The organism is Vibrio nitrifigilis (genome assembly GCF_015686695.1).
In the GTDB taxonomy this organism is placed as follows: Bacteria; Pseudomonadota; Gammaproteobacteria; order Enterobacterales; family Vibrionaceae; genus Vibrio; species Vibrio nitrifigilis.
In genome coordinates this window covers 288,357-403,699 of the sequence record NZ_JADPMR010000003.1, presented here as the reverse complement: position 1 = coordinate 403,699, position 115,343 = coordinate 288,357, and the positions used below count along the sequence as shown (strand labels likewise).

Here is a 115,343-nt window from a genome sequence, read left to right as displayed (position 1 = left end):
TTTTTGCTTAGGACGTCTTGCCATAGATTTTTTGACCGCTCATTAAGTGTTACTATAGCCATCCTGCCAGCGATTATGGCTGGAAATGGACAGTTGAATGAAAAAAGTATGGCAAAGTGTATCAAGTGAGAGCAAAAGTTTTCACTGCTTTGTCATTTTTTCTTTTCTTTAGAGGGATAATTCTCCAAGAAAAGAGTCATAGTTAGTTAAGCAAATCTAGGATATTCCCTGATGACAGAAAAAAAGAAGCGTGGCTTACTGTCGTGGCTCGGCTTTGGCGATGAAGAGTCTGGCCAGACACAAACAACCGAAGTAGAAAAAGACGAACAAGATCAACCGGTCGTTGATGAGCCATCTGAGTCTGAAGATACTCTTGTTGCAGAAGCAGAAGCAGAAGCAGAAGCAGAAGCAGAAGCAGAAGTAATTGAAGAGCCTGAACATGAAGTGGTTGAAGAACCTAAAGCAGCACGTATTCAGGAACAAGAGAAACCGACGGAAAGCTTTTTTGCTCGTTTAAAACGTAGTTTAAGTCGTACTAAAGCCAATATTGGTGCTGGCTTTTTTGGCCTGTTTAAGGGTAAAAAAATCGATGATGACTTATTTGAAGAGTTAGAAGAACAGCTATTGATTGCTGATGTGGGCATGGATACCACAATGAAAATTATCGATAGTCTGACAGAAAAAGCATCGCGCCAAGAATTAAAAGATGGCGAAGCATTATATGGATTGTTAAAGGAAGAGATGGCTGACATCCTTTCTACCGTTGAACAACCTTTAGTTATCGACACAGAAAAAACACCTTACGTCATTCTTATGGTTGGTGTTAATGGGGTAGGTAAAACAACAACCATTGGTAAATTGGCGAAACAATTTCAAGCGGATGGCAAGAAAGTGATGTTAGCCGCTGGGGATACATTCCGTGCCGCCGCTGTCGAACAGCTTCAGGTTTGGGGTGAACGTAATGATGTGCCTGTTATTGCGCAGCACACAGGGGCTGATAGCGCTTCAGTGATTTATGATGCGATTGAAGCGGCTAAAGCGCGCCATTATGACGTGGTCATTGCCGACACCGCTGGTCGTCTGCAAAATAAAGGCAACTTAATGGAAGAGTTGCGTAAAATTGTTCGTGTGATGAAAAAAATCGATGATTCAGCACCTCACGAAATCATGTTAACGCTTGATGCGGGAACTGGCCAAAATGCGATTAGCCAAGCGAAGTTATTTACCGAAGCAGCACCTTTAACCGGGATTACTCTAACTAAACTAGATGGTACTGCAAAAGGTGGTGTTATTTTTGCCCTAGCAGATCAGTTCCAAATTCCAATTCGTTATATTGGTGTGGGTGAAGGAATCGATGATCTTCGTCCATTCGAAACTCAAGAATTTATCGATGCGCTGTTTAGCCGCGATGAATAACATTAAAAATTAAATACTTAATGAAGGTATTCCTAAGGTAGGTTCAAGAGGAATAATGCGTGATTAAATTTCAACAAGTAAGTAAAGCCTATCGAGGCGGACGTCAGGCACTGCAGAAGGTAGATTTCCATCTACGCCGGGGTGAAATGGCGTTTCTAGGTGGGCATTCAGGTGCAGGGAAAAGTACCCTGTTGAAATTAATCTGTGCGATTGAAAGGCCAACGGACGGAAAAATCAGTTTTAATGATCACGATATAACACGGATTCCTAATCGTGATATTCCTTTTTTACGTCGTAATATTGGTATTGTATTTCAAGATCACCGCCTGCTGATGGATCGTACGGTGTTTGAGAACGTGGCTTTGCCAATGAGAATTGAATCTGCGAGTGAAGCGGAAATCAAACGGCGTGTTTCTGCAGCGCTAGATAAAACGGGATTGCTTGATAAAGCACGCTGTTTCCCGACACAGTTATCAGGTGGGGAACAGCAACGAGTTGGTATTGCTCGGGCTGTGGTTAATCGTCCGACTCTATTGCTTGCAGATGAGCCTACCGGAAACCTTGATCCAGAACTGTCGAACCGAATTCTACGATTATTTGAAGAATTTAATCGAGCTGGAGTCACCATTTTATTGGCGACTCACGATATTAACTTAGTGAATTCTCGTCCTCAATATCGTCACTTAGAACTGAACCAAGGTTTTTTGAGCGAGGTCCAAGATTATGGCCAATAAAAGATTAAAGCGTAAAGAGCCTAAGTCTAATCCTGGTAAGCGAATGAAAACGGATGGCTATTTTACTGTTCAGATAAAACAGGCTAAAGCGGCATTTAATAAGCTTTGGCAACGTCCGATGGGGAATATCCTTACGCTTGCGGTTATCTCTATGGCGCTCACTTTACCAAGTTGTTTTTATCTGATTAGTAAAAATATCTCATCTGTTGCTGCTAGCGTAGCCAGTTCTTCGCAAATTAGTGTGTACCTTGAAGAAGGCACGCCCGAAGCAAAAATTATGGTCATCAAAGATGAAATTGAGCGAAGGGATGATGTCGATAAAGTGGAATATATTTCGCCACAACAAGGGATTGAAGACCTGAGTGCGAATGCTGGATTCGAGCAAGCGATTAGTTTGCTGGATTCTTCTGCTCTGCCAGCTGTGTTGATTGTGAATCCCAAAGTCACTCAAAAACAGCAAATCAAGTCGATTGCCCTGGATATACAAAAAAACGCCAGTGTAACAGATGTGAGGCTTGACGAGGATTGGCTATCTCGTCTTGATGCCATTCGCAACCTAGCCAGTATTTTAGTGGTCAGTCTATCTATTCTGATGCTTGCTTCTGTATTTCTCATTGTAGGGAATACGCTGCGCTTTAATGTGCAGTCGAATAAAGAAGAAATACAAACCATGAAGCTGATTGGAGCAACCGACAGCTACATACTAAGGCCTTATGTATATTCTGGTATGTGGTTCGGTATTTTAGGGGCGATCATCGCGTGGGTAATGACGGCTATAATTACTTTATTGCTGAATAACGCAGTAGAAAAATTAGCAGGGTTATACGACAGTCATTTCCAACTATTGGGATTAGGTTGGGATGAATCGTTATTATTATTGATGATGGGAACCTTTATTGGATGTGTGGCTGCTCGAGTATCCGCGAACCGTCATCTCAAAGAAATAGACCCCATTTAGAATAGAAAATACGGACAATATGTTAACAAGTGTTGACTTGTTTATTATAATTGTTTATGCATAATAACTTCTAGTGCTTGAACTCTATTCATTTTAGGTTCAGCATAGTTGAGTTAAAGTGGCTCCAGATCAGAAATTGATGAGGAATTGAATGACTAACCAAGCGTATCCAATGGCTCTAGTAACGCAAGATAGCCTAGACAGCTATATTCGTTCAGTGAATAGCTATCCGATGCTAACAGCTGACGAAGAGCGCTCACTCGCAGAGCGGTTACACTACAAAGGTGACATTGAAGCAGCGAAAGGACTAATCCTTTCTCATCTTCGATTCGTTGTTCATGTGGCTCGAGGTTACTCTGGTTATGGTTTGCCTATGGCAGATTTGGTTCAGGAAGGTAACATCGGCCTGATGAAAGCGGTAAAACGTTTTAATCCGGAAGTAGGTGTTCGACTCGTGTCGTTTGCCGTCCACTGGATCAAAGCCGAAATTCACGAATACGTGCTTCGTAACTGGCGTATCGTAAAAATTGCAACGACTAAAGCACAACGTAAATTGTTCTTTAACCTACGTAAATCGAAAAAACGTTTAGGTTGGTTCAACAATGGTGAAGTTGAGACTGTTGCAAGAGAATTAGGTGTCGAGCCTTCAGAAGTACGTGAGATGGAATCTCGCCTAGCTGCGCAAGATGCGACGTTTGAAATGTCAGCAGACGACGATGAAAATTCGTCTTACACAGCGCCAGTGCTGTATCTTGAAGACAAAGACTCTGACTTGGCAGACAACGTTGAGGCCCAAAACTGGGAAGAACACACTAATCAACGTTTAACCGCAGCATTAGCAACGTTGGATGAACGTAGTCAACACATCGTTCGTTCAAGATGGCTTGATGACCAAAAAGCGACATTGCAAGAACTTGCCGATCATTATGGTGTTTCCGCTGAACGAATTCGTCAGCTTGAAAAGAATGCGATGAAAAAGCTTAAAGAAGCAGTGGGTGATATTTAAGTTATCCACTTTATAGAATGTGAAGGCTGAGATTTAACGATCTCAGCCTTTTTTATTGCCGATCGATATGTGCATGACTGATCTCAATATTGGTAAATTGGATCGAAAAATAGTGATCAGTAGGGGATTTAAATCTGTGGATAACTCTGTGACAAATTTATTTATGAGTTGTCATCAAACAGGGTAAATAAAGGGCTGAAAGCGATTTTCCGAATGGGGATATGTTTTCTTTTACACACAGCTAAATAAGGATCATTACTAGATGTTGTGGATCAAAGATCAAAAAAACACTTTATCAACGCTATCCACAGTTTTATCCACAAAATGATCCTAAAGTAGCATAAGTGGATAACCTTATTGAGTACGTGTACTTGTTAGCCATTGGATAGGTTACAATGCAGTCAATATAACAACCCAAGATTACAAGGCTTTTCAAATGGACCAATTTCAACATATCGATGTATTTAATGCTCATAAGATGATGGAAGAAAAAGGGGCGGCTTTAGTTGATATCCGTGATCCGCAGTCTTTTCATGTGGCTCATGCCGATCAATCTTTTCATTTAACGAATGATACGATTGTGGAATTTATGAATGAGATTGAATTTGATCATCCGGTTCTTGTCATTTGTTATCATGGCAATAGTAGTCAGGGAGCTGCTCAATATTTAATAAACCAAGGTTTTGAACAGGTATATAGTGTTGATGGTGGTTTTGAAGCTTGGCATCGAGCAGGCTTACCCGTAATAAAAGGCGAATAATTTATGATAAAACTGGTCACTCTAAACAATCCTCGTGTTGCTCAAGCTTTTATTGATTATATGGCGAAGCAGCAGATTGATATTCAGATGATGTCTGAAGGAGATGGGCAGTTTTCATTGTGGTTATCTGATGATTCACAATATTCGGCTGTGGTTGATGAACTAAATCTATTTATCACTCATCCTGATGATCCAAAGTATCAAGCGGCATCCTGGGAGATCGGTCATGATCAATCACCGCCCTTTAAATATCAATCTCCAAGCTTGATCTCGATGATCAAAGATCGAGCAGGGCCTGTCACCTTAATAATCATGGTTGCGTGTATAGCGATTTATCTACTGCAGATATTGGGTTTTGGACGCGCTATTTTTTCTCTACTGCATTTCCCTGCTTATAAATCTCAGCAATGGCAGTTATGGCGCTGGGTCTCTCATGCATTATTGCATTTCTCAGTTATGCACATCGCTTTTAACTTACTGTGGTGGTGGGATCTTGGTGGTTCAATTGAGAAAAAGCTTGGCAGTGTTACCGTAGCAAAAATATTTGTGGTATCCGCAGTTATCTCAGGTGCTGGGCAATATTGGGTTGATGGTGCAAACTTCGGGGGATTATCTGGAGTGGTTTATGCTTTGCTTGGTTACATATGGGTGATCAGTGTTCGAGCTCCGCATCTTGGAGTGAGTCTGCCTAAATCAATTGTTATATTTATGCTGATTTGGTTAGTACTTGGCTATGTGCAACCTTTTATGGCTATCGCAAATACAGCACACTTGGCTGGATTACTTGCTGGTGGATTACTTGGCTTGAGTGACGCTTGGCGTCATCAAGCCAAATAGATTAAGCCGTTCTGTTGCTGTTTTATTGATACATATATTTGGTAAAAAGTAAGTCGGCGATGATACGGCGCCCGGTCTCTGGTAGTAAGATGTTATTTAGTTTTTCTACCAGAGTCTTACGTAAATCTTCTCGCCCCGAGAGTGACTTGATCGTGTCTGCACTTTGCTCTCCTAATAATTCAACCACTGCATCACGGATTAGGGGCTGATGTTTTTCTACAATAGGAAGATCAGCCTCATTAGCGACCATGATATCAATGCGTACTTGGATATAACCGAGTTTTTTACCTTTGGTGTAAAAGTTAGTGGTGAGATCGGGTTCGAGCGTAAAGTATGCAAGTTTGGGTGGTTGTTCTTGCTCAGCAGAGGCACAGAAAGGTGCGAGCAAACTTAAAGTAAGTATCACTGGGGTTAGAAAACGTTTAAACATATTGTTGTCTTTTCTTTAGTTTGTTTACGATATTCGAAAGGCTCGAGTCTTGTTACAATAAGTGCAACAATCCATTAAATAAAATAGTGATAAGCCCAGTTATGGTTGCTAGAAGTGATCTCTGGCTTCACCTATGACGCTATGTTGTCATATAGAAATATTAGTATGAATAAGTTTACTTCGCTCTACCTATATTCGCTACATTACGTTAGCTGGTCTTCACCCAGTATGTTCACATTTCCTGATGAACAGAGTAAGAAATGGCTGTTGGAAAAAGGATCATTATCACGTTTATTAGCCAAACAATGTAATCAACTTAATGTTAATTTGATAAATAATCAACAAGTTGCGCATAAAAATTTATTAGCTAATGATGTTGCCCCTCTAAATACCTCAGAAGATTGCTGGGTTCGAGAAGTTGTGCTTTTAGGTGATAATGAACCATGGGTGATTGGCCGTACCCTTATTCCTGAATCAACAATTCGTGATTCACAGCATGATTTATCTAACCAAGGAACAACTCCTCTAGGATTAACGGTTTTTAGTGCGGATAATGTGAAACGTGATGGATTGGAAGTAGGGTGGGCCGACGTTGACGGTAAGCCTTTATTAGCTCGACGTTCACGTCTATGGATGGATCACAAACCAATGCTAGTCGCAGAACTCTTTTTACCTCATTCCCCTATTTATACTCAGGAGCCTGTTTAGATGACCTTTGCTAAAGCACGCGCATATTGGCAGTTAATGCGTATGGATCGCCCAATTGGTTCACTGCTTTTGTTATGGCCAACCATTTGGGCATTGATCATTGCAGCAAAGGGCTTACCAGATTGGAAAGTGCTCATTGTTTTTGTTCTGGGCGTTTTTTTAATGCGCTCTGCTGGCTGCGTAATTAATGATTTTGCCGATCGCAAAGTCGATGGCTTTGTGAAAAGGACACGTAACAGACCGTTACCTTCAGGGGTGGTGAGTGCGAAAGAAGCGGTCTTCTTATTTGTTACATTATCCATCATTTCATTTGCTTTAGTGTTGACCATGAACGATTTAACCATCAGGTTATCTTATTTTGGTATCGTGCTCGCTTTTATTTATCCGTTCATGAAACGCTATACCTACTTACCTCAGCTATTTTTAGGGCTTGCTTTCAGTTGGTCGATTCCTATGGCTTGGGCTGCGCAGTCGGGTGAACTACCGATGATGGCTTGGTTTGTTTTTGTGATTAATGTGTTGTGGACTATTGCTTATGACACCCAATACGCGATGGTAGATAGAGATGATGATCTCAAGATTGGTATTAAATCAACGGCCATTCTATTTGGTCGTTTTGATAAACTGATCATAGGCTTACTGCAGTTAGCAACACTGGCCATGTTGATTGGTTTAGGCTGCCAGTTACACTTAGGTGTTATTTATTATTGGGTTCTGTTAGTTGCTGGTGGTTTGTTCGTGTATCAGCAGCATTTAATTCGCCATAGAGAGCGTGATCCTTGTTTTGTTGCATTTTTAAATAACAATTATGTTGGGATCGCAGTTTGCATCGGTTTGTTGATTGCTTACTTAATTTAACCGTTTTATTGTTTATAACAAAGCCGCTCATTTGAGCGGCTTTGTCTTTTTATGCACAAGTGATTCATGTCATTTAGAAAATCGTGACAGTTACATATCCGTTAGCTCAGTTTGATAAATACTCTCCTGAATAGTCAATCTGACTTCCGGATAAAGCAAATGGTATAACTCTTTCGCAAAGCTTAAGCTTTGCTCTTGTTGGCTATTTCCTTCTTGGTCTATATATCCTTGTTGCTTTAAAGTAATGAATAAACTAGCAAACACACCCTTATCAAAAAATTCAGGCGCATTAATGCCATGCAGTCGGCCCAAACGTTGCGCGACTTCTTGGCTATAGCGTTCTAAGTTTGCTTTACCCAGTTCTGGATGTTTGACCAATAGATTTAGCGTAATTGCATAGCGCTGCAGTGTCTCTGATGTTGTACGACCTAACAGCATCAAAGTTTGAGTATTACTTTGATTTATCTGAACTTGGTCGCCAGATACCGTCATTAATTCCTGTCTCTCTAATTCATCAATATAAGCATTAACCACAGATTCTAGCTCATCGTTTTGATAGTGGATGAACAACTCTTGTTTAATGAAAGGATAAATATGCTTTACGGTTTTAAATATTTGCTGTTTTGACACCCGTTGATGACGAATGATGATTTGAGCAATGAGAGATGGCAGTGCCAATAGATGAATAACGTTATTACGATAATAAGTCATCAGAATAGATTGGCTGCGATCAAGGGAGATGATATCCCCGATTTTGTCCGATTCAATGATGAACTTATCCAACGACTCGGCATGGCGCACCAAACTTACGGCATCCTCTTTAGGTACTGTACAGGTGTTCGAATAAGGAACATTGCGCAATAAATCCAAATAACAGTCGATTTGCCGAACCAGGTTATCGCGTGATAACGCTCTTTGGCGAGAGGCAAGGAGAGCTGTGGCGCATAATGTCATCGCATTAGCTGCCGCTGCGCTATTGATACGCGTCATCATTGTATTGGCTAACTCATTAACCGTTGGCGTCATCCATTGAGGTTTACTTGTTCCCATCGGATCAATATCTTGGGTCCAATCAGGTACTCTTTTATTCAAAAATTGATTAAGTGAAATAGGTTCACCGAAGTTAACGTAGCCTTGGCCAAAATTGCGCAGTTTTCTTACGGTACGTAATACGAGGCCAGCATTTTCTTTCTCTTTGCGACTGCCTTTCAATTCTTTTGCGTAACTGCCTACTTCCATAACGTGTTCATAGCCAATATAAACGGGTACTAACGTCACCGGACGATTTAGCCCCCTTAGCATGGCTTGAATTGTCATGGCGAGCATGCCGGTTTTAGCGGGTAATAAACGGCCAGTTCTCGAACGACCTCCCTCACTAAAATACTCAACGGAATAACCTTTGGTGAACAGCTCTGCTAAATATTCTCTAAAGATAGTAGAGTAGAGTTTATTGCCTTTAAAGCTGCGGCGGATGAAGAAAGCACCACCACGACGAAACAGTGGGCCAGCAGGAAAAAAGTTAAGATTAATACCTGCAGCTATATGTGGAGGGACTAGCCCTTCATGGAATAAAACATAAGACAGCAGCAAATAGTCCATGTGGCTACGGTGACAAGGTACGTAAACAATTTCATGGCCATCTTGAGCGAGTTTACGAACTGTCGCTGCATTATTGATGTTTAAACCTTGATAAATACGGTTCCATAGCCATCCAAGTAAGCGATCGCCTTTTTTAACTAAGGAATATGAGAATTTGGCTGCAATCTCATCGAGAATCTTCTGCGCTTCATGACGAGCTTTTTCTTCTGAGATATTTTTACTCTTGGCTTCATCTGCAATCGCTTTTCTGATCGCCGGAGAATTCATTAACCTTTCAAACAGTTGATAACGTTCGGGCAGGTTAGGGCCGGACGCAGCAAGTTTTTGACGTGAAAAATGGATGCGGGCGACACGTGCTAGCTTTAATGCAATCGCTTCATCTGTTCCGTGGTTATCTGCCATATAGCGTAGGGATACGACGGGGCTGAACCTAACCATACAGTCTCGACCTGAAGTGAGTACTACTTTGGCTTTTTGTCCTGAACGATAGGCTCGTAAATAGGGTTTGTGTTCACCTTCTTTTCCCGGTTTTCTACCCCATAAAACAGTGGCAGGAATCACTTGAACATCAAGTTCAGAGTCTACTTTATGTTGTTGTAGTAACTCAGAGAACAGCTGAATTGATGTTGTTGGTATATGATTATCTGCTTTTCTTAACTTAGGGCGAGAGCCAATAAATACATAACGTTCATACTGATGGTCATTAATCTCTAGCGGTTGTAGCGGATCGGGGAGTCCAGCCTCAATTGCGAAGCGCTGAAGTGTCACTAAATCTACATTGGAACGAAAAGGTAGTGCGTAAACGATCGGCTTGGTAACATTGATCCCTAAATCATCAATGGGCTTTGATGGAATAGCATTTCCTTTCACCAATATCTTTAACGGTAGGTTGAGTAATGAACGAGTTAAGCTGTGTCCAGAAGACATAAGAGTTCTGAGCCTCAAGAAATAGTCGTAAGTTTTAAGCGTTCCATTTTTGTATATTAAACAAACATTCACCATCGATGTGGTTGAGAGATAGAACGCATCACTGATTTATAATTGTTGAGTTTTAAGAATAACAGAGCTGGTCGAACCTGTTAACTTAATTGATGATTCGAGCGTCTAATCATAATGATAAATTTGCAAATAGCCTTGGAGCACCTGTGAGTACAAAAAATCCACAAGGGTTGAAACGTTTAATTAAAGCGAGTCGATACTCTGTTCAGGGGTTAAAAGCTGCATTTAAAAACGAAGCAGCTTTTAGAGAAGAAGTCTTATTAGCTTGTATTTTAATCCCAATCGCATGTTGGTTGGATGTGACTCATGTTGAACGTATCTTAATGATTAGTTCGCTACTCATGGTTATGGTTGTTGAACTACTCAACAGTGCAGTTGAAGCCGTGGTTGATCGTATTGGTAGTGAATACCATGAACTAGCTGGTAGAGCGAAAGATATGGGGTCGGCTGCTGTGCTGATTATGATGGTCATCACGGCTTTTGTTTGGGTTGGTATCCTCTTTATCTAAAAAATGAGCAATTGGCTTTGCATTTAACCAAATACTGGATATACTCACAGGCAACTGTATAAACAGACAGGTGAATTATGAAGCCGTTAACGCCACGCCAACAACAAGTCTTCGATCTGATTAAAACTAAAATTGAAGAGTCAGGAATGCCGCCAACTCGCGCAGAGATTGCCCGTGAGTTAGGATTTCGTTCTGCTAATGCAGCGGAAGAACACTTAAAAGCACTTGCTCGTAAGCAAGTGATTGAGATTGTCCCTGGTGCCTCTCGAGGTATTCGTATTTTGTTGGATACTGCAGCCAATGATACTCCAGAAGAACAAGGTTTACCTCTTATTGGTCAGGTTGCTGCAGGCGAACCTATTTTGGCTCAAGAACATGTTGAAGCACATTACCAAGTTGATCGTGCAATGTTCCGACCTAATGCTGATTTCTTGCTTCGTGTTCATGGCGAAAGTATGAAAAAAATTGGCATAATGGATGGTGACTTGTTAGCTGTGCACAAAACGCAAGATGTTCGTAATGGTCAGGTTGTGGTGGCTCGTGTTGAAGATGATGTCACAGTGAAACGCTTAGAGCGCAAAGGCTCTACGGTGTTACTACATGCAGAAAATGACGATTTCGCACCGATTGAAGTTGATCTCACTTGTCAGCAGTTAACGATTGAAGGGATTGCCGTAGGTATTATTCGTAATACTGACTGGATGTAAAATCTTCTTGAGATCTATTCTCAATAACTTGTAAATCTAATTGATATTCATTATCATCTTTCTGTTGCCCTATAAGGAAGATGATAATGTGTGCTGCTTCAACTCCTACAAATAAGCGTTATCAGATCCCAACCAATCTTGTACAACCGTTATGGTTGCGTAGTCGAGAAAGTTTGGTTGATAACGGACTTATATACGATCCTATCGCAGCGACTGCTTGTCAGCGTTGCCAACTCGCCCCTGATTGCCTTTCTGGTGACATCGATCAAAAGCAGTTATTGCATGCAACATTAGCCCAAGTGTGTGATCAGCAGGTACGACATTTCTTAGAACTACATCCGGATGGCTGGATTGTGAATGTCGGTGCGGGGTTAGATACTCGATTTTATCGGATTGATAATGGGCGCTGTCATTGGGTCGAGCTTGATATCACAGAGAACCTTTTGTGGCGGCAAAAGCTTTTTCATCGTAGTGAACGGTATCAGCATTTCTGCGGCAGTGTGACTGAGTTAGATTGGTTCGATGATCTGCCTGTGCCAGAAAATGCGCCGATTCTAGTATTATGTGAACATGCTTTATTAGATTGTGATGCCGAGCAAGTGGCTCATTTTATTCATGCTCTAGGATTCAATTTTTCAACGGCGACTGCTTGTGTAGTATTGGCTGGTGACAAAACATCGACTAAGCTTGGCCAAAAATTAGGCTCAGGTATTTATCAGCATGGATTTGATTCTGTTTGTGATGCGATGTTGAAATGCTTGCCTTGGTTAAAGTCCGTATCAGCACTATCACCTCTTGATAGGCATTGTACACGTTGGAAACTGTGGCAACGCACACTGCGTAAATTAGGCCGATATAAACTGCGTTTTACTCCAGTTGTTACAATATTGCGTTGGTAATCAAGCTCTACCATATTTTTAAATGACCTTAAGGTTTGCGATGCAGAGCGCTATCAGTGAGCAAAGGTCGGTCACGTAGGAGTAATAGCTCCTACGTAGAGTGACTCTATTTGCAAATCCGTTCCTCCTAAAGAAATGAATACATTCTTGCTGAAACAGCATCTTGATCTAACTTGGGGATAGAGCATTAGCATTAACTTAGTTACACTTTGCCTTCTAACAAAGAGGGCAAAGTGTGCAATTCATTCTTCAAACTTTATCAAATAGGACTGTTCATCGACAGGTACTCTGGCTTGCAGTACCAATGGTTTTATCCAACATCACTGTTCCACTATTAGGTTTAATTGATGCGGCTGTTATTGGCCATTTAGACCATGCTTGGTATTTAGGTGGGGTTGCTTTAGGCAGCACGATGATCAGTGTTACGCTCTGGCTACTTGGCTTTTTGCGGATGTCTACCACGGGGTTAACCGCTCAAGCCGTCGGTAGTGAAGACCCAAAACAGTTGATTCGAGTTTTGTTGCAAGGGCTTATTATGGCAATCGGATTTGCCACAGTCTTTCTCCTATTTCACCGAGTGATCGCTGATCTCATTTTTCAATGGAGCGATGCTAGTGAACACGTCAAACACTACGGCTATCAATACTTCACTATTCGAGTATGGAGCGCCCCAGCTTCTTTAGCTAATTACGTATTACTGGGATGGTTATTAGGTACACAAAATGCGCGCGCTCCAATGTGGATGGTGATCATTACTAACCTTGTTAATATTGTTCTCGATTTACTCTTTGTTGTTGGCTTGAATTGGAAAGTGGAAGGCGCCGCCTTGGCTTCTGTTATTTCTGATTATGTTGGAACCATATTTGCGCTGATATGCGTTGTACGTTATTGGATTTCACACCATCTTCCATCTCCAAAATCCGTATGGGGGCAGGTGAGTCATGGTTTAGTGCGTTTTATTAAATTAAACCGTGATATTTTTCTGCGCTCGTTATGTTTGCAAGTGGTTTTTAGTTTAATGACTTTTCAAGGTGCAGCTTTGGGAGACAAGACCGTTGCTGCTAATGCGGTATTGATGAGCTTTGTCATGTTCATCTCTTATGGAATGGATGGGTTTGCTTATGCAATGGAAGCCTTGGTCGGAAAGTCAATTGGAGCGAAGAGTGAACACCAATTAAAAGAGGCAATGATTGGTACCGTATTTTGGAGCTTACTGATATGTGCACTGCTCACCATGGTGTTTGGATTATGCGGTGATGGATTAGTAGGATTGATAACCGATATTCCTAACGTGCATCAACAGGCTATGGAATTTATGCCTTGGCTGGTTGCGATGCCGTTGGTTTCCATGTGGTGTTATTTGCTGGATGGCGTATTTATTGGTGCAACTAAAGGAAAAGAGATGCGCAATAGTATGTTTGTTGCAGCAGCGAGCTTTTTTATTCTTTTCTGGTCGACCCAAAGTTGGGGAAATCACGGATTGTGGTTATCGATGTTAACCTTTATGGCAATACGGGGGCTGACTTTAGCTGTGGTAATGGCACAGCAGTGGAAAGCACAGCGTTTCTTAGTGTAACGGATAGAAAAATGCAGCGAAAAAACGCTGCATTTTTATTGGTTACTTGGGAAATGTAAACTTCAGAACAAGCGATTTAGACCATTCAGTGCAGCAACACGGTAAGCTTCAGCCATGGTGGGGTAGTTAAATGTCGTGTTTACAAAATATTCAATGGTATTCGCTTCCCCTTTCTGTTCCATGATTGCCTGACCAATGTGAATAATTTCAGAAGCTCGTTCGCCAAAGCAATGGATGCCTAGGATTTGCTTGGTTTCTCGATGAAAAAGAATCTTTAAGCTACCAATGTTTTTCCCAGCGATTTGTGCTCGCGCTAAATGTTTAAACGAAGAACGTCCTACTTCGTAAGGAACTTTTGCTGCTGTCAGTTCTTGTTCTGTCTTACCCACAGAGCTTATTTCTGGAATGGTATAAATACCGGTAGGAATATCTTCGATCAATTGGCTTGATGCTTCACCAAACGCAATATCTTGTGCGACGAATCGCCCTTGATCGTAAGCTGCACTGGCTAGGCTCGGGTAGCCAATGACATCTCCCACCGCATAAATATGTTCAATGTTAGTTTGATAGCTTTTATTTACCTGCAGTTGCCCGCGTGAATCAGGTTCTAGGCCAACGGCAGACAAATTAAGTTTATCGGTATTTCCTGAGCGGCCATTAGCAAACAAGATACAATCGGCTTTCATTTTTTTGCCCGATTTTAAATGCACAACTACGCCATCTTGGCTACCTTCAACTGTTTGATACATCTCATCATTACGAATGATAACGCCACTATTCCAAAAGTGATAAGAGAGAGCATCGGAAGTTTCGTTATCCAAGAAAGAAAGTAAGCGATCACGAGTATTTACTAAGTCAGTTTTTACACCTAAACCACGAAATATCGACGCATATTCACAGCCAATAACACCTGCACCATAAATAATAATGTGGCGAGGGTCGTGCTCTAAACTCAAAATGGAATCACTGTCGTAAATCCTTGGGTGAGAGAAATCGATATCTTTGGGTTGATAGGGACGAGAGCCGGTTGCAATCACAAAGTGATCGGCACTGTACTGCTCACTACTGCCATCTTCTGCCGTGATATTGATAGTGTGTTCATCGACAAAGCTTGCTAAACCGAATAGTAAGGTGCATTGGTTTCGGTCGTAGAAACCTTGGCGTAGACGAGTCTGTTTATCAATAACACTTTTGGCGTGATTTAAAATGTCAGAAAACGAAGCGTGCAAGCTGGTTTTATTTTTACAAAAGAGAGGGTTGTTATTAAATTCAATAAAACGGCTTACTGCGTGACGTAATGCTTTCGATGGGATAGTTCCCCAGTGAGTACAACCTCCGCCGACACTGTGTTCTTTTTCTATCACAGCAACGCGTTTCCCTGATTTCGCTAGCCCCATCGCAGCACCTTCACCGCCTGGGCCACTGCCAATTACAATCACGTCAAAATGATTATTCTGTGCCATTGAAAATCCCTTCGTTATTGTTGTTAATATTTTGTATTAATAGTGTAACTTACCTTATTCCTAAGTGGCACTAAGCCTTGCTGACAGAGTGGAAGGGATCACGTTGCGTGATGTTTTGCCACGCGGTCATTGTGCGAATACTTTTATTTAAAGAATAGTGTAAAGCGTGATGGGATGCTTTTTTGTGAGCAAGGTTTTCGGCTTGATCGAACAAATCGGATGTCTTTTTGTTAGGGTGTGTTTTGATGCTTAGACAAAATGGGCAATCAGGTTATAGTATGGAGCAGAGAGAGTTAACTGAGATTGTAGTTTCTATGAAAGCGACCGGAGTTCGTGCCCAGCAGAAAGAGAAAACGCGTCGATCATTAATTGATGCGGCATTTAGTCAGTTAAGTGCTGAACGCAGTTTTTCAAATTTAAGTTTGCGTGAGGTAGCTCGAGAGGCTGGAATTGCACCTACATCTTTTTACCGCCATTTCAAAGATATGGATGAGCTTGGGCTGACGATGGTGGATGAAGGTGGCCTATTGCTGCGTCAGTTGATGCGCCAAGCGAGGCAGAGAATTGTCAGAGAAGGCAGCGTTATTCGTACATCCGTGGAAACTTTTATGGAATTTATCTCTAACAGTCCGAACGTATTCCGACTGTTATTGCGCGAGCGTTCTGGTATTTCTGCTGAATTTCGTGCTGCTGTAGCTAGAGAAATCCAGCATTTCTCTGCTGAACTTGCTGAGTATTTGATTGCGACGGGAATGAGTCGTGAAGAAGCTGAAACACAGGCTGAAGCATCAGTGACTTTGGTATTCAGTTCTGGAGCAGAGGCATTAGACTTGAGCCGTCAAGAAAGGGATGAACTTGCTAGTCGGTTAATTAAACAATTACGGATGATTGCCAAAGGTGCGCATTGGTACCGTAAGGAACGTGAACATCACCAAAGAAAAGGCGAATTGCATGTCGAAGCAAAATGACACATCAAATCATGGTTCTGAACGTAAGACCTTAGTCCTCGCTCTGATTGCAGGGATGTGTGGGGATTATATTTTATCTTGGATAATGATGAGCGAAGTGACGTTCTCAATTTTTCCATTAATAGCACTCGTACTGTCAGTGCAGGCCTTATATCAAGAATATTTACGTAATCCAATCGCTGAAGATATTCCTTTGGTTGGGTTAGCATGTTTTTTTGTGGGGGCGGTAGGACATTCTGCTTTTATTAAAGCTCAATATCCACAAGAAGGAAGTAACTTTTTATCTTTGATTATTTTGATGGTTCTAGTTTTATGGATTGGGAAAAAATTAGGGTTTCTTACTCCGAAGAAAAAAGATACCGACTGAGTTAAATAAATTGACTATCGTATGACCAATAAAAAACGAGCACACAGTGCTCGTTTTTTTTATTTGAATCCAATAGTTATTACCTAACCGGACATTATTTTGCCTAAATTACCAAATTGATACCGAATTGATACCAGGCTGATACTGTATTGAGTTCGACATATCTTTAACGTTGTGATTTCACACATTAAAAATAAGAAGGATTTTATTTATGGCTCATGGTGTTCTTAATCGAGAAGATTTGAATAATATTATTTTAGGTGCTCATTTCTATGCATCCGGGGGAGGTGGTGCACTAAAAAATGGTCAAGCATTGCTAGATAGAATTGATGATTTGTTTAAAGAAAAATCAAATTCAGAAATTCGAGTTAAGTACATTGATATTGATGAAGTTAAAGATGAGGATTGGCTTCCTGTTTTGGCTGCCATGGGCGCACCGGAACAGTTTTTGAAAAAAGGATATGGCAGTTCTCCTGTTACGTCATTTGAAGCCTTAGAAGAAGTTTTAAAGAAGGAATTTTCTGCGTTATCTCCTGTTGAAACTGGCGCTATTGCATATGGTATGAGCCTATTGGTCGCTGCTCATAAAAAAATCCCAATCATCAATGGTGATGGAGGTGGAAGGGCCTTTCCATGCTTACAATTATCGACGTTTGCTAATCCCCAACTCAATGCGCCAATCCCAGTATCCCCTTGTGTCCTGACCTCCGAGGATTCGCTAAAAGACAATGGTGGCGTGTTAACTATCCAATGTAATTCAAGTTCTGATGTCGATGCTATGACGAGAGCGATTATCAGTGAATCAACCAGTTTTGATCAGCGTGCATCACTGTCGTCATTCGCCATGAAAGGCTCCCAACTAAAGCAGGATAATGCTGCGGTACCCGATATGTTGATGAAAGCAAAAGATCTAGGAAAAAACATTAAAGTGAGTGTACAAGAGAGTGGTTCTTGTTTCGATGTGATTGAGCGTCTTCCTGGTGCTCAGTGTGTTATGAAAGGAAGATTAGTCAGCATTACAGATAAAACTGAAAATGGATTCGATTGGGGTGTTCAAGAATACCAAAGTGATAATGGAGATAAATATTTCGTTATTTCCCAAAATGAAAATTTGCTTCTTTGGTCTGATAATTTAGGTACACCAATAGCAATGGCCCCTGATTCAATTTGTTGTTTTTCTAGTGATGCATCGTTAATAAGTAATGATGAGATAATGGAAGTATGGGAAACAACACCAACTGATTATCGATTAAGAAATATGGCAATTTATACTGTTAATTGTGCTAAACAAATTGATCAAAAATGGTTCCATGATAATTTCGCGGAAATATTTAAAAAGTTTAATTATTTTGGTGACTATCATTCACCAATAAAAATCACGAATTAATAATGGATATTATTAAATGAAATTAAAAATTATTATTCCAGTTAAGACCAAAGAATTTACTGATCAAATTTCTGATAGTGTTGATAAATTTAGAACTAAAAATATTACGATTGATCTAGAACATATAGATCATGGTTCTTCCTTTATCGAATCTCGAATTGATTTAACGAATAATGCCCCTTATGTGGTTGAAAAAGTCATTCAAGCGGAAAAAGAGGGATACGATGGGGTATTTGTTACTGATATGGATATGTGTGGGGTCGAAGCTGCACGACAAGCGGTAACCATTCCTGTTATTGGGGGATTTCGGGCAAGTTTTTATACGGCGATGCTCTTGAGTCAAAAGGTCTCCATTCTTACAGTTAGTGATGTGGTTGATCTGCAAAATGAGCATGTAAGAGCGTTTGGAGTAACAGAAAACCTAGCATCGATACGACCACTAGACCAAAGTGTTAATGACCTTAAAGGCAGTACATGCCACGAAAGAAAGATAATCTTACATGATTTGTTTAAGTTAGCCTGTAAAGCGATAGACCAAGATGGTGCTGATAGCATTATGTTTGGGTGTACGGGGTTTACTGGGTATGCCAAAAAGCTCAGTAAGAAGCTAAGTGCTAAGTACGGTGTGTATGTGCCTGTGATGGATCCAAACCGTTGTGCTATTAGTTACTTAATCATGTTGGTCAAAAACAAACTATCTCATAGTGGGGTGAGTTATCCATATATCTCATCTGCTGAATGAAAGAAACGAGCTACCTAAAAGCTCATTTTTATTAGCTATAAATACATCTTTTACTTTGTATCTGTAACGTAATAAAAACTCACAGGGTAAGTAAATTTTTACTTTTTGGCTTACTCTGTGACATTAGACAATACTGATAACTACCTCTACTTAACAATAGCTTTAGTATCAATATTGAAACAATTCTGAATATTTTATCATTTGGTTTATTCTATTAATGAATATTAACATTAACTAATTCCATATTAGGTTAATATTATTAAATTTATCAACGTAATTCATATATAAGCTTGAAAATAGAAGGCATTTAATTATTATAGATTCTCATATGATAATTATTCTAGAGAAAGGTAATGGCAGGTAATGTCTTTATTGATGGTCAAAAGTTAAAGCAATTAAGGGAGCAGCGTGCTTTATCCCAGGAAGGGTTAGAGCAAGCATGCAGCCAAAAGAAAGGTTGTAGTGTATCTATTGCTACCATTAAACGAGCTGAGATAGGAAGTGCATTAAGTCGTAGAACCATCGCTCGTCTCGCCAATTTCTTTTCAGTACCAGTTGAAGAATTACTGCTAACAAGTCAAACGGATACAAACCAAATACTCTTACCTCGCATCAACAAAGAGTGCCTAGCTGTTTGGATTCGCACAGGCTCTAAATTAATATTGGATGATGTTTTAGATCGTTTTTCTCACTTGGAGCCTATGACGCTAGAGCACTTAGGAAATACTCTAGTTGTTATTTTGCCTTGTATCGATGATGACCAAAAATTGTACCTATCACTACAGAGTGATTTGATAGACCTTTCTCGTCGTTCTTCTCAATATTTTAAAGCGATTGTGTCCACACAAACGGTGATTCAGCAACCCGATGATAATCGTTGGCACTTAGATGAATCATACATTTATAGAATGTCTGAACTGGCAGCGCTGCCGGAAAAAGCAGCAGTTGTGGTCTCTGACACTTTGGCCGAAGCTAGCAAGCCATACTTTTTATATGGAGAATTGCTTTCGTCTAATGGGTATAAAACGCTCTTAAATAAAGTTGATGTTAGTTACGGAAAAACATTTGGTAGAGAACATGAGCTGCAATTATTACGTTATTCAGTGGATGATGTGATAACAAAAAAAGAAAATGTGTGTTTTGCTATTCAAGGCGTGCAGGGTATTGGCAAAAGTCATATGCTGCATACTCTCTCTAGTCTTTTCGCACATCAAGATTGGCGAATAGCTAAGTTGGATTTCAATTTTGGATTGTCTCCAAGCCACTTTTTTCTTTCTGCCCTAGGTGATGTTTTTAATCTTACACTGGAACCTTCTATAGAGAGTGTGGATAGTGAGGATTATCTAAATACGTTAATTGATGCTCTAGTGACCCATACCGAAAGTATCGGTGCTGTTTTTCTTTCGCTTGATAATTTTCACTTAATTGATGAGCAATGTTTAGCGACGATATGCCGTGTTTTGGGTCGCTTAAGAGAGCTACCGATATCTTTGGGAGTGACTTACTTACCAACTGATGCTGCTATTCGGTATGTAGAAACACTAAGTACTCTGAACTTTTCAGTGACGCATCTCCCTCTTATGCCGCTATCTAACACAGATATGGTCTATCTACTCGATAGTGATCGCCATGTTGAATCGGAAGCGAGTGCATGTATAGTGAGTGCAGAAGGGAACCCTTATTATTTGTATAAACTTATTCAATCATATAAAGAAGAGCGAATTCCTACGGATATCTCATTTTATCTGCACAGTAAATTGAATAGCTTATCACCTGAGCTGAATAAGGTGCTTTCTTTCATCGCTTTAGCAAATCACCCTTTAACGGTAAATGATATCAGTAATCTGACTGATTTTGGTCCAATAGGACTTGAAACATTGGTCAATATGAGACTGATTAGAATATCTGCGGCTAAAGTGATTAGTCTTGGTCATCCTTTTCTGAGTCCTTTGATGGAGAAAGAACTGGACCATGAAGACAAGAAGACTGTCTATATCGCGATTGCCAATTATTTAGAATCTCAAGATAAACTTGGTACACAAAGCTCAAACGTTCTGTATGTTGATTACTACACGAAAGCAGAAGATTGGGGAAAAGTGTCTGAACTTCTACTTAATAACGGTAAATCCTCTATTACATCTGGGGATTATCAGTCCGCAAAGCGATATCTTCATCAAGCATTAGAGAGTTATCGCAGTATCTCTAACCCAACAGATTACTCAGAACTGTTATTTGAAATATATCTTACTCAAGCCATTATCACTCGAGTTACCGATGGATGGGTAAGTTTTAGTACCGTGGCCGCCTATCAACGATGTATCTCTTTGGCAAAGGAACTCCATTCTGCATACCGACATTGTATTTCTCTCAGTGGGTTATGGGTGAAGCAATTAATGGCGATGGATTTTGAATTATCAGAGCAAACGGCGAACGAAATGCTGCGCTTAGCAGAAGAATCTAATTATGATCATTGTCGTTCTCTTGCATACAGTTGTTTGACAAATTCCCAATTTTGGTTAGCTAAACATCAAGACGCCATATTTAATGCGAAAGAATCTTTTAGATACTTTCATCAAGTTGAAAGTGATGAATTTTACTTCTCTATCGGCATTAACCCTTTAGCTTTAGCTGGGTGTTTTGGTTGCTTGTCAGCCACTTTAGCCTGTTGTGACGAAGATAGAGCATTTTTACAGAAAAGTGTCCATGAAGTTGGGGTTATCAATGATCCTTTTTCTCATTCCATCGTGTTACAAGGTGAGATGTGGTCAGCCTACCATCTGAAGCGCTTTGATGAAGTGACCGAACTGTCTGAGCAATTATGGGCTATTGCAGATTCAAATAATTTCCCGTTCTATCGGGGAGTTGCCTCTTTATTTAAAGGATGGGCACTATTTTTTACTCAGGCATTAAGTGCAGATCAGGCACTTGAGATTGTGGAAGAAGGTTACAGTCATTGGTTAGCATCAAGTGGTGACCAAATCGCTCATTCGCTTTATTGTTTAATTCGAGCTGAACTTTATTACGAGGTCGGAAACTTAGCAGAGGCACAGCAAATCCTAGAATATGGAATTAAAATAGCCTCAGAAAAACAAGAAGCTTGTTACTTATCTCCTATGTATGTTCTGCTTGGTTATTGTGTCGAAAGTGGTGCTAATTTCCATGAGTTGGCAAAACATATTGCTCTTGAACAAGGGGCACATTTGTTCCTTAAGTAAGGCGGCCTATCTATTAAAAAGGCATACTGTTTTTATACGCAGAATGCCTTTTTACTAAGCTCTCAACGTCGTCACTTTATTTTGTGCGTCGTTCTAAAAACAGACCTGCTTCCATGTGGTGGGTATATGGAAACTGATCAAATAAGGCAAAGCGAGTAATGTCGTGCGTTTTGCTGAGAATTTCTAGGTTCTCTTTGAGTGTTTCTGGGTTACAAGAGATATACATAATGCGTTCATAACCTTGTACCATCTTACATGTATCAATATCCATACCAGCGCGTGGTGGATCGACAAAGATAGTATTGCAGTTATAACTATTAAGATCGACACCATTATCTTTTAGGCGGCGGAATTCTCGTTTACCTTCCATTGCTTCCGTAAACTCTTCAGCCGACATCCGAATAATCTGCACATTATCAATGTTGTTTGCTTTGATGTTGTATTGTGCTGATTGAACTGAAGGTTTGGCTAATTCGGTCGCAAGAACGCGTTCAAAATTTTGTGCGAGCGCTAAAGAAAAATTGCCGTTACCACAATAAAGTTCAAGTAGGTCACCTTGACTACCTCGAGTGCAGTCAACTGCCCATTCCAACATTTTTTGTGCAACAGGACCGTTTGGTTGAGTAAAACTATTTTCAACTTGTTGATAAATATATGGCTGTTCGTGAACGTGCAGGGTCTCTACTACGTAGTCACGGTCAAGCACGATTTTCATTTTTCGAGCACGGCCAATTAAGTTGATATGATAGCCTTCTTCAGTCAGTGTTTGTTTCAATGTTTGAGCAGCTTCTTTCCATTCATCATTTAACTGTCTGTGATAAAGAAGTGAGACCAAAATTTCACCGCTCAACGTCGATAAAAAGTCCACTTGGAACAGTTTGTGACGCAGGGTTTTACTTGGTTTTAATGCTTCAATTAAACGAGGCATCAATTGGTTAATTAATTGGCTTGCTGATGGAAACTGATCAACACGATACTTTTCACGGGTGTCTTGGTTAAACATGATGTAATAAAGGTCGTCACCCTCATGCCATACTCGAAACTCGGCACGCATACGGTAGTTTTGACTTGGAGACTCATAAACTTCTAACTCTGGCACGTGATAGGGTGCAAACATCTCATTGAGTCGAGAGACTTTCTCCGAGAGCTGCTCTGAGTATTGGTTAGGATTGACATCAAGAGTCGCCATAGTGTTACCTTTTTATGGTGCGTTTGTTTAAGAGCGCAGATTTTATTCAATCCCACCTACATGTCCAGTACTGTCTGCCAAATAGTTGCTTTAGGCAGAATCAAGATTCAACTCAATCATTGTTATATGAGCGTCTCCACTACTTCAATGATGGATTCGTGAGTTCTTTATGAAACGTAATATGTAAATCAATTATTGCTAGACTATTCATTGATTGGTCAATAATATCCACTATTAGTTGGTGTGATATGGATGCCTAGACGGCTAAATGTCACTGAAAAGGGAATCCAGTGAAAATCTGGAACTACGGTTGGGATTTTTGTTAGGTGTCGAAAGTTAACAATTGAAATGAATAAAAATTAGACAGATAGGATGGAGCATTATAATGTAACACCATGATTATTTGGTTATTTGGTGTTAGTGTGATTGAGCAGAGTGATACATTTCCAGAGGACTATGGTGTTGATTACTGCCTTATGTGGATCAATACGGACAAATATCCTTCATTTACCAGTAGAGTTGCCTCTGATAGTGGTGAGATAATCCAAGAAGTAAACGACAATTCAAAACCATTTATTTATAAAATTCCGATTTTAGTTGACCCAGATGGCATTAATGTAGTGCCAGTCAATTTATACCTGCACTCTCTATTGTCAAATCCAGATATATCTTCCGTTGATACAATTGAATCTCATGCAAATGCGTTATTAAGCTTCTATCGTTGGATGAGTATGGAAATCCCAGAACATACTGACAAAAGAACAGGAGTCTTGATTGAAGAGAAGCTCCCATTAACAATATTTGACTGCACTGAGAAAGTAGAAGAAAGCCCTGTCGTTAGATACCGTGATTACTTATTAGAGAATATTTATGCCGAAGATGAAAATGGAAAAATCGGTGGTTCACCAAATACAGCTTCGAGCTATGTACTAAAAGTAGTTGCTTACTACACCTATCTTCATCGTCAACGGATAGTTCCACTTAGCAAAACTTTTCGCCCATTCGAGTTTTCAGCTAAGAAAGTTCGTATACAGAACAAAAATAAGAGAGCGCAACATAACATGCTCTCACATCTCAATGGTTATCGCGGCGATGTTACCGTATATACGACGGGGCTCACCAAACCATTTAAGAACAAACAAAAGCCTCAAGACGCTGATATCCGCGAGTTGCGTCCCCTGCGTGAAGATGAAAAACAAGCCTTTTACCGATATATCGATGTGGAAAATTCATCGGATACTAAGGACTTAATGTTGTACACGGCAGCGGAGGTTGGAGTGAGACTCGAGGAGTTGATAACTTTTCCAGCATCTGTCGTAGAGAAGCCAAAATCTGAAGTTGTAAAAGTGCCAATTGGTGAGCGAATCAACGGTTGCCTTACCAAATACAGAAAAGAGAGGACGATTGAAATTCCAGCTCACGTTATGGATCTTTTGTATGAGTACAAGCTAAGTAAGGCCAGGAAGAAAGCTATTGAAAGTGGGTTATTGCGTCATAACCACTTATTTGTTCAATCTAATGGCTGTATCTACGCACCAAACACAATTCAAAAGCATGTGGAAACGGTACGTAATGATTTGATTCTTAGTGGACTTGATATTTATTTTGTTACGCATGATTTACGAGCTACTTTCGCGACCGATTGGCTGTACAAGAAGCATATTGAAACAGGTAAGCCCTTTGAGGCGCTGATCTCCGAATTAGCACACTTGATGGGGCATGATAATACTGGTACTACTCAAAAATACATTAACTATCTAAATGATGATAAAACATGGTTTGATTTCTCTCAGCGCAAAAATCAATTTGCACAAGAAGTTTTGAGATGAGCGCATGGCAAAAAGTCGATTAGCAGCATCTAGAAATAAAAATAAACGCATTACTCAACCAAAAGCGAAAGATAACGTTACTTCATTAGATTTGAGTTTTAAACTGCATCGAAAAGAGAAAGCGTATGGTTATCAATTCAATCTTCTTGATTGGTGTCATGAGCAGTGCGATCCTCAAAGGCCATTAGTAAAACCATCTCGCTTGAAAATAATGCAAAAGCTAAAGGGCTGGGTTGATCAAGAGAAAAAAAATAACGGTAGTGAAAGCTCTATATTTACTAGGTTATTCGTTTTAAAGCGGTATCTTGTTTTTTGTGATTTTAAAAAAAACTCCCCTTTTTGTCAGGCTGGATACCTTTCTTATGTTGGGAACGCGGGTGAATTGTGGCGTTTAGTTCATGAGAGGGGGGAGCAGAAAAAATATAGCTTTCAATACTATGATGGTGAAGAAGCTGGCATATTGGAATCCACTGCTTGTAGTAGAAAGATGTTCCTCGATAATCTTCTTTCAGTGCTTGGTGTCGATGTATCCGAGTGGCAAGCCACGCTTAAATCTTTTTCTACTCTGAAGGATGAAGCATCAACACAACCTTATATATCAAGTGAGTGGTATGGATTAGTTCGACGCACTCAACTTTTCTTTTTTTCTTTGGCAACTCAACTTATTGCTCTAAAAGAGGAGAACCCTGAAGCACTTCCCCCTCGATGCTTAGACGGCATTGTCGTAGATAGGGTAAATGGTCGTGACACTACAATTGAGTTGGGGGGCGGTGATGTAAAAGATGGAGCAGGGAGTCCTTTTAATCAATGTATGGCTGCAGCTTACATCTTATTTGCCTACTACACCGCATTTAATGACACACCGATTAAGGAGGTTCGTCATCCTATTAAAGTAGTAGTATCGAAGGCAGAAAATCGTACATCGAAAACAGCTCAAGTTCGTGCATATAAAGGGCGCTCATCAAAAGACGTAAAGGCGTTGTTTTCAGAATCAGAAGAAAACTTGCATCCCGAAGCTAGTGAAAAAAGCGTTGGGTTTATAGTTGCTAATATTAATAAACGAGATAGTGTCGGGAAAGCCGACGGCATCACATTTCTCCAGACCTTTGAATTACTATCAAAAAAGTACAGTGATGACCCGTTTGATACCTTATTATATTTTCTCAATAGCCAAGGAGAAAAAACTAAGGTGGAGATTGGGCACGCTCTATCAGCGTTATCAAGGAATTTAAATTTACTTTCTAGTAACAGAAGTGAGCTAGTCGATCACTTAGTTAAAACCTATATCGACATTGTTGAAAATCAAAAGATGATCACTTTTAACTGGGTTCAGAGAGAGGATAGGGCATGGATAATGGACAGGCAGGTCATCGAACTAGTTAAAAGCGCTGTAACACAAAGAGCAATTTCCATAGCTTATGCTGCTATCTCATGTATGACGGATGTTTCACTTCGAAATGTACTGATGCCACTTAGCTATTCAAATAAAGATTCTAATGGAAATATCACGATTTCTTTTAAATATCTTGATGGCTCAAAAGGTGAGTTTACTGTTGATTCTAAATACCGCCGTTTTCTTCAATTAGTTGAGCTCTATGCAGCAACGAGAAACCCGATACCTGGTATAACGCGAGTTGGTCTGAGTAAGCGACGTAGTGGTGGAACCAAACCTCCTTTTCTACTGCCTTTGGGGAGGCAAAATCTTACTTACCAGTGGTCCGAAGGTAAGGTGCCTATAAGCTCATACTTGTTGAACTTGTGCGGAATTGACTATGGTGACTACTTTTTAAATATAAATTCAAGTCGAATTCGAGTTACTCACTCTGACTTAGAATACAAACCAGAAGAGCGTGGGCTGACTGCTCAAAAGATTTTGCAGCACAGCATTGAAACGGCTGATAGGCGATACCGAAATGGACATCCGGTTTCAAATAGTAAGCAAATATCGCAAGGAATGATGGTGCTAAGTCACATCGCTGCGGGAAATACACGCAATGAAGCTATAAAAACGCTTGAGCAAGAGCTAAAAATTCCTGTTTTAGAATACGAGATTTGGAAAAAACGCAACCGACCTACTAACCCTAACGGTGTTGATTGTGACGGTCAAATTGATCTGAACTCAGAAAAAGATTGGCACTATGCGGCGCGTAAATTTGCAGAAGAAAAGGGGATTATTGAAGATGGTCAGGATATTACCTGTTATCAATACGATCTTTGCCCCTTTTGCAAAAGCGCCAAGCTTGTTGATGACCCCTACGCTATTTATAAATTGCTGAGTTTTCTCGATGTTCTAAGTGAAGGTATTGATCAATATCCAGAACGAGCGTCGCTCATTCAGGCTAAGTTAGAGCGCTTTCAAGCCCATCTTGATGATATACCATCAGAAACAATTGAGAAGGCTGAAGGTTTGCTGGAAGAAAAAGGGCGTTATCCCATCTTCAACTCGTTATCTTCCATTACCCCATATCTATAAGGCGCATATCTATGTTGTCGTTTGAAAATTCGCAAGATTTAGAATCTACTTTAGGTGTTATGCGCTCGGTTGGCGGTAATAAAGATTATTTGCAGCAAGAGCTTTTCCCTGCGCTACTGCGAGGTAATTGGGAAGAGTTGGATAAAATGGTGGTCTATCAAGATGAGAGAAAGACAATCTTGTTTGGGGAAGATGCTTGGATGTTTGCACAGTCTGCTTATAAAGGAAAAAATAAGTCAAACATTTATTTTCATATAAAGTTAGAACAAGGCGAGAACGTCATTGAACTTCGTCCAAACGAACGTCATTTAGTAAATCAAGTGAAGTGTATCGCAGTAGCTAATATGTGGTTTTCAGGTCAAAATATTGAGTTAAGTTCTCTCAAAAGCAAGATAGATTCTTTGCGAAATTGTATTGCTAAACTGTTTAAGCGTGGCATTACTTCTTTTGAAGATTTAAACCAAGAGCATATAGAGATTTTGGTTGATGATGGATTTTTTGACATGTCTGATCCCAAAGTATTTACTGGGTTAAACTATCTTCCCGCTTTAAAAGGTTTACTGCCATTTACGGTTAATTTTTATCGCCTAACGCATAAAATGTTTAACGCAAGACCTGATGACACTGAAGGAACATTGGTTATTCCTCCTCGTATATATTTTGCGGCATTAACGGAGTACAGCAAAAGGATTGCAAAAGCATATGGATTAAGGGATGAAATCGAACAAGCTGTTGAGCAGATGCTGTCCTTTTATAAATATGAAGAAAAAAGGATACTTTTAGATGTAAGAAATGGAAAGAGATATCAACCTATAAAGGGTTATGAGAAAAACTGGGAGCGATTCACTCAAGCATTAGAAAGCGAGGGAGTGGCTTTGGTCGATAAAGGTAAAAATCCTCGATGGATGGAAATATTCACCTCGCTTAAAACTCGTATTCTCTTAAAAAAATCACAATTTCGCCGTTTTAATGTGTACATCGGTGACACTGTCTATGACTGGGGGAGATTTAGACGGTATTTAGTTAGCCTGAGTGCAGAGGCTTCGTGGTTGTGTTTGGCGTTATCAGGAATGAGGATAGATGAGCTGTATCGAATTAGTCCTGTATATGGGGCTCAGGACAAGAAGTTTGATAGAAATGGGGATGAGTCAGGTACCGGCAAGGAGCAAATTTACTTTCTAACGACACGCCAATCAAAAATTACACTCAACAGTCAAACCAAAAATGATGTTTTTGTTACCACTGAAACTGGTTGGAAAGCCTTTCATGTGTTAAATGCTATTCATACACCTTATCGAAACAGGTTTGCAGAAAATGACAGTCATAGAATGTTCGCAAACTTGCAAAAGGTTACCTATTTCACGTCTGTAGGTAAGTCTGCGTTGGGGAAAGGTGTCATAAATAATTTTAATAAAAACAACGTTGATTCTATTCTGATATTAGATGATATGGGCTATTTACAAACATCTGATCCAACCCAGACATCTTTTAAACTGGGTGACAGATTTTGCTTTACGTGTCATCAGTTGCGACGTTCACTTGCATATTACCTAATTGGCTATGAGTTATGCTCTTTCCCTGCTTTGAAGCAACAGTTGTCGCATTTGTCGATGGCGATGACACGTTGGTATGCTCGTAACGCCTTTTCATTTGAAAAAATTTACAGCGAAATTCAAAAAGAGCGGATCACGCAACAGGCTGAGATCTTTGCTCGTATATATCAAAAAATGGCAAACTGTGAACGTATTGCAGGGGGAAAAGGTCAAGCAATCAGTCGTGAAGGTGCAAGCTATTTTGAAGATGGAGTAAATAAACGTAAGCTGTCAAAGGAGTACTGGATAGATCTGTTGACCAACGGTAAGGCCCATTTACATGCTGTGGCTCCTGGTATGTATTGTACTAACACTCAATGCTCAATGCGTATCAATATTGACTTAACTGAGTGTGTTGACTGTGAATATGACTTTATTGAAAATGCTGTTTACGCAGAAGTGTCCCGTATGGATGCGACGAGAAATATTGAGTTTTTGAACGAAAACAATGAGTTAAATTCAAGTTCTGCAACAAAATACTATATGCAAGTAAAAGCTGCTGAAGAAATAATGGATGACTTAGCGTTTGAGCATGATAAGTATGAGTTTGCAGCAGATGTGCTGAATTTAGTTATCGATACGACAATGGTGGCGTAGATGGTTGATAGTACAGAGCTAAACCCAACAGAAAAGCAACTGAGAGATGCATTGGAACGCCTTGTTGCTCAGAAGCCAACCAACCGGGAGTTAAAGCAAAAACTAAAAACGAACAAGCTTAAGATTGTTGTTTCTAATGTTGAGAAGGAAGCTGGATTATCTAATGGAGCAGCTAAGCGTTATCCAGAAACTAAGGCACTGATTGAAAACGCTGAAGCGGAGCGTATTTATGGTGCAAGTAATGTATCTGATACTGTTATTCGCGCTCATCCTCTTTATGTTAAGTCTAAAGAGGATCTACTGAAAGCTAAACATGAAATGAAAAAACTTAAGGTTGAGCTAGAACTAAAGGATGAGAAGCTCGATTCTTATAAAGAGCTCCTCAAATATCAAGCTGTAAGAACACATCAAATGACTGTCGCTATGTGGGAACAGATCCCTGATGACAAAAAGCATGTTGAGCTGATGATTGATGTGCAAGATATGAACGCGCATAGTAATGTTGTTGATTTCAAAAAGCGTGAAGATCTGGACTAGTGTTAGGAATACATTAAATCTAGGAATATTCTTTTGTTAGCTTGCCCGTATATGGCTAGGTAAAAGAATGGTTTGTCATATTTTTTTTTTTAATACCTAGGGTGTTATAATTTAATACTGAATAAACAAAAGGTTTGCGTTTTACGTAATATTCATACTTTAGGTATAAAAATGTCATCCAAGATAAACTGGCTGGTTACCCATACATCTCCTGGATCTCTCGTTCTACAGCAATGGCTGACTGAGAACGGAATTAGCTATTCCTTAGCTCAAAAATATGCGCAGAGTGGTTGGCTTAGCAAGCTATCTTCAGGCGTTTATTATCGGCCAGGCGCAAAAGATGATGTTAAGCCAGGCTGGGTGGATGCTCTACAAGCGATGGACACACAGTTGCACCATCGTGTTCATCTGGCTGGGTTAAGCAGTTTAACTCACCAAGGACTGAGTCACTATTTACAGCTAAGTAAAGAACAAGTTTGGATAGGGGTGAAGAACAAACAATCATTACCTAAGTGGTTTCGTGAATTTCCCAATCAAAATTGGTTTTATTGTGGTAACCATAAGCTTGAAGCTGTCTCTGACAAGGACCTAAAAGTGATTACGGTTAAAGGAAAAGAGCTAAAAGCTAGTTGCCCAGAGCTTGCTGCTTACGAGGTTGCTGATGCAATCGGGAAGCAAATTTCTTTTGAGCATGCAGCAGAGCTTTTTCAAGGTCTTGTAAACCTGAGCCCTAGAAAGGTGCAATCTCTTCTTGAACGTAGTAGCTCGGTTCAAACCAATAGAGTGTTTTTGTTTTTGAGTCATTATCATGGGCATCAGTGGACTCAGCGCATTGATGAAACAAAGATCTCATTAGGTTCAGGAAAGCGTCAGGTGGTAGAGCAAGGGCGATTTGATGAGCGTTACCAAATCACTGTGCCAGAGATATTAAGTGTAAAAAAAGAAGAAGCAAACAATGGATAGAGAGAGCCCTTATTACAAGCAAGTTTCACTGCTGATTAGAATGTTACCAGTGGTTGCAACAGAACCTTCATTTGCACTCAAAGGTGGTACAGCTATCAACTTATTTGTGAGAGATTTTCCACGCTTGTCTGTGGATATTGATCTTGCTTATCTTCCTCTTGAGCCCCGAAATGAAGCTCTAGCAAATGTAAAAGCAGCATTGCAACGTATAACCGATTTAATCAACAAAGAACCTGAGAACCGAGCTGTATTGCAGGACCATAGGTTAGATGAATTGCGTATTGTTGTTACAAGTCCTAATGCAACAATTAAAATAGAAGTCTCTCCGGTAGCAAGAGGTACGTTGCATAAGCCAGATAGCTTAGCTGTCCAAGAATCAGTTGAAGAAGAGTTTGGTTATGCAGAGATTCCTGTAGTTAGTCTGCCCGATCTTTATGGCGGAAAACTATGTGCTGCCATGGATCGCCAGCACCCTCGCGACCTGTTTGATGTTCGTATGCTGCTTGCAGAGGAAGGTATTTCACGAGATATCTTTGTTGGATTCATTACTTACGTACTAAGCCACCCAAGACCTATCAATGAGGTTATGGCTCCTAACTGGCAACCTCTTGATGATAAGTTTCAAGCTGAGTTCGATGGCATGACCTTTGAACCCGTTGAGTTAAACGACTTAATTTCTACAAGGCCTGCGATGGTCGCTGCACTACAAGCCCACTTCACAGAAAAAGATCGCTCATTTTTGTTGTCATTCAAACAAGGGAATCCTGATTGGTCACTGTTTGACTACCCAGATGCAGCTGAACTGCCAGCTATACGCTGGAAGCTTCAAAACATAACTAAGTTAGCTAAGAATCAAGAAAAACATGTAGAGCAGCTAACTAAGTTAGAGTCTGTACTTGATGAGTGGCTTAAGCAAGCTAATACCAATTAACTTTCTAAAAGTTTTAACAATAATTCTAAGGAGTAGGTGTGTCACGATTAACTGACCTCATCGCCCAAGCAAAAGCAAAAGATCCGCAAATGGGCGCTGATTTAGAGCGAGAGTTTAGGGCTCTTTCATCACGTCGTTCATTTGGTTTGAATTTCGAGCGTCATCGCCCTGAAAACGTTGAACTCCCGCAGCGTCCTGTGCGTAAAGGTGACAAAGTTCGTGTACTTCCGCCCCGCGGAGATACATCCAAAGGTGATCAAAGACTTTGGGTCGTGAAGCAATTTGAAATGCTGGAAGGTAAAAAAGTTGCTCATCTTGTTGAGCGCTATGCAGTGGAACCAGAGACTAAACAAGTGGACGTTACTGATCTTGTTGTTGTAGCCGAATTTCGAGACAAGATTTATCCAGGACTTGTGAGCACTGGGAAAGTTGAGAGAGGGGGCGACAAACCGTTTCATTCAGTGATCAATGGTGAAAACTACCATGTTTTGAAAGCCCTAACTTTTACCCATCGGGGCAAAATTGACGCTATTTATATTGATCCACCCTACAATACTGGTGCCAGAGATTGGAAATACAACAACGATTATGTTGAATCTGAAGATTTATATCGTCATTCCAAATGGTTAGCTTTTATGGAGCGACGCTTAAAACTAGCAAAAGAACTGTTAAACCCTAAAGATTCAGTGTTAATCGTAAGTATTGATGAAAAAGAGTACCTTAGGTTGGGGCTACTACTCGAACAAGTGTTTCCCGAAGCAAATATTGAAATGATTACATCTATTATAAGTGCTAAAGGTGTTGCGCGAGCTGGTCAGTTTTCTCGGGTGGAAGAGTTTATTTATTTTGTGCGAATTGGCCAATCTATTGTTGGGCTGGGCGAGCAAAATATGTTAGACCAGACACGAAACGCAAAAGACAAAATTGGTAAAAAAATTGACTGGCTAGGCTTGAGACGTCGAGAGCCAACGGCGCGTAGAGGTGCTAGACCGAATCAGTTTTATCCATTGTTTGTAAATGTGGAGACCGGGCATTTAGTTTCTATAGGAGAACCTATTTCCGATGAAATCGATCGTAAGACGGTCAAAGTTCCACATGGTACATTCGCAGTTTGGCCTCTTCGTCCAAATGGAGAAGAGGGGCTTTGGGGGTTGACTCCTGAAACTGCGAAAAAGTACCTTGAAAAAGGGTATATACGAACTAGAAACCATAAACCAAAACTAGAGACAGCTTCTGTTCATTATCTTCCTAGTGGTACCGTAAAAGCTATTAGTGAAGGTAAGATTAAAGTGACTGGTCGCGATCCTGATGGTGCAGTTCAAGCCGTATATGTGGAAGCTAAAGGTGTGATACCAAAGAGAGTCTGGAACATGCCCTCGCACAATGCAGAAAATGGCGGCTCTCTAGTTCTTTCCAAAATAATACCTGGCAGGCGATTTCCTTTTCCCAAGTCAATCTATGCAGTAGAAGATGCTTTAAGGTTCTTTGTGGAAGAAAAGAAAGAGGCTGTCGTTCTGGATTTCTTTTCTGGCTCTGGCACTACTGCTCATGCTGTAATGCGTTTGAACCGAAAAGATAGAGGTAATCGCCAGTGTATATCGATAACAAATAATGAGGTATCAGCTGACGAGCAAAAGCAGTTGATTAAAAAAGGCCTTCGAGCTGGAGATAAGGATTGGGAAAAGCTGGGTATATGTGAGTACATTACAAAACCTCGAATTAAGTCTGCTATCACAGGATTGACTCCTGAAGATAAACCAATTAAAGGAGATTACAAATTCAATGATGAATTCCCAATATCTCAAGGTTTTAATGAAAGTGCAGAGTTTTTTACTTTGACCTATGAAACTCCAATAGCAATAAACCATAATCTAGCATTTTCTAAAATTGCACCACTGCTTTGGCTAAGGGCGGGCTCTAAGGGTAAAAGGATTTGTACAAAGTGGACATCGTTTACGTTTTAAACCGGGGACATGGTTTACACCTGTCCCTAGCTTAGTCGAACAATTCTCTTCTGTCTTTCATCCAATAATCCTATTTTCATGAAGGAAAAATAGACTTCACTGACATCATCATTAAGCTGACGAAGCCCAATTGATTCGCCGGTTAAAGCAGAGTGGACGTACACTAATTGACCTTTCCATTTAATTTCCCCGCTATGTCTGACTTTTCTTATTTCTATATCAAGGTCGTAGTTGATTTCATACTTATTGGGAACATAAATCCTTGGTGAATATTCATAATGTTCTGCAGGTCTTGTTCTGCCTAGAGCTTCATGTGATCTCAGGTAGTTATAGTTATCTCTAAATTGATTAAAACTCATCTGTTGCTTTTCTAACGTATGCTGCATCGGGTTCATTGATTCTGCTTTTAATGTACGATGCATACGTTCATGCCTGCTGTTCTGTGTTGGTTTTCCTACTGCGATTCTTTCTGGCGTGATACCCAATTTGATGAACCAAATTGAAAGATAACTTAACCCTGCCAGTGCTTTTGATGCAAAAGGAACACCGTTATCACTTTTAATGACTAGTGGTAATCCAAATTCATGAAAGTGTCTTTCCATTACCGCATGCACGCCTTGGAAACCTGTACTCATAAGACCGTCCACACCAATTAAAAATCGACTGAAATCATCAGTAACAGTTAATGGATAACACCATTGTGAGTTTCCCAATAAAGACTGCCCTTTAAAGTCGATATTCCAAACATCATTTGGTTGAGTCGACTTAGTCAGGTTTGCAGAATAAGGAGTGACAGAACGCTTTATTCGTCTCGGTTTGACTAAACCAGCTTGAGAAAAAATGTGTGCGGTTGTGCTATCTGCTGGGCAATGAAGTCGTGGGTATTTTATCTTGAAGAGATCATTAATTTTTTTCGGTCCCCAATGAGGATGCGACCTTTTTAATGCCAATAACTTGTCTGATATAGCCGGTGGTGTTTGATTAGGCGATGAAGCGGGACGGCGACTTCGCTCATAAAGTCCAGAAGGGCCATATTGAGAATAACGCGCAATCCATTTATCAACAGTCGGACGACTAATAGAATACTTACTTGATAACAATGTCTTAGTGTATCTACCAGATAGCCAGTCGGATATAAATTTGATTTTTAAATCCATAACACAAGTCTCTTTCCAAGCCATAGTTAGTCCTCCTAACTATGAGTTTTAACTTATGTAAACGAAGTCTCCAGATCATTTTGTAAAGTATGTCCCCGGTTTGTACAGATTGAGGAGCTTCCCCCGCAAGGATGGGATATTGCTGAAACTTACGGCGTGCTGGCAGATCTCGATAAGAGTCAGGAGTTTTGTGTAAGAGCAACCGAAAGTAAAGACATGAGAATTGCTTACATAGTTACCAATGATGATCGCCGCTTTCAGTCTGTAGCGAGAAATCTTCCTAAAAATGTGGAACCTGTTCGCTTGTATGAAGCTTATCTAAACAATTTTCAGTTCACTAATGGAGAGTAAGTCGTGAAATTTACGTTAAAAGATTACCAACGTGAGGCAGTACATGACTCGCTCAATAATTTGACTAAAGCTAAAAAGCGTTGGCATGAGGATGATGATATACATGCGTTCTCGTTAACGGCGACCACTGGTGCAGGTAAAACAGTTATGGCTGCGGCTGCATTCGAGGCATTGTTCTATGGGGATGATGAATTTGATTTTGAAGCTGACCCCGGTGCGGTTGTTATATGGTTTAGTGATGATCCATCTTTGAATGAGCAAACACGCTTTCGTTTAATGGAAGCGGCTGACAAACTAAACCATACAGATCTTGTTGTGGTAGAGAATTCTTTCAGTCTGGAGAAATTCGAGCCTGGGAAAGTGTACTTTCTAAATACTCAGAAGTTGAGTAAAAACAGTCTTCTAGTTCGGGGATACGATCCCGATGCTCAAAATTCTGCGCAAAACGAGTTATTCCCAGAGATTCGCCCAGATCTGCGTTCACACACAATCTGGGAAGTGATTCGCAACACAATTGAAGACCCCAATTTAACCTTGTATCTCGTTCTTGATGAGGCGCATCGTGGTATGGGCTCTAAGAGCAAAGCTGCTCAGAATGATAAGTCAACCATTGTTAAAAGACTAATTAACGGTTCCGGCTCTGTGCCTGCAATTCCTGTTGTTTGGGGTATTTCCGCGACAGTAGAGCGTTTTAATCAAGCTATGAGTGTAGCTGAAGGGCGAAGTACACTACCTAATGTTGTTGTTGACCCTTCGAGAGTCCAAGAGTCGGGATTGTTAAAGGATACGATTATCCTCGATATTCCTGATGAAGCAGGTCAATTCGATACAGTTCTGGTGAGAAGAGCGACAGATAAGATTGTTGAATCAAGCCAAGCTTGGGCCGATTATACAGCTGCTGAAGGGCTTCAGCCAATGTTACCCTTGATGATACTTCAAGTACCAAACAAGCCTAACCCAGATGATATCAGTCGTGCATTAGATACTATTTTTGAACGTTGGCCTGATCTTAAAAATACAAATATTGCTCATGTATTTGGTGAAAGAACCACGATGAACTTTGGCCGTCATACAGTGTATTACACGCAACCAGAAAGAGTTCAGGATGATACAGAAATACGAGTACTGATTGCAAAAGATGCAATCAGTACTGGGTGGGATTGCCCTCGAGCTGAAGTGATGGTCTCGTTTAGACATGCGAAGGATCAAACCCACATTACGCAGTTACTAGGGCGAATGGTTCGAACACCGTTAGCTCGTAGAATTCCTGGTAACGATAGGCTAAATGCTGTGGATTGTTTGCTGCCATTTTTCGACAAGAAGTCTGTTGAAGCGGTAGCAGAGTCATTAATGCATGGGAGCTTTAGCGAAGGTGAAGCGCCTATCCAAGGGCGTCGTGTGCTTATTAATCCTGTTAAGCTGGAGCCTAACACTAAAGTTAGCAACGATATCTGGGCAATTTTTTCAAATATCCCCTCCCAGATATTACCGCAGAAAGTTGCTAAGCCTATCAAGCGTTTGACTGCTTTGGCACATGAGTTATCGCACGATCAATTGTTGGAAAACGCAGGAAAGAGAGCTCATGAAGAGATGCACAAAGTGCTAAATGCTGCGTGCGCACGTTATTCGACACAGGTTGCGGAAGCAAGAAAAGATGTACTGACAGTAGATGGAAAAAGCTTGAGAGCCGATTTAGGTGGAAAAAGTATGTCTTTTGATGACTTCGTTGAAGAGGCCGATTACGCAGTAATTGAAGATGCGTACAAACGTGCAGCTCGAGCGTTTAGTCCAGATTTAGCCAGAACATATGCTGAGCACCTCGCGGATAACAATCCAGTTGCTGATTCAAGAGAAGAGGCTTTAATGGATGCTCATGTTGACATTGCAGCTCTTGGATTGGTTAAGGATGTTTCTGAATACTTAAACTCAGAAGCTGAAAAATTGGCCAATCAATGGTTCAAAGAGCATCGAGTTTCAATAAAGAACCTCACGGACGTGCGCCAAGATGTTTATCGCCAAATTCGAGAGATGAGTAAAGAGCCACAGGACGTCGATCTATCTCTTCCTAAAACATGGATGGAACCAACAACGGAAAGGCTTGCTGACGGTTCGGAAGTGCTTTTGCCAACTTTTGACTCTCATTTAATGTCGAAGGACGATGGTCTTTTCCCTGCTATATTAAATGATTGGGAAATTAAGGTAATAGAGCATGAGACTAATAGAGATGGATTTGAAGCATGGTACAGAAATCCTTCTCGAGGTAGCCAAGATAGTTTAGGCATAGCATATCTCGATAATGGTGAATATAAATTATTGAGACCGGATTTTATCTTCTTCGCGAGAAAGCCTGACGGAACGATCGCAGTTGATATCGTCGATCCACATAGCTTGCACTTAAGCGATGCCTTGCCTAAGTTGAAGGGACTTGCAGAATATGCAGATAAGAATGCAAGAAAATATCGTCGAATAGAATCTGTTGCGGCCTTTAATGGGAAGTTAAAGGTATTAGATCTCATGGAGCCAACAGTGAGAAAACAAGTTTTAGATTCAGATAATGCTAAATCGCTTTTCGAAAGTGAGCTGGCCTTTGATTATTTGAACTAATTTCCGATATGGATTGTTAAATGGCCAATCGGTGTCCCCTAAGATGGGTTGCTAATTGGCCATTTAAGATAGTTTAAACGGAACGCAAAGGTGGAGGGGGTAACATTAGACTGTAACGCTCCTTCAAAAGCTGTCGGCTTAAACCACTATTAGCGATAAGGTTTTCAAGAGTGTGAATATCTAGTAATTCTATAGCTCTTTGAAGCATCATAGGGTGCTCTATATTCATCAGTTCATCGCCCCTTTCAACCTTTGCAAAGCCATTTCTTGAGAGGTAGATATAACCTGATTTAGCTTTGTCACTAGTTATCAGTCCGAGAGCTTTTGCTCTATATAGAATGGCCTTAAGGCTGACGCCCCATCGAACTTTCATTTCAACAAGCGCATCCCAATTAAAGTATGAACCTCTTACTCTTGGAAACTCTGCAACGAAAGAGCTTCTTGGCATTAAAAATGCGCTAGCAAAGTTATTGGCTTGTTGTTCAGTGGCTCGACAACCTGTCTCAATACCTTGGTGCATAATTAGATGGCCTAACTCGTGTGCACAGTCAAAGCGAAGCCTACCTGGACTCTGTTTTGTTGTATTTCTTACAATTAATGGACGAGACGTATATATAGAGAATGCGTCAATGCGTTCATCAGCATCAGTAAGATTGACAACAATACAACCCAGCTTCTCTTGCAATTTTATCATGTTAGATATCGGGCCTAAGCCAAGACCGAACTCTTTTCTTGCGCGTTCAGCGAGAAGCTCAATATCTTTCATCGACCTGAACTCATGATCTTCTGCTGAAAAGATGCTTACTTCCGGAAAGCCTACTTCATCTTCTATAGCAGAAACAAAATAACTATCAAGCATTTCTACTTGAGCCATTATTGTTTTTTTGAGTGTCTGAGTTGACGATCTCAAGCTTCTAAAATGGCATTGTTCAGCTTCAATGGTCTTTACTCTTGGCCTAAAGAAGAAGCTTGTATTGACTGAAAGAAGACTACTAAGAAGCTCTATTTGTGCATCCGATGGAGAAGCATTATTTTCTAGCCTAGATGCATATTGTCTTGTTACCTGTAAAGCATCTCCTACATCTGCTAGCGATAGACCAGCAGCTACTCGCGCCAATTTTAGTTGCTCGCCGTTAAAACGATTAACAGCTTGATAAATCATTTCTTTTACTCATCAGAGACCTTTTTTTGTACTTTCTTTTTACGAACCAATAATGGTTCATCAATTTCAACCGACTCTGGTTTGTCTGTAACAACAGGACCAGTTACAACTGTGTCGTATTCCCAACTGCATATTACGTTGCCATTGCCGTTGAAACCCAATAAAGAAATAGATGGGGAATAATCAACACCATTAGATATAGGATTTAAGTAAAATCGCCAAATCAATGGGGTATCAACATAGTCTTCCTCTAATTCAAGAGATATTTGATGCTTTTCAACAGCATTGCGTTTAAGGCGATGTTGCTTGCGAGGTGAGTGAGGGTCATCTACAACAAATTGAACAAGAGTGTTTCCAACTCTAGCAGTGTAATCCATTGTTTGGTTGGCAAGTGTGAGCCATGGATAAGCACTGTCTGAGTGCATACGGATTAGCATTCCCTGTGGTAAACCATAATTTGCAGTGCCTTTAAACCAGGCCGTCGCATTGGGACTTTCTGAGTAATGATGGGCCTCATCGAGCACATCGAGTAGGTTTTCACTCAATATGTGCAAGCGTTCTTCCGTTAGGTCTGGAGCATAAAATTCAGGTTTTTTGGTCATTCGTTCTATCCGTATGTTGGGTTAAACTATGCAAAAGTTGTGAAATGTAAACTTATTTTATGCTAAATTGTTTTTTTGTCAACTGATGAGTGACTGAGAAATAGCTACAAGAAAACTGATGAATGTAATTAATTACACGAAATTTGAACCTTTATAGGTCGATTTTGTTTGGGATGTTTTTTTAACTAAAGGAGGGGAAACTTATCGGAATATGGATTCAAGATTTTGATGTGCCTAGGAATGCCCCAAAAATGAGTTACTCATCATTTATATGTAATATAGAACACTGAGGCATTAATAAATTCTTGGTGGAGAAAAATAGTCCAATAACCTTGTTCGTAAAGTTTGGCAAAAAACACATAGATGTTATGTGTCTGTGATTTGATTTATTGTTACTCTCTCCCTGTAGTGGTCAACAAAAATTGGCCACAGTTTTAGAGTTTTCCTAACACATGGATGCTCAAGTATTTTGGTCTCATCGACTTCCAATAAGCCTTATGTGAAACAAACGATTTCGGTATTCTATTTGTTAGTTTTCTTACCATTCGAACGTTAACTCATATGAACCATTACTATCCAATAGTTGAAATGAGTTATCCGTAATATTTTTAATGGTGAAATATTGTGACCGCATCAACCCATAGACCCCCATGTCTCTGTAGTTCTTATACCCGCAATCTTCCCACATAACATCGACCTCAACATGGTCAAAGTGCTTGATAAACATGCAGTCAATACTATCAGCTACTACTTTTGTATTGCCGTTAACAACTGCAGTAATATAAAAATATCCACGATAACTCGTTGCATTTCGGTCATCACTTAAATCCTTTATTAATTCATATAGATAATGTTCATTATTGATGTAATTCATTTGCGGCCTCTTTGATAATAAGTAATTGTATGCTAGCGCTCTAGTTAATTACGTGTTGCACTAAAACCATAAGATATGAAAATCGTCAAATGGTGATTGAATATGTAACTGTAGTCATAATCTTCTGTTGGGGGATGTAGGTCAAGAACTGATATGGATAGTTGTCAGGATACGAGCGTGAGATAATTTTTGTTGGTCACTACAAGTAGTGGATAATATAGAAGATGGATCTAATACGATTTCATTAAGAGTTATTCAACGGTAAGTCAGAGATGCCGCTGCCATCTCAATGTCACCTTTGTTCCTTACGAACTGACTGTGACCAAGTGCTGCGCGGACCCACATACAAAGTATGCCTCATATTTAAAGACCAAGGGGCGTATGCTTGGTCTGGGGTAATGATAGATAGTATTGAGTACATGGGCAACCGTTAAAGTTTCTGTCTGAGCTCTTTGGGTTATGAAGAGTTTTAGCCTTCTTTTTCAGCGTTAGTTTATTGCTCAACATCATAAAAATAGGCGTACTGAAAGTTTGAAAGTACGTACTGAAAGTTTGAATTAACCCTTTTTTAATTACTTATTATTTTCATAAGTAATTGATTTTTAAATAATAAATTTAAATATTAATGGTTCTCAAATAAAGTGGGTTTAGCATGACAAAAATGACCTAAAAATAGAACTAATATATTGATTATTATAATAAAAATATCACTCCTCCTATTGTTGTATTCATACTTTCAAGAAATGCGTAGTGAATGTATGTTTTTAATCCTACCTATTGATTTTAATGAAATTTCCTCAATAAAATTTACTGCTTTTTTTCATTTTTCTCGAAAGTTTTAAGTTTTTAAGCTATAAAACTCTATAGTTTAACTTTTTTCATGAATCATGAAAAATGTATGAGGCGTGTATTTACGATGAAACAACTCCATAACGAACCCAATCTTATTGGCTTACCGTCAGAATTCAACGCTGTCTATACGGATGGAAAAATGGGTGGTAGGCCACAGCTTAAAATGACAGTTAATGGTCAGCCGATAACTTTTAATATTTTTTATGCTCATATACATCGTAAAGAAAGTATTAAAAGCTATTTGAAACGACGACCAAAAGCTAACGACATACTTTTCTGTAATCACCTTAGCGATTATCTTAGGCAGTTATGCCATGACTCAAATATCAACTATGCCGATGACTCCGGAAACGTAAGAGTAATGACTGGTGACATATGCATATTCATTGGCAATAGACCTCCGATAAAACAAAATAAATCTCACCAGTTTATGACTATCGGTATCATGAAGTGCTTATTTGCTCTTTTCGCTGAAAAAGGCCTTATCAATGGGACCTATGCGAATATTGCATCTAAAGCGGACATTTCGGTTGGTATGGTTACAAAGGCAATGAAGTACCTTATTGAAAACAACCATATAGTAAAGAATAAACGCCAAAGAAGATTTTTAAATGAGCCAGAGCTGCGTTATGAATGGTTGAAAAGCTATGGTCACATTTTAGCTCGCTATCATCAGGTGACGACTTATCCTCCGGTTGACAATTGGGAAGATATCTTATTGCAGCCAGGAGATGTTTGGGGTGGAGAAGTGGCCGCGACTCAGCTTACAAAATATAACCACCCTCACGAGATACTATTGTTTAGCCGACATCAACCGGTCAAGTACTCTATCGGACATAAAGAGTTGCCACCTCTTAAAGTAATAAAGCCATTTTGGGGCGAGTCTTTAAAAATTGGTCAACCTGCGTTGGCATTACTAACTATGGCTGAGTTGCTACTATCTAAGGATGCGCGCAATAGAGAAGTGGCTTATCTTATCAATGATAAATACGGAGAGTTCAACACATTACCTTTGTGAACTTTGCTATGTTAGGAAGTTCAAAACTGACTTTCATAAACATAGGACTAGCAAAAATAGAATCATACTGGCAAATTGGTGAATGGGAGGTTTTATGACCGAGAAACAACGCAGAGCTATCTTGTACCGTGCCGCTCGTAACCGACGAAACGGTTTGCATCTTAAAAGTGACGATCACCTTGAGCGTAGTGTTAAGGAATCACGGCAGTGGCGAGAATCCATTGAATTGAAATCATCTAGAACCTAAACCAAATAAATTTAAGCACTACTGATTAATCTTACACTATAAGCAGGGATAAAATGCATGACTGACCCATACTTAAACCTACTGCCGACACTAGAAGAATTCGAACTGCCAGATGTTCCTTGGAAAGTTGTTGACCCATCATCGTTACCGAAAGCCACTCTTTCAGCATTCGATTCATTTATGAGCGGAGCTAGCGTCCCTCATAGGATATTTGTTTATAGTCACGACTACTCTCGTTTCTGCATGCTCGTTCGCCGAGGAGATATAAAATTATCTGATTGAGTATAAAAATTGGTAGTAGTTTCAGAAAAAAGTAGATAAAGAACTGGCTATAGCAGAGTTGAGTTCGTGGTTTGATAAAATCAATGAACATTTTTAGTTGATTTCAATCAACTAAACTAGCAATTGAATAGATTTTGATTAAAATCAATTTTTTGGCAGGTTTAGGTTTTCTGTCCGTCTATGTTGCAGGGAAAGTAAGAATGCGAATCTCATGATTCTCAATGGTCTAATCGAATGAAAAATTAGAAAGACCATAAGAGAATGTGAAAAATTTAGACAGTAATACGGATTGATCTGATATTTTTAGTTTTAGACGCACTAACTCCCATTTTAAAAGATGTTATCCCTCTCTAATCTATTTTTTAAATGTATGCTTTCCCAACTGTAGATTGCTGACGCGCAGCGGTAATAGAGTACGAACACTCATTAAGACACTGCAATGAAAATTGTGGGAAGTCGAGTAAGTAGGATAGATCTCTTAAGTCCGAATACCTGCCAACGACTGAGCAAAATAAAGGGCATCGAGATCCTGCTCAGCTTATTTACGCGATTAGGAAAAGTCATGAAAAAGTCTTATATAGCGATGGCAGTGGTGTCGTCTTGGGCGTGCGCGTCCGTCTCTTATGCTCAAACAACCTCAACAGATGATACTGTTGTAGTGACCGCCAACCGATTTGCTCAAAACGTACAATCAACGACAGTGCCTGTTGAAATTGTGACTCGTAAAGATATTGAGCGCATGCAAGCAAATTCACTATCTGAAGTGCTACGTACTTTACCCGGTGTTCAAATTGGCTCTAATGGTGGCTACGGTCAGTCACAGAGTGTGTTTGTTCGAGGCACTAACTCAGATCATATTTTAGTGTTGATAGACGGTGTTCGTTTTGCCAGTGCCACTACGGGGACGGCACCTTTTGCCAATATTCCTTTAGTAGGGGTTGAGCGCATTGAATTTCTTCGTGGTAGCCGTGCTGCTGTCTATGGATCAGACGCGATTGGTGGCGTGATTAACATTATCACTGATAATCATAGTAACCAGACTCAACTCTCTACTACAGCAGGAAGCGATAATTATCACTCAGGCCAAGTGCTAGCCTCGAATCAGGTTACCAATGATTTACACTTATCTCTTGGTGTGTCAGGAGTTGATACTGATGGTTACTCCGTTAAGACCAGTGATATGGACGATGATGGCTATCGTTCGAAAAGCATGACAACGAATGTCAGCTATCGAATTAATGAGCAATGGGATGCGGGATTCTTCTTCCTAGGTCAAAGAGGGAAAGTTCAATACGACGGTTATTATAATAGAAGTAATGAAAAGCTTTATAATGCGGTTACTCGTTTGAACTATCATAAAGATTCTTTACAATCTCGTTTAACAGCGAGCGCAAACCAAGTAAGAAGTGAAAGCTTTACCGATTCATCCCAAAGTCGTTATGTTACAGACCGTCGTGAACTTTCTTTTGATAACCAATATGCGTTTAGTAATGAGCTATCAGTGAGTGCTGGGGCAAACTGGTACAAAGACAGTGTGAGTTCTACGACAGATTATTCAGAAACATCACGTTCTAACGTGGGTATATACGTCAATACTTTGTATCAATTAGAACAGGTAGATGTAGAAGCTGCGTTACGTAGTGATGATAACCAACGCTATGGCCAAAACGAGACTTGGCAATTAGGTTTGGGGTATCGCTTGAATTCAACCTATCGTATAACAGCAAACGCAGGTAATGCTTTTAAAGCGCCTACGTTTAACCAACTCTACTATCCTGGGTACGGTAGTTCGGATGTTAAGCCTGAGAAGTCTCGTAACTATGAATTAGGAATGACGGCTGATTATGATTTTGTATCTTTGCGAGCGAGCGTATATCGAAATGATTTAACGGATATGATTGCAACAGTAAATGATTATGCAACAAATTACGGTGAGGTTTCTATTAAAGGCCTAGAATTTGGAGCTGAATTTGATACTGGACCAATTAGCCATAAATTGTCATACAATTATACAGATGCCGAGGACAAAGATTCAGGGAATGAGCTTGCTCGTCGAGCGAAGAACTCAGCTAAATGGAATGTGTTTTATGAACTAGACCAATGGACTTTTAATGTTGATTACTTGTTCCAAGGCAAAAGATATGATGACTCATCGAATGATGACAAGTTAGGAGCGTATTCATTAGTAGATTTATCTATGAATTACCTCTTTGCTAACGGTATTAAGTTGTCTGGAAAAGTTGGCAACGTATTTGATAAAAAGTATGAATTAGCGTCTGGATATATAACACCAGAACGTAAGTATTATGCAACAGCATCGTATTCGTTTTAAAATGAAGCAGTAATGATTAACCGCCTTCGGGCGGTTTTTTTATCCTTTATTGACCGTTGCTATAGGGATAAGAGAGAGTATGATCATGACGTTTTTTCTTACTAAGTGGTCTATGTGTGGACAAAGTTAAGCAATCAAAAGTTCTTGTGTTTGATTCTGGTGTTGGCGGTCTATCTGTTTATAAAGAAATTAAACAGCGATTACCACATATCGATATTGTGTACTTTTTTGATAACGAAGCTTACCCATATGGAGAGCTAGATCCCGAGACATTAGTTACACGTGTAGACTCATTTATTACCGATATAGCTCAGCGTGAACAGATTGATCTAGTCGTTATTGCATGTAATACCGCCAGCACTATTGTTTTACCGAGCCTTAGAGCAAAACTTTCCATCCCTGTCGTTGGTGTTGTTCCCGCAATTAAACCAGCCTCCGCCATTGCAAATAAGGCGGTTGGTCTTATCGCAACGCCAGCAACCGTCACGAGATCTTATACTCACGAGCTAATTAAACATTTTTCCCTAAATAAAAAGGTAGAGCTGCTCGGTTCAACTCGATTAGTAGATATGGCCGAAGAAAAATTACGTGGTAAGCCAGTAGATCTGTATGAGCTATCAGCAATCCTCAAACCTTTACAAGGGATAATCGACGTTGCGGTGTTAGGTTGTACCCACTTTCCATTAATAAAAGATGAAATCAGTCAGGTGTTAGGACAACAAATTGTTCTGGTGGATTCGGGAGAAGCCATAGCAAGAAGAGTGGCTTATCTTATTGGAGAAGGAGAGGGAACGATAGATAAGACGAAACATCAGATTATTGCAAGTGCACCTCTTTGGGAAGAAGATGCACTTAACCAACATTTGTCACAGTTAGGTTTTCTACCTATTCAGTACTATCACCATTTGGATGCTTAGGATCATTAGCAACGCGAACCTTCAAAGTGCGTTGCATATAATCCGCTTCATTAAGAGCATCAATAGCGATGTCTGCTGTAGTAGAGGACATAACGACAAAACCAAAACCACGTCTCTTACCTGTGCGTTTATCTTTCATAAGTCGCACAGCAAAAACATCACCATAATCGGCAAATAAATCCCTTACATTAGACTCGTTAGCTTTGTAAGGTAAATTACCAACATATAGCGTTGTGGTGCCAGTTGATGAGTTAGCTTGAGGTGATTGAGTTGTTCCGTTCGCAAAAGTGAATATAAAAAATGTAACAACAACACCAATCAAAAAGCTAATAACAGGGGATAAAGTTAGTTGCGAAAAAACAATCGCACCAACTAGAGCAAATACAACCGTAACTAAAATCGATTTATTAGAGTTCATATTGAATACTACTTATCTGTGAAAACATAAGAGGCTTTTGTCCAGCTTTAACAAAATAGACACATGAATATTACGTATATGCTTGGATTTTTTCCAACCAATTGCTGTGACCACCCTCAAATGTTGATATTTTATTCGATAAATCAGGCTTTGATGGCTTTTTAATCGAACAAATTCTTTTTTTTAAAAAACACTTGTCATAATCTCATAGCTCCCTATAATGCCGCCTCACCGACACGGAGTGAGATACAAATCACAAAGTGGATTACGAAAGTAGTTAAGCGGTAATGAGAAAAAGATGAAAAATATCTTGACTCAAAATATTTAAAGCGTATTATACGCACCCCTAGCCGAGGCGCTTTAGAGAATAAAGCAAGGTTAGGAAGCTCTTTAACAATTTAAACCTATCAATCTGTGTGGGCACTCGTTGATGATAATCAAATGAGAAACTTCGGTTTCCAATTGGTTTCAATGAACTGAGTGACCAATCAAGACTTCGGTCTTGGCACAGTCAATTTATTCAGTATTCATTGAGCCACAAAAAACTTTTAATTGAAGAGTTTGATCATGGCTCAGATTGAACGCTGGCGGCAGGCCTAACACATGCAAGTCGAGCGGCAGCGACATAAACAAACCTTCGGGGGCGCTTATGGGCGGCGAGCGGCGGACGGGTGAGTAATGCCTGGGAAATTGCCCTGATGTGGGGGATAACCATTGGAAACGATGGCTAATACCGCATAATAGCTTCGGCTCAAAGAGGGGGACCTTCGGGCCTCTCGCGTCAGGATATGCCCAGGTGAGATTAGCTAGTTGGTGAGGTAAGAGCTCACCAAGGCGACGATCTCTAGCTGGTCTGAGAGGATGATCAGCCACACTGGAACTGAGACACGGTCCAGACTCCTACGGGAGGCAGCAGTGGGGAATATTGCACAATGGGCGCAAGCCTGATGCAGCCATGCCGCGTGTATGAAGAAGGCCTTCGGGTTGTAAAGTACTTTCAGCAGTGAGGAAGGTGGTGAGATTAATAGTCTCATCATTTGACGTTAGCTGCAGAAGAAGCACCGGCTAACTCCGTGCCAGCAGCCGCGGTAATACGGAGGGTGCGAGCGTTAATCGGAATTACTGGGCGTAAAGCGCATGCAGGTGGTCTGTTAAGTCAGATGTGAAAGCCCGGGGCTTAACCTCGGAATAGCATTTGAAACTGGCAGGCTAGAGTACTGTAGAGGGGGGTAGAATTTCAGGTGTAGCGGTGAAATGCGTAGAGATCTGAAGGAATACCAGTGGCGAAGGCGGCCCCCTGGACAGATACTGACACTCAGATGCGAAAGCGTGGGGAGCAAACAGGATTAGATACCCTGGTAGTCCACGCCGTAAACGATGTCTACTTGGAGGTTGTGGCCTTGAGCCGTGGCTTTCGGAGCTAACGCGTTAAGTAGACCGCCTGGGGAGTACGGTCGCAAGATTAAAACTCAAATGAATTGACGGGGGCCCGCACAAGCGGTGGAGCATGTGGTTTAATTCGATGCAACGCGAAGAACCTTACCTACTCTTGACATCCAGAGAACTTTCCAGAGATGGATTGGTGCCTTCGGGAACTCTGAGACAGGTGCTGCATGGCTGTCGTCAGCTCGTGTTGTGAAATGTTGGGTTAAGTCCCGCAACGAGCGCAACCCTTATCCTTGTTTGCCAGCGAGTCATGTCGGGAACTCCAGGGAGACTGCCGGTGATAAACCGGAGGAAGGTGGGGACGACGTCAAGTCATCATGGCCCTTACGAGTAGGGCTACACACGTGCTACAATGGCGCATACAGAGGGCGGCCAACTTGCGAAAGTGAGCGAATCCCAAAAAGTGCGTCGTAGTCCGGATTGGAGTCTGCAACTCGACTCCATGAAGTCGGAATCGCTAGTAATCGTAGATCAGAATGCTACGGTGAATACGTTCCCGGGCCTTGTACACACCGCCCGTCACACCATGGGAGTGGGCTGCAAAAGAAGCAGGTAGTTTAACCTTCGGGGGGACGCTTGCCACTTTGTGGTTCATGACTGGGGTGAAGTCGTAACAAGGTAGCGCTAGGGGAACCTGGCGCTGGATCACCTCCTTAACGATAAGATTATTGCGATGAGTGTTCACACAGATTGATACGGTTTAGAAAGCAAAGAGTATCTTAGTGTCCCGTTCGTCTAGAGGCCTAGGACACCGCCCTTTCACGGCGGTAACAGGGGTTCGACTCCCCTACGGGATACCATGGGTCGTTAGCTCAGTTGGTAGAGCAGTTGACTTTTAATCAATTGGTCACAGGTTCGAATCCTGTACGACCCACCATTTCCTTCCACAGGAAATCAAATAATGTGGGCGATTAGCTCAGTTGGGAGAGCACCTGCCTTACAAGCAGGGGGTCACTGGTTCGAACCCGGTATCGCCCACCACTCTCTAAATATTTTTGGAAACGGATTCCAAACCACTTCAGTAACACGTATGTGGTTGGAATTAGTGACGCTGAAAATCTTTAGAAAGTGCTGAAAATGTACTTTTGCTCTTTAATAATTTGGAAAGCTGACAAAACATTCTTTTAGAATGTTTGTAAAAGTTCTCAATTATTTTCTTTATGAAAATAACCAACACACATTCAAGTGTTCTTGGGAAGCTTACTTTTTAAGTAAGTATTCAAAATTGAGTCCGGCAATATCGAGTCTGCAACATGTATAAAAATGCAGACAACCTTGGTGACTAACCTTTGATTTCACTTTTTCAAAGTGGAGACAAATAGTACAACTCAAAACTTTTTTGGGTTGTATGGTTAAGTGACTAAGCGTACACGGTGAATGCCTTGGCAGTCAGAGGCGATGAAGGACGTACTAACTTGCGATAAGCGTAGATGAGGCAGTAAGAGCCACTTGAGTCTACGATGTCCGAATGGGGAAACCCAACTGCATAAGCAGTTATCTTTAACTGAATACATAGGTTAAAGAGGCGAACCGGGAGAACTGAAACATCTAAGTACCCCGAGGAAAAGAAATCAACCGAGATTCTGGTAGTAGCGGCGAGCGAAACCGGATTAGCCCTTAAGCCATTTATGCGTCAGGTGAAGTGTCTGGAAAGGCACGCGATACCGGGTGATAGCCCCGTAACCGTTAACGTATTTGTGGTGAAATCGAGTAAGGCGGGACACGTGATATCCTGTCTGAATATGGGGGGACCATCCTCCAAGGCTAAATACTCCTGACTGACCGATAGTGAACCAGTACCGTGAGGGAAAGGCGAAAAGAACCCCTGTGAGGGGAGTGAAATAGAACCTGAAACCGTGTACGTACAAGCAGTAGGAGCCTCTTTATGGGGTGACTGCGTACCTTTTGTATAATGGGTCAGCGACTTATATTCAGTGGCAAGGTTAACCGTTTAGGGGAGCCGTAGCGAAAGCGAGTCTTAACTGGGCGCCCAGTCTCTGGATATAGACCCGAAACCGAGTGATCTAGCCATGGGCAGGTTGAAGGTTGAGTAACATCAACTGGAGGACCGAACCGACTAATGTTGAAAAATTAGCGGATGACCTGTGGCTAGGGGTGAAAGGCCAATCAAACTCGGAGATAGCTGGTTCTCCCCGAAAGCTATTTAGGTAGCGCCTCGGACGAATACTACTGGGGGTAGAGCACTGTTAAGGCTAGGGGGTCATCCCGACTTACCAACCCTTTGCAAACTCCGAATACCAGTAAGTACTATCCGGGAGACACACGGCGGGTGCTAACGTCCGTCGTGGAGAGGGAAACAACCCAGACCGCCAGCTAAGGTCCCAAATTACAGCTAAGTGGGAAACGATGTGGGAAGGCTTAGACAGCTAGGATGTTGGCTTAGAAGCAGCCATCATTTAAAGAAAGCGTAATAGCTCACTAGTCGAGTCGGCCTGCGCGGAAGATGTAACGGGGCTAAGTTGTAAACCGAAGCTGCGGCAATGCCTTTTAGGTATTGGGTAGGGGAGCGTTCTGTAAGCCGTTGAAGGTGGATTGTAAAGTCTGCTGGAGGTATCAGAAGTGCGAATGCTGACATGAGTAACGATAATGGGGGTGAAAAACCTCCACGCCGGAAGACCAAGGGTTCCTGTCCAACGTTAATCGGGGCAGGGTAAGTCGACCCCTAAGGCGAGGCTGAAAAGCGTAGTCGATGGGAAACGGGTTAATATTCCCGTACTTCTTACAATTGCGATGGGGGGACGGAGAAGGCTAGGTGGGCCTGGCGACGGTCGTCCAGGTTCAAGTGCGTAGGCTTGGAAATTAGGTAAATCCGGTTTCCTTTAAGGCCGAGACACGATGTCGAGTCACTAAGGTGATGAAGTCATTGATGCCATGCTTCCAGGAAAAGCCTCTAAGCTTCAGATTGTAAGGAATCGTACCCCAAACCGACACAGGTGGTCGGGTAGAGAATACCAAGGCGCTTGAGAGAACTCGGGTGAAGGAACTAGGCAAAATGGTACCGTAACTTCGGGAGAAGGTACGCTCTTGACGGTGAAGAGATTTACTCTTGGAGCTATTGAGAGTCGCAGATACCAGGTGGCTGCAACTGTTTATTAAAAACACAGCACTGTGCAAAATCGTAAGATGACGTATACGGTGTGACGCCTGCCCGGTGCCGGAAGGTTAATTGATGCTGTTAGAGGTAACTCGAAGCGGTTGATCGAAGCCCCGGTAAACGGCGGCCGTAACTATAACGGTCCTAAGGTAGCGAAATTCCTTGTCGGGTAAGTTCCGACCTGCACGAATGGCGTAATGATGGCCACGCTGTCTCCACCCGAGACTCAGTGAAATTGAAATCGCTGTGAAGATGCAGTGTACCCGCGGCTAGACGGAAAGACCCCGTGAACCTTTACTACAGCTTGGCACTGAACATTGAGCCTACATGTGTAGGATAGGTGGGAGGCTATGAAGCAGTCACGCTAGTGATTGTGGAGCCGACCTTGAAATACCACCCTTGTATGTTTGATGTTCTAACTTGGCCCCATTATCTGGGGTGAGGACAGTGCCTGGTGGGTAGTTTGACTGGGGCGGTCTCCTCCCAAAGAGTAACGGAGGAGCACGAAGGTGGGCTAATCACGGTTGGACATCGTGAGGTTAGTGCAATGGCATAAGCCCGCTTGACTGCGAGAATGACAATTCGAGCAGGTGCGAAAGCAGGTCATAGTGATCCGGTGGTTCTGAATGGAAGGGCCATCGCTCAACGGATAAAAGGTACTCCGGGGATAACAGGCTGATACCGCCCAAGAGTTCATATCGACGGCGGTGTTTGGCACCTCGATGTCGGCTCATCACATCCTGGGGCTGAAGTCGGTCCCAAGGGTATGGCTGTTCGCCATTTAAAGTGGTACGCGAGCTGGGTTTAGAACGTCGTGAGACAGTTCGGTCCCTATCTGCCGTGGGCGTTGGAAGATTGAAGGGGGCTGCTCCTAGTACGAGAGGACCGGAGTGGACGAACCTCTGGTGTTCGGGTTGTGTCGCCAGACGCATTGCCCGGTAGCTAAGTTCGGAATCGATAACCGCTGAAAGCATCTAAGCGGGAAGCGAGCCCTGAGATGAGTCTTCCCTGGCGCTATAAGCGTCCTAAAGGGTTGTTCGAGACTAGAACGTTGATAGGCAGGGTGTGTAAGCGTTGTGAGGCGTTGAGCTAACCTGTACTAATGGCCCGTGAGACTTAACCATACAACACCAAAAAGGTTTTGTATCGGACTCGATATAGAGACACACTTGATTGTGTGAGAACGACAGCTTTCTGAATTAATTGTTGCTGCGTAGCGGTAACAACAAAGAATTTGCTTGGCGACCATAGCATTTTGGACCCACCTGATCCCATGCCGAACTCAGAAGTGAAACGAAATCGCGCCGATGGTAGTGTGGGGCTTCCCCATGTGAGAGTAGGTCATCGCCAGGCTTTAAATTCCACTTGCTTACAAAGTAAGCAAGTCACCATAAAGCTTTAAAAAAGATTAAAGTTTTATGTTGACTTTCAAAGTGGGTAGCGTAATATACGCGTCCTGCCTAAGTGCTAACGCACTGAAAGCAAAGCTCTTTAACAATTTAAACCTATCAATCTGTGTGGGCACTCGTTGATGATAATCAAATGAGAAACTTCGGTTTCCAATTGGTTTCAATGAACTGAGTGACCAATCAAGACCTCGGTCTTGGCACAGTCAATTCAACATTACTTAGTAATGTATTCAGTATTCATTGAGCCACAAAAAACTTTAATTGAAGAGTTTGATCATGGCTCAGATTGAACGCTGGCGGCAGGCCTAACACATGCAAGTCGAGCGGAAACGAGTTAACTGAACCTTCGGGGGACGTTAACGGCGTCGAGCGGCGGACGGGTGAGTAATGCCTGGGAAATTGCCCTGATGTGGGGGATAACCATTGGAAACGATGGCTAATACCGCATAATAGCTTCGGCTCAAAGAGGGGGACCTTCGGGCCTCTCGCGTCAGGATATGCCCAGGTGAGATTAGCTAGTTGGTGAGGTAAGAGCTCACCAAGGCGACGATCTCTAGCTGGTCTGAGAGGATGATCAGCCACACTGGAACTGAGACACGGTCCAGACTCCTACGGGAGGCAGCAGTGGGGAATATTGCACAATGGGCGCAAGCCTGATGCAGCCATGCCGCGTGTATGAAGAAGGCCTTCGGGTTGTAAAGTACTTTCAGCAGTGAGGAAGGTGGTGAGATTAATAGTCTCATCATTTGACGTTAGCTGCAGAAGAAGCACCGGCTAACTCCGTGCCAGCAGCCGCGGTAATACGGAGGGTGCGAGCGTTAATCGGAATTACTGGGCGTAAAGCGCATGCAGGTGGTCTGTTAAGTCAGATGTGAAAGCCCGGGGCTTAACCTCGGAATAGCATTTGAAACTGGCAGGCTAGAGTACTGTAGAGGGGGGTAGAATTTCAGGTGTAGCGGTGAAATGCGTAGAGATCTGAAGGAATACCAGTGGCGAAGGCGGCCCCCTGGACAGATACTGACACTCAGATGCGAAAGCGTGGGGAGCAAACAGGATTAGATACCCTGGTAGTCCACGCCGTAAACGATGTCTACTTGGAGGTTGTGGCCTTGAGCCGTGGCTTTCGGAGCTAACGCGTTAAGTAGACCGCCTGGGGAGTACGGTCGCAAGATTAAAACTCAAATGAATTGACGGGGGCCCGCACAAGCGGTGGAGCATGTGGTTTAATTCGATGCAACGCGAAGAACCTTACCTACTCTTGACATCCAGAGAACTTTCCAGAGATGGATTGGTGCCTTCGGGAACTCTGAGACAGGTGCTGCATGGCTGTCGTCAGCTCGTGTTGTGAAATGTTGGGTTAAGTCCCGCAACGAGCGCAACCCTTATCCTTGTTTGCCAGCGAGTCATGTCGGGAACTCCAGGGAGACTGCCGGTGATAAACCGGAGGAAGGTGGGGACGACGTCAAGTCATCATGGCCCTTACGAGTAGGGCTACACACGTGCTACAATGGCGCATACAGAGGGCGGCCAACTTGCGAAAGTGAGCGAATCCCAAAAAGTGCGTCGTAGTCCGGATTGGAGTCTGCAACTCGACTCCATGAAGTCGGAATCGCTAGTAATCGTAGATCAGAATGCTACGGTGAATACGTTCCCGGGCCTTGTACACACCGCCCGTCACACCATGGGAGTGGGCTGCAAAAGAAGCAGGTAGTTTAACCTTCGGGGGGACGCTTGCCACTTTGTGGTTCATGACTGGGGTGAAGTCGTAACAAGGTAGCGCTAGGGGAACCTGGCGCTGGATCACCTCCTTAACGATAAGATTATTGCGATGAGTGTTCACACAGATTGATACGGTTTAATAGAGCACCTAGTGGGTCTGTAGCTCAGGTGGTTAGAGCGTTCGCCTGATAAGCGAGAGGTCGGTGGTTCGAGTCCACTCAGACCCACCAATTCTTCTTTAGAAGAACAATACCGATGGGGCTATAGCTCAGCTGGGAGAGCGCCTGCCTTGCACGCAGGAGGTCTGCGGTTCGATCCCGCATAGCTCCACCATCTTTAAGCACATTTGCTTAAGTGTTCTTAAAAATGGTGATTTTCGTAAGAAAACACATTGCTCTTTAACAATTTGGAAAGCTGACAAAACATTCTTTTAGAATGTTTGTAAAAGTTCTCAATTATCTATCAATGATAGATAACCAACACACATTCAAGTGTTCTTGGGAAACTTACTTTTTAAGTAAGTATTCAAAATTGAGTCCGGCAATATCGAGTCTGCAACATGTATAAAAATGCAGACAACCTTGGTGACTTGTTCATCAACTCAAAACTTTTTTGGGTTGTATGGTTAAGTGACTAAGCGTACACGGTGGATGCCTTGGCAGTCAGAGGCGATGAAGGACGTACTAACTTGCGATAAGCGTAGATGAGGCAGTAAGAGCCACTTGAATCTACGATGTCCGAATGGGGAAACCCAACTGCATAAGCAGTTATCTTTAACTGAATACATAGGTTAAAGAGGCGAACCGGGAGAACTGAAACATCTAAGTATCCCGAGGAAAAGAAATCAACCGAGATTCTGGTAGTAGCGGCGAGCGAAACCGGATTAGCCCTTAAGCCATTTATGCGTCAGGTGAAGTGTCTGGAAAGGCACGCGATACCGGGTGATAGCCCCGTAACCGTTAACGTATTTGTGGTGAAATCGAGTAAGGCGGGACACGTGATATCCTGTCTGAATATGGGGGGACCATCCTCCAAGGCTAAATACTCCTGACTGACCGATAGTGAACCAGTACCGTGAGGGAAAGGCGAAAAGAACCCCTGTGAGGGGAGTGAAATAGAACCTGAAACCGTGTACGTACAAGCAGTAGGAGCCTCTTTATGGGGTGACTGCGTACCTTTTGTATAATGGGTCAGCGACTTATATTCAGTGGCAAGGTTAACCGTTTAGGGGAGCCGTAGCGAAAGCGAGTCTTAACTGGGCGCCCAGTCTCTGGATATAGACCCGAAACCGAGTGATCTAGCCATGGGCAGGTTGAAGGTTGAGTAACATCAACTGGAGGACCGAACCGACTAATGTTGAAAAATTAGCGGATGACCTGTGGCTAGGGGTGAAAGGCCAATCAAACTCGGAGATAGCTGGTTCTCCCCGAAAGCTATTTAGGTAGCGCCTCGGACGAATACTACTGGGGGTAGAGCACTGTTAAGGCTAGGGGGTCATCCCGACTTACCAACCCTTTGCAAACTCCGAATACCAGTAAGTACTATCCGGGAGACACACGGCGGGTGCTAACGTCCGTCGTGGAGAGGGAAACAACCCAGACCGCCAGCTAAGGTCCCAAATTACAGCTAAGTGGGAAACGATGTGGGAAGGCTTAGACAGCTAGGATGTTGGCTTAGAAGCAGCCATCATTTAAAGAAAGCGTAATAGCTCACTAGTCGAGTCGGCCTGCGCGGAAGATGTAACGGGGCTAAGTTGTAAACCGAAGCTGCGGCAATGCCTTTTAGGTATTGGGTAGGGGAGCGTTCTGTAAGCCGTTGAAGGTGGATTGTAAAGTCTGCTGGAGGTATCAGAAGTGCGAATGCTGACATGAGTAACGATAATGGGGGTGAAAAACCTCCACGCCGGAAGACCAAGGGTTCCTGTCCAACGTTAATCGGGGCAGGGTAAGTCGACCCCTAAGGCGAGGCTGAAAAGCGTAGTCGATGGGAAACGGGTTAATATTCCCGTACTTCTTACAATTGCGATGGGGGGACGGAGAAGGCTAGGTGGGCCTGGCGACGGTCGTCCAGGTTCAAGTGCGTAGGCTTGGAAATTAGGTAAATCCGGTTTCCTTTAAGGCCGAGACACGATGTCGAGTCACTAAGGTGATGAAGTCATTGATGCCATGCTTCCAGGAAAAGCCTCTAAGCTTCAGATTGTAAGGAATCGTACCCCAAACCGACACAGGTGGTCGGGTAGAGAATACCAAGGCGCTTGAGAGAACTCGGGTGAAGGAACTAGGCAAAATGGTACCGTAACTTCGGGAGAAGGTACGCTCTTGACGGTGAAGAGATTTACTCTTGGAGCTATTGAGAGTCGCAGATACCAGGTGGCTGCAACTGTTTATTAAAAACACAGCACTGTGCAAAATCGTAAGATGACGTATACGGTGTGACGCCTGCCCGGTGCCGGAAGGTTAATTGATGCTGTTAGAGGTAACTCGAAGCGGTTGATCGAAGCCCCGGTAAACGGCGGCCGTAACTATAACGGTCCTAAGGTAGCGAAATTCCTTGTCGGGTAAGTTCCGACCTGCACGAATGGCGTAATGATGGCCACGCTGTCTCCACCCGAGACTCAGTGAAATTGAAATCGCTGTGAAGATGCAGTGTACCCGCGGCTAGACGGAAAGACCCCGTGAACCTTTACTACAGCTTGGCACTGAACATTGAGCCTACATGTGTAGGATAGGTGGGAGGCTATGAAGCAGTCACGCTAGTGATTGTGGAGCCGACCTTGAAATACCACCCTTGTATGTTTGATGTTCTAACTTGGCCCCATTATCTGGGGTGAGGACAGTGCCTGGTGGGTAGTTTGACTGGGGCGGTCTCCTCCCAAAGAGTAACGGAGGAGCACGAAGGTGGGCTAATCACGGTTGGACATCGTGAGGTTAGTGCAATGGCATAAGCCCGCTTGACTGCGAGAATGACAATTCGAGCAGGTGCGAAAGCAGGTCATAGTGATCCGGTGGTTCTGAATGGAAGGGCCATCGCTCAACGGATAAAAGGTACTCCGGGGATAACAGGCTGATACCGCCCAAGAGTTCATATCGACGGCGGTGTTTGGCACCTCGATGTCGGCTCATCACATCCTGGGGCTGAAGTCGGTCCCAAGGGTATGGCTGTTCGCCATTTAAAGTGGTACGCGAGCTGGGTTTAGAACGTCGTGAGACAGTTCGGTCCCTATCTGCCGTGGGCGTTGGAAGATTGAAGGGGGCTGCTCCTAGTACGAGAGGACCGGAGTGGACGAACCTCTGGTGTTCGGGTTGTGTCGCCAGACGCATTGCCCGGTAGCTAAGTTCGGAATCGATAACCGCTGAAAGCATCTAAGCGGGAAGCGAGCCCTGAGATGAGTCTTCCCTGGCGCTATAAGCGTCCTAAAGGGTTGTTCGAGACTAGAACGTTGATAGGCAGGGTGTGTAAGCGTTGTGAGGCGTTGAGCTAACCTGTACTAATGGCCCGTGAGACTTAACCATACAACACCAAAAAGGTTTTGTATCGGACTCGATATAGAGACACACTTGATTGTGTAGAGAACGACAGCTTTCTGAATTAATTGTTGCTGCGATAGCGGTAACAACAAAGAATTTGCTTGGCGACCATAGCATTTTGGACCCACCTGATCCCATGCCGAACTCAGAAGTGAAACGAAATCGCGCCGATGGTAGTGTGGGGCTTCCCCATGTGAGAGTAGGTCATCGCCAGGCTTTAATTTAAAGAGACCCAGCCTAATGGCTGGGTTTTTTGCTTTCTACCTTTCCGAACTTCTTATCTTTATCTGATTTTCCCCAATCTAGAAAAATGGCTATGGATTTTCTATGCCTAATTGTATGTATAGAGCATTAGGCTCGATAAAAAGCATTGGTTCTTCGGTACTTTTATTGTTTTATAGAGTACCGCTATCTGGAGTGATGGTTACGCGAACTGTTGAGTCATTGTAATTGACGGACACCGAGTAATCACTGTTTCCCTCTGTATCTACTACCGTTACATTATCTGTGTCATAAGTACCATAAATGCCGCCAGCTGACATGATCGTATAGGTCGTTGCAGAATTCAGCGCAGGCACGGTTAAGCTTAATAAGCCTCCATCGATGAAGATGCCATTATCGGCACTAATCTTTGCATTATCTGCGAGGTTCAATGATAAAGAGCCAGCCTCTTGAACATAGTCAGATACAGATAATGTGCCATGCGAGCTATCTGATGCACCTTTCTCTATTGCAACTGTCAATGTCCCCGCATTTTGATAAACGGTATAAGTACCAAATGCTGTTTGAGATGCAGCAACGAGCTCCCCTTCGGTTAAATAGGTGCCACCGGTATAAGAGTTATTTCCTTCTAGAGATAGTGTCCCTGTGCCTGATTTTTTCAAGCGACCGACTCCGGAAATATCATTACGCCAGCGGTCGTATTGACTAAAACCACCATCAGAAGCATCCATATCGACATTGACATCGCCATTAAAGGCACTATATCCATCGGCGGCATCAACGAGGTTAATTCGTCCCCAACCGCGGGATTCATTAATAACAGGGTAGTTAGAATCTATTTCGGTTGTTGCAAGAACAGCACGGCGTTGAGCAGCGGTTAGATAGGGTTGGCGACTTTTAAGCAGCACTTCGGCACCTTTAGGTACTTCAGGATCTGCACTGGGTTCATCCAGTTTAGTAAAGCCATAGGTCATGTATTTTTTATAGGTTTCTTTTATGGTGTCATGATCGCTGTAGTCATCACTATATTCACTGTCATCACACGTATCATCTTGTACACAATTGGCGAAATCAATAATCGATTCAAACCCTGCGTCACTGGCCTTTTCTTCGAAGTACGAGTTGGCTTGGTTAAGCGCAAGAGCTGCAGCATCGGCGTTGTTATATAAGACGGCAGCAGTTGCGGCAGTACCAAATATACGCCCTCCGATTACGTCAAGCGGGGAGTGCATTCCAACCACAATACGGTTTTCACCTAGATCGGCTGAGCGAGCGACCATCTGTGAGAATCGTGATGGTATGGCATAGGCTAACCCTAATCCTCGGTCAAATGCTTCTGCAGTATGGCCACTTGGGAAAGCACCATCTTTAGCGCGCGATGAGTAATAGGCCGAGATAGAAAGTCCATCGTCCATCGCTTCACTGTATTCTTTATTATTTGTACCATCAGAGGCATAGATTTGACGGCCTGCACAGATAAGTGCAGTGATGGGGTGTAGCAATGCTGTATCATCACTTCCGGTATCAGGGTCGGTGGTTTCATAGTATTTTGTCGTTTCAGTAGTGTCGTCTGCCCCTACACATGTTGGTGCATAGAGCGTACTATCTGCAAATGCGGTATCAACAGCGACTGAATCTGAATCAACACTACTGTCAGATGTCCCACCATCAGTAAAATCTAGGATGCCGTAACTAGTATTAATGCGCCAAGGGCGTGGAGACAGAAAATGATATTTGGCTGGCTCTGTTGATACACCGTAATTTTTAATGACGTCTAATAGATCGACTAGATATCCAAGATCACCATTTTCTTCAGAACCGTAAGTACCATAATTTGTTGCGAGTGATCCGTAACCTTGGTCGCTATCCCAAAGAGTCCCAGAATCGATATCAATAGTGTAAGAAGTAGAAGCATCGGTTTGCACATCAATAGTCCCCTCATCTGCATCATTGATACTATATGGAGAGGTTGAATTTGCCGCATTGCGATAAATATTCGCTAAAGGCCCTAATCCTGATGTGATACTAAAGCCTTTTTCTCGCTGATCATCTAAATAGGCATGGACTAAAACTGAAGGAGAAGTACGGTCTAGATCTGGTGATGTTTCCCCGGGTTCTGTTAATGTTGCTACATAGTCATAGTTTTCTTGCCACACCGTGTCGTTGAGGATATGAGCGTTGGAGAAATTAACGACTGAAAAAATCTCGCTTGTTGAATTAGTTGCGGACGTCCCATCTTCCCAATCTGATTGACCCATTAAATAAATATCATCAAACCCGCTTAAGATTTGAAGCATTGGGTTGGTATCTTCTGAAAAGCCTGTCGAATCAGCTATGTTATTGGTGGCAAGGTTATCGACAATGGTTAATTCATTACCGGTTAGGGTCGGTTCCGCTACAGTTTGTTCGTATGAGACACCAGCTGGAACTCCAGGATTAGAATAAGTCGTATTTTGATCATAGCAAGCCGTTAATACTGCACTTGCAACTATGGGTAATGTTAATGCGAAAGGGTTATGTATTCGGAGCATAATAAATTGTTTCCTTACATTAAATGTTTAGGTCTTAATGACCAGAGCTCGGAAACTAGCAATTTATTATGATCACCGAATGACATATGAATGACTCAAATATGAACATCATGCGTTTCATTCTGATGATTAATTTGTTCGTTATTTAGGTAATAAAAACATAAAAGAGAATATGATATCGGGGGCGTCCAAAACAATCTTAGAATTAAATATCCATTTCTTTGCCATAAAAATAGGAGTTTAGTGGATAAAAACAGCGTTATGGCGTTAAAGTGAACAAACGAATCGTTTTTTTATAAAAAAGTAAGATTTGGTCTTGCCAAGTTTTAAGAACTCCCTATAATGCGCCCTCACTGACACGGCAGACGCCACAAGGCTTCAGCGGTTCAGTAAGAGGATAAGACGCTCGAATGAGAAAGTTGAAAAAAGTGTTTGACACTGACAACGAAATCGCTAGAATGCACCTCCGCTTTGAGAGAAAACTCTTGAAAAGCAAGCTCTTTAACAACTTAAACCTATCAATCTGTGTGGGCACTCGTTGATGATAATCAAATGAGAAGCTTCGGTTTCCAATTGGTTTCAATGAACTGAGTGACCAATCAAGACTTCGGTCTTGGCACAGTCAATTTATTCAGTATTCATTGAGCCACAAAAAACTTTAATTGAAGAGTTTGATCATGGCTCAGATTGAACGCTGGCGGCAGGCCTAACACATGCAAGTCGAGCGGCAGCGACATAAACAAACCTTCGGGGGCGTCTATGGGCGGCGAGCGGCGGACGGGTGAGTAATGCCTGGGAAATTGCCCTGATGTGGGGGATAACCATTGGAAACGATGGCTAATACCGCATAATAGCTTCGGCTCAAAGAGGGGGACCTTCGGGCCTCTCGCGTCAGGATATGCCCAGGTGAGATTAGCTAGTTGGTGAGGTAAGAGCTCACCAAGGCGACGATCTCTAGCTGGTCTGAGAGGATGATCAGCCACACTGGAACTGAGACACGGTCCAGACTCCTACGGGAGGCAGCAGTGGGGAATATTGCACAATGGGCGCAAGCCTGATGCAGCCATGCCGCGTGTATGAAGAAGGCCTTCGGGTTGTAAAGTACTTTCAGCAGTGAGGAAGGTGGTGAGATTAATAGTCTCATCATTTGACGTTAGCTGCAGAAGAAGCACCGGCTAACTCCGTGCCAGCAGCCGCGGTAATACGGAGGGTGCGAGCGTTAATCGGAATTACTGGGCGTAAAGCGCATGCAGGTGGTCTGTTAAGTCAGATGTGAAAGCCCGGGGCTTAACCTCGGAATAGCATTTGAAACTGGCAGGCTAGAGTACTGTAGAGGGGGGTAGAATTTCAGGTGTAGCGGTGAAATGCGTAGAGATCTGAAGGAATACCAGTGGCGAAGGCGGCCCCCTGGACAGATACTGACACTCAGATGCGAAAGCGTGGGGAGCAAACAGGATTAGATACCCTGGTAGTCCACGCCGTAAACGATGTCTACTTGGAGGTTGTGGCCTTGAGCCGTGGCTTTCGGAGCTAACGCGTTAAGTAGACCGCCTGGGGAGTACGGTCGCAAGATTAAAACTCAAATGAATTGACGGGGGCCCGCACAAGCGGTGGAGCATGTGGTTTAATTCGATGCAACGCGAAGAACCTTACCTACTCTTGACATCCAGAGAACTTTCCAGAGATGGATTGGTGCCTTCGGGAACTCTGAGACAGGTGCTGCATGGCTGTCGTCAGCTCGTGTTGTGAAATGTTGGGTTAAGTCCCGCAACGAGCGCAACCCTTATCCTTGTTTGCCAGCGAGTCATGTCGGGAACTCCAGGGAGACTGCCGGTGATAAACCGGAGGAAGGTGGGGACGACGTCAAGTCATCATGGCCCTTACGAGTAGGGCTACACACGTGCTACAATGGCGCATACAGAGGGCGGCCAACTTGCGAAAGTGAGCGAATCCCAAAAAGTGCGTCGTAGTCCGGATTGGAGTCTGCAACTCGACTCCATGAAGTCGGAATCGCTAGTAATCGTAGATCAGAATGCTACGGTGAATACGTTCCCGGGCCTTGTACACACCGCCCGTCACACCATGGGAGTGGGCTGCAAAAGAAGCAGGTAGTTTAACCTTCGGGGGGACGCTTGCCACTTTGTGGTTCATGACTGGGGTGAAGTCGTAACAAGGTAGCGCTAGGGGAACCTGGCGCTGGATCACCTCCTTAACGATAAGATTATTGCGATGAGTGTTCACACAGATTGATACGGTTTAATAGAGCACCTAGTGGGTCTGTAGCTCAGGTGGTTAGAGCGTTCGCCTGATAAGCGAGAGGTCGGTGGTTCGAGTCCACTCAGACCCACCAATTCTTCTTTAGAAGAACAATACCGATGGGGCTATAGCTCAGCTGGGAGAGCGCCTGCCTTGCACGCAGGAGGTCTGCGGTTCGATCCCGCATAGCTCCACCATCTTTAAGCACATTTGCTTAAGTGTTCTTAAAAATGGTGATTTTCGTAAGAAAACACATTGCTCTTTAACAATTTGGAAAGCTGACAAAACATTCTTTTAGAATGTTTGTAAAAGTTCTCAATTATCTATCAATGATAGATAACCAACACACATTCAAGTGTTCTTGGGAAACTTACTTTTTAAGTAAGTATTCAAAATTGAGTCCGGCAATATCGAGTCTGCAACATGTATAAAAATGCAGACAACCTTGGTGACTTGTTCATCAACTCAAAACTTTTTTGGGTTGTATGGTTAAGTGACTAAGCGTACACGGTGGATGCCTTGGCAGTCAGAGGCGATGAAGGACGTACTAACTTGCGATAAGCGTAGATGAGGCAGTAAGAGCCACTTGAATCTACGATGTCCGAATGGGGAAACCCAACTGCATAAGCAGTTATCTTTAACTGAATACATAGGTTAAAGAGGCGAACCGGGAGAACTGAAACATCTAAGTATCCCGAGGAAAAGAAATCAACCGAGATTCTGGTAGTAGCGGCGAGCGAAACCGGATTAGCCCTTAAGCCATTTATGCGTCAGGTGAAGTGTCTGGAAAGGCACGCGATACCGGGTGATAGCCCCGTAACCGTTAACGTATTTGTGGTGAAATCGAGTAAGGCGGGACACGTGATATCCTGTCTGAATATGGGGGGACCATCCTCCAAGGCTAAATACTCCTGACTGACCGATAGTGAACCAGTACCGTGAGGGAAAGGCGAAAAGAACCCCTGTGAGGGGAGTGAAATAGAACCTGAAACCGTGTACGTACAAGCAGTAGGAGCCTCTTTATGGGGTGACTGCGTACCTTTTGTATAATGGGTCAGCGACTTATATTCAGTGGCAAGGTTAACCGTTTAGGGGAGCCGTAGCGAAAGCGAGTCTTAACTGGGCGCTCAGTCTCTGGATATAGACCCGAAACCGAGTGATCTAGCCATGGGCAGGTTGAAGGTTGAGTAACATCAACTGGAGGACCGAACCGACTAATGTTGAAAAATTAGCGGATGACCTGTGGCTAGGGGTGAAAGGCCAATCAAACTCGGAGATAGCTGGTTCTCCCCGAAAGCTATTTAGGTAGCGCCTCGGACGAATACTACTGGGGGTAGAGCACTGTTAAGGCTAGGGGGTCATCCCGACTTACCAACCCTTTGCAAACTCCGAATACCAGTAAGTACTATCCGGGAGACACACGGCGGGTGCTAACGTCCGTCGTGGAGAGGGAAACAACCCAGACCGCCAGCTAAGGTCCCAAATTACAGCTAAGTGGGAAACGATGTGGGAAGGCTTAGACAGCTAGGATGTTGGCTTAGAAGCAGCCATCATTTAAAGAAAGCGTAATAGCTCACTAGTCGAGTCGGCCTGCGCGGAAGATGTAACGGGGCTAAGTTGTAAACCGAAGCTGCGGCAATGCCTTTTAGGTATTGGGTAGGGGAGCGTTCTGTAAGCCGTTGAAGGTGGATTGTAAAGTCTGCTGGAGGTATCAGAAGTGCGAATGCTGACATGAGTAACGATAATGGGGGTGAAAAACCTCCACGCCGGAAGACCAAGGGTTCCTGTCCAACGTTAATCGGGGCAGGGTAAGTCGACCCCTAAGGCGAGGCTGAAAAGCGTAGTCGATGGGAAACGGGTTAATATTCCCGTACTTCTTACAATTGCGATGGGGGGACGGAGAAGGCTAGGTGGGCCTGGCGACGGTCGTCCAGGTTCAAGTGCGTAGGCTTGGAAATTAGGTAAATCCGGTTTCCTTTAAGGCCGAGACACGATGTCGAGTCACTAAGGTGATGAAGTCATTGATGCCATGCTTCCAGGAAAAGCCTCTAAGCTTCAGATTGTAAGGAATCGTACCCCAAACCGACACAGGTGGTCGGGTAGAGAATACCAAGGCGCTTGAGAGAACTCGGGTGAAGGAACTAGGCAAAATGGTACCGTAACTTCGGGAGAAGGTACGCTCTTGACGGTGAAGAGATTTACTCTTGGAGCTATTGAGAGTCGCAGATACCAGGTGGCTGCAACTGTTTATTAAAAACACAGCACTGTGCAAAATCGTAAGATGACGTATACGGTGTGACGCCTGCCCGGTGCCGGAAGGTTAATTGATGCTGTTAGAGGTAACTCGAAGCGGTTGATCGAAGCCCCGGTAAACGGCGGCCGTAACTATAACGGTCCTAAGGTAGCGAAATTCCTTGTCGGGTAAGTTCCGACCTGCACGAATGGCGTAATGATGGCCACGCTGTCTCCACCCGAGACTCAGTGAAATTGAAATCGCTGTGAAGATGCAGTGTACCCGCGGCTAGACGGAAAGACCCCGTGAACCTTTACTACAGCTTGGCACTGAACATTGAGCCTACATGTGTAGGATAGGTGGGAGGCTATGAAGCAGTCACGCTAGTGATTGTGGAGCCGACCTTGAAATACCACCCTTGTATGTTTGATGTTCTAACTTGGCCCCATTATCTGGGGTGAGGACAGTGCCTGGTGGGTAGTTTGACTGGGGCGGTCTCCTCCCAAAGAGTAACGGAGGAGCACGAAGGTGGGCTAATCACGGTTGGACATCGTGAGGTTAGTGCAATGGCATAAGCCCGCTTGACTGCGAGAATGACAATTCGAGCAGGTGCGAAAGCAGGTCATAGTGATCCGGTGGTTCTGAATGGAAGGGCCATCGCTCAACGGATAAAAGGTACTCCGGGGATAACAGGCTGATACCGCCCAAGAGTTCATATCGACGGCGGTGTTTGGCACCTCGATGTCGGCTCATCACATCCTGGGGCTGAAGTCGGTCCCAAGGGTATGGCTGTTCGCCATTTAAAGTGGTACGCGAGCTGGGTTTAGAACGTCGTGAGACAGTTCGGTCCCTATCTGCCGTGGGCGTTGGAAGATTGAAGGGGGCTGCTCCTAGTACGAGAGGACCGGAGTGGACGAACCTCTGGTGTTCGGGTTGTGTCGCCAGACGCATTGCCCGGTAGCTAAGTTCGGAATCGATAACCGCTGAAAGCATCTAAGCGGGAAGCGAGCCCTGAGATGAGTCTTCCCTGGCGCTATAAGCGTCCTAAAGGGTTGTTCGAGACTAGAACGTTGATAGGCAGGGTGTGTAAGCGTTGTGAGGCGTTGAGCTAACCTGTACTAATGGCCCGTGAGACTTAACCATACAACACCAAAAAGGTTTTGTATCGGACTCGATATAAGAGACACACTTGGATTGTGTGAGAACGACAGCTTTCTGAATTAATTGTTGCTGCGTAGCGGTAACAACAAAGAATTTGCTTGGCGACCATAGCATTTTGGACCCACCTGATCCCATGCCGAACTCAGAAGTGAAACGAAATCGCGCCGATGGTAGTGTGGGGCTTCCCCATGTGAGAGTAGGTCATCGCCAGGCTTTAATTTAAACGGTAGAGTGTTAGACACTTTACGGTAAAAACCAGTTTCGCGGAGCGGTAGTTCAGCTGGTTAGAATACCGGCCTGTCACGCCGGGGGTCGCGGGTTCGAATCCCGTCCGTTCCGCCACTTAGTTTTGAAGCCTCAATCGAAAGATTGAGGCTTTTTTGTTTTGGCTATTTGGAACTGAGCGTGTTGCTGGTTAGCATTGCCGTGGGACGAATCCCGGTTGCCCGCAACCCCGGCCGGTCCGCACTGAGTTTTGAAGCCCTGAACGAAAGTTCGGGGCTTTTTTGTTTTGGTTATTTGGGACAAATCTCGGTTGAGTTGAAATAGGTAAAGAAAAAGCCGCTAATGCGGCTTCTTCGTGATGTATCAAAGTTAAATACGTTTTACTGCTATCGCTTTAAGAGCGTTCTTTTCGCTTTCGGATAAGAAAGAAAGCTCAAGGCCGTTGATTTGTGCCTGACGAATTTGAGAATCTGTTAATCCAGCTTGGGGGGCTGCAAATTCATATTCATGAGGAAGCTCTATGCCCTCTACGGCTGGATCATCAGTATTTAGACAAGCAAGTATGCCGTGGTCGAGAAATGCTTTAACAGGGTGTTCTGCGAGGCTTACAACGGTACTCGTTTGAATGTTGGAGGTTAAGCAAGATTCAATACCAATTTTATGTTCAGCTAGAAAATCCATTAGACGCGGATCTTCTATCGCCTTAACTCCGTGACCAATACGCACTGCTCCAAGATCATTGATTGCCTGCCACATACTTTCAGGGCCAGCAGCTTCTCCAGCGTGAACAGTTACAGCTAATCCAGCATCTTTGACTTGCTTGAAGTGTTTTACGAATAGCTCTCCGGGCTGCCCTAGTTCATCACCTGCTAGGTCAATAGCAACTAATTGGTCTCGATGAGCAAGCAAACCATCTAATTCTTGCTGACATGCCTCGGTACCAAATGTACGACTTAAGATACCAATGAGGTTACATTTAATACCAAAGTCGCGCTGACCTGCTTTAACGCCATCAATAACTGCAGCAACAACCCCTTCAATTGGTAACTTGTGTTTCATTGCCATGTAGTAGGGTGAAAAACGTAACTCGGCGTAGTCTATTTGAGCATTAAGCGCATCTTCGACATTCTCATACGCAATTCGACGACAGGCGTCTAAATCCCCGAGTACAGCAACCCCCCAATCTAATTTGGATAAAAAGGCGACCAGTGACGGTTCTGTTTCTACGACTTGTACGTGTGGTGTCAGTCCTGCAATATCAGAAGCAGGTAATTGAATACCAAATTGTTGGCCAAGTTCTAGGATCGTGCTGGTACGAATATTTCCATCTAAGTGGCGGTGAATATCCGTAAGAGGGAGATCTTTATTAATCATTATTTGAGTATCCTGGTCGATATTTTGGCTAAGTATAAAAACCTAACGATTAGATGTCAGCCTTGTTTGCAAAAATATCTATAACGAGGATTTATGAAAATGAGGATTGTGACGACTTTATATTAAGAATAACAATTAGATAGTTATAAAGTATGCTTGGATAGATAAGCTGTCTACCAGTTATTGGTAGACAGCCCATTGATCAGTAAAGTTCTTTTAGTTTGCGAGTTAGAGTATTACGACCCCAACCCAGAACTTTGGCAGCATCTTGTTTATGACCGTTGGTATGGTTTAAGGCTGCTTCAAGTAGAATACGTTCAAACTCGGGTAAAGCATAAGAAAGAATGTCAGTTTCACCTGAGGCTAGCGCTGATTTCGCCCAGGCTTCTAGCTGTTTTTGCCATGTGTTATCACCTTCAAAATCGACGTTTTTCTTTTCAGAAAGTAATTCAGATGGTAAATCACTAGGTAAAACCTCAGAACCTGTTGCCATCACTGTAAGCCAGCGACACATGTTTTCAAGCTGACGCACGTTTCCTGGCCAGTCTAAGCGAGTTAGAATCTCTAACGTCTTAGGCTGCAGTGTTTTCATCTCAACACCGAGTTCATCGGCAGCCATAGCCAAAAAGTGTTTAGCTAATTTTTCTATATCTTGGCGCCGTTCTCGCAGTGCAGGAATTTGAATACGAATTACGTTCAATCGATGGAATAAATCCTCACGGAATTTTCCTTGGTGAACCAACTTTTCCAAATTCTGGTGGGTTGCGGCCACAATACGAACATCTACTTTAATTGCAGAATGCCCCCCAACACGATAGAACTGACCATCCGCAAGGACACGTAATAAGCGTGTTTGAATATCTAGGGGCATATCTCCTATTTCATCAAGAAACAGTGTGCCACCGTTCGCTTGCTCAAAACGGCCTTGGCGGACATTATTTGCACCGGTAAACGCCCCTTTTTCATGACCAAATAATTCTGATTCGATCAAGTCTTTAGGAATCGCTGCCATATTCAAAGCAATAAATGGCTTTTGTGCTCTTGGGCTATGGCGATGTAAGGCATGTGCGACTAGCTCTTTACCAGTCCCGGATTCGCCATTAATAAGTACAGATATGGATGAACGTGACAAACGACCGATCGCACGAAACACCTCTTGCATCGCTGGTGCTTCACCAATGATTTCTGGTGCGTCATCTTTATAAGCTAAATGCTGTGAGTGTTCTTTGCGTTGTTCTTGCCCATGGGAAATTGCGCGCTCAACTAGCGTTAGCGTTTCATCAACGTCAAAAGGTTTAGGCAGATATTCGAAAGCGCCTTGTTGATAAGCATTAACTGCAGCATCTAGGTCTGAGTGAGCTGTCATGATAATGATAGGTAGCTCAGGTGAGCGGGAATGTACTTGGTTAAGGAGTTCAAGCCCATCGATACCCGGCATACGGATGTCTGAAACGAGAACATCTGGAGTCTCTCGTTCTAGAGCCATTAAGACACTTTCCGCATCTGAGAACGTTTCACACTTGATATTCGCAGAAGAAAGGGTTTTTTCCATGACCCAACGAATTGAGCTGTCGTCGTCTACAACCCATACGTATCCTTTACTCATAATTTAATTCCTTAATATCAAACCGATCACGTTCATTGAATCGGTAAATAAATGGTAAACGTGGTTCTTCCAGGCCAACTTTCCACATCAATTTTTCCGTTGTGCTGATCTATGAGGTTTTGGGAAATGGATAATCCAAGTCCAGAACCTCCGTCTCTGCCGCTTACCATGGGATAAAACAGAGTATCTTGTAATTCAGTTGGTATACCAGGTCCGTTATCAATGATTTCTATACGAGCGACCAACTTATGCCGTTGGCCATGAATATTGGCTTGATGTACGGTACGAGTTCTTAATGTAATAATGCCATGCGGTTGATGCGCTAATATTTGCGCTGCATTACTTACTATGTTGAGTAGCGCCTGCTCAATTTGATCAGTGTCCATTAAGATATCAGGAAGACTTGGATCGTAATCTCTTTCTATAATCAAATCGGCGTTCGCTTCCAGCTCGACAAGTTGACGTACTTTCTCCAAGATTTGATGTAAGTTCTCTGATTTCTTTTTTCCAGGCTTTTGTGGGCCAAGAAGGCGGTCCACAAGCGCTCGTAATCTATCTGCCTGCTCGATGATAATCTGTGTGTATTCAGTGAGACTTTGATCCGGTAGCATTCTTTCCAGAAGCTGCGCAGCGCCCCTTAGTCCACCAAGCGGGTTTTTTATTTCATGAGCCAACCCTCGCACTAACAACTTTGCAGCTTGTTGTTGAGCGTGTTGGTTTAGTTCTTGTGTTAAACGGCGTTGTTGACCTATCTTGCGCATCTCAACAAGCAGCATGAGTTCTTTTTTCCAAGACAATGGGCTAACAGTTACCTCTAACATTAGAGGTTTACCATCGACGACAAATGTCACATCACTATCGGTAATGCTCTGGCCACTTTGAAGGGGCTGAGATAGTAATGCTAAATCCATGGAAGCGTGTTGGATTAGCTTTGAGATAGGTTGGTTAATAATTCGTTTAGCACTCTGTGAAAATAATTGCTCAGCAGATGGGTTGGCGTAACGAACACACAATGATTCATCCAGCATCAAAGTGGCAGTCACTATATTATCTATAATGGTTTGGCTTAATTCAGCGTCCACAGTATTTTCCTTTACCCATGTTCCGAAATGATGCATTGCACTAATATTGTGCATTGTAGCATCTGTTATGTCGCAGAAAAATTAGTCATTAGGCTAATAACGCCCCGAGAGAGAATGCGTATGCGCACAAACTGGGCTTTTTTGTGTTTTGCAGTAAGCAAATGCACCATAACGAAGAGTAACAATGCAATAAGCTTGCCGCTTCCACCAGTTTAATCTGCTCGATAGGTATTTATTGACACAAATGGCACAGAACACACCGTTTTGGTGCTTATTGCACTATCGTGTAGAAGAAATGAGAAAATATGATTTAGAAAAAGAAAGACCTGCCCAAGGGCAGGTCTTTGAAGTCTTTGATAAGACGAGACGATTATACAGAGTAGTATAGTTCGAATTCTACTGGAGAAGTTGTCATGCGAACTTTAGTAACATCTTCTGATTTCAAGTTGATGTAAGAATCAATGAAGTCGTCAGAGAATACACCGCCAGCAGTTAAGAATTCACGGTCTGCATCAAGAGCTTTAAGTGCGATTTCAAAGCTTTCTGCAACTTGTGGGATTTCTGCTGCTTCTTCTGCAGGTAGATCGTACAAGTCTTTATCCATTGCATCCCCAGGGTGAATCTTGTTCTTGATACCGTCAAGACCAGCCATTAGCAATGCAGAGAATGCTAGGTATGGGTTAGCTGTTGGATCTGGGAAACGAACTTCGATACGACGTGCTTTAGGGCTTGGTACCACTGGGATACGGATAGAAGCAGAACGGTTACGTGCTGAGTAAGCAAGCATAACTGGCGCTTCAAAGCCTGGTACAAGACGTTTGTATGAGTTAGTTGATGCGTTAGCAAATGCGTTGATTGCACGCGCGTGTTTGATAACACCACCGATGTAGTAAAGTGCTGTTTCAGAAAGACCGCCGTACTTATCACCAGCAAATAGGTTCACACCGTCTTTTGCAAGAGATTGGTGAACGTGCATACCAGAACCGTTGTCACCAACTAGTGGTTTAGGCATGAATGTCGCTGTTTTACCAAATGCGTGAGCAACGTTGTGAACAACGTATTTGTAGATTTGGATTTCGTCAGCTTTTGTAGTCATTGTGTTGAAACGAGTTGCGATTTCGTTTTGACCAGCAGTTGCTACTTCGTGGTGGTGAGCTTCAACAACAAGACCCATTTCTTCCATGATTAGACACATAGCAGAACGGATGTCTTGTGAAGAGTCAACTGGTGCTACTGGGAAGTAACCACCTTTAACGCCTGGACGGTGACCTTTGTTACCATCTTCGTATTCAGTACCAGTGTTCCATACAGCTTCGATGTCATCGATTTTGTAGAAAGAACCTGACATGTCAGAAGAGAAACGAACGTCGTCAAATAGGAAGAATTCTGGTTCTGGACCTACAAGAACAGTATCTGCAATACCAGTTGAACGCATGTACTCTTCAGCGCGTTTTGCAATTGAACGAGGGTCGCGATCGTAACCTTGCATTGTTGCAGGTTCTAGAATGTCACAACGAATGTTTACTGTTGCGTCTTCTGTGAATGGGTCAAGCACAGCTGATGATGCATCTGGCATCATAACCATGTCTGATTCGTTAATACCTTTCCAGCCAGCAACTGAAGAACCATCGAACATTTTTCCTTCTTCGAAGAAGTCTGCGTCGACTTGATGAGCTGGGATAGATACGTGTTGTTCTTTACCTTTCGTATCGGTGAAGCGTAAGTCAACAAACTTTACTTCGTTTTCTTGGATCAGCGATAGAACATTTTCTACTGACATCTTGGATAACCTCCAGTGTTAAAATAGCGGTTGGGGCTCGAATCTATATGAGAATGGCTATGAAATTTGCCTTGCCCATTTGAAAATCGATGATATTCAGCTAAAAGCTAGATCCGTGCCAGAAAATTAAGTCCTTGATTTTCAATGCTTTAGTCAGATGGTGTCTCGTTTTGGTGCTATCAATTGCACTAAAATGATCCCAACTTGCACTCATATGGTGCGGTGTGCGATTGCTGTGCACCAATTTTAACCAATTGAGGTACTATTCAGCCTATATCTTGTTCGTATGTCAATCGACAATTGACTGATAAAGCGGTGAATTTGTTTTACATCAAGTTGGGAAAGGTTCTTATTTTGAGGACTAAATAAGAAAAATAACGGTAATAGATCACATATTCCTAGGTTTTTCGCTAAAATCTGGTACATTATGGCCGTTTTTTTAACCAAGCTCTGACCTCGATTACGGCATGGTGTCGTAAAGGGTCATTTGTGTAATTAAGTGAAGCAAAATCCATGGCTACTCCACAAATTGAAAAACTAAGAAACATCGCGATCATCGCTCACGTTGACCACGGTAAAACCACTCTTGTTGACAAGCTACTACAACAGTCAGGCACGTTAGAGTCTCGCGGTGAAGTTGAAGAGCGTGTCATGGACTCGAATGACATCGAAAAAGAGCGTGGCATTACAATCCTAGCGAAAAATACTGCTATCAATTGGAATGACTACCGTATCAATATCGTTGACACTCCTGGACACGCAGACTTCGGTGGTGAAGTTGAACGCATTATGTCAATGGTAGACTCTGTTCTTCTTATCGTTGATGCCGTTGATGGTCCGATGCCTCAAACTCGTTTTGTAACGCAAAAAGCGTTCGACCACGGTTTGAAACCAATCGTTGTAATCAACAAAATTGACCGTCCTGGTGCGCGCCCTGATTGGGTTATGGACCAAGTGTTCGATCTATTTGACAATCTTGGTGCAACTGACGAACAGCTTGATTTCCAAGTGGTATATGCATCAGCACTAAACGGTTGGGCAAGCACAGAAGAAGGCGTGACTGGCGAGAACATGGAACCATTGTTCCAAACTATCGTTGACGTTGTTTCTGCACCAGACGTCGATCCTAACGGCGCACTACAAATGCAGGTCTCTCAGCTTGATTATAGCGCGTACGTTGGCGTTATCGGTGTTGGTCGTGTAACTCGCGGTACAGTAAAACCTAACCAACAAGTTACTATTGTTTCTGCAGATGGCAGCAAACGTAACGGTAAAGTTGGTACTGTTCTTGGTTACCTAGGCTTGCAACGTTTTGAAGATGAACAAGCAACAGCGGGTGACATCGTTGCCATCACTGGTCTTGGTGAACTAAAAATCTCTGATACGATCTGTGATGTAAACACCGTTGAAGCGCTACCTGAACTGACTGTTGATGAACCAACAGTAACAATGACTTTCCAAGTAAACACTTCACCGTTTGCTGGTAAAGAAGGTAAGTTCGTAACTTCACGTAACATTCTTGAACGTCTAGAAAAAGAATTAGTTCATAACGTAGCGTTGCGTGTTGAACAAACTGATGATCCAGACCGTTTCCGCGTTTCTGGTCGTGGTGAACTTCACCTATCAATCCTGATCGAAAACATGCGTCGTGAAGGTTTTGAACTAGCAGTATCTCGTCCTGAAGTTATCTTGAAAACAGTTGACGGCCAGTTGATGGAACCGTTTGAAACTGTGACTATCGATGTATTAGATGAGCACCAAGGTGGCATCATGGAAAGCATCGGTCTTCGTAAAGGTGAACTGAAAGACATGTCTCCAGATGGTAAAGGCCGCGTTCGTCTAGACTTCGTAATGCCTTCGCGTGGTTTAATCGGTTTCCAAACTGAGTTCATGACTCTGACTTCAGGTTCTGGTTTGCTATATCATACTTTTGATCACTATGGTGCTCACAAAGGTGGTGATATCGGTCAACGTAAGAACGGCGTATTAATCTCGAACGCAACAGGTAAAGCGTTAACTTACGCTCTATTTAACCTTCAAGAGCGTGGTCGTCTATTTGCTGAGCACGGTGATGAAGTGTACGAAGGTCAAATTGTGGGTATCCACAGCCGTTCAAACGACCTAACAGTTAACTGTCTGAAAGGTAAACAGCTAACCAACGTTCGTGCATCTGGTACTGATGAAGCTCAGGTTCTAACACCTGCAATCAAATACACTCTAGAGCAAGCTCTTGAGTTTATCGATGACGATGAATTGGTTGAAGTAACACCTGAAAGCATCCGTATTCGTAAGAAGTTCCTAACAGAAAACGACCGTAAACGCGCTTATCGTAGCGGTAAGTAATCGAATCGTTCTCTGAATTAGTCAGCGAATCTAATCCAAAAGCCTCCGTTTAACGGGGGCTTTTTTGTGCCTGCTGGTTTTGGGCTGTTTGTCTTTATTGAGCCTAACGTTCAATGTGAACCAAGTGCTCGACATTGGAAACTCTCTCCACATCTCGCCTTAGTTTCTATTAGAATGAGACTAATGATAAGTTATTAATATAAGGGTGCTATGCGTTCCTACCAGTATCTTCTTCCCCAATCTCTGCGATACTTTCGCTATTTAGGTGAGCGGATGAGTCATGACAGAATCAATGTTACGGCCGGGTATCTTGCTTATATCACGCTCATTTCAATTGTGCCCATGTTAACGGTATTAGTATCGATTTTGTCCTCTTTTACTGTGTTTGAAAATGTAGGAGATGTGATACAAGATTTTGTTATTACGCACTTTGTTCCCACTGCTGGAGATGCAGTAAGTGTCGCTCTTAAACAGTTTGTGGCTAATACAGGAAAAATGACCATTTTTGGCAGTATGTTCTTGTTTGTTGCTGCTTTGATGCTGATATCTAATGTTGATCGTAGCCTCAACTTCATTTGGCGAGTAAAACACAAACGGCGGATGGTTTTTTCTTTTTCTATGTATTGGATGTTTTTGACTTTAGGACCGCTCTTAATTGGTGCAAGTATTGCTTTGAGTTCCTACGTAACATCTCTCAAGCTGCTAGAAAATGAAACGTTAACGGGAGCCTATAATTTATTCTTGCGCTGGCTACCGGTTATTCTCTCTTTTCTCGCATTCGTGGTACTGTACTTGTTAGTTCCGAATAAAAAGGTACGCCTGCATCATGCATTTACTGGTGCTATTGCTGCTGCTTTACTGTTTGAGCTAAGCAAAAAAGGATTTGCCATATACATTACTCAATTTCCTTCCTATCAATTAATTTACGGGGCATTAGCTGCTATTCCCATTCTGTTTGTTTGGGTGTATTTATGCTGGGTTATTGTGCTGGTGGGCGCTGAAATTACCGCTTCATTGGGTGAACGTGAGCATTGGCAAGAGCCTGATCATGATAATCAATATTTAGACGAAAAATCAGAAGGAAAAGTAAGTGATAGCATTAATTCAACGAGTGAGTGAAGCTGCGGTTCGCGTTGAAGGGGAAGTGGTTGGTGAAATTCAGCAAGGATTATTGGTATTGCTGGGAGTCGAAAAGGAAGATGATGAAGCAAAAGCACAGCGATTAATGGAGCGAGTTACCACCTACCGTGTTTTCGAAGATGAACAGGGTAAAATGAACCTCAGTGTTAAAGATGTGGGAGGGAGTGTGCTAGTGGTCTCTCAATTCACATTGCCTGCAGATACTCGCAAAGGAACGCGAGCTGGGTTCTCTAAAGGTGCACACCCTGATGAGGCTCGACGATTATATGAACACTTCAGTGAGTTGTGCAGCAAGGTATTACCGACCCAGCGTGGCCGTTTTGCTGCGGATATGAAAGTTTCACTTATCAATGATGGACCGGTCACGTTCTGGTTACAGGTATAATGGACGGAATTGTTATAGTCCTGTATTAATACTCAACTGGGTACTACAAAAACGATAATACCCAATTTTTACCACTGAGATGACTGCCAGTAGGGTGGCTTTTTATGTTTAAACTTATTACGCCGAAAACGGAAAATCAGCTCAATAAGTATTTTCATTTTCGTTGGCAGATGTTGCGTGAACCTTGGCAGATGCCACAAGGGTCTGAAAAAGACGAATATGATGGTATGAGCCACCATAGAATGATTGTTGATGGGCGAGGAAGACCTATCGCAATAGGCCGTTTATATATAACACCAGATTGTGAAGGCCAAATTCGCTATATGGCAGTGAAAGCCAATCGCCGCGATAAAGGGATGGGGTCGTTGTTATTGGTCGCTCTTGAGTCATTAGCGCGCCAAGAAGGGGTAAAACGACTGGTGTGTCGCGCCCGTGAAGACGCTGTCAGCTTTTATGAAAGTAATGGATTTGAGTGTCGTGGTGAGTTAAGCCATGAACGAGGCCCTGTTCGTCATCAGCAAATGGTGAAAACAATAGACGCTATGGCCAATGTTTTGCGTAAGCCTGAATGGTGTGCTGAGCTTCAGCAGCGTTGGGAAGACAATATTCCTATTAGCGAGAAGATGGGGATAAAAATTCTTGAATATACAGGCTACCAATTTCAATGCAGTGCGCCCTTAAATCCGAATCTAAACCCACACAATACAATGTTTGCCGGCTCCGCATTTACCATGGCAACATTAACCGGTTGGGGCATGGCTTGGTTGCTGATGAAGGAACGGGGGTTAAAAGGTGATATTGTCTTAGTCGACAGTCATATTCGCTATCAACATCCGGTTTTCTCCACTCCAATTGCCTCAACATCGTTAGATGGAATCAGTGGAGATTTAGATCGCTTAGCGTCTGGTCGTAGGGCTCGAATTGTCGTGAATGTCATGATTTCTAGTGACGGTAAGGATGCTGTAGAGTTTGTAGGTACTTACATGCTAATGCCTAACTACAAAGAAACACTAAAAAAAATGCCTCATTAGGTCTGGTTTGTAGTGATTTGTATGCGTGAATTAATTTTTTCTGCATTGATTTACTTGCGTCGTGTTATGCCAAATATCAAAACTAACGGTTTGGCAGTTATCAATGTGATCGGTGAGAGTCCAAGTTCCTGCTTTAGAATCTGCTAAATCAAACGAGCCACCAAACGTTGCATCAAACCCTATTCCATCGGGTTTTATCTCTGGGATCGTGATTCTTCCACGGTCCGCTGTTAATTGCAGTTTATTCAGTTCAAAAGGCTGTGCGATGGTATGATTGTCATATTCTAGCAGTAAAGTACCTTCACGTAAGTTAGCACTTACCTTGCCATTAAGCGTGTGTTGAATGACAGCAGTGCTTCCGCCCAATCCAGAAAGCTGCATATCTGTGTCTGCTACGGCTTCAAACTTAAATGGAAGATTAATAAATTGATTCAGGATACCGATAGGGACACTATCTGTGTGTATATTCAATTGCCATGGCCCTGAATGCTGTTTAAAGTCCCATTGGGCATTGGCGTCTAGGTAGCCGTGTTCAAACGGTAAGAATGCTCTTGAGAGCTGCCAAATACCATCGTTACTATTCATTTCTAAGATGGCTTGACTGGTGCGTGTGTCACCGATACTGGCACTATTGGCCGATACTTTCAGAGAACCATTCCATAAGCCCAATTGGTTATTCTGCATGAATTGCGTATTCTGACCTTCAATGTTTAACCCCGTCAATTGCCAAAAAGGTCGTTTGGCTAATTGAATGAGTTGCAGATTATCGAGCGAGAGGTGGTCGATTGTTAATGAATGCCAATTAGGGATAGTTAAGGGCAAATCTTGCCAGTCAGATTGGTGTTCTCCGTACCATTTTAAGCCCTGAGCCGATAAATTAGTAAGATGTACATCGTTGGGAGAGATGTCTCCAGATAGTTGGATGTTACCTTGCCAAAAACCCGCACTAAAGTCGCTAACTCTGATTGTTTGTGGACTAAAATTAAGGGCTAAGTTTGGATCAACCCATTGCAGCCCATGCCAAGTCAAGGTATCTGCATGAGCAGAGACTTCTCCGGAATATGGCCAAGGTGACCCTAACTGCACATCTTCTAGAGATAAATCAGTATTAATTAGCTCAATACCTTGCCAAGAAATATTACTATTTAGTACATCCAAGCTATTGATATGGTTAATTAGGTTGGTAGGTAATGACTGAATTTTATATTGCAGTTGATTGGATACCGATTTTGATAAGTCCAGATGATTTACTGTGACATTAACTAACGACCAACCGGCTGGATACTGCTCGGCTTGGCCAGATATCTGACCGCTCCGCCAGGCAAAGGAGAAACCATAAATAGTACTGTCTTGCTGTTTATAGTCAGCATCAATCAAAAGCTGATCGAATTGTTCTCCTTGCCAATTGAGAGTTTTTGCAGACAGTTGCAACTCACCAAACGGTATCTTTTGTTGCGGCATATTCCACTGGGGATTTTTAACTTGTAGGCTCAATCCTTCAATTTGATAATCGTCTTCCGTCAGATTGATGTTATGCATCGCAAGCTGGTGGAGTATGACTGTCTGAGACCAATCAATACTAGGAAGGCGGTCAGTGATATTGGCACCATCAAGTAAAATACTGTCGATATGCCATTTTCCAGCGTAGTAAGGGTGTTGGTTTAGCCAAATATCCATTTGTGCAAATGTAATCGGCTGGTAACCAAGCTGCACTGTAGGGGCAAATAAGCGTAGATGAAAAGGGTAGTCATACTCTGCCCGTTGAAACTGGATTTTATTCGGCCAGAATAGATTGATACTCCACTGGGCTATCGGGGTAACATAGCTGGTGTTAATGAGGCCAAATAGAATGGCACCAGATAGCAACAGTATGATTAAACAAGAAAAAACAAAGGTTAGTAGCTTTTTCATAGTTCTAATAACGCCCCAATAAATAAGAGCTAACAGAGTGGAGCAAATTGCTCTTCTATTCAACAAAAAAAGCGAAAAAAGCCCTCAAGAAGAGGGCTTATGTATGACTGAGTTGGCGTTAGACTACTAATCTAGCTGAGGTCCCGCACTTACCAATGCTTTACCTTCTGCATTATCAGTATATTTATCAAAGTTATTGATAAAGCGTTCTGCAAGGTCTTTCGCTTTGCTTTCCCATTGTAGTGGGTCGACGTACGTTTCACGTGGATCAAGAATTTCTGGATTCACATCATGCAGTGCTTTAGGTACTTCTAGGTTGAAGATTGGAATGTGTTTAGTTTCTGCTTCTTCAATAGAACCATCCAAAATTGCATCAATAATAGCGCGAGTATCTTTGATGGAAATACGTTTACCCGTACCATTCCAGCCGGTGTTCACCAAATATGCTTGAGCCCCAGCCGCTTGCATACGTTTCACTAGCACTTCTGCGTACTGAGTCGGATGCAGTGTTAGGAATGCAGCCCCAAAACACGCAGAGAAAGTTGGTGTTGGCTCAGTGATACCTCGTTCAGTACCTGCCAATTTAGCAGTAAAGCCAGACAGGAAGTGGTACTTAGTTTGCTCTGGCGTTAACTTTGATACAGGAGGCAATACGCCAAATGCATCTGCAGATAAGAAGATGACTTTTGTCGCATGACCACCTTTAGAGATGGGTTTGACGATATTATCGATGTGGTAAATAGGATAAGACACGCGAGTATTTTCTGTCTTAGAGCCATCATCAAAGTCAATTGAACCATCTTTACGAACCGTCACATTCTCTAATAGAGCATCACGACGAATGGCGTTATAAATATCTGGTTCAGCTTCTTTAGACAGTTTGATGGTTTTTGCATAGCAGCCGCCTTCAAAGTTGAATACGCCGTCATCGTCCCACCCATGTTCGTCATCACCGATCAATGCACGTTTAGGATCTGTCGATAGCGTCGTTTTACCTGTACCTGAAAGGCCAAAGAACACTGCAACATCACCATTTTGTCCTCGGTTAGCCGAGCAGTGCATAGATGCGATGCCTTTTAACGGCAGGAAGTAGTTCATCATGGCGAACATACCTTTTTTCATTTCTCCGCCGTACCAAGTACCACCGATCAGTTGCATTTTCTCGGTAAGATTGAATACAGTGAAGTTTTCTGAATTAAGGCCCTGTTTTTGCCAATCTGGGTTAGTGCATTTAGCGCCGTTCATTACCACAAAGTCAGGTTCAAAAGAGGCAAGCTCTTCATCTGACGGGCGAATGAACATGTTTTTTACGAAGTGTGCCTGCCAAGCGACTTCAGTAATAAAACGAACTTGAAGTCGAGTATCAGCATTTGCACCACAGTAACCATCGACAACGAACAAGCGTTTACCTGATAGTTGCTTACCAACTAATGTTTTGAGCTCGTTCCAAACTGTCTGAGTGATGGGTTTGTTATCGTTCTTTGCTTGCTCAGATGTCCACCATAGAGTGTCTTCTGTCGTTGCGTCTTTAACGATAAATTTATCTTTTGGTGAGCGGCCGGTGAAGATCCCCGTATCCACTGCCACAGCTCCTAGCTCTGTGACAACTCCTTTCTCGTAGCCTTCCAAATCCGGTCGAGTTTCCTCGTCAAACAGAACTTGGTAACTCGGGTTACGTAACACCTCTGTTACACCAGTAATACCGTATTGGGTAAGATCTAAGTTCGCAGCCTTTGTATGTTCCATAATGGTCATAGGTGCTCCTTTTTTAGGATTTTGTAGGGTTTTTTAAATAATTAATAGTTGTTGTTTGCTCACCATGCTAGCAATTGCGGGGAGATAAAACCGAGTTTTTGCTCAAAATTTGAACAAAAGCAAATTGTCCGCGAAGCCCCGCCTAGCCTTAAGCTAAACCATTCTACATTGCAGACAAACGATTGCACCATAGGTAATGTATTAATATTTTGTAAAAAATAAGTGATGAGAGGTGAAGTAGAATTTTATGCTGTTTAATGGGGTAGGATCACAAAAAAAGCCAGTGAAAAACTGGCTTTTTAGTAAAAAACTTGTACTTACTAGGTAGCGCAAATTAATGCAAGTTGTTGCTTTGTTGTTGATTTGCGTCTGTGTATAGCTGAGCAACCTCATCTTCGTTAAAGGAGTAGGTTGTACCACAGTAATCACAGTGTAGAGAAACGTGACCTTCTTCTTTTAAGATCTGTTGGATTTCATTACGGTCAACAGTGATGATTGCCGCCGCACTTCGTTCACGCGAACATCCACAATGGAAAGTGACATCTTTCGGTTCAAATACTTGAACTTTCTCTTGGTTATATAGACGGTAAAGCACTTCTTGAGCATCTAGGCTAAACAACTCATCATTCTTAATGGTGTCAGTTAATTGTTCTAGACGGTCAAAATCTTCAGGTTCACCGGTGCCATCTGGCATAACTTGCAGTAGTAAGCCTGCTGCATGTGGTTTACCTTCATATTCGCCAACACGAATCCACATACGTGTTTTCAGCTGCTCTGAGCGAGCGAAGTAGCCTTCGAGCACGTCAGACATAGTTTCACCTTCTAGGCCAACGACACCTTGGTAGCGCTCACCTTCTTTTGGTTCAATGGTGATGACTAAGTAGCCTTTACCCATAAGTTCATGCAAGCCAGCATCTGCAGCTATGTTTCCATCCCAGCGAGCGACGCCGCGAATTTTGTGTTGGTTATCACCATTAATAACAGCAAGAGAGACTGGACCATCACCTTGTAGCTGCAGTGTGATGGAGCCTTCAAACTTTAAGGTCGCTGTAAGTAATGATGTTGCTACCGCTAACTCACCAAGCAGGTGTTTGATTGGTGCTGGGTATTCCTTACCGGAAATGATTTCCTGATACGTTTCGTCCAGTTGTACCAGTTCGCCACGTACTGATAATTCTTCAAAAAGGTAGCGATTTAACATGTTGTTTGCCATTGAGGAAACTCCGGCTTTCTATTGGTGTTTAAATTTAATAATGTCACGACGTTGCTTTTTGTCTGGACGTTTGTCTGGACTAGGATTATGGGCGTGTAGCTTGCGAGCAAGTGCATTACGTTCGCGCTTCTCGATGCTTTCGCTTGTCTCTTGGTATAGCGTTTGCGCTTCAGGAGCACCACGTCGCTGTTCCGAGATCTTTTCGATGGTTACTGTTTTTTCTTCATAACCAAGCCTTAAGGTGATCGTTGCCCCAAGTTCGACAATTTTACTCGGCTTACTGCGTTGCCCATTATAGTGGACTTTGCCCCCGTCGACCATATTCCGTGCAATTGAGCGTGTTTTGTAAAATCTTGCAGCCCATAGCCATTTATCGAGCCTGACCGCATCAGAATTGGAACTCATGTTGGCAAATTACCTCTAATATAGTTTTATTGCGTTCATTGCTGGTTACAATGGCGGCAGCGAGAGCTGTTTTCAAGCGCTACGCATAATTAATCGGACAACATGAATGTGTCATTGCCCTATGTTATATTGTTGCGCATTATAATGCCTTGAAATTAGGGGCTCAATTGTCATCAACTCACTTAGAAGGATACCGTACGCCGTGGAGCGGATGAAGTTTAACTGGCAGTTTTCCCCTCGAATCAATGGGATGGTGTCGTTCCTTAAAACTAATCATTGGCAACAGCCATGCAGCTTTTTGCTATCTATTATTTTGCTGGCCAGCTGTGCTTGGATTTTAGGGAAAACCGTATGGTTAGTCCCTAAAGAGAGTAAGGCCATTCCAACTTGGGCTGCGGCTCACGTTGTAGTGAGTAAAAACGACACCAGTATTGATATTGATGGTCTGAAAAAGGCAGACTTGTTCGGCCATTATACCCCGAGTAAAAATACCGTAAGTGAGACGGTAAAAGTAGATGCGCCAAAGACTCGTTTAAATTTGATTTTGGTTGGGGTGGTATCTAGCTCGGATGTTCATCAAAGTTTAGCGGTTATCTCTCATCAAGGATCGCAAGATACTTATGGGATTGATGAAGTTATCGATGGTACTCGAGTTAAACTAAAAGCCGTTTTAGCAGATCGCGTCATTATTAATAATGAAGGGCGTGATGAGACATTAATGCTCGATGGCCTAGATTATACCAAGCCGACGTTTAATCCCACTCAACCGAAGCCTGAAGTGGTAATGGCTACGCCGACTCAAGCTGAGCAAGCGAAACTTGAAGATATTCGTCACCAGGTTAAGCGAGATCCTCGGGTCTTGATGAAGTATATCCAATTAACGATGCTCAAAAATGACGGTAAAGTGACTGGTTATCGCTTAACTCCTGGCTCCGATGGAACTTTGTTTAGTTCCGTTGGTTTAAGAGAAGGGGATATCGCTGTCAATGTGAATGGCATCGACTTAACAGATACTGGCGCCTTACCTAAAGTGTTAGCGACCTTATCAAATACGAAAGAAATTAATCTGACAGTGAAGCGCGATGAACAATTACATGACATCCGCATTCAACTGTAACCTGATGCATCAAGTCTAGGAGTACTCAGTGAAGCATTGGCTTAAAAAGAGCACGTGGCTTATGGCCGCCTCGTTAGTGCTGTCTCCCTGCGCATGGGCAAATGAGTTCAGTGCGAGTTTTAAAGGAACAGACATTCAAGAATTTATCAACATAGTGGGTCGTAATTTAGATAAAACCATTATTGTTGACCCTTCCGTACGTGGGAAAATCGACGTACGCAGTTACGATACTCTAGACGAAAAACAGTACTACAGCTTTTTCCTAAATGTACTTCAAGTGTATGGTTTTGCGGTTGTTCCTATGGATAACGGCGTGCTGAAAGTGGTTAAATCGAAAGATGCAAAAACCGCCGCTGTACCTGTGCTCGGTGATAATGATCGTGCATCAGGCGATAGCGTTATTACACAAGTGGTATCGGTAAAAAACGTTTCTGTAAGAGAATTATCCCCTTTGTTGCGTCAGCTCATTGATAATGCTGGCGCAGGTAACGTTGTTCATTATGATCCTGCGAACATCATTTTGCTTACTGGACGTGCTGCGGTTGTGAATCGTTTGGCAGATATCATTCATCGAGTTGACCAAGCAGGCGACAAAGATGTTGATGTTGTTGAACTGAAAAATGCCTCTGCTTCTGAAATGGTACGAATCGTAGAAGCTCTTAGTAAAAGTAATGACTCTAAAAATACCCCAGAGTTTTTGCAACCTAAATTTGTCGCCGATGAGCGTACTAATTCCATCTTAATTTCTGGTGACCCTAAAGTTCGCAAACGCATGAAAAAGCTCATCCAAAAAATGGATGTAGAAATGGCGGTGAAAGGAAACAGCCGAGTTGTTTACCTTAAATATGCGAAAGCTGAAGATCTTGTTGATGTTCTTAAAGGCGTGTCGGATAGCATGCTTAAGAGCAAAAAAGGGACGAAAGAGAGTGGTGGAGCACAAAACAGCAACGTCATTATCTCTGCGCATAAACAGACAAACTCTCTGATTATTAGCGCGCCAAAAGATGTCATGCAATCCCTACTGAATATCGTTAAGCAATTAGATATACGTCGTGCTCAGGTATTGATTGAGGCGTTGATTGTTGAGATGTCTGAAAGTGATGGGATGAGCTTGGGTGTTCAATGGGGCTCATTAGAGAGTGGCTCGGTTATACAATACAGTAACAGTAGTAGCTCCATTGGTAATGTGATGGTCGGCTTGGAAGAAGCTAAGGATCAAACCAGTACCAGTTATTATTACGATAATAGTGGTGTTCGCCACTCTTACGACACGACCGAATCAGGCGACTACGATACGCTAGCTTCTGCGCTTTCAAGTGTGAACGGTGCTGCGGTGAGTATCATGATGGGTGATTGGACTGCGTTATTAAATGCCGTGTCAAGCGACTCCAATACCAACATTCTTTCATCGCCAAGTATTACCGTAATGGATAATGGTGAAGCGTCATTCATCGTGGGTGAAGAAGTGCCTGTTATCACTGGTTCTAGTACCGGCTCCGACAATTCCAACCCATTCCAGACCGTTGATCGTAAAGAAGTAGGTATCAAACTGAAAGTCGTCCCTCAGATTAATGAAGGTGACTCAGTTCAATTGCACATTGAACAAGAAGTTTCTAACGTGCTTGGTGCCAGTGGCGCGGTAGACATTCGTTTCGGTAAACGTCAGTTGAATACCTCTGTCATGGTTAAAGATGGCCAGATGTTGGTTCTTGGTGGCTTGATGGATGAACGTACTGCTGAAAGCGAGTCAAAAGTTCCACTACTTGGTGATATTCCAATCATTGGGCAATTATTCCGCTCAACTAGTACGGAAACTGAGAAGAAGAACTTGATGGTATTTATTAAACCAACAATTATTCGCAACGGTGTGACCGCTGATGGTTTAACTCAACGTAAGTACAATTACATTCGAGCAGAGCAGTTATACAAAGCTCAGAAAGGACTGAAATTGCTGGATAGCGGCAATATTCCTGTACTACCTAAATTCGGTGATGATCGTCGCCATGCTGCCGAAATTCAGTCGTTTATTGATCAGATGGAAGAAGAATAATGAATGTAGTCTTATCGGAAGAGGTCGAGCAACCGACGTTACGCCGATTGCCGTTCAGTTTCGCAAACCGATTTAAAGTCGTCCTTGAGTGGGAAGACGATTTCTCGCAATGCCATATCTATTATGTGCCGCCGATTGCTATGGCGGCCATAATGGAAGTGAAACGTGTGGCTAAAACATCGTTCAAGCTCCATGCCGTTTCTGAATCTGAGTTTGAAAGTAAGCTGACTGTGGTTTACCAACGTGACTCTTCTGAGGCTCGTCAATTAATGCAAGATATTGGCGTAGACAGTGATGACTTTTTTTCATTGGCAGAAGAGTTGCCTCAAAATGAAGATCTTCTGGAGTCAGAAGATGATGCCCCAATCATTAAGTTAATTAATGCGATGTTGGGGGAAGCGATAAAAGAGAACGCTTCTGATGTCCATATAGAAACGTTTGAAAAATCGTTATCGATCCGTTTTCGTGTGGATGGGGTATTACGTGAAGTGCTTGAACCAAGCCGCAAATTGGCACCTTTATTGGTGTCGCGCGTTAAGGTGATGGCGAAGCTCGATATCGCGGAAAAACGCGTTCCGCAGGATGGTCGTATTTCGTTACGTATTGGCGGTCGAGCTGTCGATGTGCGTGTATCAACAATGCCATCGTCTCACGGCGAACGTGTGGTAATGCGTTTACTGGATAAGAACGCCACCCAGCTAGATCTTTACAGCTTGGGAATGAACGATAAGGTTCACAAGCGTTTCCAACAATTAATTGCTCGTCCCCACGGGATTATCTTGGTAACCGGTCCAACTGGTTCAGGTAAATCCACCACGTTATACGCAGGCTTACAAGAACTAAATAGTATTGAGCGCAATATCTTAACCGTTGAAGATCCTATCGAATTTGATATTGAGGGCATTGGTCAAACCCAAGTAAATCCAAAAGTGGATATGACCTTTGCTCGTGGTCTGCGTGCCATTTTGCGTCAAGATCCAGATGTTGTTATGGTCGGCGAAATTCGTGACTTGGAAACGGCGCAAATCGCAGTACAAGCTTCTTTAACTGGTCACTTAGTGATGTCAACTTTGCACACGAATACCGCCATTGGTGCCATTACTCGTTTGCGGGATATGGGCATTGAACCATTTTTGATTTCTTCTTCATTATTAGGGGTACTGGCGCAACGTCTGGTGCGCACTTTGTGTCCACATTGTCGTGAAGCTTATAGCGCGAATGAAGAGCAGAAAAAGTTATTTGATTTAACGCCGGATGATGAGTTAACGCTTTTCCGCCCTACAGGTTGTGAGCATTGTAATCACAAAGGTTATCATGGCCGTACTGGTATTCATGAATTACTGCTGGTGGATGAATCCGTTCAGGCTTTAATTCATAGTGAATCAGGTGAACAAGCCATCGAGCATGCGATTCGTGGTCATACTCCAAGTATTCGTCAAGATGGTCTCGAAAAATGTCGTTTAGGTGTGACTTCTCTTGAAGAAGTGATGCGTGTGACTCGGGAGTCATAATGGCGGCATTTGATTATAAGGCTTTAGATAGTAAAGGTCGGCAGAAGAAAGGCGTCATTGAGGGAGATAATGCCCGTCAGGTGCGCCAACGTCTAAAAGATCAAGGGCTTGTCCCCGTCGAAGTGAATGAAAATACGGGTAAGAAAAATAAAGAGTCACAAGGTTCGGCTCTCACTTTTCAGCGCGGGATTAGCACACCTGATTTAGCATTGATTACGCGTCAGCTCTCAACATTAGTTCAGTCGGGGATGCCGTTAGAAGAGTGCTTACGCGCGGTCTCAGAGCAGTCTGAAAAACCGCGTATCCGTTCTATGATGGCTGCGGTTCGTTCCAAAGTTACAGAAGGTTACACACTCTCCGACAGTTTAGGTGATTACCCGCACATCTTTGATGAACTGTTTCGTTCTATGGTATCGGCTGGAGAAAAATCAGGCCATCTGGATGCGGTGCTTGAGCGCTTGGCTGATTACGCAGAAAACCGACAAAAGATGCGTTCTAAATTACTCCAAGCGATGATTTACCCCATCGTGCTGGTTGTGTTTGCTGTGTGTATTGTGTCGTTTTTGTTGGCGGCCGTTGTCCCTAAAATTGTGGGGCAATTTGTTCAAATGAACCAAAAGCTGCCGGAATCAACGCAGTTTTTGTTATCAGCGAGTGATTTTGTACAGCATTGGGGCATCCAATTGTTGTGTGTGTTTTTGCTGATGATATATATCAGTCGTCGTTTACTACGTAATCCGCAGTTACGCATGAAGTGGGATGAAAAAGTTATCCACCTTCCTTTAATCGGGAAGATCGCTCGTGGGTTAAATACATCACGCTTTGCCCGAACATTGGCAATATGTACTTCTAGTGCAATTCCTATTCTGGATGGGATGCGCGTTGCGGTTGATGTCATGACAAATCAGTTTGTGAAACAAAAAGTATTAGTTGCCGCAGAGAGTGTCCGGGAAGGGGCCAGTTTGCGTAGGTCGTTAGAGCAAACCAAACTTTTCCCCCCAATGATGCTACATATGATTGCCAGTGGTGAGCAGAGTGGTGAACTTGAATCCATGTTGACCCGCGCCGCTGATAACCAGGATGATAACTTCGAATCTGCAGTGAATATTGCTTTAGGGATTTTTACTCCGGCACTTATCGCTTTGATGGCTGGTTTAGTTCTGTTTATCGTGATGGCAACTCTGATGCCAATTTTAGAAATGAATAATTTAGTGAGTCAGTAACAAATTTGGAATCGCCAAAATTTGTGTTTTATGGAGTAGTTATGAAAAGAAATGCAGCGGCTAAGCAGTCAGGCTTTACCTTGCTAGAAGTGATGGTTGTCGTAGTTATTTTAGGTATTTTGGCTAGTGTCGTCGTACCTAACTTACTAGGTAACAAAGAAAAGGCTGACCAGCAAAAAGCTATTACTGATATTGTCGCGTTAGAAAATGCGTTAGATATGTACAAACTAGACAACAGTGTTTACCCAACCACAGACCAAGGTTTAGAGGCATTGGTGAAAAAACCAAGTAGCCCGGAACCTCGTAACTATCGTGATGGTGGTTATATTAAACGTTTACCTAACGACCCATGGGGTAATGCATACCAATACCTAAGCCCAGGTGATAAAGGAACGATTGATGTCTTCACTTTAGGTGCAGATGGTCAAGAAGGTGGTGAAGGTATCAATGCGGATATCGGCAACTGGAACATTCAAGATTATCAATAATTCATTAGGGCGGGGATATCCCGCCCGCACTCAATTTATGAAGTTAGCTCGCGGATTTACCCTTATTGAAATTATGCTCGTTCTCGTGCTACTTGCTCTGAGTTCGGTAGCGGTAATTTCAACACTTCCCACCAGTAAGAATCATTTAGCAGAAGATACGGCCCGATCTATTTATGAACGGTTACAACTGATTAATGAGGAAGCGGTGCTATCTGGCGTAGATTACGGTTTACGGGTAGAGCAAAAGCAGAATCCACCAACGCTGACTTTTATGCAGTTAGGGGAAAAAGGATGGCATGAAGTTAAACGTCACTCTTTTAATGCTGAAACTAAAATTGATAAGCGGTTAATGGTTGATTTCCAAGCAGGCGGCACGACATGGGAGAAGGATGATGATCGTCTGTTTAAAAAAGATGACTCTCTATTCGATGACCAAATGTTTGGCAACGAAAAAGACAAAAAGAAAAAGCCACAGCCTCCGCAAATTTTTATTCTTTCCAATGGTGAAACGACACCTATGGTGCTGAGCTTGTATCTTCATGATCTCAGTGATGACGATGCATGGCATATAGTCGTACAAGATAATGGTGAAATTTTGTTAAAAGCTCCCGGAGAAGAAATAACTCAAGGGGATAAGGCAAAATGAAACGAATAAAACGAGGTTTTACCTTACTAGAAGTTTTAGTGGCTTTGGCCATATTTGCCACGGCAGCGATTAGTGTGATGCGATCAGTCAGTCAGCACATTAATACCCTGAATTATCTAGAAGAAAAAATGTTTGCTTCGATGGTGGCTGATAACCAAATGGCGCGAGTGATGCTTGCTCCAACGAGTTTATCTGCTCGGGAAGGAAAATCAAAAATGGCTGGACGTGAGTGGTATTGGAAAATCAAACCAGTCAAAACAGGCACTGGAACATTAAAAGCATTTGATGTTTCTGTTGCAACCAGTGATAAATCAAGTTCAATCATTACGGTACGTAGCTATGTGGCGCAATAACGGTATAAAAAATGCCGCACGTCGTCAGGTGAAAGGCTTTACCCTAATTGAAGTATTGGTTGCGATGGCTATTTTCGCTGCGATGAGTATTGCGGCCTATCAGGTGTTGAATCAGGTTCAACGTAGCAATGAAATCTCTCAAGAACGTACGACTAGAGTTAATGAATTACAACGTGCGTTAGTGATTATGGATTCCGACTTTCGCCAAATGGTACCACGTAAGTTTCGTACCAGTGGCAAAGGTGTTGGCGACTACTATATGGAATGGCAAGATTATCTTTTAGATTCTGATTCTAAAGGAATCATGTTCATTCGTGATGGCTGGGCGAATCCGCAAGAGCAGTTTCCGCGCGGTAATTTAGCCAAAGTGGGTTATCGCCTTAAAGATAAAACGTTAGAGCGTGTTTGGTGGCATTATCCAGATACGACTGTCGGCGAGCAACCCGTTTCTCGACCACTTCTTACTGGTGTTGAAAGTTGGTCTATGCGTTTTTACGTTAAAAACAAATGGACCTCAGAGTGGGAAGAAACAGAGTTGTTGCCTCAGGCGATAGAGGTCACCATACAGCTACAGGATTACGGTAAGATCTCGCGAATATATTTAATTGCAGGTCCAAAGGCGTCTGATGCGGAGGCTGAAGATGACAGCGAATAAACCGCAACGAGGAGTCGCCTTAATTGTCGTCCTACTGATTCTAGCGATTATGGTTTCCATTGCTGCGACGATGTCTGAACGGATGTTTGCTCAGTTTCAGCGTGCGAGTCATCAGGTCAATTATCAGCAAGCGTATTGGTATAGCGTTGGCGTAGAAAATCTTGCCATGGCGTTATTGAAGCAGACTCGAAAGCAAGACAAAGATATTATTAATTTAAGTCAACCATGGGCGATTAAAGAGCGGACATTACCGCTCGATTACGGCCAAGTCTCAGGGACAATGATCGACAAACAAGCCTGTTTTAACTTGAATGCTTTTAATGGATTAGACACTTCATCTGAGAGTTCAACACCTTATGTTAAACAGGTATTTGAAAATTTATTGACGAACTTTAAAGTTGATTCGGCGACGGCTGAGATTATTGCTGATTCTACTTATGAGTTTATCGATAGTAACGATACCGTGAGTTCAACGTACGGGGTGGAAGACAGTTATTATGATTCGCTATCACCAGCCTATTTGCCACCGAATGGGTTAATGGCAGTACCAAGCGAATTGCGAGCTGTTCAGCAGGTGAGTGCTGATTTAATGACAAAATTAAAGCCTTACCTTTGCGCAATTCCTGTAACGGATTGGCAAGTGAATATTAACACGCTTTCTGAGAAACAAGCGTTATTGCTGGTGGCCATGTTTAGCCCTAATTTAAGTTTGCAAAATGCTCAGGCAGTAATAAAAAAACGCCCGAAAAAAGGGTGGGAAAGTGTCTCTGATTTTATGGCGGAACCGCAAATTGCCGCCATTTCGAGTACGGTCCGCAGTAAAGCTCAAGGTTATTTGGTTGTTGATAGCCAGTATTTTGAATTAGATGCACAAATCACGGTGGATAATTCCCGAGTGAGGGTTCGCAGCCTGATTTTTAGTGAAGATAAAGATAATGCAACGGTCATTCGCCGTCGCTATGGAGGAATCAGTGAGCGAATTTCTGACCGTTCGTCTGAGTAGTCAAAAACAAGCCCCTATTTCATGGCTAGTATGGTCCACTGATCAGCAAGATGTTATTGCTAGTGGTGAACTCGCAGGTTGGCATGAGCTCGAAGAGCTGACTGACTATGCAGCGCAACGTACGACGATACTGTTATTGTCTGCCAGTGATTTAATATTGACCGATGTGGAGGTTCCACCAGGAGGCTCTCGTCAATTTGAAAGCATGTTGCCTTATTTGCTAGAAGACGATATCGCTCAAGATGTTGATGATGTGCATTTTTCAGTGCTGAGTAAGCGTGATGGTATTGCCTATATTGCTGGTATTGATCGCGGATGGTTTACCTATTGTTTAACGAAATTTGCTGAAATTGGCATTGAAATTAAACGCGTTATGCCAGACGTATTAGCTCTACCACAAGCGGATACCCCACTCACAGCGGCGCAGATTGGTCCACAATGGCTGATACGTAAAGGGGATTGGCACGGTATTGTCATGGAAAGTGACTGGCTGCCTGTATTAGTCGAATCTGATTGGGTTAAAGCGGAACAATCCCCCTTAGCTCTGACATCTTATACTGAGTTACCGACGTTACCTTTAGATGAAGATCAACATTGGTCTGTCAAGCCTAATGAAATGGTGATGAAGCTGCTAGCTCAAGAAGCTTGCCAGTCGCGTATGACATTGCTTTCCGGCCCATTTAAAACGAAATCTTCATGGTTAAAGCATTGGCATACATGGCGTTTACCGACTTATTCGGCATTGGCCTTAATCGTCGTCACTATGGTGTATAGCGCATTTGAGGCGAATCGTTTTGAACAGCAGGCGCAAGCCTATCATCAAGAAAGTGAACGCATTTTTAGAACTATTTTCCCCAATAAGCGCCGCATTCCTACGGTCAGTTATCTCAAGCGGGAAATGCAAGGTGAACTCCAGTTACTTTCTGGGAGCGGTGGCAGTGATACTGTGTTGAACTGGTTACAAGTTCTGCCAGAGTCATTGAAATCTGTTAAAGATATGAAGATTCAAAGCCTTAAATATGATGGTGATAAAGGTGAATTACGCGTAGAAGCCACGAGCAAAGATTTTCCTAGTTTTGAAAAAGCGCGGGTTCAATTATCTGAACAATTTAATGTCCAGCAAGGTCAGCTAAGTAAAGATGGTGATACTGTGTTGGGTTCGTTTGTTTTGAAAGCGAAATAGAAGGGGGGACGCGATGAAAAACATAATTGGCCCACTTCAGGCTCAACTAAAGCTGTGGTGGCGAAGCATTACACCACGTGAACAAAGATTGGTACTTATTGGTGGCATTTGTATTGTTATCGGTGTGATTTACTGGGGTATTCTTGCACCATTACAGCAACGTATTGACCAATCACAGTTACGAATTAATAGTGAAAAGCAACTTTTGAGCTGGGTTTCTCACAAAGCAAATCAAATCACCGCTCTGCGTAAGCAAGGTGGCATGACTCAGCAGCGTTTGCCTTTAAACCAAGTGATCGCCACTTCAACCCGTGATTTTGGAATTGAGCTAATCCGTGTTCAACCTCGTGATGAGGATGGTATGCAAGTTTGGATTCAGCCATTACCTTTCACAAAATTGCTCGATTGGGTGAAATTTTTGCAGGAAAATCAGGGGATCACGGTGCAACATTTAGATGTTGATCGTGGCGCTCAGCCAGGAGTGGTCGAAGTTAAACGCCTACAGCTTAAGAGAGGTGCATAAGGTGAAAAAGAAAATTAGCCTCATCGCTCTGGTTGTTGTGGTATTTATTGTTAGCGTCGTTGTGCACCTACCAGCAACGGTGACACTGAATCATGCTCCACTGCCACGACAATTAAAAATGGATGGTGTTTCTGGTACGTTATGGAACGGCCGAGCAGCTCAGGTTCATTGGCTTAATTATGATTTGGGCAGTGTTTCTTGGGAGTTACATTTAACAGCGCTTGTCACAGGCAAATTAGAAGTAGCAACGCGTTTTGGTCGTGGTAGTTCAATGAATGTGCATGGTCGAGGTGTCGTTGGTACCAGTATGAGCGGACCGTATGCGAAAACGCTATTGGTGTCTGCGCCAGCTGCAGAGTTAGTTGAATTGAGTCGTCGCCCAGTTCCTGTTGGTGTGAGTGGGCAAGTGGAATTGATGGTGCGAGATTATCAGTATGCTCAACCATGGTGTAAAGAGGCACAAGGTACATTATCTTGGTCTAATAGTGCAATCAGTAGCCCTGTGGGAAATCTGCAATTAGGACCTGTTATTACGGATATTACCTGTAAAGACAGTGTTATAGATGCGAAAGGTAAGCAAAATAATGCCCAAGTGAGCAGTGAGTTTACTGCGACACTAAAGCCGAATCATCAATATCACACCACGGCTTGGTTTAAACCCGGTAGTGAATTCCCTAATGAATTAGGGAAGTTATTAAGTCAGTTACCCGACCCTGATGCTCGAGGTCGATACCACTTCAATTATGATGGGCATTTCTAAAGCCCAGTAAAAAGGGGTATTCATAAATGAATGCCCCTAGTAAGTCACACTAAAATTACCGTTCATTTTTAATCTGTAGGATTTCATCCCAAGGTAAATTGGGATCGCCTAAGACGATAAAATTAGGATTCTCTAAGGTTTCTCGTTCGTTATAAGAGAGAGGGGAGAGTTGAGTGCTGAGTATATTACCGCCTGCTTCTTCGACGATACATTGTGTCGCGGCAGTATCCCATTCTCCAGTTGGCCCTAGGCGTAAGTAACAATCGACGGCTCCTTCAGCAACTAAACATGCTTTAAGTGCCGCTGATCCGAGCGGAACTAACTCATAATTCCATGCCGAACTTAATTGACTGGTAATACGATTAATATCTTGGCGGCGGCTTATGGCAATGGCTATCGATGGATGAACAAGTTCGTGCTTGAGTGTATTAATGCGAATATGCTCACTCATATCGGGAATTTTCCATGCGCCTTTGCCCTTGTATGCGTAATAAGTGACACCAGAAACAGGGCCGTATACCACACCCATTGTGGGTTGATTATGTTCTACTAGAGCAATAACTGTGGCGAAATCACCACTACGCGCAATGAACTCCTGAGTGCCATCAAGAGGGTCTACCAACCAATAACGTTCCCACGTTTCACGAGTTTCTAAACTGATATTTGCGGCTTCTTCAGATAATACAGGAATATCTGGTGTTAATTCTCTGAGACGCTCAGTAACCAACTTATGGGCAGCTAAATCAGCACTTGTCACTGGAGTATGGTCGGCTTTAGTAAACGCGTCGTAAGACTTATTTTCGTAGATGTCGAGAATCATTTGTCCTGCTGCACGAGCGATGGAAATGACATCGGGAATTAAATGAGATAAATCTTTCGCTGTTGGCATACGTAATTAGGTCCTATTTCATTATTCCTCAATATTACTCTTATTGAAGTGGCGTAGTGTTAACATTAACGCCGTAATGCTGCGTGCTTCGCTGAAATCTAAATGATTGAGGAGCTCATCCGCTTGGGCAAGTGGCCAACGAACAATTTCGAGGGGCTCTGGTTCATCACCTTCCAGTTTCTCTGAGTATAGATCCTGAGCAATAAACAGTGTCATACGACTGGAAAAATACGACGGAGCTAAAATCACTTCTTTAAGTGGTATGAGGTTTGTCGCGCCAAAACCTATTTCTTCTTTAAGTTCACGTACTGCCGCTTGTTCTGGAGTTTCACCGGGGTCGATTAACCCTTTAGGAAAACCAAGCTCATAGTTTTCTGTACCAGCAGCGTATTCTTGAACTAGCAGAATATCTCCATCGGCAGTAATAGGAACCATCATTACCGCATTGCGGCCACTAGGAGCCATTCTTTCATAAGTTCGTTGTACACCATTTGAAAAACTCAGATCCAATGATTCAATAGAAAATAGCCGAGACTTAGCGACTGTTTGTATAGAAAGAATCTTTGGCGGTTGTTTAATTGGCATACTGCGACTCCTAACTTAAAAATGTACTTTGCCAGCATAAACAAAAAAGCTGATGCATTGCATCAGCTTTTTGTCTAATTGCGGTTAGTAGTATGAGTGATCACCGCGATCATGTTCAGTTGAATCTCTAACGGCAGTTAATTCTCCGGCAAAGGTTTCAAGCAACTGTTTTTCGATACCGTCTTTGAGAGTCACGTCTACCATCGAACAACCGTTACAGCCACCACCAAACTGAATTATAGCTACGCCATCATCAGTCAGCTCTATCAGTTGAATGTGACCACCGTGGCCAGCAAGCTGCGGGTTAACTTGTGTTTGGATAACGTACTCTAAGCGTTCCATTAGAGGAGCGTCATCAGAGACTTTACGCATTTTTGCATTAGGTGCTTTAAGCGTCAGTTGTGATCCCATTTTGTCTGTAACAAAGTCAATCACTGCATCTTCAAGAAAAGGTAGGCTAAGCTCGTCGACATAGGCAGAAAAACCACTAAACGGAATTTCGCTATCGGTCGCTTCAACGGCTTCTGGCGGGCAGTAAGAGACACCACATTCCGCATTTTGTGTACCTGGGTTAACCACGAATACGCGGATGTTAGTGCCTTCTGGCTGTTGTCCAAGTAACTTCGCAAAGTGCTCTTGGGCTGATTCTGTAATAGTAATTGTATTTGACACGACGAATACCTGAGTAAATTTGTAGGCTATTAATAATCATTTTACTCCTGTGTTCTACATGATCCAGTCCTTTTTACGCAAGGATTGTTTCCGATCAAGGTTCGCTTGTGGTTGGTGTTCGGCATAAACAATAAATATCAATTCGTTTCACACCTAAACGATAGAGCATGCGAGCAAGATGCTCAACGGTGCTTCCTGTCGTTACCACATCATCGATAATCGCCACATGGGAGTGATGGTTAGGATACGCCGAGTTGATCATAAAGGCATTACGTAAATTGCTTTGGCGTTCTGAACGAGTCAGCCCTTGTTGCTGAATCGTCGCTCTGGTGCGTATAAATAGCCCGGGCCAATATTCAATATTTAAAGAATGAGAGAGTGCTCTGGCGAGCAAATCACTTTGATTAAAGCCACGCCATACATACCGTTGCCAATGTAAAGGCACCGATGTGATAAGTGGTGCGGGATCACTAATATGAGGAATAAGCAACTCAGCGAGTGGTTTAGATTGCCAAAATTGGCGTCGATATTTGAATTGATGGATAAGTTGGCTCAGAGGATATTGATAATGACCAATACAACACAATCGTTCCCATTGTGGAGGTGATGCTAAGCATTCACCACAAAGATCAGTTGGCTCTAGAGTCGGTAACCCGCATCGTTGGCACCTAGGTTCAAACGAAAAATGTTTTAAACACGCATCACAATACCGAGAGTGCGTGTTGTTTAATGAAAGTGAACATAAATGACACAGGGGAGAGGTAAAGCGAGTCATGTTTTTTTTCCGTTAATCCTATAACATAACGAAATAACGTTAGGCGCACGGAAACTAAACTTCGGTGACGCTAACGAAAATTACCACACCAGTATGGCTTAGCGGTAAGAGGGGAAAGGATGAAAAAAGTCGGAGAAAACGAGGAATGAGTTCAGAGTTATATTGGCAAGTTACGGGAACCGGACAAAATATCGTTTTACTTCATGGGTGGGGTATGAATGGTGCAGTATGGCAGCAGAGTGCTGATGAGCTTAGCCAATATTGTCGTGTGCATGTGGTTGATTTACCCGGTTATGGCTACAGCTCTGAACGTGTTGAATTAGAGTTAGATACCATAGCAAAAGCCATACTAGAACAAGCGCCTAAAGATGCTATTTGGGTTGGTTGGTCGCTAGGGGGGCTCGTCGCTTCTCATATTGCACTTCACTATTCAGGTTATGTTCGACAACTTGCTACGGTTGCCTCTTCACCTAAATTTGCCGCCCAAAGACCTTGGCGTGGTATTCAACCACAAGTGTTAGATAACTTTACCGAACAATTGACCGAAGATTTTCATGGCACAATAGAGCGCTTCATGGCTTTGCAGGCAATGGGGAGCCCTTCAGCGCGTAAAGACGTGAAGGTATTAAAACAATCGGTTTTGTCTCGCCCTAGCCCTAATCCTCAGGCGCTTTTGGCAGGGCTAAAATTATTAGCAAATGTTGATTTGCGCCAAGCGTTAACGGAAATTACGGTTCCATTTCTAAGAATGTATGGAAGACTGGATGGTTTAGTGCCAATAAAAGTCTCAGAAATGTTGGATAATCAATACCCTAAAAGCCGAAGTGTGATTTTCTCCCAATCTTCCCATGCTCCGTTTATGACCGAACCAGACGCCTTTTGTAGTGAACTCGTCGACTTTATGCATAATGGCCAATAAATATGGCAAAAGCGCTAAGTATTTTCCTCCGGTGGCCGATATATACCGTAACTCGATAAAAATGCGTTCAGCATGACAATTGGGTAGGGCGATACTGAGGAGGTATCAGCTATGATCGTGTCACCGACAAACGTCAATGTGCCACTCATCGCCCCATCAGTGAATGTGCAAACGGAGCAGGTCGCTCGAGATAATAAAGTCAGAGAGCCAGTTGTACCTGCAGAAGAGCTCGCAAGGTCTAACGCTGAGCGGCAAATTAAAGAAGATGAGAAACGGCGTAGACACTCGTCATGGGATCCTTCCGAGCACCCTGGGTATGAAGCGGATGAGCAATCAGAAGCGGAACTCACGCGTGAACGTGAAGAGGAGACCAAAACAGAGTTAAATCGTCTGTTTGAACTGCTAGCTCTTTCTTCTTATAGTGCCTCTCAAGGTAAAGGCTATGCGATGCGCTTTCGTTTGCCCAGGCGTATCATTGATGCGGTAATCAATGAGGGCAAAATGGCTCGAAGGCGGACAGTAATTAAATTTCATTACGGTCACGCTGTGGCACCCAATACGCCATCCGATGTGATTGCAGTCTTGTAGTAATGCTAACCAAATTTCTGCCACATTTGGTCGCTAAGACGCATCAACAAAAATCCCCACGTGGATGCGTGGGGATTTTTCTTTTTAACTCATTCTAATGGAGAGTTTTTAGCGTTTTGCTTTCGCAAAAGCGGCGGCAAATGCCCCACTCATTGCACCACCAGAGGTGTCCTCATTGCGGCGCTGGCGAGGTTGTGATTTCTTGCTTGGTGCCGGACTAGTGCGACCTTGGCTGCGATTATCTTGGCCAGGTTCATCGTTTAATCGCATTGATAAACCAATACGCTTACGTTGTACGTCTATTTCCATCACTTTGACTTTAACGATATCGCCTGCTTTGACGACTTCCCGAGGATCAGAAACAAAGCGGTCCGTTAAGGCAGAAATATGAACCAAACCATCTTGGTGCACACCAATATCAACGAATGCGCCAAAGTTAGCCACGTTCGACACTACACCTTCTAGTATCATTCCGGGCTCTAAATCAGAGACTTCGGTAATGCCATCGGCAAAGGTTGCGGTTTTAAACTCTGGACGTGGATCTCGGCCGGGTTTGTCGAGTTCTTTGATGATATCGGTAATCGTTGGTACACCGAAATTTTCATTAGTGTAATCGACCGCATTAAGATTGCGTAAGAACTCGCTATTACCAATCAGGGTTTTGACGGCTTGATTGTTGTGTTCAGCAATATTTTTCACGACAGGATAGGCTTCAGGGTGTACCGCGGATGCATCCAATGGGTTTTTACCATCCATAATGCGCAAGAAACCCGCACATTGTTCAAATGCTTTAGGCCCCAAGCGAGCCACCTTTTTCAGTTCACTGCGTGAGTTAAAACGACCATTCTCATCGCGGTAGTTAACGATGTTCTGTGCGAGATTCGTTGATAGGCCTGCCACACGAGTTAATAAGGCGGGTGATGCGGTATTGAGATCAACCCCAACCGCGTTTACACAGTCTTCGACAACGGCATCAAGACGTTTGGAAAGAAGTGATTGGCTTACATCGTGCTGATATTGGCCAACACCGATTGACTTAGGATCGATTTTCACCAGCTCAGCCAGTGGGTCCTGCAAGCGGCGTGCAATTGACACGGCCCCACGTAACGATACATCCATATCTGGAAATTCATTCGCGGCTAATTCAGAAGCGGAATAAACCGATGCACCAGCTTCGCTTACGGTTACTTTCTGAATATTGAGGCCGGCTTGCTTCAATAAATCAGCAGTGAAAGCATCGGTTTCTCGAGAGGCGGTACCATTACCAATCGCTATTAAGTCCACATTGAACTGTTTGATTAAACGAGCAACAGACTGCATTGCTTTGTCATACTGTTTTTGTGGTGGATGAGGGTAGATGGTATCTGTCGCCAGCACTTTACCGGTTGCATCAACCACAGCGACTTTACAACCGGTACGTAACCCAGGATCGAGCCCCAAGGTTGCTTTAGGCCCAGCAGGTGCTGCCATTAACAAGTCTTTTAGGTTGGTGGCAAATACGTCAATGGCTTCAATTTCAGCACGCTCTTTCATTGCGCTCATCAATTCAGTTTCCATGTGCATGGAGACTTTAATGCGCCATGCCCAACTGATGACCTGTTTTCTCCAGTTATCTGCTGGGGCTTCACTAAGATGGATATGATAATGCTCTGCAATCAAGGTTTCACAGTAAGATTGGCGCACAGACTCTTCTTGGCCTGGGTCGGCATTTAAGTTTAGCGAAAGAAATCCTTCATTACGGCCACGTAACATTGCTAATGCTCGGTGAGAAGGCACTTTAGCAATTGGCTCGTGATGTTCGAAGTAGTCTTTGAATTTCTCACCTTCTTGCTCTTTACCGGTAATTACCCGTGATACCAGTTCACCATTGCGAGTCAAATATTGGCGAATGGTTTCTAACAGGTTTGCATCTTCAGCAATACGTTCCATGATGATCGCTCGCGCTCCGTCGAGAGCGGCTTTAGTATCATCAATATTATGTTCGCTATTTAGGTAATTTTGCGCTTCGGTTTCTGGATCCGTTTGTGGATGGTTCCATAAAGTGTCTGCAAGAGGCTCTAGTCCGGCCTCAATCGCTATTTGACCTTTTGTGCGGCGTTTAGGCTTATAGGGCAGGTAGAGATCTTCAAGACGTGTTTTACTGTCGGCATCGAGAATCTCTTTATTCAGTTCTGGGGTTAATTTCCCTTGATCTTCTATCGACTTTAAAATCGTTTGGCGACGTTCATCCAGCTCCCGTAAATAAGATAAACGACTATCTAAATTACGTAGCTGGGTATCATCAAGTCCCCCAGTGACTTCTTTACGGTAGCGCGCGATAAAAGGAACGGTGTTGCCGTCATCAATCAGTTTTACGGCAGCGATAACTTGCTCAGAACGCACATTCAGTTCTTGAGCAATCATATGACAGATAGCTTGGCTCATCCGTGGGACTCTTCATTAGTAATTTATGAGAGTATTTATGGGGGTTTCTAGCCGCTTTTTCTAGGGGGCTAAATAGACAGGGCAGCATTTTGTGTCTTATCGCGCAGTTTTTTTCCCCTTTGCAAAAGTTTTACATGCGACATGAAACTTTTTGTCTCAAAAGTGCACTCATATGACTTATTTATGAGAAAAAAAATCAAAAGTGAACAATAAATCAGCTAGTTAACAATCAATTACTGCAAATATGAGTATAATGCGCGGCCTTAACGAACAAATGCTACTTTTTTAACCAGTAACTATAGTCAGCGACGCTCTTTATGGAAAATTTGGTACCTCACAACAACGACAACGCACCAATGTCTCCGGTTCTATTCCGTCGTTTGCTTCTTTTCGCTATGTTCTGTTTTTCAGCGATTTGGCTTATTGATGAATGGGGTGGTGTTATAGCGAACTTTGAGCGCTGGTCCTATCCGGCTTGCATCGCTTTGTTTGCTGGGCTCTATTTTCTCAGTTTCACCCAGAGGCTCACCGAAAAAACATTACACTTTAGCGCGTATATCATTGTTGCGTCTTATCTTATTCTTACCAGTATCTGGCATCACATGGGAACCAACGGCATGTTTTCTAATGCCGCGCAGTGGTTAGGGTTAAATTATGTGATTGCCTATCTATTTTTAGAAGTGCGTAGAGCCGTACCAACGACAGTCGTGGTGTATGTTATTACTATCGTCGGGCACTTCTGGGCGTTAAGACAATACAATAGTTTTGATGACACCATGAGTGTGGTTCTAAAAATCGGATTAGCTCATTTAGCTTATGTTGTTTTGCTCGGTACCGCATTAAAACTGCGTATTGATAACTACAGCCATAAGGCTCGTGCTTGTGCTTTGGAATATTACATTAAGGTTGATCCATTAACGAATTTGCTTAATCGACGTGGCATTGAAAGTGCAATTGAAGAGAAAGATCTGGAGCGAGTCTATTATCGTCATCATTACGCTATTTTGATTTTGGATATTGACCACTTCAAACGGGTAAACGATGAATTAGGCCATCTGATGGGGGATGACGTTTTAGTTAAAGTTGCCAATACTCTTTTATCGGTTACCTGTGAACACGATATTGTTGGGCGTTGGGGCGGCGAAGAGTTCCTCATTGTCTCTCATAGCACCTCTCAACGTGAGGTTATGCAATTAGCAGAGAAGATTCGTCATTCGATTTCGACGATTAGCATTGACGATGTCCCTCCGATTACAGTCAGCATTGGTGTTAGTTTTAGTGAAGAAGCTCCAACCTTTATTCAATGTCTTGATATCGCTGATAACAACCTTTATTGCGCAAAACATGGCGGCCGTAACCAAGTTGTCGCTAGTCCTCACTTCGAACTCTCACCGATCTTTGCTTCCTAATCCTCAGTAACTTGATGTAACGCTGGAAAAATTCCTTTAAAAGCGATAGTTTCGCGCTATGAATGTAGGTAAAGGGATCGCAAGGTGAAAACCAAACTGATTACCCGTGAAGGTTACGACAAACTCAAAGAAGAGCATGATTTCCTGTGGAACGAACGGCGTCCTGAAATCACTAAAATAGTGACTTGGGCTGCAAGTTTGGGCGATCGTTCTGAGAACGCTGATTACCAGTACAACAAGCGTTTACTGCGTCAAATTGATCGTCGAGTACGCTTTCTACGTAAGTTTCTGCCGGAAGTTAAAGTTGTTGATTATTCGCCAGAACAAGATGGCAAAGTATTCTTTGGTGCTTGGGTTGAGATTGAAAATGAAGCGGGTGAGGTAAAAACATTTAGAATTGTTGGTCCAGAAGAGATTTATGGTGATGCTAAAGACTATATTTCCATTGATTCGCCAATGGCTCGTGCACTGTTGAAAAAAGAAGTGGATGATGACGTTGAAGTGAACACGCCTCTAGGAGTTAAAACCTGGTTTATCAATAAAATAGAGTATCCTGGGGCCAATAACTAATACGCTATGCACGATAGGCAGGCTCAGTGATGGGCCATTGATAGCTAAAACTGTGATGTTCCCCAACGCATTAGTGTTGTTTTATCGGTTAGATGGACAGACTAAAGTGACAGGGACTATGTTTGAAGAAACAAACGTTAACAATTGTTTTTCACCAATATTTATTCGTGGTGTTACATTGGCATCCCTGAAAGGAAAGGATATTGATGATGTTAGTCGGTGAGGACGCTCATGCAAGAAAGTTATAAAATTCTGGTTGTCGATGATGATGCTCGCCTGAGAGCTTTGCTAGAACGTTATTTGTCAGAACAAGGTTTTCAAGTTCGTAGTGTTGCTAACAGCGAACAGATGGACCGCTTGTTAACTCGCGAAACGTTCCATTTGATGGTACTGGATTTAATGTTGCCTGGTGAGGATGGGTTATCGATCTGTCGCCGTCTTCGCAATGCTAACAATATGCTACCTATTTTGATGCTGACGGCGAAAGGCGATGAAATCGACCGTATCGTTGGCTTAGAGGTTGGGGCAGATGATTATCTACCGAAGCCTTTCAATCCTCGCGAGTTGCTTGCTCGCATCAAAGCGGTGTTACGTCGCCAAGTGATGGAGGCGCCAGGAGCGCCAAGTTCAGAGGAGTCTGTGGTTGAATTCGGCGAGTTTCGCCTGAATTTGGGAACGCGTGAAATGTACCGCGGCAACGAACCTATGCCACTCACTTCCGGAGAGTTTGCAGTATTGAAAGCATTAGTACTGAATGCGAGAGAACCTCTATCGCGTGACAAACTAATGAATATGGCTCGAGGCCGTGAATACTCTGCGATGGAGCGGTCTATAGACGTGCAAATTTCTCGCTTGCGTCGCATGTTAGAAGTTGATCCTAGTAAGCCACGCTATATTCAAACTGTTTGGGGACTTGGTTATGTATTTGTCCCTGATGGTAAGCTTAAATAGTCTTTCAATAGGTGCCCACGCGGCACCTTTTCTCATTTCTTCCTAGGCACAGTCTATGCGAATTAACATCCGTAGCTCGATTACTCAATCCATCTTTTTATTTCTCAGTTTATTGATAGCGAGCCAAATCTACTCTTATTACGCGGTATTCAATTACGCATTGATGCCGAGTTTACAGCAATTCAACAAAATCTTAGGTCATGAGATAAATTTAATGTTGGATGGCTCGGTTAAAGATAATCATTTGTCACTCGATGCACCGCAGCGTCAGCGTGTACTCGAACAGCTCGGTGTTACCATTCACAGTGAAGATAGCCCAGAAGCTGAAGGGTATCAGCATGGCGTGAGTATTGACCTGATGAGCGAAGAAATGAGCGAGGATTTAGGGACTCCAACTGAGGTTCGTATGGCCTTGGGCAAAGATAGCTATGTATTGTGGGTAAAAATTGAAAATTTACCTGGGCAACTGATTCGTATCCCATTATCTGAATTGCATGAAGGGGATTTTGCTCCTTTGTTTCGTAACAGCATCATCATGGCGTTTGTGATTGTTGTTGGGGGATGGGTCTTTATTCGTTGGCAGAACCGGCCATTAACGGCGTTAGAAAAAGCCGCAAAACAGGTTGGGCACGGTGAGTTCCCTCCAGCTCTTCCCGAACGAGGAGCGACAGAAATTCGCTCAGTGACTCGCTCCTTTAACCAGATGGCACAAGGTATTCAAGCGTTAGAAGAAGATCGAGCTCTATTGATGGCAGGGATCAGTCATGATTTGAGAACGCCGTTAACTCGAATCCGATTGGCAACGGAAATGATGTCGCCTGAAGACAGTTATCTTGCAGAAGGTATTATCAGTGATACTGAAGAATGTAATGAGATCATTAGCCAATTTATGGATTATTTGAAGCCTGTCAATTTAGATAGCTTTGAAGCGGTTGACCTTAATAGTATTGCAGAGGATGTTGGATCGGCTGAAGCAATGGCGATTGAAGGCGATGTCATCTGTGATTTAACCCCGAATTTGGTGTCTGCTAAGGGAAGCCCTATAGCCATTAAACGAGCGTTGACTAACCTAGTGGTGAATGCGGTTCGTTATGGTAACGGTTGGGTCAAAATTTCATCTGGAGTAACGGCTGATCGTAAAATGGTATGGTTGAGCGTAGAAGACAACGGTCCAGGCATTCCAGCGAGTGAAGTTAATAAGGGTGTTTGAACCTTTTACGCGCGGAGATCAAGCTCGGGGTAGTGAGGGAACAGGGTTAGGTTTAGCCATTGTTAAACGCATTGTCAGTCAGCACCATGGAGCGGTGGCAGCCACAAACCGCAGTGAGGGTGGTTTAAAAATGCAGATCAGTTTCCCATCTGTTCCAAAAAAGAAAGGGAGCTAACTTAGCTCCCTCACATCTATTACCAGCGGTAGTTACGCATTCTCAACGTCATCTTTTTCCGCCATATGTTCTGGCAATATGATATTTAAGATGATGGCCGTGATACCGCCTGCTGCAATACCAGTCGAGAACAGGTTCTTAATAAACTCAGGCATGAATTGAAGTATCTCCGGTTTTTGTGAGATGCCAAGACCCATTGAGAATGATAGTGCCATGATCAGTACTGCGCGGCGATCCAATTCAACACGTGAAATAATCCGGACACCCGCTGCTGCAATCGTACCAAACATAACGATAGTTGCACCGCCTAATACTGGTTCAGGAATCATTTGTACAAAGCTTGCAACGCCTGGGAATAACCCAAGAAGAACCAGCATACCTGCGATAAAGTAACCCACATAACGGCTTGCTACACCAGTTAACATGATGATGCCGTTGTTTTGACTGAAGGTTGAGTTTGGAAAACTGTTGAAGAAAGCTGCTAATGCCGAGTTAAAACCATCTGCCAAAACACCACCTTTGAGGCGTTTCATGTAAATAGGGCCTTTTACTGGCTCTCCGGATACTTCTGAGGTTGCAGTAATATCACCGATTGCTTCCAGTGCTGTAATCAGAAAGATGAGCACGAGAGGAATAAACAGCGACCAATCAAAGCTCAAACCAAACTGCATTGGAATCGGCAGGGCGAATAAATCATTTTGGTGTTGTTTAGAAAAATCGATCATACCCATAAAGTAAGCCATGATGTATCCCACTAGCATGGCAATGACGATTGAGGATACGCGAATATATGGATTGCGCGAACGGTTTAAAATCACAATCATTGCTAACACTGTGCCTGCTAGGGCCAAGTTATGCAGACTGCCAAAAGTGTGATTTCCCATTGCTGAGTAGCCACCACCCATAGAGATAAGACCCACATTAATCAGAGTTAGGCCAATCAGTGTAACTACGATGCCAGAGACCAGCGGTGTGATAATGCGTTGTGCAAACTCTAATACGCGAGACAGCAAAATTTCTGCCAAAGAGGCGAATAAGATGGTGCCAAAAATGGCTGACATCATGGTTGGCACATCAGCACCACCCTGCTTTAAAGATAATCCTGCACCAATAATTGGACCTAAAAAGTTAAAGCTGGTGCCTTGAATTGAAAGTAGGCCAGAACCGATAGGACCGATGGTTCTGATTTGAATAAAGGATGAAACACCTGAGGCAAAAAGCGACATACTGATAATCGTATTGGTCTGCTCTGGGGAGACGCCGAGAGTTTGACAAATGATCAGTGAAGGGGTGATCACAGCAACGAACATAGCGAGCAGGTGCTGTAATGCCGCAAAGATGGTTTGAGGTAATGGCGGTCTGTCATTAAGTTGGTAAACCAATTCGGATTTACGTCCGGCGTTGTTGGTAGTCATAGTGTTTTCCTAGTTTTCAAATCTAAGCTTTTACCGCGCTGAATGGGCGATAAAAGTCGAGCAGATAATCTATCTGTGATTGCTGTTAATCAGAACCTGCCCTAGATTGGGGATCAATATTGATCTTGGTTAGTCCATCATGATCGTAAAGATAGTGGAGTGAAGCAAGGATCAAAATATTGAAAATAGGCGGCGATTATAGAGGCTTGCGATCAAAAAGCAAACGTTTGCTAGTTGGTTTTAATGACTTTTTTGACCAGGTGGACAAGTATGCATTAGGAAAGAGTAACTTAGTGGCATTGCGAAGAGAGTTATATACCCCAATGGCCATTTGATACAGGGGGTAGAGCATAGGCTAAGCCCAAAGAAAGGAAGGTATGGTCACTCCCTTTCAATGGTATCGATGTGATTGCTTGGGAAGTTAATCGAATTGGTATTCTTGCTGACTATTTTTTTTCACCATGCCAAACCATGAAATAGCGGGGAATAGTAGTGAACGAACATAGCCACAATAGACAATCAGGGCGATGGCTAAACCTAGAGACACAAGAATTGTTGGTGTCATTGTCATCGCATGCTGGTGGAGGGCAACCACTGCGAGCACGACAAACACTAACCCTGTTGTCATAAAGTTGGTATAGGCTGGAAATCGGTGACGCAGCATACCAAGCGCATTAAGTAAGGGGAAGGCCACGCCAATGGCTAAGGTAAATAGCCATTCCAAAGCCCCACGCTGATACTCGACTTGAGTGACAAAATAATGAGCAAAAAAGGTGAGGGGAAGGGTCAATAGCGCAACAAGCGTGATCAAAATAGTACGTAGCTGGCGCGTTTTGAGTATGTTTTCTGGTGTCGCTGTGGAAGCAATAAGAAAGGCAACATGGCTCTCTTTTGGGACTTTTTTACGAAATTGTTCAAACAGTGCTGCTTTGTTTTCCCCATTAGCAACGCGATTTTTAATTTCGTCGATCAGTTCTCGGGTATTCATGCATTTGCCTTAGTCTTTACTCATAACATGTTTGGCATTCTAGCGATTTAAACGCGTAAACAACAGTCGGAACTCGTACAGTGTGGTTGGAACATAAGCCAAAAGATTTACGCTTTGGAGTACATATCTCGATTGCCTAACCAACGATCAATAATTGCTTGAGCATGTTGTGGGAAATTATCGTGAATGTGACGAGAAATACGTTGCACCTCAGGAATTAATCGCTGATCACGCATAAGGTCGGCAATCTTAAAATCGGCCATCCCTGTTTGTTTCGTCCCCAGCAATTCTCCCGGACCACGAATTTCTAAATCACGTTGAGCGATGACAAACCCATCGTTACTTTCGCGTAGTACCCCCAAGCGTTTTTGGGCCGTTTTAGATAGTGGTGCGTGATAGAGCAAAACACAGTGACTGGCAACCGAACCTCGTCCAACGCGTCCACGCAACTGGTGTAATTGAGCAAGGCCAAGACGCTCTGGGTTTTCGATGATCATTAAGCTCGCATTGGGTACATCCACACCAACTTCGATAACGGTGGTCGCAACCAGCAAGTGCAGCTCATTGGCTTTAAAGGAACGCATCACTTCCTGCTTTTCAGCAGCTTTCATACGTCCATGTACCAGACCGATTTTTACATCAGGCAGAGTTCGTTGTAGTTCTTCGGCAATATCTGCTGCCGCTTGTGCTTCTAATACTTCAGATTCATCAATTAAAGTACATACCCAATAGGCTTGTTTACCTTCAGTTAAGCAGGCGTGGCGTACTCGCTCAATAATGGTGTCTCGTTTAGTATCTGGAATCGCCACGGTCTGAATGGGCGTTCGTCCTGGCGGTAGTTCGTCGATCACTGAGGTTTCTAAATCCGCGTAAGCGGTCATCGCTAATGTACGTGGAATGGGCGTTGCCGTCATGATCAATTGATGCGGTACAGCGCCTTGCTTAACCCCTTTTTCGCGTAGCTCTAAACGCTGATGCACACCAAAGCGATGCTGTTCATCAATAATGACTAGCGCCAGATTTTTAAAGTTCACATGTTCTTGGAAAAGAGCATGGGTACCCACCACCATTTGTGCTTCACCACTTTCGATACGAGCAAGCTCAGTGTCTTTTGCTTTCCCTTTTAATTTGCCGGCTAACCAGCCGACTTGAATCCCCAATTGTTCAAACCAACCCGCAAAGTTAATGGCGTGCTGCTCGGCTAATAGTTCCGTGGGAGCCATTAGAACAACCTGATAACCATGGGCGATAGATCTTACCGCAGCAAGTGCTGCGACTAGGGTTTTACCTGAACCAACATCACCCTGTACTAGACGCATCATGGGGTGAGGTTTGACTAAATCTTGCTCAATCTCTTTAACAACACGAGCCTGTGCATTGGTCGGGCTAAATGGCAGTTGGCTTAGAAGTTTCTGCTTTAGCTCGTTGGCTTCAGGCAACGGGAATGACTGTTCCAATTGTCCTTGGCTGCGTACAGAGAGCATTGATAGGTTCTGTGCCAGCAGTTCTTCCATAATTAAACGAATTTGAGCTGGATGGCGCCCTTCATCAAATAAAGAGAGGTCGATATCGGCTGGTGGACGGTGAATAATGTGTAGAGCCTGTCCCATGGTCATCTGATGGTCATAAAGCCCTGATGGTAATAATTCCTGAACGGCGGCTTTATCGAGTAATTCAAGCGCTTGGTCGGTAAGGTTACGTAGAGTGATTTGGCGTAATCCATCTGTCGTAGGATAGACAGGGGTGAGGTTGGGCTCAACATCGGGCTTCTGTGCTGGTGCGTAAAATTTGTAGTCTGGATGAATAATTTCCAAGCCACCATTACCGCGTTTAATTTCGCCATAGGCATGTACCAACTTACCTTCAGTAAAATTGTTCTTCATCCCTGCGGTGAAATTAAAAAAGCGTAGTGTTAGCGTACCGTTACCATCACTGATTCGCACTGTCAGCATTTTACGTCGACCAAAAATGGTATCGACTGCCATCACCTTGCCTTGTACCGCAGCCCAAATTCCAGGATGCAGTTTTATGATGGGATAGATACGGGTGCGATCTTCGTAACGAAGAGGCAAGTGAAACAGGAGATCCTGTACAGAGACTAAACCAATTTTTTCCAGTTTTTCCGCGACTTTTGCTCCTACACCAGAGAGTGACGTCAGTGGAACAGCGGAAAGCAATTGGGACATAGATAAGCTCTTCGTTACCGATAAAATAGATAAGTTTATTCAAACACTGGACTGTGTTTTTGTACAGGGAAAAGTTTGGGAAGTTGGAACTGTATGCCGGAGAACCCTACTTTTTTGCTGCTCCGGCTGATGAGATGAGACCTATTTACGTTGCATCTCTTGCCACCAAGAAGGGTCCGCGACAATTTGGCCTTCGTCATCAAGGGGTGGATAAGGGAGCTTTTTACGTTTAGCCACTTTCGCTAATACCGGATGACCACGCTCAAATAGGATACGCTGAATCGTTTCTTCATCTAACGCACTTTTATCACGGTCATATAGTCCAGCTAATTGGCGCTGGCGTTGTGCCTCATACAGAATCAAAGCACTGGCTACCGATACATTCAATGATTGAACCATGCCGACCATAGGGATCACAATATCCTGGTCTGCCAGTTCGAGTGCTTGTTGTGAAATTCCGGTTTTTTCACTCCCCAAAATGATTGCTGTCGGCTTGGTATAATCGATGTCTCTAAAATCAACTGCAGTGTCTGATAGGTTGGTGATCAGTACTTGCATACCTTCGCTTTTTAGAGTGGTCACCGCTTCTTCAATGGTGTCGTGGGTTTCTACTTCAACCCAGTTACGAGCGCCTGCAGAGGTATGCGAAAGAGTGCGCATACTGTCGTTTGGCCATACTGCGTGGATTTTATGAAGACCTGTAGCATCGGCGGTGCGAATGACCGCAGAAACGTTATTAGGCTTGTGAACTTGCTCTAAGCAGAGCGTGAGATCAGGTTGACGTGCTTTTAGCACTTGTTGAATACGAGCGTAGCGTTCGGAATTCATTAACGGCGTTCCTTAATATTCGTTCCTGATTCCTGAGCGTATCAGGAGCCAGGAACAGGAACGGGGACGGAGTTAGTATTTTTTGCGTCTGACTTTTAGCGCATCGTGCATACCACGAATCTTACGCATAATGCCAGCTAAGTGAACACGGTCCTTCGTCGTAAGAAGGACAGTAACGGTGTAAAGCCTACCGTCGCGTTCTTCTGTTGAAAGTCCTTGAATGTTCGAACCCGTTTGCGAAATAACATTGGTTAATTCAGCAAGCGCACCTTGGCGATTAAGAATATCAACACGCAGTTCAGCAATGAAATCTTGGTCGTAGTCATCGGTCCATTCAACTGCCATGTATTTCTCAGGTTCTTTTTGGTAACCGCGTACATTCGGACATGTTTCGCAGTGTACCACCAAGCCACGGCCAGGGGAGACATGAGCAATAATGGAATCATCAGGAATCGGATGACAACAGTTCGCAAACGTCAGCAAAATACCTTCGGCGCCGCGAATCGGCATTTTACGTTTATTGCTAGTGGATGCTGATTGTTCTTTTTGCTCTTGAGAGAAGTCATCACCATCACCAAGTAAGCGACGGGCAATGACAATACTCATTAATTCACCCAGACCGATTGCCGCTAACATATCATCAACAGAGGCGACTTTAAGATCGACCAGCACTTGATTAACCACATCTCCGCTGATGTCATTAAGTGATAGTTCACCTAAAGCATGGTTAAGCAAACGGCGCCCCAACATGACTGAATCTTCACGGCGCATTGTTTTCAACACTTGGCGAATCTTAGTTCGAGCTCGTGATGTCACCACGTAGTTAAGCCATGCCGCGTTTGGTCTTGCACCCGGTGCACTGATAATTTCTACGGTTTGGCCGTTTTTCAGTGGTTTACTTAATGGGTAAGGGGTTCGATCTACACGCGCACCAACACAGGAGTTACCAATGTCAGTGTGCACTGCGTAAGCGAAGTCGACGGCTGTTGCGCCTACCGGCATTTCAACGATACGGCCTTTTGGTGTGAAGACGTAGATCTCATCTGGGAACAGATCCGATTTAACGTTTTCGATAAACTCAAACGAGTTACCTGCGCTTTGTTGCAGTTCAAGTAAGCTTTGCATCCAGCGTTGCGCTTTGATTTGGGCTGTAGTGCCTGCACGCTCACCATTGGATTTATATGACCAGTGTGCTGCCACACCCTTGTCTGCCATTTGGTCCATATCTTCAGTACGAATTTGTACTTCAACAGGAACACCGTGTGGGCCGACCATAGAGGTATGCAGAGATTGGTATCCGTTGGCTTTTGGTACCGCGATATAGTCTTTCATACGGCCAGGACGAGGCTTATACAAGCTGTGAACTTGGCCAAGAACGCGGTAACAAGTGTCTGGAGTATCGACGATGACGCGAAAAGCGTAAATGTCCATAATTGTATGGAAACGCTGTTCTTTGGTCTTCATCTTGTTATAGATCGAATAGAGGTTTTTCTCACGACCAACAACGCGAGATTTCAAGCCAGCATCTTGCAAACGGCCTTCTATTTCGTTGTGGATACGCTGAATCATCTCTTTACGGTTACCGCGAGCAGCTTTGACTACTTCTTTAAGAACGCGATACCGGTTTGGATATAGGGCTTCAAAACCCAACTCTTCGAGTTCGGTTTTTATATTATGAATACCTAGGCGATGGGCTAGGGGGGCATAAATTTCGAGGGTTTCGCGAGCAATACGGCGACGCTTATCCGGGCGTAAAGCACCCAATGTGCGCATGTTGTGCGTGCGGTCCGATAGCTTGATAAGAATGACACGGATGTCTTGCACCATTGCAAGAACCATCTTACGGAAGTTTTCCGCTTGCGCTTCTTTTCTATCTCGGAATTTCAGCTTATCCAGTTTTGACACGCCATCAACCAGTTCGGCAACGGCATGACCAAATTGGTCTTCCAGCTCTTCTTTAGACACGGCGGTATCTTCAATAACATCGTGCAAAAGAGCGGCTTGCAGGGTTTCTAAATCGAGGCGCATTTCAGCCAAGATTCGAGCTACTGCAACAGGGTGGATAATGTATGGTTCCCCGCTAGAGCGGGTTTGCCCTTCGTGGGCATCTCTTGCTACCACATAAGATCGACGTAGAGCCTCTAGTTGAGGCTCTGTCAAATACTCTTGGGCAACGTCCTTGAGGCTATCGAATAGATACAAATTTCAGGCCCGAGTGTTAATTTATGCCGATGCAGAATTAACGGTTGTGTACGATGCTGCTTACTGCTGCCAATTCTGCTGCTTCTTGCTCTTGCTGCTCTTGGCGTTCGCGTGCATCTAGCACTTCTTTAGTGATAAGACCTTCTTCGATTTCGCGTAGAGCGATAACCGTTGGCTTATCGTTCTCTTCCGGCACTAGTGCATCTTTACCGCCAGTTTGCATTTGACGAGCGCGGCGAGCCGCAATCAGAACTAAGTCGAAACGGTTGCCAACTTTTTCAACAGCGTCTTGAACAGTTACGCGTGCCATGAGAACTCCAAATAGTTAACTAAAATGTTGAATGACGAGAAAGTATACAGTCTAATGCGTCGATATACTAGCAACAGACTGTGGATAAAATTGTTTAAGGTGAACCCAGCTTACGCTTTGTCCGCCAAAAGTGCAGAGAGCATACTGCTATATTTAGCAGTTTGCTTATCTTGCTTCAATCTTTCTGCGCGAATGATTGCTTTAAAATCCATGATCGCAACATCAAAATCATCATTGATGATGACGTAATCGTACTCATCATAATGAGAGATTTCAGCTTGAGCCTCGTTCATGCGTTTGGCAATCACCGCTTCGCTATCTTGACCACGTGCCGTTAAACGGCGTTCCAATTCTTCGCGAGAAGGTGGCAGGATAAAGATGCTTTGAGCTTGAGGCATTTGTTTGCGAATTTGACGCGCGCCTTGCCAATCAATATCAAGAAAGACATCTATCCCTTTTTCTAAGGTCTGCTCAATCCAAACGCGAGACGTGCCGTAGTAGTTACCGAACACTTCGGCATACTCCAAAAACTCGCCTTTTTCGATCAGCTCTTCAAAGTGCTCTTTTTGTACAAAATGGTAATGACTACCATCTTGCTCTCCCGGTCTCATTCCTCGCGTTGTATGCGAGACAGAAACTTTCATTGCGTATGTTGGGTTACGTTCAAGCAATGCTGAAATTAAGCTGGATTTACCAGCGCCACTCGGTGCTGAAACGATATAAAGAGTACCTTTGCCCATCTGTTCGGTTCCACGTTTGGTTGGGATCGCGTACAAAAAAATCGCTTTTTCTGTACCCTAAAGATAGCACTGACCTAAAGTCTTCACAGTAGATTATGAAGTTGAAGTCAGAAAAATGGAGGCGAAGATTACCATGATCCTAGGGATCTTCTCAAGAAAAAGCTTACCTGTTCGTCAACACTATGATTCTTTTGATCAAAAAGGAAAGCGTCGATCATGACTATCGTTTGCGCACAAGATAATGATTTTTTGTGTCTTGCTGCTAGGTTTAAGGCGCGTATAATCTGCCTTCATTCATCATAATGATGACCCTTTTTGTAATTCATATTTCGGTGGATTACAAATTACGACTATTGTTAGGAAATTTTTCCGTTTGGGTTCCCTCGCCCCCAAATCAAACTAAAAAGGTAATCTATGAGTTCGTTTACCCCTGCGCAGCAGCGCAAAGCCCTTTCTTTCCTCGTTGTGTTTCACCTGCTGATCATCGCATCGAGTAACTATTTGGTTCAAATCCCTTTTACTATTTTTTCTTTTCATACCACTTGGGGTGCATTTACGTTTCCGTTTATCTTCTTAGCAACGGATTTAACTGTGCGGATCTTTGGTGCGTCAATGGCAAGAAAAATCATTTTCTTAGTCATGATTCCAGCCTTAGCATTTTCGTATCTGCTTTCAGTGTTGTTTTTTAAGGGTAGCTATCAAGGATTGGAAACATTAAGTCACTTAAATCTCTTTGTCGCACGTATTGCGACTGCCAGTTTTATGGCTTATTTGTTAGGGCAGATTATGGATGTGTCGGTATTTAACCGCTTACGTCAGATGAAACAGTGGTGGATAGCTCCAACCGCTTCCACTTTGTTTGGTAATGCGCTCGATACCATCGCCTTTTTCGGTATCGCTTTTTATCAAAGTCCCGATCCTTTTATGGCGCAGCATTGGACAGAAATTGCGACGGTTGATTACAGTTTTAAACTGATTATTAGCTTAGGCCTTTTTGTGCCGTTGTATGGGGTGTTATTAAATTATCTGGTGAAAAAACTCACTACGCTAAATCCAGCATTTAAAGCAAATTATATGAAGGCCCGATAGTGGCTTAA

The 115,343-nt window shown here is 43.1% G+C and carries 83 protein-coding genes, 8 tRNA genes, 9 rRNA genes, 1 pseudogene and 1 riboswitch (1 of these 102 only partly in view); of the genes and pseudogenes, 70 read left to right on the top strand and 31 right to left on the bottom strand.

What is annotated here, in order from left to right; all coding sequences use genetic code 11:
* Positions 1–24, bottom strand: partial view of a 16S rRNA (guanine(966)-N(2))-methyltransferase RsmD gene (rsmD, locus tag I1A42_RS15775; RefSeq protein WP_161156943.1) — the start only. Its footprint begins 576 nt before the window's first position; the window shows 24 of its 600 coding nt (coding positions 1–24); its start codon is at positions 22–24; its stop codon lies beyond the left edge, outside the window.
* 207 nt (positions 25–231) lie between these two features.
* On the opposite strand from rsmD, the gene ftsY reads away from it, so the two are divergent.
* From ftsY to glpG, 6 genes are all read left to right on the top strand, one after another.
* Complete coding sequence (gene ftsY, locus I1A42_RS15770) at positions 232–1,416, top strand: signal recognition particle-docking protein FtsY (RefSeq protein WP_196124004.1); 1,185 nt, start codon at positions 232–234, stop codon at positions 1,414–1,416.
* Between the two features lie 59 nt (positions 1,417–1,475).
* A complete protein-coding gene (gene ftsE, locus I1A42_RS15765; protein WP_161156940.1) occupies positions 1,476–2,150 on the top strand; it encodes a cell division ATP-binding protein FtsE in 675 nt (224 codons plus the stop codon).
* Positions 2,140–3,108, top strand: a complete 969-nt coding sequence (gene ftsX, locus I1A42_RS15760; protein ID WP_161156938.1) for a permease-like cell division protein FtsX — start codon at positions 2,140–2,142, stop codon at positions 3,106–3,108. The genes ftsE and ftsX overlap by 11 nt, the downstream gene beginning before the upstream one ends.
* 151 nt (positions 3,109–3,259) lie before the next feature.
* A complete protein-coding gene (gene rpoH, locus I1A42_RS15755) occupies positions 3,260–4,114 on the top strand; it encodes an RNA polymerase sigma factor RpoH (protein WP_161156936.1) in 855 nt (284 codons plus the stop codon).
* 436 nt (positions 4,115–4,550) lie between these two features.
* Positions 4,551–4,874, top strand: a complete 324-nt coding sequence (gene glpE / locus I1A42_RS15750) for a thiosulfate sulfurtransferase GlpE (RefSeq protein WP_161156934.1) — start codon at positions 4,551–4,553, stop codon at positions 4,872–4,874.
* Positions 4,875–4,877: 3 nt separating this feature from the next.
* Positions 4,878–5,711: a rhomboid family intramembrane serine protease GlpG gene (gene glpG / locus I1A42_RS15745; RefSeq protein ID WP_196124003.1), complete on the top strand. Its 834-nt coding sequence runs from the start codon at positions 4,878–4,880 to the stop codon at positions 5,709–5,711.
* A 22-nt stretch (positions 5,712–5,733) separates the two neighbouring features.
* On the opposite strand, the gene I1A42_RS15740 is transcribed toward glpG, so the two are convergent.
* The gene (locus I1A42_RS15740; RefSeq protein WP_161156929.1) at positions 5,734–6,141 is read right to left on the bottom strand and encodes a flagellar basal body-associated protein FliL; all 408 of its coding nucleotides are present in this window, start codon (positions 6,139–6,141) and stop codon (positions 5,734–5,736) included.
* A 165-nt stretch (positions 6,142–6,306) separates the two neighbouring features.
* On the opposite strand from I1A42_RS15740, the gene I1A42_RS15735 reads away from it, so the two are divergent.
* Together I1A42_RS15735 and ubiA are read left to right on the top strand one after the other, a co-directional pair.
* Entirely contained in the window at positions 6,307–6,849 is a 543-nt protein-coding gene (locus I1A42_RS15735) for a chorismate lyase (RefSeq protein WP_196124002.1), read from the top strand.
* A complete protein-coding gene (gene ubiA / locus I1A42_RS15730; RefSeq protein WP_196124001.1) occupies positions 6,850–7,707 on the top strand; it encodes a 4-hydroxybenzoate octaprenyltransferase in 858 nt (285 codons plus the stop codon). It abuts the gene before it with no gap.
* A 90-nt stretch (positions 7,708–7,797) separates the two neighbouring features.
* Here ubiA and plsB read toward each other — a convergent pair whose 3' ends face one another.
* Positions 7,798–10,233: a glycerol-3-phosphate 1-O-acyltransferase PlsB gene (gene plsB, locus I1A42_RS15725; RefSeq protein WP_161156925.1), complete on the bottom strand. Its 2,436-nt coding sequence runs from the start codon at positions 10,231–10,233 to the stop codon at positions 7,798–7,800.
* Positions 10,234–10,451: 218 nt separating this feature from the next.
* On the opposite strand from plsB, the gene I1A42_RS15720 reads away from it, so the two are divergent.
* The 4 genes from I1A42_RS15720 (at position 10,452) to dinF (ending at position 13,996) form a co-directional block, all read left to right on the top strand.
* Positions 10,452–10,814, top strand: a complete 363-nt coding sequence (locus tag I1A42_RS15720) for a diacylglycerol kinase (protein ID WP_329604834.1) — start codon at positions 10,452–10,454, stop codon at positions 10,812–10,814.
* 77 nt (positions 10,815–10,891) lie between these two features.
* On the top strand, positions 10,892–11,521 hold the full coding sequence (lexA, locus tag I1A42_RS15715; protein ID WP_161156923.1) for a transcriptional repressor LexA: 630 nt from the start codon (positions 10,892–10,894) through the stop codon (positions 11,519–11,521).
* Between the two features lie 86 nt (positions 11,522–11,607).
* Positions 11,608–12,420: a class I SAM-dependent methyltransferase gene (locus I1A42_RS15710; protein WP_196123999.1), complete on the top strand. Its 813-nt coding sequence runs from the start codon at positions 11,608–11,610 to the stop codon at positions 12,418–12,420.
* A 235-nt stretch (positions 12,421–12,655) separates the two neighbouring features.
* The gene (gene dinF, locus I1A42_RS15705) at positions 12,656–13,996 is read left to right on the top strand and encodes an MATE family efflux transporter DinF (RefSeq protein ID WP_196123998.1); all 1,341 of its coding nucleotides are present in this window, start codon (positions 12,656–12,658) and stop codon (positions 13,994–13,996) included.
* A gap of 62 nt (positions 13,997–14,058) precedes the next feature.
* On the opposite strand, the gene sthA is transcribed toward dinF, so the two are convergent.
* Positions 14,059–15,459, bottom strand: coding sequence for a Si-specific NAD(P)(+) transhydrogenase (gene sthA, locus I1A42_RS15700; RefSeq protein ID WP_161156918.1), 1,401 nt, complete (start codon positions 15,457–15,459; stop codon positions 14,059–14,061).
* A 314-nt stretch (positions 15,460–15,773) separates the two neighbouring features.
* Between sthA and fabR the strand changes: the two genes are divergently transcribed.
* The 5 genes from fabR (at position 15,774) to I1A42_RS15675 (ending at position 22,138) form a co-directional block, all read left to right on the top strand.
* Complete coding sequence (gene fabR, locus I1A42_RS15695) at positions 15,774–16,427, top strand: HTH-type transcriptional repressor FabR (RefSeq protein ID WP_161157001.1); 654 nt, start codon at positions 15,774–15,776, stop codon at positions 16,425–16,427.
* Positions 16,411–16,794: a YijD family membrane protein gene (locus tag I1A42_RS15690; RefSeq protein WP_161156916.1), complete on the top strand. Its 384-nt coding sequence runs from the start codon at positions 16,411–16,413 to the stop codon at positions 16,792–16,794. Before fabR ends, I1A42_RS15690 begins: the two co-directional genes overlap by 17 nt.
* Positions 16,795–17,005: 211 nt before the next feature.
* On the top strand, positions 17,006–18,181 hold the full coding sequence (locus I1A42_RS15685; RefSeq protein WP_196123997.1) for a DUF917 domain-containing protein: 1,176 nt from the start codon (positions 17,006–17,008) through the stop codon (positions 18,179–18,181).
* 16 nt (positions 18,182–18,197) lie between these two features.
* Positions 18,198–18,923, top strand: a complete 726-nt coding sequence (locus I1A42_RS15680) for an aspartate/glutamate racemase family protein (RefSeq protein ID WP_196123996.1) — start codon at positions 18,198–18,200, stop codon at positions 18,921–18,923.
* 353 nt (positions 18,924–19,276) lie between these two features.
* Positions 19,277–22,138, top strand: a complete 2,862-nt coding sequence (locus I1A42_RS15675; RefSeq protein ID WP_196123995.1) for a helix-turn-helix domain-containing protein — start codon at positions 19,277–19,279, stop codon at positions 22,136–22,138.
* Between the two features lie 76 nt (positions 22,139–22,214).
* Here I1A42_RS15675 and trmA read toward each other — a convergent pair whose 3' ends face one another.
* On the bottom strand, positions 22,215–23,327 hold the full coding sequence (trmA, locus tag I1A42_RS15670) for a tRNA (uridine(54)-C5)-methyltransferase TrmA (protein ID WP_196123994.1): 1,113 nt from the start codon (positions 23,325–23,327) through the stop codon (positions 22,215–22,217).
* Positions 23,328–23,749: 422 nt separating this feature from the next.
* Here trmA and I1A42_RS15665 point away from each other — a divergent pair, with 422 nt between their 5' ends.
* The 7 genes from I1A42_RS15665 to I1A42_RS15635 all read left to right on the top strand — a co-directional run bounded on the left by I1A42_RS15665 (position 23,750) and on the right by I1A42_RS15635 (position 34,213).
* Complete coding sequence (locus I1A42_RS15665; RefSeq protein ID WP_196124078.1) at positions 23,750–25,156, top strand: tyrosine-type recombinase/integrase; 1,407 nt, start codon at positions 23,750–23,752, stop codon at positions 25,154–25,156.
* Positions 25,157–25,160: 4 nt separating this feature from the next.
* Positions 25,161–27,629, top strand: a complete 2,469-nt coding sequence (locus I1A42_RS15660; protein WP_196123993.1) for a hypothetical protein — start codon at positions 25,161–25,163, stop codon at positions 27,627–27,629.
* An 11-nt stretch (positions 27,630–27,640) separates the two neighbouring features.
* Complete coding sequence (locus tag I1A42_RS15655) at positions 27,641–29,818, top strand: integrase (protein ID WP_196123992.1); 2,178 nt, start codon at positions 27,641–27,643, stop codon at positions 29,816–29,818.
* The gene (locus I1A42_RS15650) at positions 29,819–30,355 is read left to right on the top strand and encodes a hypothetical protein (protein WP_196123991.1); all 537 of its coding nucleotides are present in this window, start codon (positions 29,819–29,821) and stop codon (positions 30,353–30,355) included.
* A 171-nt stretch (positions 30,356–30,526) separates the two neighbouring features.
* Positions 30,527–31,318, top strand: a complete 792-nt coding sequence (locus I1A42_RS15645; RefSeq protein WP_196123990.1) for a type IV toxin-antitoxin system AbiEi family antitoxin — start codon at positions 30,527–30,529, stop codon at positions 31,316–31,318.
* Entirely contained in the window at positions 31,311–32,249 is a 939-nt protein-coding gene (locus I1A42_RS15640; protein WP_196123989.1) for a nucleotidyl transferase AbiEii/AbiGii toxin family protein, read from the top strand. The genes I1A42_RS15645 and I1A42_RS15640 overlap by 8 nt, the downstream gene beginning before the upstream one ends.
* Positions 32,250–32,287: 38 nt before the next feature.
* Entirely contained in the window at positions 32,288–34,213 is a 1,926-nt protein-coding gene (locus I1A42_RS15635; RefSeq protein ID WP_196123988.1) for a DNA methyltransferase, read from the top strand.
* Between the two features lie 26 nt (positions 34,214–34,239).
* On the opposite strand, the gene I1A42_RS15630 is transcribed toward I1A42_RS15635, so the two are convergent.
* The gene (locus I1A42_RS15630) at positions 34,240–35,394 is read right to left on the bottom strand and encodes an integrase core domain-containing protein (RefSeq protein WP_196123987.1); all 1,155 of its coding nucleotides are present in this window, start codon (positions 35,392–35,394) and stop codon (positions 34,240–34,242) included.
* A 330-nt stretch (positions 35,395–35,724) separates the two neighbouring features.
* Here I1A42_RS15630 and I1A42_RS15625 point away from each other — a divergent pair, with 330 nt between their 5' ends.
* A complete protein-coding gene (locus tag I1A42_RS15625; protein ID WP_196123986.1) occupies positions 35,725–38,325 on the top strand; it encodes a DEAD/DEAH box helicase in 2,601 nt (866 codons plus the stop codon).
* A 73-nt stretch (positions 38,326–38,398) separates the two neighbouring features.
* On the opposite strand, the gene I1A42_RS15620 is transcribed toward I1A42_RS15625, so the two are convergent.
* From I1A42_RS15620 to I1A42_RS15610, 3 genes are all read right to left on the bottom strand, one after another.
* The gene (locus tag I1A42_RS15620; protein WP_196123985.1) at positions 38,399–39,487 is read right to left on the bottom strand and encodes a helix-turn-helix domain-containing protein; all 1,089 of its coding nucleotides are present in this window, start codon (positions 39,485–39,487) and stop codon (positions 38,399–38,401) included.
* A 5-nt stretch (positions 39,488–39,492) separates the two neighbouring features.
* A complete protein-coding gene (locus I1A42_RS15615) occupies positions 39,493–40,089 on the bottom strand; it encodes a hypothetical protein (RefSeq protein WP_000162945.1) in 597 nt (198 codons plus the stop codon).
* Positions 40,090–40,627: 538 nt separating this feature from the next.
* On the bottom strand, positions 40,628–40,963 hold the full coding sequence (locus I1A42_RS15610; protein WP_196123984.1) for a hypothetical protein: 336 nt from the start codon (positions 40,961–40,963) through the stop codon (positions 40,628–40,630).
* A gap of 916 nt (positions 40,964–41,879) precedes the next feature.
* Between I1A42_RS15610 and I1A42_RS15605 the strand changes: the two genes are divergently transcribed.
* From I1A42_RS15605 to murI, 5 genes are all read left to right on the top strand, one after another.
* On the top strand, positions 41,880–42,833 hold the full coding sequence (locus tag I1A42_RS15605; protein ID WP_230389537.1) for a type IV toxin-antitoxin system AbiEi family antitoxin: 954 nt from the start codon (positions 41,880–41,882) through the stop codon (positions 42,831–42,833).
* 94 nt (positions 42,834–42,927) lie between these two features.
* A complete protein-coding gene (locus I1A42_RS15600) occupies positions 42,928–43,080 on the top strand; it encodes a hypothetical protein (RefSeq protein ID WP_157726750.1) in 153 nt (50 codons plus the stop codon).
* Between the two features lie 57 nt (positions 43,081–43,137).
* A complete protein-coding gene (locus I1A42_RS15595; protein ID WP_196123982.1) occupies positions 43,138–43,362 on the top strand; it encodes a hypothetical protein in 225 nt (74 codons plus the stop codon).
* Between the two features lie 209 nt (positions 43,363–43,571).
* Positions 43,572–43,876: riboswitch (cobalamin riboswitch) on the top strand.
* Between the two features lie 48 nt (positions 43,877–43,924).
* Complete coding sequence (locus I1A42_RS15590; RefSeq protein ID WP_161158561.1) at positions 43,925–45,694, top strand: TonB-dependent receptor domain-containing protein; 1,770 nt, start codon at positions 43,925–43,927, stop codon at positions 45,692–45,694.
* A 116-nt stretch (positions 45,695–45,810) separates the two neighbouring features.
* The gene (murI, locus tag I1A42_RS15585; protein ID WP_196123981.1) at positions 45,811–46,611 is read left to right on the top strand and encodes a glutamate racemase; all 801 of its coding nucleotides are present in this window, start codon (positions 45,811–45,813) and stop codon (positions 46,609–46,611) included.
* On the opposite strand, the gene I1A42_RS15580 is transcribed toward murI, so the two are convergent.
* Complete coding sequence (locus tag I1A42_RS15580; RefSeq protein ID WP_161158559.1) at positions 46,580–47,029, bottom strand: RNA recognition motif domain-containing protein; 450 nt, start codon at positions 47,027–47,029, stop codon at positions 46,580–46,582. The two genes, murI and I1A42_RS15580, sit on opposite strands and share 32 nt — an antisense overlap.
* 549 nt (positions 47,030–47,578) lie before the next feature.
* Here I1A42_RS15580 and I1A42_RS15575 point away from each other — a divergent pair.
* The 11 genes from I1A42_RS15575 to rrf (I1A42_RS15525) all read left to right on the top strand — a co-directional run bounded on the left by I1A42_RS15575 (position 47,579) and on the right by rrf (I1A42_RS15525) (position 58,461).
* Positions 47,579–49,131, top strand: a 16S ribosomal RNA gene (locus tag I1A42_RS15575).
* A 68-nt stretch (positions 49,132–49,199) separates the two neighbouring features.
* A tRNA-Glu gene (locus I1A42_RS15570) sits at positions 49,200–49,275 on the top strand.
* Between the two features lies 1 nt (position 49,276).
* Positions 49,277–49,352, top strand: a tRNA-Lys gene (locus I1A42_RS15565).
* Positions 49,353–49,380: 28 nt separating this feature from the next.
* Positions 49,381–49,456: transfer RNA gene (locus tag I1A42_RS15560), tRNA-Val, on the top strand.
* A 369-nt stretch (positions 49,457–49,825) separates the two neighbouring features.
* Positions 49,826–52,714, top strand: a 23S ribosomal RNA gene (locus I1A42_RS15555).
* 113 nt (positions 52,715–52,827) lie between these two features.
* Positions 52,828–52,943 (top strand): 5S ribosomal RNA (rrf, locus tag I1A42_RS15550).
* 314 nt (positions 52,944–53,257) lie between these two features.
* Positions 53,258–54,810: ribosomal RNA gene (locus I1A42_RS15545) — 16S ribosomal RNA — on the top strand.
* Positions 54,811–54,871: 61 nt separating this feature from the next.
* A tRNA-Ile gene (locus I1A42_RS15540) sits at positions 54,872–54,948 on the top strand.
* A gap of 27 nt (positions 54,949–54,975) precedes the next feature.
* Positions 54,976–55,051: transfer RNA gene (locus I1A42_RS15535), tRNA-Ala, on the top strand.
* A gap of 290 nt (positions 55,052–55,341) precedes the next feature.
* Positions 55,342–58,230 (top strand): 23S ribosomal RNA (locus tag I1A42_RS15530).
* Positions 58,231–58,345: 115 nt separating this feature from the next.
* A 5S ribosomal RNA gene (rrf, locus tag I1A42_RS15525) occupies positions 58,346–58,461 on the top strand.
* Together the 16S, 23S and 5S rRNA genes with 5 tRNA genes alongside form the textbook arrangement of a ribosomal RNA operon.
* A gap of 179 nt (positions 58,462–58,640) precedes the next feature.
* Here rrf (I1A42_RS15525) and I1A42_RS15520 read toward each other — a convergent pair.
* Entirely contained in the window at positions 58,641–60,998 is a 2,358-nt protein-coding gene (locus I1A42_RS15520) for a phosphatase PAP2 family protein (RefSeq protein ID WP_196123980.1), read from the bottom strand.
* A 659-nt stretch (positions 60,999–61,657) separates the two neighbouring features.
* Here I1A42_RS15520 and I1A42_RS15515 point away from each other — a divergent pair.
* The 6 genes from I1A42_RS15515 to I1A42_RS15490 all read left to right on the top strand — a co-directional run bounded on the left by I1A42_RS15515 (position 61,658) and on the right by I1A42_RS15490 (position 66,990).
* Positions 61,658–63,210: ribosomal RNA gene (locus tag I1A42_RS15515) — 16S ribosomal RNA — on the top strand.
* 61 nt (positions 63,211–63,271) lie between these two features.
* Positions 63,272–63,348 (top strand) — tRNA-Ile (locus tag I1A42_RS15510).
* Positions 63,349–63,375: 27 nt separating this feature from the next.
* Positions 63,376–63,451, top strand: a tRNA-Ala gene (locus tag I1A42_RS15505).
* Between the two features lie 290 nt (positions 63,452–63,741).
* Positions 63,742–66,630: ribosomal RNA gene (locus I1A42_RS15500) — 23S ribosomal RNA — on the top strand.
* 115 nt (positions 66,631–66,745) lie between these two features.
* Positions 66,746–66,861: ribosomal RNA gene (rrf, locus tag I1A42_RS15495) — 5S ribosomal RNA — on the top strand.
* Positions 66,862–66,913: 52 nt separating this feature from the next.
* Positions 66,914–66,990: transfer RNA gene (locus tag I1A42_RS15490), tRNA-Asp, on the top strand.
* A gap of 252 nt (positions 66,991–67,242) precedes the next feature.
* Here I1A42_RS15490 and add read toward each other — a convergent pair.
* The 4 genes from add to glnA all read right to left on the bottom strand — a co-directional run bounded on the left by add (position 67,243) and on the right by glnA (position 72,715).
* The gene (gene add, locus I1A42_RS15485) at positions 67,243–68,247 is read right to left on the bottom strand and encodes an adenosine deaminase (RefSeq protein WP_196123979.1); all 1,005 of its coding nucleotides are present in this window, start codon (positions 68,245–68,247) and stop codon (positions 67,243–67,245) included.
* 202 nt (positions 68,248–68,449) lie between these two features.
* Positions 68,450–69,853, bottom strand: coding sequence for a nitrogen regulation protein NR(I) (glnG, locus tag I1A42_RS15480; protein WP_161157261.1), 1,404 nt, complete (start codon positions 69,851–69,853; stop codon positions 68,450–68,452).
* 32 nt (positions 69,854–69,885) lie between these two features.
* Positions 69,886–70,935 carry a nitrogen regulation protein NR(II) gene (glnL, locus tag I1A42_RS15475; protein ID WP_161157260.1) on the bottom strand — a complete coding sequence of 350 codons (1,050 nt, stop codon included), beginning with the start codon at positions 70,933–70,935 and terminating at the stop codon, positions 69,886–69,888.
* Between the two features lie 370 nt (positions 70,936–71,305).
* Positions 71,306–72,715, bottom strand: a complete 1,410-nt coding sequence (glnA, locus tag I1A42_RS15470) for a glutamate--ammonia ligase (RefSeq protein WP_196123978.1) — start codon at positions 72,713–72,715, stop codon at positions 71,306–71,308.
* A gap of 513 nt (positions 72,716–73,228) precedes the next feature.
* Here glnA and typA point away from each other — a divergent pair.
* The 4 genes from typA (at position 73,229) to I1A42_RS15450 (ending at position 77,614) form a co-directional block, all read left to right on the top strand.
* Positions 73,229–75,058 (top strand): translational GTPase TypA, encoded by a 1,830-nt coding sequence (typA, locus tag I1A42_RS15465; RefSeq protein ID WP_161157258.1) that lies wholly within the window; start codon positions 73,229–73,231, stop codon positions 75,056–75,058.
* A gap of 210 nt (positions 75,059–75,268) precedes the next feature.
* Positions 75,269–76,177 carry a virulence factor BrkB family protein gene (locus I1A42_RS15460; protein ID WP_161157257.1) on the top strand — a complete coding sequence of 303 codons (909 nt, stop codon included), beginning with the start codon at positions 75,269–75,271 and terminating at the stop codon, positions 76,175–76,177.
* Positions 76,149–76,583, top strand: a complete 435-nt coding sequence (dtd, locus tag I1A42_RS15455; protein WP_161157256.1) for a D-aminoacyl-tRNA deacylase — start codon at positions 76,149–76,151, stop codon at positions 76,581–76,583. Before I1A42_RS15460 ends, dtd begins: the two co-directional genes overlap by 29 nt.
* A gap of 104 nt (positions 76,584–76,687) precedes the next feature.
* Positions 76,688–77,614, top strand: a complete 927-nt coding sequence (locus tag I1A42_RS15450; RefSeq protein WP_196123977.1) for a bifunctional GNAT family N-acetyltransferase/hotdog fold thioesterase — start codon at positions 76,688–76,690, stop codon at positions 77,612–77,614.
* Between the two features lie 30 nt (positions 77,615–77,644).
* Here I1A42_RS15450 and I1A42_RS15445 read toward each other — a convergent pair whose 3' ends face one another.
* The 4 genes from I1A42_RS15445 to hslR form a co-directional block, all read right to left on the bottom strand.
* Positions 77,645–79,525 carry an AsmA family protein gene (locus I1A42_RS15445; protein WP_196123976.1) on the bottom strand — a complete coding sequence of 627 codons (1,881 nt, stop codon included), beginning with the start codon at positions 79,523–79,525 and terminating at the stop codon, positions 77,645–77,647.
* Positions 79,526–79,651: 126 nt separating this feature from the next.
* Positions 79,652–81,280, bottom strand: a complete 1,629-nt coding sequence (pckA, locus tag I1A42_RS15440; RefSeq protein ID WP_161157253.1) for a phosphoenolpyruvate carboxykinase (ATP) — start codon at positions 81,278–81,280, stop codon at positions 79,652–79,654.
* A gap of 334 nt (positions 81,281–81,614) precedes the next feature.
* Entirely contained in the window at positions 81,615–82,493 is an 879-nt protein-coding gene (gene hslO / locus I1A42_RS15435) for an Hsp33 family molecular chaperone HslO (protein ID WP_161157252.1), read from the bottom strand.
* Between the two features lie 18 nt (positions 82,494–82,511).
* Entirely contained in the window at positions 82,512–82,898 is a 387-nt protein-coding gene (gene hslR, locus I1A42_RS15430; protein ID WP_161157251.1) for a ribosome-associated heat shock protein Hsp15, read from the bottom strand.
* Between the two features lie 211 nt (positions 82,899–83,109).
* On the opposite strand from hslR, the gene gspC reads away from it, so the two are divergent.
* From gspC to I1A42_RS15370, 12 genes are read left to right on the top strand one after another with little or no spacing between them, the layout of a single operon-like run.
* The gene (gene gspC, locus I1A42_RS15425; protein ID WP_196123975.1) at positions 83,110–84,015 is read left to right on the top strand and encodes a type II secretion system protein GspC; all 906 of its coding nucleotides are present in this window, start codon (positions 83,110–83,112) and stop codon (positions 84,013–84,015) included.
* A 28-nt stretch (positions 84,016–84,043) separates the two neighbouring features.
* Complete coding sequence (gene gspD / locus I1A42_RS15420; protein ID WP_196123974.1) at positions 84,044–86,065, top strand: type II secretion system secretin GspD; 2,022 nt, start codon at positions 84,044–84,046, stop codon at positions 86,063–86,065.
* Positions 86,065–87,576 carry a type II secretion system ATPase GspE gene (gspE, locus tag I1A42_RS15415; RefSeq protein ID WP_161157248.1) on the top strand — a complete coding sequence of 504 codons (1,512 nt, stop codon included), beginning with the start codon at positions 86,065–86,067 and terminating at the stop codon, positions 87,574–87,576. The genes gspD and gspE overlap by 1 nt, the downstream gene beginning before the upstream one ends.
* Positions 87,576–88,799 (top strand): type II secretion system inner membrane protein GspF, encoded by a 1,224-nt coding sequence (gspF, locus tag I1A42_RS15410; protein ID WP_161157247.1) that lies wholly within the window; start codon positions 87,576–87,578, stop codon positions 88,797–88,799. Before gspE ends, gspF begins: the two co-directional genes overlap by 1 nt.
* Positions 88,800–88,840: 41 nt before the next feature.
* Complete coding sequence (gene gspG, locus I1A42_RS15405) at positions 88,841–89,287, top strand: type II secretion system major pseudopilin GspG (protein ID WP_161157246.1); 447 nt, start codon at positions 88,841–88,843, stop codon at positions 89,285–89,287.
* Entirely contained in the window at positions 89,247–89,933 is a 687-nt protein-coding gene (locus tag I1A42_RS15400) for a prepilin-type N-terminal cleavage/methylation domain-containing protein (protein ID WP_230389535.1), read from the top strand. Before gspG ends, I1A42_RS15400 begins: the two co-directional genes overlap by 41 nt.
* Positions 89,930–90,286 carry a type II secretion system minor pseudopilin GspI gene (gene gspI / locus I1A42_RS15395; protein WP_161157245.1) on the top strand — a complete coding sequence of 119 codons (357 nt, stop codon included), beginning with the start codon at positions 89,930–89,932 and terminating at the stop codon, positions 90,284–90,286. The genes I1A42_RS15400 and gspI overlap by 4 nt, the downstream gene beginning before the upstream one ends.
* Entirely contained in the window at positions 90,273–90,941 is a 669-nt protein-coding gene (gene gspJ / locus I1A42_RS15390; RefSeq protein WP_196123973.1) for a type II secretion system minor pseudopilin GspJ, read from the top strand. The genes gspI and gspJ overlap by 14 nt, the downstream gene beginning before the upstream one ends.
* Positions 90,928–91,944 (top strand): type II secretion system minor pseudopilin GspK, encoded by a 1,017-nt coding sequence (gene gspK, locus I1A42_RS15385; RefSeq protein WP_196123972.1) that lies wholly within the window; start codon positions 90,928–90,930, stop codon positions 91,942–91,944. Before gspJ ends, gspK begins: the two co-directional genes overlap by 14 nt.
* Complete coding sequence (gene gspL / locus I1A42_RS15380) at positions 91,913–93,127, top strand: type II secretion system protein GspL (protein WP_196123971.1); 1,215 nt, start codon at positions 91,913–91,915, stop codon at positions 93,125–93,127. Before gspK ends, gspL begins: the two co-directional genes overlap by 32 nt.
* Before the next feature lie 13 nt (positions 93,128–93,140).
* Entirely contained in the window at positions 93,141–93,650 is a 510-nt protein-coding gene (locus I1A42_RS15375; RefSeq protein ID WP_196123970.1) for a type II secretion system protein M, read from the top strand.
* 1 nt (position 93,651) lies between these two features.
* On the top strand, positions 93,652–94,410 hold the full coding sequence (locus I1A42_RS15370) for a type II secretion system protein N (protein WP_329604833.1): 759 nt from the start codon (positions 93,652–93,654) through the stop codon (positions 94,408–94,410).
* 55 nt (positions 94,411–94,465) lie between these two features.
* Here I1A42_RS15370 and cysQ read toward each other — a convergent pair whose 3' ends face one another.
* From cysQ to I1A42_RS15350, 4 genes are all read right to left on the bottom strand, one after another.
* Complete coding sequence (gene cysQ / locus I1A42_RS15365; RefSeq protein ID WP_196123968.1) at positions 94,466–95,299, bottom strand: 3'(2'),5'-bisphosphate nucleotidase CysQ; 834 nt, start codon at positions 95,297–95,299, stop codon at positions 94,466–94,468.
* Positions 95,300–95,320: 21 nt separating this feature from the next.
* The gene (gene nudE / locus I1A42_RS15360; protein ID WP_161157238.1) at positions 95,321–95,884 is read right to left on the bottom strand and encodes an ADP compounds hydrolase NudE; all 564 of its coding nucleotides are present in this window, start codon (positions 95,882–95,884) and stop codon (positions 95,321–95,323) included.
* Positions 95,885–95,968: 84 nt separating this feature from the next.
* Positions 95,969–96,556 (bottom strand): Fe-S biogenesis protein NfuA, encoded by a 588-nt coding sequence (nfuA, locus tag I1A42_RS15355; RefSeq protein ID WP_161157237.1) that lies wholly within the window; start codon positions 96,554–96,556, stop codon positions 95,969–95,971.
* Between the two features lie 94 nt (positions 96,557–96,650).
* Positions 96,651–97,331, bottom strand: a complete 681-nt coding sequence (locus I1A42_RS15350; RefSeq protein ID WP_196123967.1) for a ComF family protein — start codon at positions 97,329–97,331, stop codon at positions 96,651–96,653.
* Positions 97,332–97,476: 145 nt separating this feature from the next.
* Here I1A42_RS15350 and bioH point away from each other — a divergent pair, with 145 nt between their 5' ends.
* The gene (bioH, locus tag I1A42_RS15345) at positions 97,477–98,250 is read left to right on the top strand and encodes a pimeloyl-ACP methyl ester esterase BioH (RefSeq protein ID WP_196123966.1); all 774 of its coding nucleotides are present in this window, start codon (positions 97,477–97,479) and stop codon (positions 98,248–98,250) included.
* Positions 98,251–98,361: 111 nt separating this feature from the next.
* Positions 98,362–98,838 carry an ATP-dependent Lon protease gene (locus I1A42_RS15340; RefSeq protein WP_161157234.1) on the top strand — a complete coding sequence of 159 codons (477 nt, stop codon included), beginning with the start codon at positions 98,362–98,364 and terminating at the stop codon, positions 98,836–98,838.
* 108 nt (positions 98,839–98,946) lie between these two features.
* On the opposite strand, the gene I1A42_RS15335 is transcribed toward I1A42_RS15340, so the two are convergent.
* Positions 98,947–101,262, bottom strand: coding sequence for a Tex family protein (locus I1A42_RS15335; protein WP_196123965.1), 2,316 nt, complete (start codon positions 101,260–101,262; stop codon positions 98,947–98,949).
* 317 nt (positions 101,263–101,579) lie between these two features.
* Between I1A42_RS15335 and I1A42_RS15330 the strand changes: the two genes are divergently transcribed.
* The 4 genes and pseudogenes from I1A42_RS15330 to envZ all read left to right on the top strand — a co-directional run bounded on the left by I1A42_RS15330 (position 101,580) and on the right by envZ (position 105,577).
* Positions 101,580–102,671: a GGDEF domain-containing protein gene (locus tag I1A42_RS15330; RefSeq protein ID WP_161157232.1), complete on the top strand. Its 1,092-nt coding sequence runs from the start codon at positions 101,580–101,582 to the stop codon at positions 102,669–102,671.
* 84 nt (positions 102,672–102,755) lie between these two features.
* Positions 102,756–103,241, top strand: coding sequence for a transcription elongation factor GreB (gene greB, locus I1A42_RS15325; protein WP_196123964.1), 486 nt, complete (start codon positions 102,756–102,758; stop codon positions 103,239–103,241).
* Positions 103,242–103,472: 231 nt separating this feature from the next.
* A complete protein-coding gene (gene ompR / locus I1A42_RS15320; protein WP_161153535.1) occupies positions 103,473–104,192 on the top strand; it encodes an osmolarity response regulator transcription factor OmpR in 720 nt (239 codons plus the stop codon).
* 61 nt (positions 104,193–104,253) lie between these two features.
* Positions 104,254–105,577: pseudogene (envZ, locus tag I1A42_RS15315) on the top strand (two-component system sensor histidine kinase EnvZ).
* Positions 105,578–105,609: 32 nt separating this feature from the next.
* Here envZ and I1A42_RS15310 read toward each other — a convergent pair.
* From I1A42_RS15310 to gmk, 7 genes are all read right to left on the bottom strand, one after another.
* Entirely contained in the window at positions 105,610–106,992 is a 1,383-nt protein-coding gene (locus I1A42_RS15310) for a uracil-xanthine permease family protein (protein WP_161153536.1), read from the bottom strand.
* A 421-nt stretch (positions 106,993–107,413) separates the two neighbouring features.
* Positions 107,414–107,980 (bottom strand): hypothetical protein, encoded by a 567-nt coding sequence (locus I1A42_RS15305; protein ID WP_161153537.1) that lies wholly within the window; start codon positions 107,978–107,980, stop codon positions 107,414–107,416.
* 107 nt (positions 107,981–108,087) lie between these two features.
* The gene (gene recG, locus I1A42_RS15300) at positions 108,088–110,166 is read right to left on the bottom strand and encodes an ATP-dependent DNA helicase RecG (protein ID WP_196123963.1); all 2,079 of its coding nucleotides are present in this window, start codon (positions 110,164–110,166) and stop codon (positions 108,088–108,090) included.
* 141 nt (positions 110,167–110,307) lie between these two features.
* On the bottom strand, positions 110,308–110,994 hold the full coding sequence (trmH, locus tag I1A42_RS15295; RefSeq protein ID WP_196123962.1) for a tRNA (guanosine(18)-2'-O)-methyltransferase TrmH: 687 nt from the start codon (positions 110,992–110,994) through the stop codon (positions 110,308–110,310).
* 72 nt (positions 110,995–111,066) lie between these two features.
* Positions 111,067–113,196 carry a bifunctional GTP diphosphokinase/guanosine-3',5'-bis pyrophosphate 3'-pyrophosphohydrolase gene (gene spoT / locus I1A42_RS15290; protein WP_161153540.1) on the bottom strand — a complete coding sequence of 710 codons (2,130 nt, stop codon included), beginning with the start codon at positions 113,194–113,196 and terminating at the stop codon, positions 111,067–111,069.
* A 37-nt stretch (positions 113,197–113,233) separates the two neighbouring features.
* Positions 113,234–113,506 carry a DNA-directed RNA polymerase subunit omega gene (rpoZ, locus tag I1A42_RS15285; protein ID WP_161153541.1) on the bottom strand — a complete coding sequence of 91 codons (273 nt, stop codon included), beginning with the start codon at positions 113,504–113,506 and terminating at the stop codon, positions 113,234–113,236.
* Between the two features lie 110 nt (positions 113,507–113,616).
* On the bottom strand, positions 113,617–114,246 hold the full coding sequence (gene gmk, locus I1A42_RS15280) for a guanylate kinase (RefSeq protein WP_161153728.1): 630 nt from the start codon (positions 114,244–114,246) through the stop codon (positions 113,617–113,619).
* A gap of 414 nt (positions 114,247–114,660) precedes the next feature.
* Here gmk and I1A42_RS15275 point away from each other — a divergent pair, with 414 nt between their 5' ends.
* On the top strand, positions 114,661–115,335 hold the full coding sequence (locus I1A42_RS15275) for a 7-cyano-7-deazaguanine/7-aminomethyl-7-deazaguanine transporter (protein WP_196123961.1): 675 nt from the start codon (positions 114,661–114,663) through the stop codon (positions 115,333–115,335).
* The last annotated feature ends 8 nt before the right edge of the window (positions 115,336–115,343 follow it).

Bases quoted from the DNA above. Each gene is read 5' to 3' on its own strand.
- I1A42_RS15655 (WP_196123992.1), top strand. From the start codon at position 27,641: ATGTTGTCGTTTGAAAATTCGCAAGATTTAGAATCTACTTTAGGTGTT.
- ftsX (WP_161156938.1), top strand. From the start codon at position 2,140: ATGGCCAATAAAAGATTAAAGCGTAAAGAGCCTAAGTCTAATCCTGGT.
- I1A42_RS15400 (WP_230389535.1), top strand. From the start codon at position 89,247: ATGCGGATATCGGCAACTGGAACATTCAAGATTATCAATAATTCATTA.
- trmH (WP_196123962.1), bottom strand. From the start codon at position 110,994: ATGAATTCCGAACGCTACGCTCGTATTCAACAAGTGCTAAAAGCACGT.
- rpoZ (WP_161153541.1), bottom strand. From the start codon at position 113,506: ATGGCACGCGTAACTGTTCAAGACGCTGTTGAAAAAGTTGGCAACCGT.
- I1A42_RS15335 (WP_196123965.1), bottom strand. From the start codon at position 101,262: ATGAGCCAAGCTATCTGTCATATGATTGCTCAAGAACTGAATGTGCGT.
- add (WP_196123979.1), bottom strand. From the start codon at position 68,247: ATGATTAATAAAGATCTCCCTCTTACGGATATTCACCGCCACTTAGAT.
- I1A42_RS15600 (WP_157726750.1), top strand. From the start codon at position 42,928: ATGACCGAGAAACAACGCAGAGCTATCTTGTACCGTGCCGCTCGTAAC.
- fabR (WP_161157001.1), top strand. From the start codon at position 15,774: ATGAAAGCGACCGGAGTTCGTGCCCAGCAGAAAGAGAAAACGCGTCGA.
- gmk (WP_161153728.1), bottom strand. From the start codon at position 114,246: ATGGGCAAAGGTACTCTTTATATCGTTTCAGCACCGAGTGGCGCTGGT.
- I1A42_RS15460 (WP_161157257.1), top strand. From the start codon at position 75,269: ATGCGTTCCTACCAGTATCTTCTTCCCCAATCTCTGCGATACTTTCGC.
- hslR (WP_161157251.1), bottom strand. From the start codon at position 82,898: ATGAGTTCCAATTCTGATGCGGTCAGGCTCGATAAATGGCTATGGGCT.
- ubiA (WP_196124001.1), top strand. From the start codon at position 6,850: ATGACCTTTGCTAAAGCACGCGCATATTGGCAGTTAATGCGTATGGAT.
- I1A42_RS15620 (WP_196123985.1), bottom strand. From the start codon at position 39,487: ATGATTTATCAAGCTGTTAATCGTTTTAACGGCGAGCAACTAAAATTG.
- I1A42_RS15680 (WP_196123996.1), top strand. From the start codon at position 18,198: ATGAAATTAAAAATTATTATTCCAGTTAAGACCAAAGAATTTACTGAT.
- I1A42_RS15740 (WP_161156929.1), bottom strand. From the start codon at position 6,141: ATGTTTAAACGTTTTCTAACCCCAGTGATACTTACTTTAAGTTTGCTC.
- I1A42_RS15375 (WP_196123970.1), top strand. From the start codon at position 93,141: ATGAAAAACATAATTGGCCCACTTCAGGCTCAACTAAAGCTGTGGTGG.
- I1A42_RS15605 (WP_230389537.1), top strand. From the start codon at position 41,880: ATGAAACAACTCCATAACGAACCCAATCTTATTGGCTTACCGTCAGAA.
- trmA (WP_196123994.1), bottom strand. From the start codon at position 23,327: ATGGCGACTCTTGATGTCAATCCTAACCAATACTCAGAGCAGCTCTCG.
- gspK (WP_196123972.1), top strand. From the start codon at position 90,928: ATGACAGCGAATAAACCGCAACGAGGAGTCGCCTTAATTGTCGTCCTA.
- rpoH (WP_161156936.1), top strand. From the start codon at position 3,260: ATGACTAACCAAGCGTATCCAATGGCTCTAGTAACGCAAGATAGCCTA.
- I1A42_RS15735 (WP_196124002.1), top strand. From the start codon at position 6,307: ATGAATAAGTTTACTTCGCTCTACCTATATTCGCTACATTACGTTAGC.
- gspG (WP_161157246.1), top strand. From the start codon at position 88,841: ATGAAAAGAAATGCAGCGGCTAAGCAGTCAGGCTTTACCTTGCTAGAA.
- pckA (WP_161157253.1), bottom strand. From the start codon at position 81,280: ATGACCATTATGGAACATACAAAGGCTGCGAACTTAGATCTTACCCAA.
- glpG (WP_196124003.1), top strand. From the start codon at position 4,878: ATGATAAAACTGGTCACTCTAAACAATCCTCGTGTTGCTCAAGCTTTT.
- ompR (WP_161153535.1), top strand. From the start codon at position 103,473: ATGCAAGAAAGTTATAAAATTCTGGTTGTCGATGATGATGCTCGCCTG.
- nudE (WP_161157238.1), bottom strand. From the start codon at position 95,884: ATGCCAATTAAACAACCGCCAAAGATTCTTTCTATACAAACAGTCGCT.
- I1A42_RS15520 (WP_196123980.1), bottom strand. From the start codon at position 60,998: ATGCTCCGAATACATAACCCTTTCGCATTAACATTACCCATAGTTGCA.
- bioH (WP_196123966.1), top strand. From the start codon at position 97,477: ATGAGTTCAGAGTTATATTGGCAAGTTACGGGAACCGGACAAAATATC.
- glnG (WP_161157261.1), bottom strand. From the start codon at position 69,853: ATGAGTAAAGGATACGTATGGGTTGTAGACGACGACAGCTCAATTCGT.
- ftsY (WP_196124004.1), top strand. From the start codon at position 232: ATGACAGAAAAAAAGAAGCGTGGCTTACTGTCGTGGCTCGGCTTTGGC.
- I1A42_RS15330 (WP_161157232.1), top strand. From the start codon at position 101,580: ATGGAAAATTTGGTACCTCACAACAACGACAACGCACCAATGTCTCCG.
- gspE (WP_161157248.1), top strand. From the start codon at position 86,065: ATGAATGTAGTCTTATCGGAAGAGGTCGAGCAACCGACGTTACGCCGA.
- I1A42_RS15595 (WP_196123982.1), top strand. From the start codon at position 43,138: ATGACTGACCCATACTTAAACCTACTGCCGACACTAGAAGAATTCGAA.
- I1A42_RS15710 (WP_196123999.1), top strand. From the start codon at position 11,608: ATGTGTGCTGCTTCAACTCCTACAAATAAGCGTTATCAGATCCCAACC.
- glpE (WP_161156934.1), top strand. From the start codon at position 4,551: ATGGACCAATTTCAACATATCGATGTATTTAATGCTCATAAGATGATG.
- I1A42_RS15305 (WP_161153537.1), bottom strand. From the start codon at position 107,980: ATGAATACCCGAGAACTGATCGACGAAATTAAAAATCGCGTTGCTAAT.
- I1A42_RS15630 (WP_196123987.1), bottom strand. From the start codon at position 35,394: ATGGCTTGGAAAGAGACTTGTGTTATGGATTTAAAAATCAAATTTATA.
- cysQ (WP_196123968.1), bottom strand. From the start codon at position 95,299: ATGCCAACAGCGAAAGATTTATCTCATTTAATTCCCGATGTCATTTCC.
- I1A42_RS15350 (WP_196123967.1), bottom strand. From the start codon at position 97,331: ATGACTCGCTTTACCTCTCCCCTGTGTCATTTATGTTCACTTTCATTA.
- I1A42_RS15615 (WP_000162945.1), bottom strand. From the start codon at position 40,089: ATGACCAAAAAACCTGAATTTTATGCTCCAGACCTAACGGAAGAACGC.
- gspI (WP_161157245.1), top strand. From the start codon at position 89,930: ATGAAACGAATAAAACGAGGTTTTACCTTACTAGAAGTTTTAGTGGCT.
- I1A42_RS15275 (WP_196123961.1), top strand. From the start codon at position 114,661: ATGAGTTCGTTTACCCCTGCGCAGCAGCGCAAAGCCCTTTCTTTCCTC.
- gspJ (WP_196123973.1), top strand. From the start codon at position 90,273: ATGTGGCGCAATAACGGTATAAAAAATGCCGCACGTCGTCAGGTGAAA.
- I1A42_RS15580 (WP_161158559.1), bottom strand. From the start codon at position 47,029: ATGAACTCTAATAAATCGATTTTAGTTACGGTTGTATTTGCTCTAGTT.
- I1A42_RS15590 (WP_161158561.1), top strand. From the start codon at position 43,925: ATGAAAAAGTCTTATATAGCGATGGCAGTGGTGTCGTCTTGGGCGTGC.
- I1A42_RS15450 (WP_196123977.1), top strand. From the start codon at position 76,688: ATGTTTAAACTTATTACGCCGAAAACGGAAAATCAGCTCAATAAGTAT.
- I1A42_RS15660 (WP_196123993.1), top strand. From the start codon at position 25,161: ATGGCAAAAAGTCGATTAGCAGCATCTAGAAATAAAAATAAACGCATT.
- glnA (WP_196123978.1), bottom strand. From the start codon at position 72,715: ATGTCAGTAGAAAATGTTCTATCGCTGATCCAAGAAAACGAAGTAAAG.
- I1A42_RS15310 (WP_161153536.1), bottom strand. From the start codon at position 106,992: ATGACTACCAACAACGCCGGACGTAAATCCGAATTGGTTTACCAACTT.
- I1A42_RS15675 (WP_196123995.1), top strand. From the start codon at position 19,277: ATGGCAGGTAATGTCTTTATTGATGGTCAAAAGTTAAAGCAATTAAGG.
- I1A42_RS15610 (WP_196123984.1), bottom strand. From the start codon at position 40,963: ATGAATTACATCAATAATGAACATTATCTATATGAATTAATAAAGGAT.
- recG (WP_196123963.1), bottom strand. From the start codon at position 110,166: ATGTCCCAATTGCTTTCCGCTGTTCCACTGACGTCACTCTCTGGTGTA.
- I1A42_RS15690 (WP_161156916.1), top strand. From the start codon at position 16,411: ATGTCGAAGCAAAATGACACATCAAATCATGGTTCTGAACGTAAGACC.
- lexA (WP_161156923.1), top strand. From the start codon at position 10,892: ATGAAGCCGTTAACGCCACGCCAACAACAAGTCTTCGATCTGATTAAA.
- typA (WP_161157258.1), top strand. From the start codon at position 73,229: ATGGCTACTCCACAAATTGAAAAACTAAGAAACATCGCGATCATCGCT.
- I1A42_RS15650 (WP_196123991.1), top strand. From the start codon at position 29,819: ATGGTTGATAGTACAGAGCTAAACCCAACAGAAAAGCAACTGAGAGAT.
- I1A42_RS15445 (WP_196123976.1), bottom strand. From the start codon at position 79,525: ATGAAAAAGCTACTAACCTTTGTTTTTTCTTGTTTAATCATACTGTTG.
- hslO (WP_161157252.1), bottom strand. From the start codon at position 82,493: ATGGCAAACAACATGTTAAATCGCTACCTTTTTGAAGAATTATCAGTA.
- I1A42_RS15645 (WP_196123990.1), top strand. From the start codon at position 30,527: ATGTCATCCAAGATAAACTGGCTGGTTACCCATACATCTCCTGGATCT.
- I1A42_RS15685 (WP_196123997.1), top strand. From the start codon at position 17,006: ATGGCTCATGGTGTTCTTAATCGAGAAGATTTGAATAATATTATTTTA.
- gspC (WP_196123975.1), top strand. From the start codon at position 83,110: ATGAAGTTTAACTGGCAGTTTTCCCCTCGAATCAATGGGATGGTGTCG.
- plsB (WP_161156925.1), bottom strand. From the start codon at position 10,233: ATGTCTTCTGGACACAGCTTAACTCGTTCATTACTCAACCTACCGTTA.
- I1A42_RS15340 (WP_161157234.1), top strand. From the start codon at position 98,362: ATGATCGTGTCACCGACAAACGTCAATGTGCCACTCATCGCCCCATCA.
- I1A42_RS15640 (WP_196123989.1), top strand. From the start codon at position 31,311: ATGGATAGAGAGAGCCCTTATTACAAGCAAGTTTCACTGCTGATTAGA.
- sthA (WP_161156918.1), bottom strand. From the start codon at position 15,459: ATGGCACAGAATAATCATTTTGACGTGATTGTAATTGGCAGTGGCCCA.
- gspF (WP_161157247.1), top strand. From the start codon at position 87,576: ATGGCGGCATTTGATTATAAGGCTTTAGATAGTAAAGGTCGGCAGAAG.